The 85333-nt window shown below is 71.7% G+C and carries 77 protein-coding genes and 1 pseudogene (1 of these 78 only partly in view); 39 read left to right on the top strand and 39 right to left on the bottom strand.

Annotated features, from left to right (window positions below; genetic code table 11):
* Positions 1–126: 126 nt before the first annotated feature.
* On the bottom strand, positions 127–1524 hold the full coding sequence (locus ACZ5Y0_RS08050) for a PepSY-associated TM helix domain-containing protein (RefSeq protein ID WP_469127773.1): 1398 nt from the start codon (positions 1522–1524) through the stop codon (positions 127–129).
* 132 nt (positions 1525–1656) lie between these two features.
* On the opposite strand from ACZ5Y0_RS08050, the gene ACZ5Y0_RS08045 reads away from it, so the two are divergent.
* A complete protein-coding gene (locus tag ACZ5Y0_RS08045) occupies positions 1657–2301 on the top strand; it encodes a peptide deformylase (RefSeq protein WP_469127772.1) in 645 nt (214 codons plus the stop codon).
* Positions 2302–2308: 7 nt separating this feature from the next.
* Here the strand turns inward: ACZ5Y0_RS08045 and ACZ5Y0_RS08040 are convergent, their stop codons facing one another.
* On the bottom strand, positions 2309–3727 hold the full coding sequence (locus tag ACZ5Y0_RS08040; RefSeq protein ID WP_469127771.1) for a dihydrolipoyl dehydrogenase family protein: 1419 nt from the start codon (positions 3725–3727) through the stop codon (positions 2309–2311).
* Positions 3728–3869: 142 nt separating this feature from the next.
* On the opposite strand from ACZ5Y0_RS08040, the gene trxA reads away from it, so the two are divergent.
* Positions 3870–4247 carry a thioredoxin gene (gene trxA / locus ACZ5Y0_RS08035; RefSeq protein WP_469127770.1) on the top strand — a complete coding sequence of 126 codons (378 nt, stop codon included), beginning with the start codon at positions 3870–3872 and terminating at the stop codon, positions 4245–4247.
* A 187-nt stretch (positions 4248–4434) separates the two neighbouring features.
* On the opposite strand, the gene ACZ5Y0_RS08030 is transcribed toward trxA, so the two are convergent.
* The 3 genes from ACZ5Y0_RS08030 to ACZ5Y0_RS08020 all read right to left on the bottom strand — a co-directional run bounded on the left by ACZ5Y0_RS08030 (position 4435) and on the right by ACZ5Y0_RS08020 (position 8172).
* Entirely contained in the window at positions 4435–5871 is a 1437-nt protein-coding gene (locus ACZ5Y0_RS08030; protein ID WP_469127769.1) for an aldehyde dehydrogenase family protein, read from the bottom strand.
* A 238-nt stretch (positions 5872–6109) separates the two neighbouring features.
* Positions 6110–7147 carry a LacI family DNA-binding transcriptional regulator gene (locus tag ACZ5Y0_RS08025; protein WP_469127768.1) on the bottom strand — a complete coding sequence of 346 codons (1038 nt, stop codon included), beginning with the start codon at positions 7145–7147 and terminating at the stop codon, positions 6110–6112.
* Between the two features lie 359 nt (positions 7148–7506).
* Positions 7507–8172, bottom strand: a complete 666-nt coding sequence (locus ACZ5Y0_RS08020; RefSeq protein WP_469127767.1) for a TetR/AcrR family transcriptional regulator — start codon at positions 8170–8172, stop codon at positions 7507–7509.
* Positions 8173–8293: 121 nt separating this feature from the next.
* On the opposite strand from ACZ5Y0_RS08020, the gene ACZ5Y0_RS08015 reads away from it, so the two are divergent.
* Positions 8294–8857: an NAD(P)H-dependent oxidoreductase gene (locus ACZ5Y0_RS08015; RefSeq protein WP_469127766.1), complete on the top strand. Its 564-nt coding sequence runs from the start codon at positions 8294–8296 to the stop codon at positions 8855–8857.
* A gap of 169 nt (positions 8858–9026) precedes the next feature.
* Entirely contained in the window at positions 9027–9971 is a 945-nt protein-coding gene (locus ACZ5Y0_RS08010) for an FkbM family methyltransferase (RefSeq protein WP_469127765.1), read from the top strand.
* A 57-nt stretch (positions 9972–10028) separates the two neighbouring features.
* Here the strand turns inward: ACZ5Y0_RS08010 and ACZ5Y0_RS08005 are convergent, their stop codons facing one another.
* Both ACZ5Y0_RS08005 and ACZ5Y0_RS08000 read right to left on the bottom strand, forming a co-directional pair.
* Entirely contained in the window at positions 10029–10697 is a 669-nt protein-coding gene (locus tag ACZ5Y0_RS08005; protein WP_469127764.1) for a formylglycine-generating enzyme family protein, read from the bottom strand.
* A 41-nt stretch (positions 10698–10738) separates the two neighbouring features.
* Positions 10739–11122 (bottom strand): nuclear transport factor 2 family protein, encoded by a 384-nt coding sequence (locus ACZ5Y0_RS08000; RefSeq protein ID WP_469127763.1) that lies wholly within the window; start codon positions 11120–11122, stop codon positions 10739–10741.
* Between the two features lie 335 nt (positions 11123–11457).
* Between ACZ5Y0_RS08000 and ACZ5Y0_RS07995 the strand changes: the two genes are divergently transcribed.
* Positions 11458–11985 carry a TerD family protein gene (locus ACZ5Y0_RS07995; RefSeq protein WP_469127762.1) on the top strand — a complete coding sequence of 176 codons (528 nt, stop codon included), beginning with the start codon at positions 11458–11460 and terminating at the stop codon, positions 11983–11985.
* Between the two features lie 48 nt (positions 11986–12033).
* On the opposite strand, the gene ACZ5Y0_RS07990 is transcribed toward ACZ5Y0_RS07995, so the two are convergent.
* Positions 12034–13422: a glycoside hydrolase family 43 protein gene (locus ACZ5Y0_RS07990; protein WP_469127761.1), complete on the bottom strand. Its 1389-nt coding sequence runs from the start codon at positions 13420–13422 to the stop codon at positions 12034–12036.
* A gap of 248 nt (positions 13423–13670) precedes the next feature.
* Here ACZ5Y0_RS07990 and ACZ5Y0_RS07985 point away from each other — a divergent pair, with 248 nt between their 5' ends.
* Complete coding sequence (locus ACZ5Y0_RS07985; protein ID WP_469127760.1) at positions 13671–14117, top strand: type II toxin-antitoxin system PemK/MazF family toxin; 447 nt, start codon at positions 13671–13673, stop codon at positions 14115–14117.
* Between the two features lie 20 nt (positions 14118–14137).
* Here ACZ5Y0_RS07985 and ACZ5Y0_RS07980 read toward each other — a convergent pair whose 3' ends face one another.
* Positions 14138–14983, bottom strand: a complete 846-nt coding sequence (locus ACZ5Y0_RS07980; RefSeq protein ID WP_469127759.1) for a TIGR02452 family protein — start codon at positions 14981–14983, stop codon at positions 14138–14140.
* A 338-nt stretch (positions 14984–15321) separates the two neighbouring features.
* On the opposite strand from ACZ5Y0_RS07980, the gene egtA reads away from it, so the two are divergent.
* From egtA to egtD, 4 genes are read left to right on the top strand one after another with little or no spacing between them, the layout of a single operon-like run.
* Positions 15322–16629 carry an ergothioneine biosynthesis glutamate--cysteine ligase EgtA gene (egtA, locus tag ACZ5Y0_RS07975; RefSeq protein ID WP_469127758.1) on the top strand — a complete coding sequence of 436 codons (1308 nt, stop codon included), beginning with the start codon at positions 15322–15324 and terminating at the stop codon, positions 16627–16629.
* Positions 16626–17951, top strand: a complete 1326-nt coding sequence (egtB, locus tag ACZ5Y0_RS07970) for an ergothioneine biosynthesis protein EgtB (RefSeq protein ID WP_469127757.1) — start codon at positions 16626–16628, stop codon at positions 17949–17951. Before egtA ends, egtB begins: the two co-directional genes overlap by 4 nt.
* A complete protein-coding gene (egtC, locus tag ACZ5Y0_RS07965; protein ID WP_469127756.1) occupies positions 17951–18775 on the top strand; it encodes an ergothioneine biosynthesis protein EgtC in 825 nt (274 codons plus the stop codon). Before egtB ends, egtC begins: the two co-directional genes overlap by 1 nt.
* Positions 18772–19734 (top strand): L-histidine N(alpha)-methyltransferase, encoded by a 963-nt coding sequence (gene egtD, locus ACZ5Y0_RS07960; RefSeq protein ID WP_469127755.1) that lies wholly within the window; start codon positions 18772–18774, stop codon positions 19732–19734. Before egtC ends, egtD begins: the two co-directional genes overlap by 4 nt.
* A 21-nt stretch (positions 19735–19755) precedes the next feature.
* Here egtD and ACZ5Y0_RS07955 read toward each other — a convergent pair whose 3' ends face one another.
* A complete protein-coding gene (locus ACZ5Y0_RS07955; protein WP_469127754.1) occupies positions 19756–21018 on the bottom strand; it encodes an extracellular solute-binding protein in 1263 nt (420 codons plus the stop codon).
* 221 nt (positions 21019–21239) lie between these two features.
* Between ACZ5Y0_RS07955 and ACZ5Y0_RS07950 the strand changes: the two genes are divergently transcribed.
* Complete coding sequence (locus ACZ5Y0_RS07950) at positions 21240–21455, top strand: dodecin (RefSeq protein WP_467516053.1); 216 nt, start codon at positions 21240–21242, stop codon at positions 21453–21455.
* Positions 21456–21758: 303 nt separating this feature from the next.
* On the opposite strand, the gene ACZ5Y0_RS07945 is transcribed toward ACZ5Y0_RS07950, so the two are convergent.
* Positions 21759–22250, bottom strand: coding sequence for a phosphatase domain-containing protein (locus ACZ5Y0_RS07945; RefSeq protein ID WP_469127753.1), 492 nt, complete (start codon positions 22248–22250; stop codon positions 21759–21761).
* Positions 22251–22380: 130 nt separating this feature from the next.
* Between ACZ5Y0_RS07945 and rpmF the strand changes: the two genes are divergently transcribed.
* Positions 22381–22551, top strand: coding sequence for a 50S ribosomal protein L32 (gene rpmF / locus ACZ5Y0_RS07940; RefSeq protein WP_279549144.1), 171 nt, complete (start codon positions 22381–22383; stop codon positions 22549–22551).
* Positions 22552–22600: 49 nt separating this feature from the next.
* Positions 22601–23617, top strand: a complete 1017-nt coding sequence (locus tag ACZ5Y0_RS07935; protein WP_469127752.1) for an LLM class flavin-dependent oxidoreductase — start codon at positions 22601–22603, stop codon at positions 23615–23617.
* Between the two features lie 118 nt (positions 23618–23735).
* On the opposite strand, the gene ACZ5Y0_RS07930 is transcribed toward ACZ5Y0_RS07935, so the two are convergent.
* The 6 genes from ACZ5Y0_RS07930 to ACZ5Y0_RS07905 all read right to left on the bottom strand — a co-directional run bounded on the left by ACZ5Y0_RS07930 (position 23736) and on the right by ACZ5Y0_RS07905 (position 30153).
* On the bottom strand, positions 23736–24650 hold the full coding sequence (locus ACZ5Y0_RS07930; protein ID WP_469127751.1) for a PRC and DUF2382 domain-containing protein: 915 nt from the start codon (positions 24648–24650) through the stop codon (positions 23736–23738).
* Positions 24647–25582 carry a lysophospholipid acyltransferase family protein gene (locus ACZ5Y0_RS07925; protein ID WP_469127750.1) on the bottom strand — a complete coding sequence of 312 codons (936 nt, stop codon included), beginning with the start codon at positions 25580–25582 and terminating at the stop codon, positions 24647–24649. The genes ACZ5Y0_RS07930 and ACZ5Y0_RS07925 overlap by 4 nt, the downstream gene beginning before the upstream one ends.
* Positions 25582–26355, bottom strand: a complete 774-nt coding sequence (locus ACZ5Y0_RS07920) for a GNAT family N-acetyltransferase (protein ID WP_469127749.1) — start codon at positions 26353–26355, stop codon at positions 25582–25584. The genes ACZ5Y0_RS07925 and ACZ5Y0_RS07920 overlap by 1 nt, the downstream gene beginning before the upstream one ends.
* A 432-nt stretch (positions 26356–26787) precedes the next feature.
* Positions 26788–27534, bottom strand: coding sequence for a succinate dehydrogenase/fumarate reductase iron-sulfur subunit (locus ACZ5Y0_RS07915; protein ID WP_469127748.1), 747 nt, complete (start codon positions 27532–27534; stop codon positions 26788–26790).
* Positions 27531–29480, bottom strand: coding sequence for a fumarate reductase/succinate dehydrogenase flavoprotein subunit (locus ACZ5Y0_RS07910; protein ID WP_469127747.1), 1950 nt, complete (start codon positions 29478–29480; stop codon positions 27531–27533). Before ACZ5Y0_RS07910 ends, ACZ5Y0_RS07915 begins: the two co-directional genes overlap by 4 nt.
* A 1-nt stretch (position 29481) precedes the next feature.
* Positions 29482–30153 (bottom strand): succinate dehydrogenase, encoded by a 672-nt coding sequence (locus tag ACZ5Y0_RS07905; protein WP_469128030.1) that lies wholly within the window; start codon positions 30151–30153, stop codon positions 29482–29484.
* Between the two features lie 131 nt (positions 30154–30284).
* Here ACZ5Y0_RS07905 and ACZ5Y0_RS07900 point away from each other — a divergent pair, with 131 nt between their 5' ends.
* Positions 30285–31169: a LysR family transcriptional regulator gene (locus ACZ5Y0_RS07900; RefSeq protein WP_469127746.1), complete on the top strand. Its 885-nt coding sequence runs from the start codon at positions 30285–30287 to the stop codon at positions 31167–31169.
* Positions 31170–31516: 347 nt separating this feature from the next.
* Here the strand turns inward: ACZ5Y0_RS07900 and ACZ5Y0_RS07895 are convergent, their stop codons facing one another.
* The 4 genes from ACZ5Y0_RS07895 to ACZ5Y0_RS07880 all read right to left on the bottom strand — a co-directional run bounded on the left by ACZ5Y0_RS07895 (position 31517) and on the right by ACZ5Y0_RS07880 (position 36204).
* A complete protein-coding gene (locus ACZ5Y0_RS07895; protein WP_469127745.1) occupies positions 31517–31903 on the bottom strand; it encodes a nuclear transport factor 2 family protein in 387 nt (128 codons plus the stop codon).
* Positions 31904–31952: 49 nt separating this feature from the next.
* The gene (locus ACZ5Y0_RS07890) at positions 31953–34088 is read right to left on the bottom strand and encodes a putative bifunctional diguanylate cyclase/phosphodiesterase (RefSeq protein WP_469127744.1); all 2136 of its coding nucleotides are present in this window, start codon (positions 34086–34088) and stop codon (positions 31953–31955) included.
* Complete coding sequence (locus tag ACZ5Y0_RS07885; protein WP_469127743.1) at positions 34085–34897, bottom strand: SAM-dependent methyltransferase; 813 nt, start codon at positions 34895–34897, stop codon at positions 34085–34087. Before ACZ5Y0_RS07885 ends, ACZ5Y0_RS07890 begins: the two co-directional genes overlap by 4 nt.
* A 338-nt stretch (positions 34898–35235) precedes the next feature.
* Entirely contained in the window at positions 35236–36204 is a 969-nt protein-coding gene (locus ACZ5Y0_RS07880) for an SCO0930 family lipoprotein (RefSeq protein ID WP_469128029.1), read from the bottom strand.
* Between the two features lie 920 nt (positions 36205–37124).
* Between ACZ5Y0_RS07880 and ACZ5Y0_RS07875 the strand changes: the two genes are divergently transcribed.
* Positions 37125–37253 (top strand): hypothetical protein, encoded by a 129-nt coding sequence (locus ACZ5Y0_RS07875; RefSeq protein WP_469127742.1) that lies wholly within the window; start codon positions 37125–37127, stop codon positions 37251–37253.
* A gap of 19 nt (positions 37254–37272) precedes the next feature.
* A complete protein-coding gene (locus ACZ5Y0_RS07870; protein ID WP_469127741.1) occupies positions 37273–38037 on the top strand; it encodes a bestrophin-like domain in 765 nt (254 codons plus the stop codon).
* Between the two features lie 144 nt (positions 38038–38181).
* Here the strand turns inward: ACZ5Y0_RS07870 and ACZ5Y0_RS07865 are convergent, their stop codons facing one another.
* Positions 38182–39150: a hypothetical protein gene (locus tag ACZ5Y0_RS07865; RefSeq protein ID WP_469127740.1), complete on the bottom strand. Its 969-nt coding sequence runs from the start codon at positions 39148–39150 to the stop codon at positions 38182–38184.
* A 334-nt stretch (positions 39151–39484) separates the two neighbouring features.
* Here ACZ5Y0_RS07865 and ACZ5Y0_RS07860 point away from each other — a divergent pair, with 334 nt between their 5' ends.
* Positions 39485–40156, top strand: coding sequence for a class F sortase (locus tag ACZ5Y0_RS07860; RefSeq protein ID WP_469127739.1), 672 nt, complete (start codon positions 39485–39487; stop codon positions 40154–40156).
* A gap of 85 nt (positions 40157–40241) precedes the next feature.
* On the opposite strand, the gene ACZ5Y0_RS07855 is transcribed toward ACZ5Y0_RS07860, so the two are convergent.
* Positions 40242–41084: a polysaccharide deacetylase family protein gene (locus tag ACZ5Y0_RS07855; RefSeq protein WP_469127738.1), complete on the bottom strand. Its 843-nt coding sequence runs from the start codon at positions 41082–41084 to the stop codon at positions 40242–40244.
* A gap of 576 nt (positions 41085–41660) precedes the next feature.
* On the opposite strand from ACZ5Y0_RS07855, the gene ACZ5Y0_RS07850 reads away from it, so the two are divergent.
* Positions 41661–42122: a universal stress protein gene (locus tag ACZ5Y0_RS07850; RefSeq protein WP_469127737.1), complete on the top strand. Its 462-nt coding sequence runs from the start codon at positions 41661–41663 to the stop codon at positions 42120–42122.
* 12 nt (positions 42123–42134) lie between these two features.
* Here ACZ5Y0_RS07850 and ACZ5Y0_RS07845 read toward each other — a convergent pair whose 3' ends face one another.
* Positions 42135–43265 (bottom strand): CapA family protein, encoded by a 1131-nt coding sequence (locus tag ACZ5Y0_RS07845; RefSeq protein WP_469128028.1) that lies wholly within the window; start codon positions 43263–43265, stop codon positions 42135–42137.
* 221 nt (positions 43266–43486) lie between these two features.
* Between ACZ5Y0_RS07845 and ACZ5Y0_RS07840 the strand changes: the two genes are divergently transcribed.
* The 3 genes from ACZ5Y0_RS07840 to ACZ5Y0_RS07830 all read left to right on the top strand — a co-directional run bounded on the left by ACZ5Y0_RS07840 (position 43487) and on the right by ACZ5Y0_RS07830 (position 45495).
* Complete coding sequence (locus tag ACZ5Y0_RS07840) at positions 43487–44035, top strand: sigma-70 family RNA polymerase sigma factor (protein ID WP_469127736.1); 549 nt, start codon at positions 43487–43489, stop codon at positions 44033–44035.
* A 149-nt stretch (positions 44036–44184) separates the two neighbouring features.
* Positions 44185–44688 (top strand): hypothetical protein, encoded by a 504-nt coding sequence (locus tag ACZ5Y0_RS07835; protein ID WP_469127735.1) that lies wholly within the window; start codon positions 44185–44187, stop codon positions 44686–44688.
* Between the two features lie 150 nt (positions 44689–44838).
* Positions 44839–45495, top strand: coding sequence for a zf-HC2 domain-containing protein (locus ACZ5Y0_RS07830; RefSeq protein ID WP_469127734.1), 657 nt, complete (start codon positions 44839–44841; stop codon positions 45493–45495).
* 148 nt (positions 45496–45643) lie between these two features.
* Here the strand turns inward: ACZ5Y0_RS07830 and ACZ5Y0_RS07825 are convergent, their stop codons facing one another.
* Complete coding sequence (locus ACZ5Y0_RS07825) at positions 45644–46507, bottom strand: Fpg/Nei family DNA glycosylase (RefSeq protein WP_469127733.1); 864 nt, start codon at positions 46505–46507, stop codon at positions 45644–45646.
* Between the two features lie 31 nt (positions 46508–46538).
* Positions 46539–48626 (bottom strand): SpoIIE family protein phosphatase, encoded by a 2088-nt coding sequence (locus tag ACZ5Y0_RS07820; protein ID WP_469127732.1) that lies wholly within the window; start codon positions 48624–48626, stop codon positions 46539–46541.
* A gap of 120 nt (positions 48627–48746) precedes the next feature.
* Between ACZ5Y0_RS07820 and ACZ5Y0_RS07815 the strand changes: the two genes are divergently transcribed.
* Both ACZ5Y0_RS07815 and ACZ5Y0_RS07810 read left to right on the top strand, forming a co-directional pair.
* Positions 48747–50168, top strand: coding sequence for a lipase maturation factor family protein (locus tag ACZ5Y0_RS07815; protein ID WP_469127731.1), 1422 nt, complete (start codon positions 48747–48749; stop codon positions 50166–50168).
* Positions 50169–50408: 240 nt separating this feature from the next.
* On the top strand, positions 50409–51794 hold the full coding sequence (locus tag ACZ5Y0_RS07810; protein ID WP_469127730.1) for an amidase: 1386 nt from the start codon (positions 50409–50411) through the stop codon (positions 51792–51794).
* 62 nt (positions 51795–51856) lie between these two features.
* On the opposite strand, the gene ACZ5Y0_RS07805 is transcribed toward ACZ5Y0_RS07810, so the two are convergent.
* The 6 genes from ACZ5Y0_RS07805 to ACZ5Y0_RS07780 form a co-directional block, all read right to left on the bottom strand.
* On the bottom strand, positions 51857–52030 hold the full coding sequence (locus ACZ5Y0_RS07805; RefSeq protein WP_467516077.1) for a hypothetical protein: 174 nt from the start codon (positions 52028–52030) through the stop codon (positions 51857–51859).
* Positions 52031–52992: 962 nt separating this feature from the next.
* The gene (locus tag ACZ5Y0_RS07800; protein ID WP_469127729.1) at positions 52993–54471 is read right to left on the bottom strand and encodes an SDR family NAD(P)-dependent oxidoreductase; all 1479 of its coding nucleotides are present in this window, start codon (positions 54469–54471) and stop codon (positions 52993–52995) included.
* Between the two features lie 103 nt (positions 54472–54574).
* On the bottom strand, positions 54575–55921 hold the full coding sequence (locus ACZ5Y0_RS07795) for a wax ester/triacylglycerol synthase family O-acyltransferase (RefSeq protein WP_469127728.1): 1347 nt from the start codon (positions 55919–55921) through the stop codon (positions 54575–54577).
* 155 nt (positions 55922–56076) lie between these two features.
* A complete protein-coding gene (gene glgC, locus ACZ5Y0_RS07790) occupies positions 56077–57297 on the bottom strand; it encodes a glucose-1-phosphate adenylyltransferase (RefSeq protein ID WP_469127727.1) in 1221 nt (406 codons plus the stop codon).
* Between the two features lie 51 nt (positions 57298–57348).
* Complete coding sequence (gene glgA / locus ACZ5Y0_RS07785; RefSeq protein ID WP_469127726.1) at positions 57349–58518, bottom strand: glycogen synthase; 1170 nt, start codon at positions 58516–58518, stop codon at positions 57349–57351.
* Positions 58519–58564: 46 nt separating this feature from the next.
* Positions 58565–59320, bottom strand: coding sequence for a (2Fe-2S)-binding protein (locus ACZ5Y0_RS07780; protein WP_469127725.1), 756 nt, complete (start codon positions 59318–59320; stop codon positions 58565–58567).
* Between the two features lie 254 nt (positions 59321–59574).
* Between ACZ5Y0_RS07780 and ACZ5Y0_RS07775 the strand changes: the two genes are divergently transcribed.
* Positions 59575–60774 (top strand): DMT family transporter, encoded by a 1200-nt coding sequence (locus tag ACZ5Y0_RS07775; protein WP_469127724.1) that lies wholly within the window; start codon positions 59575–59577, stop codon positions 60772–60774.
* Here the strand turns inward: ACZ5Y0_RS07775 and ACZ5Y0_RS07770 are convergent.
* Complete coding sequence (locus ACZ5Y0_RS07770) at positions 60764–61957, bottom strand: transglycosylase family protein (RefSeq protein ID WP_469127723.1); 1194 nt, start codon at positions 61955–61957, stop codon at positions 60764–60766. The two genes, ACZ5Y0_RS07775 and ACZ5Y0_RS07770, sit on opposite strands and share 11 nt — an antisense overlap.
* Before the next feature lie 294 nt (positions 61958–62251).
* Here ACZ5Y0_RS07770 and gndA point away from each other — a divergent pair, with 294 nt between their 5' ends.
* A complete protein-coding gene (gene gndA / locus ACZ5Y0_RS07765; RefSeq protein WP_469127722.1) occupies positions 62252–63691 on the top strand; it encodes an NADP-dependent phosphogluconate dehydrogenase in 1440 nt (479 codons plus the stop codon).
* A gap of 1005 nt (positions 63692–64696) precedes the next feature.
* Here gndA and ACZ5Y0_RS07760 read toward each other — a convergent pair.
* Genes ACZ5Y0_RS07760 through panD form a run of 3 tightly spaced genes read right to left on the bottom strand, consistent with a single transcriptional unit; the run spans position 64697 to position 66162 of the window.
* On the bottom strand, positions 64697–65341 hold the full coding sequence (locus ACZ5Y0_RS07760) for an aspartate/glutamate racemase family protein (RefSeq protein ID WP_469127721.1): 645 nt from the start codon (positions 65339–65341) through the stop codon (positions 64697–64699).
* A 9-nt stretch (positions 65342–65350) separates the two neighbouring features.
* On the bottom strand, positions 65351–65698 hold the full coding sequence (locus ACZ5Y0_RS07755; RefSeq protein ID WP_469127720.1) for a GNAT family N-acetyltransferase: 348 nt from the start codon (positions 65696–65698) through the stop codon (positions 65351–65353).
* Positions 65699–65742: 44 nt separating this feature from the next.
* Positions 65743–66162 carry an aspartate 1-decarboxylase gene (gene panD, locus ACZ5Y0_RS07750; protein WP_469127719.1) on the bottom strand — a complete coding sequence of 140 codons (420 nt, stop codon included), beginning with the start codon at positions 66160–66162 and terminating at the stop codon, positions 65743–65745.
* 389 nt (positions 66163–66551) lie between these two features.
* Here panD and ACZ5Y0_RS07745 point away from each other — a divergent pair, with 389 nt between their 5' ends.
* Together ACZ5Y0_RS07745 and ACZ5Y0_RS07740 are read left to right on the top strand one after the other, a co-directional pair.
* On the top strand, positions 66552–66689 hold the full coding sequence (locus tag ACZ5Y0_RS07745; RefSeq protein WP_469127718.1) for a hypothetical protein: 138 nt from the start codon (positions 66552–66554) through the stop codon (positions 66687–66689).
* A 73-nt stretch (positions 66690–66762) separates the two neighbouring features.
* On the top strand, positions 66763–66906 hold the full coding sequence (locus ACZ5Y0_RS07740) for a hypothetical protein (RefSeq protein WP_469127717.1): 144 nt from the start codon (positions 66763–66765) through the stop codon (positions 66904–66906).
* A gap of 1308 nt (positions 66907–68214) precedes the next feature.
* Here the strand turns inward: ACZ5Y0_RS07740 and ACZ5Y0_RS07735 are convergent.
* A complete protein-coding gene (locus tag ACZ5Y0_RS07735) occupies positions 68215–68874 on the bottom strand; it encodes a nucleotidyl transferase AbiEii/AbiGii toxin family protein (protein WP_469127716.1) in 660 nt (219 codons plus the stop codon).
* The gene (locus ACZ5Y0_RS07730; RefSeq protein ID WP_469127715.1) at positions 68871–69233 is read right to left on the bottom strand and encodes a hypothetical protein; all 363 of its coding nucleotides are present in this window, start codon (positions 69231–69233) and stop codon (positions 68871–68873) included. The genes ACZ5Y0_RS07735 and ACZ5Y0_RS07730 overlap by 4 nt, the downstream gene beginning before the upstream one ends.
* A gap of 743 nt (positions 69234–69976) precedes the next feature.
* Between ACZ5Y0_RS07730 and ACZ5Y0_RS07725 the strand changes: the two genes are divergently transcribed.
* From ACZ5Y0_RS07725 to ACZ5Y0_RS07670, 12 genes and pseudogenes are all read left to right on the top strand, one after another.
* On the top strand, positions 69977–70123 hold the full coding sequence (locus tag ACZ5Y0_RS07725; protein ID WP_469127714.1) for a hypothetical protein: 147 nt from the start codon (positions 69977–69979) through the stop codon (positions 70121–70123).
* Between the two features lie 427 nt (positions 70124–70550).
* Positions 70551–71552, top strand: coding sequence for a PaaX family transcriptional regulator (locus tag ACZ5Y0_RS07720; RefSeq protein WP_469127713.1), 1002 nt, complete (start codon positions 70551–70553; stop codon positions 71550–71552).
* A gap of 795 nt (positions 71553–72347) precedes the next feature.
* Positions 72348–72494 carry a hypothetical protein gene (locus tag ACZ5Y0_RS07715; protein ID WP_469127712.1) on the top strand — a complete coding sequence of 49 codons (147 nt, stop codon included), beginning with the start codon at positions 72348–72350 and terminating at the stop codon, positions 72492–72494.
* A 629-nt stretch (positions 72495–73123) separates the two neighbouring features.
* A complete protein-coding gene (locus ACZ5Y0_RS07710; RefSeq protein ID WP_469127711.1) occupies positions 73124–74362 on the top strand; it encodes a glycoside hydrolase family 5 protein in 1239 nt (412 codons plus the stop codon).
* Positions 74363–74517: 155 nt separating this feature from the next.
* Positions 74518–74715 (top strand): annotated as a pseudogene (locus ACZ5Y0_RS07705) (transcriptional regulator); the annotation flags it as partial.
* Positions 74716–75422: 707 nt separating this feature from the next.
* Positions 75423–76478 (top strand): glycosyl hydrolase 53 family protein, encoded by a 1056-nt coding sequence (locus tag ACZ5Y0_RS07700; protein WP_469127710.1) that lies wholly within the window; start codon positions 75423–75425, stop codon positions 76476–76478.
* A gap of 69 nt (positions 76479–76547) precedes the next feature.
* On the top strand, positions 76548–77618 hold the full coding sequence (locus ACZ5Y0_RS07695; protein ID WP_469127709.1) for a rhamnogalacturonan acetylesterase: 1071 nt from the start codon (positions 76548–76550) through the stop codon (positions 77616–77618).
* A gap of 35 nt (positions 77619–77653) precedes the next feature.
* Positions 77654–78523, top strand: coding sequence for an SGNH/GDSL hydrolase family protein (locus ACZ5Y0_RS07690; protein WP_469127708.1), 870 nt, complete (start codon positions 77654–77656; stop codon positions 78521–78523).
* Between the two features lie 91 nt (positions 78524–78614).
* Entirely contained in the window at positions 78615–78857 is a 243-nt protein-coding gene (locus ACZ5Y0_RS07685; protein WP_469127707.1) for a hypothetical protein, read from the top strand.
* Between the two features lie 4 nt (positions 78858–78861).
* Positions 78862–81045, top strand: a complete 2184-nt coding sequence (locus ACZ5Y0_RS07680) for a family 43 glycosylhydrolase (RefSeq protein ID WP_469127706.1) — start codon at positions 78862–78864, stop codon at positions 81043–81045.
* A 90-nt stretch (positions 81046–81135) separates the two neighbouring features.
* A complete protein-coding gene (locus ACZ5Y0_RS07675) occupies positions 81136–83067 on the top strand; it encodes a glycosyl hydrolase 53 family protein (RefSeq protein WP_469127705.1) in 1932 nt (643 codons plus the stop codon).
* Positions 83068–83409: 342 nt separating this feature from the next.
* On the top strand, positions 83410–84723 hold the full coding sequence (locus ACZ5Y0_RS07670) for an RICIN domain-containing protein (RefSeq protein ID WP_469127704.1): 1314 nt from the start codon (positions 83410–83412) through the stop codon (positions 84721–84723).
* Between the two features lie 557 nt (positions 84724–85280).
* Here ACZ5Y0_RS07670 and ACZ5Y0_RS07665 read toward each other — a convergent pair.
* Positions 85281–85333, bottom strand: the 3' portion of a protein-coding gene (locus ACZ5Y0_RS07665; protein WP_469127703.1) for an FtsX-like permease family protein. 2518 nt of this gene lie beyond the right edge of the window; only the last 53 of its 2571 coding nucleotides appear in the window; the start codon falls outside the window, past its right edge; its stop codon occupies positions 85281–85283.

The following is an 85333-nucleotide window of genomic DNA, read 5'->3' as shown; positions in this document are numbered from 1 at the left end:
TCCCTCTCCCCTTCGCTCCCCCCCCCCTCCCTCCCCCCCCCCCCCCCCCCCCCCCCCCCCCCCCCCCCCCCCCCCCCCCCCCCCCCCCCCCCCCCCCCCCCCCCCCCCCCTCCCCCGTACGCGTGCTCAGACGGAGGCCCGCCGCCCACGCCGGTGCGCGATCTCGCCGAGGACGACGTCCACGACGAGGAACCCGGCGAGGGGGATGCCGAGCAGGGGCACGCAGTAGCCGAGGACGGCGACCCCCGCCATGAGCGGCACCAGCACGTACGGCGGGACCTGGGCCCACGTGCCGCGCGGGATCGGCCTGCCGAAGGCGGAGCCTCGGCCGCGCTGCCACCACATGCGGTAGCCCCACACGATCAGCAGGATCAGCGCGAGCGCGAGCAGCATCAGGGCGATCTGGTTGACCAGGCCGAACAGGACGCCGGAGTGCAGGTCGATGCCCCAGCGGGTCAGCTTGGCGAGCACCGGGAAATCGTCGAAGCGCACGACGTCGGTGACCTCGCCGGTGGCCGGGTCGACGGCCACGGCGTCCTGCTTGGTGGGCCAACCGCGCTGCACCTGCCGGACCACGTACGCGGACTCGGCGTCGGCGGGCGGCACGATCTCCACCGGGTCGCCGAGGCCCTCGGTGCGGGCGGCGGACAGGATCCTGTCGAGGCCGACGCCGTGTTCGCCGTTCCCGCCGTCGCCGCCCGCCGCGTCATGGCCGGTGTGCTCGCCACCGCCCGCCGCCGCGGAGACGGCCGGGGTGGACTGGCCGAGCGAGGTGCGCAGCTCGTCGATGTGGGCTCCGGCGTACTGGGACCAGGTGAGTCCGGTGGCGGAGAGGAAGAAGAAGCCGGCCGCCGCCCAGGCGCCGACCGTGCCGTGCAGACCCAGCGTGCGACGCCGGCCGCCGGTGCCGCGGACCCTGCGCAGCGCGCGGCGGCGGGAGAACCACAGTGCGACGCCGCCGGCCGCGATCACCCACAGCCAGCTCGCCGCCAACTCGCTGTAGAGGCGGCCGTTCTCGCCGAGCCGCAGATCGCGGTGGAACTCGTCGATCCAGGTCCGCAGCGGCAGCGCGCCCGTCGAGCCGTACTGCTCCAGCGCCCCGCGCACCTCGCCGGTGTAGGGATCGACGAACACGGCCAGGGTGTGGGTCGCGTCGACGCCCTCGACGCCGGAGAGCAGCACCCGGGTGCTGGCGTCGTCCCGCGGGGAGGGCCGCACGGCCGCGACCGTGCCGTCGGGATGGGCCTTGCGGGCGGCGGCGACCTGCGCGGATATCGGCAGCTCGGAGTCGCCCACCGGAACGGTCGTCTCGTGGGCGTAGAGGAGCTTCTCGGCCTGGAAGGCGCCCGCGTAGAGGAAGCCGGTGAGGGCGGCGACGAGAAGGAAGGGGGCGACGAGCACGCCGGCGTAGAAATGCAGGCGCAGCACCAGCGGACGCAGCGGGGCCCAGGGACCGCGGGACCCGGGCCCGGTCTGCGCGGGCGGTGGGGCCGCGTCCGTGGTGGTCGAGGGAGCGGTGGACATGGCGGGCCTCTTCGGTGGTCGGTGATGACGTGTCAGCCGTGACGGACCAGTAGTCGGACCACGGCCCAGCCGAGTTCCCGGCCCGTTCGGTGAGCTGCGTCACAGAAGCCGTGGTCGTGGCATGCTGACCTGATGGCATCTCCCAGACATCGCGCACCTCTTGCCGAGCGGGTCGAGGAACTCCTCGACGAGGGCGGCCCGTTGCCGATCGTGGCGGCCGGTGACCCGGTCCTGCGCGCCGGCACCGAGCGCTACGACGGTCAGCTCGACCCCGCGCTGCTGGCCCGCTTCGTCGAGGCGCTGCGCCTCACCATGCGCGCGGCGCCGGGGGTGGGCCTGGCCGCACCGCAGGTCGGCGTGGAGCTGCGGATCGCCGTGATCGAGGACCCGGCGCCGGTGCCGGAGGAGGTGCGGATGGCCCGCGGCCGGGTGCCGCAGCCGTTCCGGGTCCTGGTCAACCCCGCCTGCACACCGGTGGGTTCCGGCCGAGCCGCCTTCTTCGAGGGATGTCTGAGCGTGCCGGGCTGGCAGGCGGTGGTGGCCCGGCACGCCGAGGTGCGGCTGACCGGCGAGGACGAGACGGGCCGGGTGCTGGACGAGGTCTTCGACGGGTGGCCCGCCCGGATCGTGCAGCACGAGACGGACCACCTCGACGGCCTGCTCTACCTGGACCGGGCCGAGCTGCGCTCGCTGTCCGCCAACGAGACGGTGGCGCAGCGGTGGGCGCATCCGACGCCGGAGGAGGCAGCCCGCGCGCTGGGCTTCGGGCTGCCCTGACCGGACCTCAGTCGTCCCGGAACGCCTCCAGCAGTCGCAGCCACACCTCGCTGATCGTCGGGTAGGACGGGACGGCGTGCCACAGGCGGGCGACGGGGACCTGACCGACGACGGCGACCGTCGCCGAGTGGATCAGTTCGCCGACGCCGGGGCCGACGAAGGTGACACCGCGCAGGATCTCGTCCTCCAGGTCGACGACCATGCGGGCGCGGCCCTTGTAGCCCTCGCCGTACAGGCCCGCTCCGGCGACCGAGGAGAGGTCGACGTCGACGGCGCGGACACGGTGGCCGGCCTCTTCCGCCTCCGCGAGGGAGAGCCCGATCGCGGCGGCCTCCGGGTCGGCGAAGACGACCTGCGGGACGGCGGCGTGGTCGGCGGTGGCGGCGTGGGCACCCCACGGACCGGAATCCAGGTCCGTCTCCCCCGAGGCGCGTGCGGCGATCGCCGCACCGGCGACGCGGGCCTGGTACTTGCCCTGATGGGTGAGCAGGGCACGGTGGTTGACGTCGCCGACCGCGTAGAGCCACTCGCTGCCCGTGACGCGCAGGCTGTCGTCGACCGGCAGCCAGGAACCCGGCTCCAGGCCCACGGTGTCGAGGCCGATGTCGTCGGTGCGCGGGGCGCGGCCGGTGGCGAAGAGGATCTCGTCGGCCTCGATCCGGTCGCCGGTGTCGGTGACGACCACGACCGTGCCGTCCGTGCGGGTCACCGACTGTACCGAGGTCCCGGTCCGCACGTCGGCACCGGCCGCGGTGAGCGCCTCGGCGACCATTTCGCCGGCGAACGGCTCCATGCGGTTGAGCAGCCCCTTGCCGCGCACCAGGAGGGTGACGTGGGAGCCGAGGGCCTGCCAGGCGGTGGCCATCTCGGTGGCGACCACTCCCCCGCCGACCACGACCAGGCGGCCGGGCACGGTCTGGGCACTCGTCGCCTCGCGGCTGGTCCACGGCCGGACCTCGGCCAGGCCCGGCAGGTCGGGCAGGACGGCCCGGGTGCCGGTGCACACGGCGACGGCGTGCCGGGCGGTCAGGACCGTGTCGCCGACGGTCACCGTACGGGGGCCGGTCAGGCGGCCGTGGCCGCGGTAGAGGTCGGCGCCGATGCCGTCCAGCCAGCCGACCTGGCCGTCGTCGTTCCAGTCGGCGGTGAAGTAGTTGCGGTGGGCGAGGACCGCGGCCGCGTCGAGGGGACCCTGCACCGCCTGGCGCAGGCCGGGCAGGCGTCGGGCGTCGGCCTGGGCGATGACCGGGCGCAGCAGGGCCTTGCTGGGCATGCAGGCCCAGTAGGAGCACTCGCCACCGACCAGTTCGCTCTCCACGACCGCGGTGGTGAGGCCGGCCGCGCGGGTGCGGTCGGCCACGTTCTCCCCCACGGGCCCGGCCCCGAGCACCACGACGTCGTACGCGATGGTTTCCGTTTCCGTCATGGGGTCAGTCTGGTGGGTGGTGTGCGGGGTGGCCACACGGGTAGGGGCGCGGAATACGCGACCGGCCGGCCGTGTTCTGGCGGACGGCTTCACCCCATGCCGGGAGGCCCGGCAGGAAGCACCGGGAAGAGGGAATGACGTCATGAGCAGCACCGTCGAGCTGACCAAGGAAAACTTCGACCAGACGGTCACGGACAACGACTTCGTCCTGATCGACTTCTGGGCGTCCTGGTGCGGGCCGTGCCGTCAGTTCGCCCCGGTCTACGAGAAGGCCGCCGAGGAGAACCCGGACCTCGTCTTCGGCAAGGTGGACACCGAGGCCCAGCCGGAACTGGCCGCGGCCTTCGGCATCCAGTCGATCCCCACGCTCATGATCGTCCGCGACCGGGTCGCCGTGTTCGCGCAGCCGGGCGCCCTGCCGGAGGCCGCCCTCACGGACGTCATCGGACAGGCCCGCGAGCTGGACATGGACGAGGTCCGCAAGTCCGTCGAGGAGCAGCAGTCCGCCCAGGGCGAGTGATCCCCGCGGTGTCACACGACCGCCCCCAGGGAGTGCCTGACGATTCCCTCCCGGTGCGCGACGCCCGGCACGGCACCTCGCCGCGTTGTCGGATCACCCGAGTACATCCGGTACGCGGACGATCCTCCGCCTTGCGACGCACCGCACCGGACGCCGCGCACCGATCAACGCGCACGGCGGACACGCCCTAGAAGGGGTACGGCGCCACGTCCCCGCGCACCGTCGTCCAGCGCACGTCCGTGAACGCCTCCAGGTTGGCCTCGCCGCCGAAGCGGGCGCCGGTGCCGGAGGCGGCGACCCCGCCGAACGGCGCCACGGCCTCGTCGTTGACCGTCTGGTCGTTGATGTGCACGATGCCGGTCGGGACGCGCTCGGCCAGTTCGAGGCCGCGGGCCGCGTCGCGGGTGACGATGCCCAGGGACAGGCCGTAGGGACCGGCCGCGGCCAGCGCGGCGGCCTCGTCGGGGGTGCCGAAGGCGCGGACCGGGGCGACCGGTCCGAAGACCTCCTCCGTATAGGCGGGGGTGTGCTCGTCGACGTCCGCGAGGACGGTCGGGCGGTAGAACAGGTCCTCGTGCGTGCCGCCCGCCGCGAGCTTCGCCCCGGCCGCCGTGCTGGCCTCGACGAGGCCGTGCACCTTGCCGAGCTGGCCGGCGTCGATGAGCGGACCGAGGTGGACCCGCGCGCGGTGCGGGTCCCCGACGGCGAGGGCGTCGGCCTTCGCCGCGAGCCGCTCCACGTACTCCTCGTAGAGCGAGGCGTGCACGAGGTGGCGGCCGGTGGTCATGCAGATCTGGCCCTGGTGGAAGAAGGAACCCCAGGCGGCGGTGGAGATCACCGCGTCGAGGTCGGCGTCCTCCAGGACGATCAGGGCGGAGTTCCCGCCGAGTTCCAGATGGGCGCGCTTGAGGTGGCGGCCGGCGGCCTCACCGACGGTCCGGCCGGCCGCGGTGGAGCCGGTGAAGGAGATCACCGGGACGCGCGGGTCGGCGACCAGGGCCGCGCCGGTCTCGGCGCCGCCCGGAAGGATGTGCAGCAGGCCTTCGGGAAGACCGGCCTCGGCGAAGACCGCGGCCAGGGCGAGCCCGCCGCAGACCGCCGTGCGCGGGTCGGGCTTCAGCACGACGGCGTTGCCGAGGGCCAGGGCCGGCGCGACCGAGCGGATCGACAGGATCAGCGGGGCGTTGAAGGGGGAGATGACGCCGACGACCCCCACGGGGACGCGCCGCGTGTACGACAGCCGGGGCTCCTCGCTGGGCAGGACCTGGCCGGCCGGGCGGGAGGCGAGGGCGGCGGCCTCGTAGCACTCCTGGGCGGCGACGTGCAGTTCGAAGCCGGCCTTGCCGGGGATGGAACCGGACTCGCGCACGAGCCATTCGCGCAGTTCGTCGGCGTGCGCGGCGAACAGGTCGCCGGCCCTGCGCAGCACCCCGGCGCGGACGGAGTGGGGGACGCGGGCCCACTGCGCCTGGGCGGTCCGGGCCACCTCCGCCGCCGGGGCGACGTCCTGCGCGCCGGCCAGGACCACCGTGCCGAGGGTGTCGCCGGTCGCCGGCTCGGTGACGGGACACGCGGGACCCGACAGCCCGCGGGACTGCCAGGTCGTGGGGTCGAGCAACGGCATGACGGCTCTCCGATCAGTGACCCGCGCGACGCGCTCCGGGAGCGGAGGTCCCCTGTGGTTCGCCGCCGTCGGGGCGGTCGCGTGGCGGGACGCGGTGATCCGGCACAGCCGGGCGAGCCGCGTCCGGTGTCGAACGCGTCCCCATCCGGTTGAGCACGCAACATCCTAGTCGTCCGGCGGCGGAAAGAGGCGGCGGCGAGACGGACGGGCCGTGGCCGGCGGGTGTCCGCCGTGGTGTTCAGGTCGAGTCGCGCCGCACCACCGTCGCCTCGAACAGTTCGTGCGACTCGGGTGGGCCGCCCGGGTTGCGGACCGCCCGGTCGACCAGTTCGGCGAGCCCCCGACCGGAGGGCAGCGCGATCCTGACGGTGCTGAGCCGGGGACGCAGCAGCCTGCCCAGCATCAGGTCGTCGGCGCCGATGACGGCCGCCTCCTCGGGGACGCGCACGCCCTCGTCCTGGAGCGCGCGCAGCAGCAGCATGGCGTACTCGTCGTTGTACGCGAAGACCGCGTCCAGGCCGAGGTCGGGCCAGCGCGCGGCGAGGGCGGCCGCCGACTCCTCGGTGTACGCCAGGGACAGCGCGGTGACCGTGGCGCCGGTGCCCTGCACGGCCTCGCGGGCGCCCTCGAGGCGGGGCACGGAGAACGTCTCCAGTCCTGGCTCCTCGGGCACGACCACGCCGATACGGCGACGGCCTCGCGCGAGCAGATGGCGTACGGCGCCGCCGCCGACGCCGGCATGGTCGGTGAGCAGGGCGTGGGCGCCGGCGACGGGTTCGGTGCCGAGAGTGACCACGGCACGGGCGCCCGAGCGTTTCAGCACGGCGACACCCTGCGGGCCCAGGCCGGGACCCGGCGCGAGGACGGCCACCGGCCGCAGTTCGGCCCAGGCGCGGGCGGCTTCGTCCCCGAGCAGTCCGCAGGCGCCGTACTGGACGACGGTGTAGTCGAGGCGGCTGAGGGCGCCCTGGAAGTCGTGCACGAACTGGCTGTAGAGGGGGCCCGCCGGGACGGGCGGGGAGGGCATCAGGACCATGCGGCTGTGCCCGGCGCGCAGACTGCGGGCCGCCGCGTGCGGGACGTACCCCAGTTCCTCGGCGGCCCGGTGGACGCGGCGGCGGGTGGGCTCGCTGATCCGGACGGCGCCGGTGTTGTTCAGGACGTAGGAGACGGTCGCGCGGGAGACGCCGGCCAGGCGGGCCACGTCGGCGCTCGTGGGCACGGAGCGCGGCGCCGACGGCGGTGTCGGCGCGGGCGTTTTCGGTATCTGCACCATGACGTACGGCATCTTGGCAGAAGCGGGGGCCGGGGTTTCGGGCGGGTTCGACCGCCCCGGGCCGGCCCGGTACCCGCGAACGGCCCGGCCCAGCGGCCGCACCACCTCCGTCCGACGGAGACGGGGCCGGCCGAGGGGAGCCCCCGACGACGGGGGGCGGCCGGCCATCGGGGGTGACCGGCCATCGGGGGGCGGCCGACCGCCGGGCCCCCGAAAACCGACCCCCGATGACCCGTCCCGCACTCCGGACACCGCACCGGACCGGGCCACCCCACCCGTCGGCGGTGCAGACCCTGCCGGGCTGGTGCGCCGGCGGACCCCGGCCGTCGGGTCGACCGGCCGCGCTGGCGGCCTCGTCGTCAGCCCTCCCCGCCGCGGCTTCCCGCGACCCGGTCCACCAGGTCGTTCCAGCCGGCCTCCAGGCGGGCCGGTGCGGTTTCGCACTGGCGGACGAGGTGGTGGATCAGAGGCGGGCTGAGGTAGCCCAGCAGCGTGTGGGCCAGCAGGTCCGGGTCGGCGCCCGGCGCCGCCTGGCGCAGGAGCAGGGAGAGGTGGCCGTGGTGGAGGCGGCGGACCGGGTTGGTGAAGCGGCGGTCCGGGCCGGCCTCGGCGGCGATCAGCAGGTCCAGCTGGTCGATGGCGCGCCGCAGGTAGGCGACGCCGAACGCGCGCAGCCGTTCGACCGGCGCGGCGCCGGGTCCCAGGGGCGGGGGTCCGCCGAGGAAGGCCGCCTGGAACTTCCGCTCGGAGTGGTCGAGCAGCGCGGTCAGCAGTCCGGTGCGGTCGCCGAAGCGGCGGAAGACCGTCCCTTTGCCGACGTTCGCCGCGGCGGCCACCGCCTCCATCGTGACCCCGGCCGCGCCGTGCTCGGCGACCAGGCGGGCCGCGGCGTCCAGCAGCCGGGCGCGGTTGCGGGCCGCGTCGGCGCGCAGGCAGGGTTCGTCCTCGGCGGACCCGAGCTCAAGCAGTTCGGGTCCGCCGAGGGGCGTCTCGGGTTCGGGGAAGGGTGGCAGTACGGCGGACATGAACTCAGCGTAAAGCACCGGGAATGAAACTGGACCACGGTCCGGTTAGGGTGCTAGAACTACTAAACGGACCTCGGTCCGGATCGTGACGCCCATGTTCCAGCCCCTTTGGGAGTAACCCATGTCTGTCCGCATCCTTGCGCTCGTCGGCAGCCTCCGCGCCGGTTCCACCAACCGCCAGCTCGCCGAGGCGGCCGTCAAGGTCGCTCCGGAGGGCGCGGAGGTCGACCTCTTCGAAGGCCTGGCCGACATCCCGTTCTACAACGAGGACCTCGACGTGGAGGGCAGCGTCCCGGCCGCCGCCGCCAAGCTGCGGGAGGCCGCCCAGGCCGCCGACGCCTTCCTGCTCTTCTCGCCCGAGTACAACGGCACCATCCCCGCCGTCCTGAAGAACGCCATCGACTGGCTGTCCCGGCCCTACGGTGCGGGTGCCTTCGGTGGCAAGCCGGTCGCCGTGGTCGGCACCGCGTTCGGCCAGTTCGGTGGCGTGTGGGCGCAGGACGAGGCCCGCAAGGCCGTGGGCATCGCCGGCGGCAAGGTCATCGAGGACCTCAAGCTCTCCATCCCCGGCTCGCTGACCCGCTTCGCCGAGACCCACCCGGCCGACGACGCCGAGGTCGCCGCGCAGCTGACCGAGGTCGTGTCCCGTCTGTACGGCCACGCGGGCGAGACCGTGGCCGCCTGATCTCCGTAGCGACTGCGACAGCGACAGCGAGGAGTCCGGAGTCGTCCGGGTCCTCGCTGTCCCCTTACGCACCGTGCCGCGGCAAAGCGGGTAAGAAGTGGTCGACCGCAGCGGCTGATGTCGTTCAACAGGGCGACCGCCGCCCGTCATGTCTGGTAGGGCTGACGGGATGCAGACTCTCTATCGACGACTCCTGCGACTGATGCCCCGGATCGGCGTCCAGGTGACCGACATCGCCCCGGGGACGGCTCTGGTCTCCCGGTCCGCCACCCCCCTGTCGGTCACCGGTGCCGACAAGGGCACCTGGGTCGTCCGGCGGACGAAGGCCGGCGCGGCCGCCGACCCGGACACCACCGCCGTCCGGCTCGGCGACACCGGCGCACTGCTGCTCATGGACGCGGCGACACGGCACGACGAACGCCGAATCCAGCTCGCGGCGGCCGAGTACCTGTGCACCCAGCACGTGGCCGCCATGCTCGCCCTGTACGAGGCGAACTGCGTCTTCGACGTCGGCGCCAACACCGGCCAGTACGCCCGGCGACTGCGCCGGCTCGGCTACACCGGGCGGATCGTGTCGTTCGAGCCCACCTCGGAGACGTTCGCCAAGCTGGAGAAGGCCGCCGCGCAGGATCCCGACTGGCACGTGTACCGGTGCGGTCTGGGCCGCGAGGAGACGACCGCCGAGATCCACACCGGCTGGAAGACCATGAACTCCCTGCTGGGGCCCAGCGACTACGGCAGGGACCGGTACAGCCGGTTCGACACGTCGGACACCGAGGAGATCCGCGTCCGGCGGCTCGACGAGGTCATGGACGAGGCGTTGGAAGGTCTCGCCGATCCGCGTCCCTACCTGAAGATGGACACCCAGGGCTACGACCTGGAGGTGTTCGCCGGGGCCGGTAAGCGGGTCGACGAGTTCGTCGGCATGCAGTCCGAGGTCGCCGTGCTGCGGCTGTACGAGGGCAGCCCCGGAATGGGCGAGGCCGTCGCGACGTACGAGGCGGCCGGGTTCGGCATCACCGGCATGTACCCGGTGACCCGCGAGGCGGCCACCGGCCGGGTGATCGAGTTCGACTGCGTGCTGATGCGCGCGGACGCCGCCCCCAAGCCGTAGCGCTCGGGCATCGAGCCGTAGGCGAGCCGCTGACCGGGCGCCGCGGTCGGCGCGGCCTCATCCCCGCTCGCCCGCCGACCGTGCGAGGCGGAACCCGACGTCGTCGACCCGGAACGTGGGATGGCTGCGGCGCCGCACGGAGGCCCGGCAGCTCCAGTGTTCGTCGAACCAGCCGCCGCCGCGCAGCACACGGTAGCTTCCGTAGGTGTCGTAGTGGTCCCAGCACCACTCCCACACATTGCCGAGGGTGTCGTGCAGCCCCCACCGGTTGGGGAGCTTGCCGCCCACTTCGTGGATCCGTTCCTCCGAGTTGCCGCGGTACCAGGCGATGTCGTCGAGGGCGCCGTAGCGCGGTCCGGTGGTGCCGGCCCGGCAGGCGTGCTCCCACTCGGCCTCGGTCGGCAGCCGGTACCCGTCGGCGAGGACGTCCCAGCCGACGCTCTCGTCGTCGGCCGCCAGAGCGTAGGCGGGGGTCAGTCCCTCGTGCCGGGACAGGGCGTTGCAGAAGCGGACCGCGTCCCACCAGGAGACGCTCTCCACGGGCAGCCCCCGCGGACCGTCGGGCCGCCCGTCGGTGACCCGCCCGTACAGCTCCCGGGTGACCGGGTACGCCCCGATCCGGTACGGCGCGACGTCCACCGCCCAGGTCCGGCTGGTCCGCCGGTCCGCCAACGTGACTCGGCCCGCCGCCACGTCGACCATTCGGTCCTGCGCCTTCGCGCTCATGGGCCGATGATCGCACCGACGGGACCCGGTCGTGTCCGGCTTCACCAGCTTCGGGCCACGGAACGCAGAGCGATCCAGCGGTCGCGCACGCGGGTGTAGTCCATGGTCAGCTGGAGTCGCCGGTCCTCCGGCGTGCCGCCCCCGGTCGTGCGGGCGATGACACGGCCCACCAGGCGTGCCGTGCCGCCGTCGACCGACACGGTCACGGTCTTCTCCTCGATCGCCTGGGGCACGAACGTGGCGGCGCGCAGGTCCGCCAGCCAGGCGGCCTTCGGCTGCTCCTCCCCCGTGGTCTGCGTCAGGGTGAAACCCTCGTCGAGCAGGGCGTCGAGTGCGGCGGTGTCGCCGTCGGCCATCGCGTGCAGATGTGCCCGGTAGGCGTCGATGACCTCCATGCGTGTGTTCACGTCGGCTGAGGGGTTCATACGGGCTCCTGTCGTCGTGCCCCGCCTCCGCCGTCGGCGCGACCGGCAGGGGTCGCGGTCACCGCGCGGCAGGACGAGGGCGTACCTCGGCGCATGCCTGTCAGTGATCATCATGGCTGCCGGGGTCGCCCCGTGCTCGCCGCGCCGCCGCCGACGGCGGGGAGGTGTCGGCGTGACCACGCCCCCGGCCGGCCCGGACACGCCCCCGGTCTCCCCGCCCCGCCATCGCCGGGACGCCTGCGGTCGTCCGTCCGGGGCTCCAACGGTACGGCCGGGAGACATACTTGACCCTGCGGGGCGCGTCCCGTGCCTGACACGAGAGAGGCGGCGATCCGGTGATCAGCGACAGCCAGGGACTGGGCAAGGCAGAGGTCCGGCTCAAGTGGGACCCCAGCCCCTGGGACGAGCCACCCCATCACCTCGACATCATCGCCACCACCTACTCGGCGGACGCCCCTCACGGACCGCCGGTGTACGTCGTCCACTTCGACAGCCGCTCACCGGACGGCACCATCAACATGAGCCGGCACAGCCAGACCGGTCAGGGCCTCGGCTATGTCGAGGCGATGACTCTGGAGCTGGACCGCCTCGCGTCCTCCTTCGCACGGGTGGTCGTGGGCGTGGTGATCCACCAGAACAGCGGACCGAAGACCTTCGGCGATCTGACGAACGCGGGGGTGCTGGTCCTGGAGGGGTACCGGGAGCTGCTCAAGGACGACTTCACCCGGCTCGCCGGTTCCACCGCTGCCACCGTCGCCGAGTTCACCCGGGCCACCCCGACGACGTGGACGTTTCGCGAACTGGTCCGGGGGTTCGACAGCGACCCCGTGGTCTTCACGGCGGAGATGGGCGGTGTCGCCTAGGGCCACTCGTCCTGGAACAGGCCGGGGCGGGCCCGGGTGCCCGGCGGCTCAGGCCCAGGCGGTCACCGGCAGGAAGGAGCTGTCCCGGCGGAACAGCTCCGTGCCGTCCGGCTGTTCCACCCGGAGCTGGTAGTCGTAGTGGCGCAGGTAGTACCCGGGGCAGTTGTACGACTCGAAGCGTGCCGAGCCGCTCGTGGTGCCGGTGCGGGCGATGAAGGTGGCGTCCTTCGCGAAGGTCGACGTGCCGTCGTTCGGGTCGAAGCGGGCGCGGAAGGAGTAGTGGCGCAGGTAGTTGCCGGACGCGTCGCGGAAGGAGTAGCCGTTGGCGTCCGCGAGGCCGGGTACGACCGTGAAGGTGGCCGCCCGCTTCTCGGCGGTCGTGCTGGAGGCGGTCACCACCGGGAGGTTGAGCAACGAGGACTGCGCCTGCCAGTGGCGGGTCGTGTAGTTGACGGAGCGGAAGGAGCGGGTCACGTTCTTGGGCAGGCTCACGCCGCCGGTCACCGTCTCCTTGACGACGGTGAAGTGGCGGGCCGTGCCGGAGACACCCGGGAGTGCCTTCGGCGCGCTCCAGGTGGTGAAGGTGTCGTAGCTGTCGCTGTAGTAGTAGGTGCCGTCGCCGTAGCCGTCGAAGAAGACGCGCCAGCCGCCGTTGTCGAGCTGGACGAGGGCCGGGCCCTCCCGGTAGCTGCCCCAGCCGGCCCAGTCGCCCGTACGGGAGATGGTGTACGGGCCCGCGAGCCTGGTGGCCGTGGCGTACTCGATGTACTTGGTCGTCTCGTTCTTGGTGAAGGCGTGGTAGGTCGACCCCAGCTTCACGATGAAGGTGTCGATGTGGTTCTCGCCGATGCCGGACAGGGCGACCGGTGGACTCCAGGACGTGAGACCCGAGTTGGTGGCCCTCAGCAAATAAGGGGTGAATATCCACTCGTCGTCCCTGGTGGAGCAGGAGACGATGATGTTGACGCTGCCGTCGCCGTCCACGAACCACTCCGGCGCCCAGGCCCGCGAGAGGTTCGCGACGGGGACCGTGTAGTCGTACAGGAACGACCAGGTGAGCCGGTCGGAGCTGCGGGCGAACCCGATGGTGGTGCTGGGGTCCTGCCAGGTGTGGGTGGTGTAGGTCAGGTAGTAGTAGCCGTCGGTGTGCTTGAGGATGCTCGCGTCACGGATGCGGTTCGCGGGCGGGGTGTAGGCGGCGGACCTGGCGAGGCGGAAGTCGGTGGCGTCGTCCGACTGGTAGACGTTCACCGTGCCGTCGTCGCTGTCGAGGAACGGCACGATGGTGTAGCGGGAGGCCGATCCGCCGGGCGGGGCGGCGGCGAGCGCGGTGCCGAGCAGGCCGGGCGTCTCGCCGAGCACCAGCGCGGTGGCGGGCAGGGCGGCCATCGCGCGCAGCAGGCTGCGGCGGGACGGTGTGGGGCGGCGTGTGGTCATGTGCGGCTCTCTCCCTACGACTCATCGTTCGACATGCCGAACTAGGTTCGGAAAGTCGATCAGAAGGTAGGGGTGACTCCGGAGCCCGTCAATGGTTTGCGCGGGAACGGCGGCGCCCCGTGCGGCCCGTGGCGGACACGGCACCCACCGCCGGCCGGGGTGCGGTCCCCCACGGCCGGCGGACGTCACCGGGTCCGGCTCGTGGGGCGGGTCACGGGACGCACCGGGGCAGCCCCTAGGGTGCCCTCGTGACCGCGTCCACCGAAGAGAACGTTCCGGGCCGCTTCGGCCCCTCCGCCACCACCGAGGCCGAGCCGCGCGAGGTCGGCCGGGTGCGCACCGAGTACTCCCCGGCGCACGACGGTGACCCGGACCCCGGCGAGATCGTGTGGACCTGGGTGCCCTTCGAGGAGCACGACGGGCGGGGCAAGGACCGCCCGGTGCTGGTCGTCGCCCGGGAGGCGGCCGGCACCTTCCTCGCCGTGCAGCTCTCCAGCAAGCGGCACGACGGCGACCGCGAGTGGGTGCCGATCGGCAGCGGGCCCTGGGACCGCTCGGGCCGGGACTCCTGGGTGGACGTCGACCGCGTGCTGCGGCTGCACGAGCAGGGCATGCGCCGGGAGGCCAGCGCTCTGGACCGGACGCGGTTCGACCTGGTGGTGCATCGGCTGCGGGAGCGGTACGGCTGGAGCTGAGCCCGCCGGACCGGCCGGGCTCAGGCCTGAGGCTGTAGCCGCGGCTGCGGGAAGGCCCGTACGAAGGCCTCCCGGACGGCGCTCCCCGGCGTCCGGTCCAGCACCCCGAACACCACATGCGCGAACGTCCCCTCGAACCGGCCGCCGGGGCCCAGCAGTGTGCGGAACGCGCCCGCCACCTGCGTGGGGTCGTTGCGGAACACGCCGCAGCCCCAGGCGCCGAGGACCAGCCGCCGGTAGCCGTGCGCCGCGGCCGTCTCCAGGACGCGTTCGGCGCGGACGGCCAGGGCGTGCGGCAGTTCCGACGCGCGCTCCGGCGCCGTACGCCGCACCACTCCGGCGTTCGGCGCGGCGGCCGTCAGGAAGCCGGCGGAGTACGGCTCGGGCAGGAACCGGCCCCGGTCGTCGCGGAAGACCGGCACGGCCGGCGAGTGGATGACGCGGTCCGTGTAGAACGGGTCGCGGTGGGCGCGGTGGTGGTCGTAGAACTCGGGGGCCCGCAACAGGCACGCGTACAGCGCGGAGCCACGGCACAGGGCCTCCTCCTGGGCCTGGGCACCGTTGAGGTAGCCGCCGCCCGGATTGCGGGCGGAGGCGAAGTTGAGGACCGCCACCGGGGCGTCCACGAGTCTGCGGGCGGCCGCCAGGCTGCTCTCGCCGGTGACCTCGATCCGCGGGGCGGACGGGGCTGTCCCGAGGACGGCCTCCGGGACCGGCACCGGTTCGGGCCCCACCATGCGGGTCCCCTCCCGGGCGGCCTCGACCGCGGCGGCGAGCGCGATCTCGCGCCCGTCGGGAGTGCGGTACCCGCCCGCGGCCACGGCCTCCTCCGTCTCCCGCGCCAACGCCCGCAGCCGCGCGCTCATGGCGCCACCCCCGTGGGCGCCACGGCCACGTGCCGGACCGTGCGCGGCGCGGCGCACCGCGCCCCGACCGCCCCGTCCGTCTCCCCCGTCGTGCTCATGAACGCATCGTCAGCGATGCTGGACGGGTGGTGCAAGCGGGTTTTCGCCGACCGGGAACATCGGCGGGACTCCTCGCGAACGCCCTGGAAACGCTGCGGAAGGGAGGGTTCTCCGGTCCCTCGGGCACCGTTGTGGCCCCTTGTGCGATTCGGCGAGAGGGTCTTGGGTGGATGAGCGAACCGGTCCGGCGCCACCGAAGCCGGACTGGTGGCATGGTGGAATCTCAGGAGGATCCCGACATGTCCGACAAATTGAGCAGTGCTTCGGGGAGTGACTGTACGGAGACCCGTACCGCCCTCACCGAGGCCGAGGTGGAGGCCCTGGTCAAGGGCATCTGCTTCAAGACCGGACCGCCCCGCACCGTCGGGGTCGAAGTGGAATGGTTCGTCCACGAGCTGCGCTCGCCGCGGCTCCCCGTGACACCCGAACGACTCGCTGAGGCCTACGAGGCCCTGCGGACGGTGCCGCTGTCATCGGCGCTCACCGTCGAACCCGGCGGCCAACTGGAGCTCAGCTCGCCGCCCGCCGCCTCCCTGATGGAGTGCGTGACCACCGTCTCCGCCGACCTGGACGCCGTCCGCGCGGTCCTGCGCGAGGCGGGACTGGTCCTCGCCGGACTCGGCACCGACCCCTGGCACCCGCCCCGACGGTTCCTGCGCGAGCCGCGCTACGACGCCATGGAGGCGTATCTCGACCGCACCGGCCCGGCCGGGCGGGCCATGATGTGCACCTCGGCCTCCGTGCAGGTCTGCCTGGACGCGGGCCACGAGGAGCCCGGCCCGCTGGGGCACGGGCGGCGCTGGTGGCTGGCGCACACGCTGGGCCCGGTCCTGGTCGCCGCCTTCGCCAACTCGCCGCTGCTCGGCGGCGCCCCGACGGGCTGGCGCTCCACCCGGCAGCTGCTGTGGACGGAGATCGGCACGGGCCGCGCCGGCGCGCCGGCCCTGGACGGGGAACCGCGCGCCGCGTGGGCCCGGCACGTGCTGGACGCCCCGGTGATGTGCGTGCGCCGGGACGGCGGGCCGTGGGACGTGCCCGAGGATCTGACCTTCCGGGAGTGGACCCGGTCGGGGGCGCCCACCCGGGCGGATCTCGACTACCACGTCTCCACCCTGTTCCCGCCGGTCAGACCGCGTGGCCATCTGGAGCTGCGCATGATCGACGCGCAACCGGGCGAGGACGGCTGGATCGTGCCGCTCGCCGTGACGACGGCGCTGTTCGACGACCCGGAGGCCGCCGAGAGCGCCTACCGGTCGGTGAAACCGCTCGCGGAACGGGCCCGGTCACTGCCGGCCCCGCACAATCCGCTGTGGAGCGAGGCGGCCCGCACCGGCCTGGCCGATCCGGAGCTGCACGAGACCGCCGTGGCCTGCTTCACCACGGCCCTGGAGGCTCTGCCCCGGCTCGGCGCCACCCCCGAGGTGACGGACGCCGTCGCCCAGTACCTGGAGCGCTACGTCCGCAAGGGCCGCAGCCCCGCCGACGACCAGCTCGACCGCCTGTGCGGCGCCGACGTCCGCACACCCGGGAAGGACATCCGCACATGACCGACCTCGCCCCCGAGGCCCTGGACGCCGAGGTGTTGCGCGAGCGGGCGCTCAGCACCCTCGTGACCGCCCGTGAGCGCACCACACTGCTGACGAGCTGCGTCGAGGAGCCCGACCTCACCGCACAGCACTCGCCGCTGATGTCTCCGCTGGTGTGGGACCTCGCGCACATCGGGAACCAGGAGGAGCTGTGGCTGCTGCGCGCCGTGGCCGGCCGTGAGGCGATGCGCCCCGAGATCGACGGGCTCTACGACGCCTTCGAGCACCCGCGCTCCGAGCGGCCCTCCCTGCCGCTGCTGCCTCCCGCCGAGGCCCGCGCCTACGCGGCGGAGGTGCGCGGACGGGTCCTCGACGTGCTGGAGTCGGCCGACTTCGACGGAACGCGCCTCACGGAGGCCGGTTTCGCCTTCGGGATGGTCGCCCAGCACGAACAGCAGCACGACGAGACCATGCTGATCACCCACCAGCTCCGCACCGGTCCGCAGGCCCTGACCGCCCCGGACCCGGCACCGGCCCCGCTGTTCACCGGCCCGTCCGAAGTGCTCGTACCCGGCGGCCCGTTCATGATGGGCACCTCCGGCGAGCCGTGGGCGCTGGACAACGAGAGGCCCGCGCACCGGCGTGAGGTCGCGGCGTTCCACATCGACACCACGCCGGTGACCAACGGCGCCTATCAGGCGTTCATCGACGACGGCGGTTACGACGACGCCCGCTGGTGGACGCCGGAGGGCTGGTCCCACATCCGCCGGCACGCCATCACCGCCCCGCTGTTCTGGCACCGCGACGGCAGGCAGTGGCTTCGGCGCCGCTTCGGCGTCACCGAGGTCGTGCCGCCCGAGGAGCCCGTGCTGCACGTGTGCTGGTACGAGGCCGACGCCTACGCCCGCTGGGCCGGGCGCCGGCTGCCCACCGAGTCCGAGTGGGAGAAGGCGGCCCGCTTCGACCCGGCGACCGGCGGCTCGATGCGCTACCCGTGGGGCGACGCGGACCCCACGGCCGAGCACGCCAACCTGGGCCAGCGCCATCTGCGCCCCGCGCCCGCCGGCAGCTACCCGGCGGGAGAGTCGCCGCTCGGGGTACGGCAGCTGATCGGCGACGTGTGGGAGTGGACGTCGAGCGACTTCCAGCCCTACCCCGGCTTCCGGGCGTTCCCGTACAAGGAGTACTCGGAGGTGTTCTTCGGTCCCGAGCACAAGGTGCTGCGCGGTGGTTCGTTCGCGGTGGACCCGGTGGCCTGCCGGGGCACCTTCCGCAACTGGGACTACCCGATCCGACGGCAGATCTTCTCCGGCTTCCGCACGGCCCGCTCGGGGGCGGTCTGATGTGCCGCCACATCGCCTTCCTGGGCCCGCGGGAGCCGCTCGGCCGACTCCTGGTGGAGCCCCCGCACGGCCTGTACCGCCAGTCGTGGGCGCCGCGCAGACAGCGGTACGGCACGGTCAACGCCGACGGCTTCGGGGTCGGTTGGTACGCCGAGGATGATCCGGAACCGGCCCGCTACCGCCGGGCCGGGCCGATCTGGGCAGACCTGTCCTTCGCCGACCTGGCTCGCGTCGTGCGCAGCCGCGCGGTGCTGGCCGCCGTACGGGACGCGACGCTGGCCGGGGCGGACGCCGAGGCCGCGGCGGCGCCGTTCGCGGCGGGGAGCTGGCTGTTCAGCCACAACGGGGCCGTGCCGGGCTGGCCGGGGTCCCTGGAGCCGCTCGCGCGGTCGCTGCCGGCGGCCGCGGTGCTGTCGATGGAGGCGCGCAACGACTCGGCGTTCGTGTGGGCGCTGGTCCTGGCCCGGCTGCGCACCGGGGACACGGAGGGCCAGGCGCTCGCCGACACCGTGCAGGAGGTCGCCGCGACGGCCCCCGGCTCGCGCCTCAACCTGCTGCTCGGCAACGGCGACACCATCACCGCGACGGCCTGGGGCGACACCCTCTGGTACCTGACGGAACCCGGCCGCACGGTCGTGGCCTCCGAACCCTACGACGACGACCCGCGCTGGCAGGAGGTCCCCGACCGCACCCTGCTCACGGCGACCCGCGACGAGGTGCTGCTCACCCCGCTCAAGGACCCGAGCACGGCCGCCGCGCCCTCCCCCGCTCTCGGCTCCGCCCGGCCGGGGGCACACCCATCATCCGAGGAGACCGGCTCGTGAGCCCCTTCCAGATCACCCGCACCCTCCCCGAGGACGCCACGGACGCCGCCCTGCGCGCCGATGTCCTCCAGGGACTCACCGCCACCCCCAAGACGCTCCCGCCGAAATGGTTCTACGACGCCCACGGCAGCGAGCTGTTCGAGCGGATCACCGAGTTGCCCGAGTACTACCCGACGCGCGCCGAACGCGAGATCCTCGTGGACCGGGCCGGTGAGATCGCCGCCGCGGCCGGTGCCCGCACGCTCGTCGAGCTGGGCTCGGGGTCCTCGGAGAAGACCCGCCATGTGATCGACGCGCTGACGGACCTGGACACCTACGTGCCCGTCGACGTCAGCGAGAGCGCCCTCACCGGGGCGGGACAAGCCCTGGTCCGCGAGCGGCCGGGCCTGTCCGTCCACGCCCTGATCGCCGACTTCACCGCACCGCTGACCCTCCCGGACACCCCGGGACCGCGACTGCTGGCGTTCCTCGGCGGCACGATCGGCAACCTGCTGCCCGACGAACGCGCTGCCTTCCTCGCGTCGGTCCGGGCGCTGCTCTCGCCGGGCGACGCGCTGCTGCTCGGCACCGACCTCGTCAAGGACGAGGAGGTGCTGGTGCGCGCGTACGACGACGCGGCCGGGGTGACGGCCGCGTTCGACAAGAACGTCCTGGCCGTGGTCAACCGTGAACTGGGCGCCGACTTCGATCCCGGCGCCTTCGACCACGTCGCGCTCTGGGACGCGGAGAACGAGTGGATCGAGATGCGGCTGCGCTCCCGCACGGCGCAGACGGTGAAGCTCCCGGCGCTCGGTCTCGCCGTGGACTTCGCGGCGGGCGAGGAACTGCGCACGGAGGTCTCGGCGAAGTTCCGCGAGGAGGGGGTGCGCACCGAACTGTCCGCGGCAGGCCTTGAGTTGTCCCACTGGTGGACGGATCGGGAGGGCCGCTTCGCGCTCTCACTGAGCACCGTGCGGTAGGGCCGCGGCGGGGCTGGGCGGTCAGCCCGCGGACACCGTCAGCGCCTCCGTGATCCGTCGGGAGGCGCGGCGGGCCTCCGTCGCCGGATCGGCTCCGCCGAGCACCTCGGTCATATAGGTCTTGATCGGGTTGTCCGCCTCCACGGCGGCCCACTCGGGTGTGCTGGGGGTCGCCCGGCCCTGCGCGGCTCCCGCCGCCATGGCCGCGACCCCCTCCTCGCCCGCCACGGCCGACGCCAGCTTCGCCTTGTTCGGCACGTAGTTCATGGTGCGGGCCAGGTCGGTGTTCCACTCGGCGCCGGCCAACGCGGCAACCACGGCGACGGCCCCCGCGCGCCGGTCGGTGTTGCGGGGGATCACGAGGTCGGAGCCGCCGATGAAGACGGCACCGGGCTTCACCGCGGTCTTCCCCGGCACGGGGAAGTACCCAAACTTGCCCTCCAGGGCGGGGTTCTGCTGGACCACGGCCCGCGCGAGGCCGGGGACGGCGACGATCTGGGCCACCTTGCCCGCAGCGAACACACCTGCCTGGGGCGGGTGTTCCTCGTCCGCGCCGACCGGGCCCGCGCCGAGGGACTGGAGGCTCTGGTAGAACCTCATGCCGCGCAGGGCGGCCGGGGTGTCCAGGGCGCCCTCCCAGCGGCCGGCGTCCTCGGTGGCGAGGTCTCCACCCTCGTCCCAGATGAAGCCGGAGAGGGTGTACCAGTCCTGGCCGGCCAGGTAGATGCCCTGATTCCCGCCCGAGTTCAGCTTCTCGGTGGCGGTCAGCCACTCCTCGCGGGTGCGCGGCGGGGTGGTGACGCCGGCCTGGGCGAAGAGGTCCTTGCGGTAGATCACGACACGGTTGGCGGCGTACCAGGGAATGCCGTACTGGTGGAAGCGGCGCTGTCCCGGTTCCGCGAGGCCGGGCAGCCACTCGTCCTTGTCCCACTTGGCCACGGACTCCAGGGTCAGGTCGAGCAACCGGTTGCCGTCCACATACAGGGGGACCTGGGTGTTGCCGACCTCGATGACGTCGGGCCCGTCCTCGCCGTCGCCCTCCAGGGCCCTCTGCACCTTTCCGCCGATGCCGGTCCACTCCTGGATGCGGATGTCCAGGTCGAGATCGGGGTGGTCGCGTTCGAAGTCCTCGGTGAACCGGTCCAGGAAGTCCTGGGAGGCGCTGTCCTTCATCAGCCAGACGGTGACGGTGTGCCGGTCGGGTCCGCCGACGCCGGGAACGGCACCGCAGCCGGTCAGGAGGGAGGCGGACACGCAGAGGAGGGCGAGGAGGCGGCGTCTCACGGGGGTCCTGTTCTGCCTGGTGGACAGGGGCGAGGGGCCCGGCGTGGGGGAACGGGCATGGTGGCCCGGACGGGTGTGCAGGATTTTGGTATGGACCAATGCGGAGGTCAAGGGGCGCCGGCCCGCGCTCCCGACACCTCGCGCTCCGCCGCAGCTTGGGGCACGGTGGAGTGACGAGTGACACACGTGACGCCGCCGCCACAGCTGAGAGGAGCACCCGCATGTCGAACCACACCTACCGGGTCACGGAGATCGTCGGCACCTCGCCCGACGGCGTGGACCAGGCGATCCGCAACGGCATCTCCCGCGCATCGCAGACCCTGCGGCATCTGGACTGGTTCGAGGTGACCCAGGTGCGCGGCCAGATCGAGAACGGCGATGTCGCCCACTGGCAGGTGGGCCTCAAGGTCGGCTTCCGCCTGGACGAGTCGGAGTGACGCGGACCGCCGGCCGACCGGGGTGACAACGGTGCGCCATGGCCGACCGAGGTGACCCCGAGGGCACTACAGCCGACCGAGGTGGCCCCGGGCGGTCCGGCCGACCGAGGTGACCTGGGCGGCCCGGCGGTGGCCGCCCGGCTGGCGGGCGACACCCCGGCCCGCCGGCCGCCCCGTCGCCTTCTTGGCAGCCCTGCAAGAGGGCCGCCGGCCTCCGGGCCCGACATGGTTGTTGCCCCCCTGTCGATCGGATGACCCGGGGTGGTGTCACCGGGCCCGGGGGATGCCGTCGGAGACGCCCCCTCAGGTACGCCCCTCCCGCTCCTGCGCGATACGCAGCGGGGCCGAGGGCCTCGCCCAGCGCGCCCGGATCACCGAGAAGCCGGCCGCCTCCGCCTCGTCGCAGACCAGTTCGTCGTCGTCCACCAGGACCCGCACCTCGCGGTCCCTGCCGAGCCGGCGCAGGATCTCCAGCTTGGTGGTGCGGGCGGGCCGTCGGTCGCCGTCGCGCCGCATGTACACCCGCCCCTCGGGCAGCCCGTGCCGCTCGAGCCACTCACGGGTGTCCTGCCGGCAGCGCTCCGGCCGCCCGGTCAGGTAGACGACCTCGCACTCGCGCGCGCTCCCCACGGCCAGCGCGACACCCTGAGCGAGCGGCGGATCCTGCGGCGCCGCCGCGAAGAAGGCGTCCCAGTCCCGCGGCCTGCGCTCCAGGAACCGCTGCCGGTGGGCGGTGTCGGCGAGGGTGTTGTCCAGGTCGAACACGGCGAGGGGCCGCCTGCTGCTGTCGGTCACGGCACCACCCTAGAGACCTCCCCCACCCGGGCAACCTCACGGTCCGGCAGGATCGCACACCGCACACCATTGTTAACGGTATCCATTTTCATGTAGCGTCCTCGGTGCTCAGCCCGACGAGGAGGTTCCCATGGCCGTACCCAAGCGGAAGATGTCCCGCAGCAACACCCGTCACCGCCGCGCCCAGTGGAAGGCGGCCACCCCGGCACTTGTGCCGGTCACCGTGGACGGCGTCCGCCACCTCGTGCCGCAGCACCTGGTGAAGGCGTACGAGCGCGGCCTGCTGCGGCCCGAGGGCTGACCACGACGCCGTACGGGAATCCCGGCGCCCGTCACGCGTTGAACACCGTGTGAGTTCTGCGATCGAAGCCGCCAGGTTCTCCGTCCTCGACCGTTCCCGCACGCGCGAGGGCCATACGGCCGAGGCGGCGCTGCGGGACACCGTGGCCCTGGCGCGGGACGTGGAGGCGCTCGGCTACCACCGTTTCTGGGTGTCCGAGCACCACGGAGTGCCGGGTGTCGCCGGCTCCGCGCCGACCGTCCTCGCCGCCGCCGTCGCCGCCGCGACCGCCACCATCCGGGTCGGCACGGGCGGGGTGATGCTGCCCAACCACCAGCCGCTGGTCGTCGCCGAGCAGTTCGGCGTGCTGGAGTCATTGTTCCCCGGCCGGATCGACATGGGGCTGGGCCGCTCGGTGGGCTTCACCGGCGCGGTCCGCCGGGCACTGGGACGCGACAAGGACGACGCCGAGGACTTCGGCGCCCAACTGCGGGAACTGCTCGGCTGGTTCGGTGGCACCTCCCCGACCGGCGTGCACGCGCGCCCCGCCGAGGGGCTGAAGGTGCCGCCGTTCGTGCTGGCCGTGGGTGAGGGCGCGCGGATCGCGGCGGAGGTGGGTCTGCCGATGGTCATCGGCGATCTGCGGGACCGGGACCGGCTGCGTCGCGGCGTCGACGACTACCGCGCCCGGTTCCGGCCCTCCCCCTGGGCCGCGGAACCGTACGTCGTCGTCTCCGGGACGATCGCCGTCGCGGCCACGCCCGAGGAGGCCCGCCGGCTGCTGATCCCCGAGGCCTGGTCGATGGCGTACTCCCGCACACACGGCACGTTCCCGCCGCTGCCCCCGGCCGAGCGGGTCGAGGCTCTTTCGATGACGACGCGGGAACGCGGTTTCTACGAGTCGGGCCTGGCCGGCCAGATCGCCGGCACCGAGGAGCAGGTCTCCCGTGAACTGGAGGCGTTGCTGAAGGACACCGGGGCCGAGGAGGTCCTCGTCACGACCAGCACCTACGACCGGCGGGCGCTGCTGGACTCCTACCGGCGACTGGCTGCCGTCGTGCACGGGGGCCGCCCGCCGCGCGCCTGAGTGCGGGGGGACGGCGAGGACGCGACACGGGCGGCGGGCCGATGCCGCCGCCCGCCGCGTCCCGGCACCACCGAGGTGACCGTACGGCCCGGCTCACCGTGCGGACGGTTGGTGAAGCTCACCGGCGGTCCGGCGGGTTGTCGTCGTCGTACCCTTCGGTCTCGACACCCTCGGTCTCGAGGCGTTCCTTGCGGACCTGACCGCGCACGGTCTCCTCCTCGGCGCGCTCGTCGGCGGCCAGCCGGACCCGCTCGACCGGCACGGCCTCGGTCTCCACCACAGGACGCTCCTCGTGCAGGACGACCTCGTGCTCGGCCTCACTGATCTCCGGACCGGAGAGGGCGGCATCGCGGTTGGCGTCGGTGATGGGCTCGCGCTCGACGCGTACCTCCTCCCTGCGCACCGGCACGGTCTGCTCGACCTCCTCGGTGACCACGTACTTGCGCAGTCGGGCCCGCCCGGCCTCGCGCCGCTCGACGCCTACGTTCATCCGCTCCTCGGAGCGGGTCATGGCGTCGTCGCCGGACCGGCCCTCCCGGTAACCGGCGTCCGCCTCACCCGGCCGCATGCCGGGAGCGCCGCCCGCCGCCGTACCGGCCGCCGCGGAGGTGCCCGTGGCGGTGTCGGTCCTCGCGGAGGTGCCCGTCCTGGCGGAGGTGTCCGTCCCCGCCACCCCACCGCTCTCGCCGGTGGCGTCGTCGTCGAGAACGCTGTCCCAGTCGATGCCGTAGTACTCGTACAGGCGGTGCTCCTCGTCCTCCGAGAGGTGTCCGCCGGAGTCGACGTCGACGTTGGGCGCGCCCTTGATGCGGTCCTTGTCGTAGGGGACCTCGATGTGGTCCTCCACCATCGAGGCGTCGCGGATCGGCACGAAGGACTCACTCGTACCGAAGAGGCCCGTTTTGACCGACACCCATTCGGGCTGTCCGGTCACATCGTCCAAGAAGACGTGCTTGGCTTCGCCGATCTTGTGTCCCTCCCCGTCGTAGACGGGATGGTCCAGCACATTCCTGATCTCTTCGCGGGCGATCATGGAATCGCCCTCCCTTCCAGTGACAGCTTCTGGGGTTCCGAGTGACCGCCACACGACACTGGAAACAGACAAATACGCATATTCCTCTCACCGGTTCGGCGGAGGGGACGCGGCGGCATCCCGCGGACCGCGGCCGGATGCCCCGGTCCCGCCCGACCGGGGCCGGGGCACGGCTGGGCGGCCCGGGCCAGCGACCGGCGGTCGGCGTGGGTGCCCGGGCTGATCACGGGGCGCACCTCGACCTCGGCCACCAGCCCCCGCGCCGTGACCACCCGCCACAACGAGGCGAGGAGGGAGTCCTCGCCGACGAACGCGGGGACGGTGGTGGCGGCGCCCCCGGTGAGCCGGTAGCGGATGCGGACGGGCTGGACGGGCACCCCCGCGTCCAGGGCGGCCTGGAAGACGGCCCTGCGGAAGGTGCCCTGCGCCCGGCCGCACCACGTACTGCCCTCCGGGAAGACCCCGACGGCGGCCCCCGAGCGCAGCAGCGCGGCGATGCGGGAGACCGTGCCCGGGAGCCCCCGCAGCCGGTCGCGGTCGATGAACAGGACGCCGCCGCGGGCGGCCAGCGGGCCCACGACGGGCCACCGCCGTATCTCGGCCTTGGCGATCATCCGGGCCGGGCGGACCACGGTCAGCAGCGGGATGTCCAGCCAGGAGATGTGGTTGGCGACCAGCAGCAGACCACCTTCGGGCACGGCGGCGCCGGTGACCCGCGGCCGGACCCCGGCGGCCCGCACGACGGCCCGTGCCCACCGGCGCACCAGCCCGGCCGGGACGCCACCGCCGACCGGCAGCAGCGCGATCCCGGCCAGCACAAGCGCCAGGACCATCACGAGCCGCAGTACCGCACGCGGTACGGCGGTGGCGGAAACCGTCGCCTCCACGCACGCCCGCGGAGTACAGGGCGCGCTGGGCAGCCAGACGCTCATCAGGCCGGGACGAGCGAGAGGAAGTGCCGCAGGTAGCGGGGGTTCACCCGACGCATCGGCAGCAGCACGTACAGGTCGGCGACGCCGAAGTCCGGGTCGTGGGCGGGGGCGCCGCACACCCAGGCACCGAGTCGGAGATAGCCGCGCAGCAGGGCGGGCAGTTCGGTGTGGCCGGGCAGCGCCAGGTCCTGCCGCGGCACCCACGGCAGCAGTGGACGTACCCGGAACTCCTCGGGCGCCAGGTGCTTCTCCCGCACGCGGTCCCAGGCGCCGGCCGCGACGGCGCCGCCGTCCGCGAGGGAGACGGAGCAGCAGCCCGCCAGCCATTCGTGGCCGTTGTCCACCATGTAGCGGGCGATGCCGGCCCAGATGAGGCCGATGACGGCACCGTCACGGTGGTCGGGGTGCACGCAGGAACGGCCGACCTCGACGAGGCCGGGCCGGATGTGGTCCAGCGGCGTCAGGTCGAACTCGGCCTCGGAGTACAGCCGCCCGGCGATCGCGGCGCGCTCCGGCGGCAGCAGCCGGTAGGTGCCGACGACCTGACCGGTGTCGGCCTCGCGGACCAGCAGGTGGTCGCAGTGGGCGTCGAAGGGGTCGGCGTCGAGGCCGGGCCGCGAGGACGTGAGCAGGGCCCCCATCTCCCCGGCGAAGACGTCGTGCCGCAGCCGCTGCGCGGCCCGGACATCGGCCTCGTCGCGGGCCAGGGCGACGGTGTAGCGGACGGGGGCCGTGGACTGCGCGGGACGATCGAGGGTGGAAACGCCGGTCATGGCTCTCTCCTGGACACGCACGAGGTGGGACGGAGCGGTACCCCCTGTTTCTTCCGATGCCGGTTGGCGTGTACGTGACGTGTGCCAGGAGGGCGGGTGTGGGAAAGCTGAATGCCTGGCGCTCGGCGAGCGCCGGAAGAGCCAGACGGGGCCGGGGATGAGCACCACTCCCGGCCCCGCCCGTCCGCGCTTTCGGCGAACGTCTGATTCCCACGCTGCGGACAGCACCGCGGGGGCTTTTCCGCGCCACGCTGCGGGCAGCACCGCGGGGGCTTTTCCGCGCCACGCTGCGGGCAGCACCCGAAGAGCGCGGGGAACGCGCGGCCGGCCAGGAAGACGCGGGGTGCACGCGACCGGCCACCGGGCGCGGGGAACCGCGCGATCGGTATGCGGCCCTCCCCCGCCCCGCGAACGACGCCTCCCCCTACGGCGCTACCGCTTCACCTTCCTCGTGGCCCGCAGCCACTCCTTGTTCATTCCGGTGATGGAGACCAGCGGAATGCCCTTCGGGCAGGCGGTGGCGCACTCGCCGGCCAGCGTGCAGCCGCCGAAGCCCTCCTCGTCCATCTGCGCCACCATGTCCAGCACCCGCGTCTCCCGCTCGGGCGCGCCCTGCGGCAGGACGTTCAGGTGGTTGATCTTGGCGGAGGTGAACAGCATCGCCGCGCCGTTGGGACAGGCGGCGACGCAGGCCCCGCAGCCGATGCACTCGGCGTGCTCGAACGCGAAGTCGGCGTCCGGCTTCGGCACCGGTGTGGCGTGCGCCTCGGGGGCGGCTCCGGTGGGAGCGGTGATGTAGCCGCCTGCCTGGATGATCCGGTCGAGGGCCGAGCGGTCCACGACCAGGTCCTTGATCACCGGGAACGCGGACGCCCGCCACGGCTCGATGTCGATCGTGTCGCCGTCCCGGAAGGACCGCATGTGCAGCTGGCAGGTGGTGGTGCGTTCCGGTCCGTGCGCGTCGCCGTTGATGACGAGGGAGCACGCGCCGCAGATCCCCTCGCGGCAGTCGTGGTCGAAGGCGACCGGGTCCTCGCCCCTGAGGATGAGTTCTTCGTTGAGGGTGTCGAGCATCTCCAGGAAGGACATGTCGGAGGAGATCCCGTCCACCTCGTACGTGGACATGGCGCCTTCGGCGTCGGCGTTGCGCTGCCGCCAGACGCGCAGGGTGAGCTTCATGCGTAGCTCCGCTGGGTGGGGTGGACGTACTCGAAGACCAGGTCTTCCTTGTGCAGGACGGGCGCTTCGCCGGTGCCGGTGAACTCCCAGGCGGCCGCGTACGCGAACTCCTCGTCCCGGCGGGCGGCCTCGCCGTCCGGGGTCTGGGACTCCTCGCGGAAGTGACCGCCGCAGGACTCGGCGCGGTGCAGCGCGTCGAGGCACATCAGCTCGGCCAGCTCCAGGTAGTCGATGACGCGGTTCGCCTTCTCCAGGGACTGGTTGAACTCCTCGCCGGTGCCGGGGACCTTGATACGCCGCCAGAACTCCTCGCGGATCTGCGGGATCCGTTCGAGGGCCTTGCGCAGGCCGGAGTCGGTGCGGGCCATGCCGCAGAACTCCCACATCAGTTCGCCGACCTCGCGGTGGAAGGAGTCCGGCGTGCGGTCGCCGTCGACGGACAGCAGAAGGTTCAGGCGGTCCTGGGTCTCCGCCAGAACCTCCTGCACGACGGGGTGTTCGTCGCCGACCTCGCTCTGGCGCGGGTTGCGCGCGAGGTAGTCGTTGATGGTGGCGGGCAGTACGAAGTAGCCGTCGGCCAGGCCCTGCATCAGCGCGGACGCCCCGAGCCGGTTGGCGCCGTGGTCGGAGAAGTTGGCCTCGCCGATCGCGAACAGGCCGGGAACCGTGGTCTGGAGGTCGTAGTCGACCCACAGGCCGCCCATCGTGTAGTGCACGGCGGGGTAGATCCGCATCGGCACCTGGTACGGATCCTCGTCGGTGATCCGCTGGTACATGTCGAAGAGGTTGCCGTACTTGGCCTCGACGGCCTTGCGCCCCATCCGCTCGATCGCGTCGGCGAAGTCCAGGTAGACGCCCTGACCGCCGGGGCCGACGCCGCGCCCCTCGTCGCAGACGTTCTTGGCGGCGCGGGAGGCGATGTCACGCGGGACCAGGTTGCCGAAGGACGGGTAGATGCGCTCCAGGTAGTAGTCGCGCTCGTCCTCGGGGATCCGGTTCGCCGGCCGGGTGTCGCCCTTCGCCTTCGGGACCCAGATCCGGCCGTCGTTGCGCAGGGACTCGCTCATCAGCGTCAGCTTGGACTGGTGGTCGCCGGTGCGCGGGATGCAGGTCGGGTGGATCTGCGTGAAACAGGGGTTGGCGAAGTGGGCGCCCCGCCGGTGCGCCCGCCAGATCGCGGTGGCGTTGGAGTTCATGGCGTTCGTCGACAGGTAGAAGACGTTCCCGTAACCGCCGCTGGCGAGTACGACGGCGTCCGCGACGTACGTGTCGATCCTCCCCGTGATCAGGTCCCGCGCCACGATCCCGCGCGCCCGTCCGTCGACGACGATCAGGTCGAGCATCTCGGTGCGCGGGTGCATCTCGATGTTGCCCGCGGCGATCTGCCTGCTGAGTGCCTGGTAGGCGCCGAGCAGCAGTTGCTGACCTGTCTGGCCGCGGGCATAGAAGGTGCGGGACACCTGGACCCCGCCGAAGGAGCGGGTGTCGAGCAGACCGCCGTACTCCCGCGCGAAGGGCACGCCCTGCGCCACGCACTGGTCGATGATCTCCACCGAGATCTGCGCCAAGCGGTGCACGTTGGACTCGCGGGCCCTGAAGTCGCCGCCCTTGACGGTGTCGTAGAACAGCCGGTGGATGGAGTCGCCGTCGTTGCGGTAGTTCTTCGCCGCGTTGATGCCGCCCTGCGCGGCGATCGAATGGGCGCGGCGGGGAGAGTCCTGGTAGCAGAACTGGACGACGTGGTAGCCCTGTTCGGCGAGGGTGGCGCCGGCGGAGCCGCCCGCGAGGCCGGTGCCGACGACGATGACGGTGTGCTTGCGCCGGTTGGCCGGGTTGACCAGCCTGGCCTCGAAACGGCGCCTGTCCCAGCGCTCGGCGATCGGCCCGGCGGGAGCCTTGGCGTCGACGACGGGCTGGCCGGTCGTGTAGTCCGCGTAGGAAGTCATTTCAGCTCACCACTCCGGTCATGACGCCCACGGGTACGGCGACGAAGCCGGCCGTGAGCAGCAGCGCGAGGATGTCGGCGACGGTCCTGAGGGCGCGGTCGCGGGTGCGGCTGCCGGCGCCCAGGGTCTGGGCCGCGCTCCAGAAGCCGTGCCGGACGTGCAGCCCGAGGGCGAGCATCGCGACGATGTAGACGAGGTTGCCGTACCAGGTGGAGAAGGTGTCCACGACGTTCTGGTAGGGCCGGCCCTCCTGGAAGCCGCCGGAGTGCACGGTGCCGGTCGTCAGGTCGAGGAGGTGCCAGAGGATGAACAGGCCGAGGATGGTCCCGCCCCAGCGCATGGTGCGCGTCGCGTAACTCGCCCGCGGCTTCTTGTGGACGTACTTGCTCGGGCGTGCCTCGAGGTCGCGGCGGCTGAGCTGGTAGGCGGACACGGCGTGCGCGACCACCGCGACGACCAGCACGATCCGGATCAGCCACAGCGTCCACTCGTAGTGCATGACCGGCTCGCCGACCGTGCGCAGCCAGTGCGCGTAGTGGTTGAACTCGCCCGGCCCGAAGAAGATCTTCAAGTTGCCGATCATGTGGGCGACCAGGTACAGCAGCATGATCAGACCGCTCACGGCCATCACTGTCTTCTTGCCGAGGGAGGAGTCCCACACGGTGCGCGCCATGGACGTCCGTCGGTCCGTCCGCGTTGCCAGAGCCATGGAACAGGACGCTAAGGCCCGACGGACCCATCAGTCCAAGACATGGTACGGCTCGTTTCCATAGGCAACCCCTATCGACTGGCTATCATGGATGGATGCAGTTCCAGCAGCTCCAGTACTTCGTGGCGGTCGCCGAGACCCGGCACTTCACTCGGGCCGCCGAGCTGGTCCATGTCGCGCAACCCTCCCTGTCGCAGCAGATCAAGGCGTTGGAGCGGGAGTTGGGGGCCGATCTGTTCCAGCGGGCGCGCGGCAACATCACACTCACGGACGCCGGTGAGGCGCTGCTGCCGCTGGCCCGCCGCATCCTGGCGGACACGGAGACGGCCCGGCACGAGGTGCAGGAGCTGGTGCAGCTGCGCAGCGGCCGGGTGCGGCTGGGGGCGACGCCCAGCCTGTGCACCGGCCTGCTGCCGGACGTGCTGCGCGCCTTCCACGACCGCTACCCCGGCATCCGGCTGCTGATCGAGGAGGGCGGTTCGCACGACCTGGTGCGGGAGCTGGCCCGCGGCGCGCTCGACCTCGCCCTGGTGGTGCTGCCGCTGCCGACGCCCTCTCCCGCTCTGACGACGGTGGAGCTGCTGCGGGAGGACCTCGTGGTGGTGTCCTCGCCCGAGGCGCCCCGGCCGGGGCACGGCCGCCGGACCGTGCGGATCGCGGACCTGGAGGGCGAACGCATGGTGATGTTCCGGCACGGCTACGACCTGCGGGAACTGACGGTGGCCGCGTGCCGGGCGGAGGGGTTCGAGCCGGACCTCGCGGTGGAGGGCGGGGAGATGGACGCGGTGCTCGGGTTCGTGCGGGCCGGACTGGGAGTGGCCGTCGTGCCCCGGATGGTGGCCGCCCGGTCGGGCGGGGGGCTGCGGGTCACTCCGTTGGCCCGGCCGGGGCTGCATCGGGCGATCGCGCTGGCGCACCGCAGTGACGTGGCTCCGCCTCGTGCTGCTCGGGAGTTGCAGCGGATGCTGCTGGAGCGGTGAGGGCTGCGCCGCATGGGCGGGTGGGAGGGCGGCGGGTGCCCGGTGCGTCGGGGGCGGCGCCGCGGTGACGGGGCGCGTGGTTCCCCTGCCCTCTGATGACCTGGGATCACGTGGTTTCCAGGCCTTTGCCCCGGACGCGCCACGAGGACGGCGGGGTCTCGGGCTGCGGCACCTGCCGTGACCCGGCGCGCCGTTCCCGGCTCCTCTGGGGTGTGCTGCGGGCAGCGGAGACCCGCCGGCCGGTCCCGGATGCGCCCGTACCGGCTCCGCCGCCTTCGCCGCCGGTCGCGCGGTTCCTCGCACGCCCCTTCGGGATGCTCGCGCGCCCCTTTCGGCATGCCCTCAGGTCAGGAGAGGTCCGGCGGTACGGGTGTGCCCTGGTGGTAGTACATGCGCCAGCCCGTCTGCTCGGCCTGTCTGCGCCACAGCGAGGTGCGGCGGGCTCGCCGGCCGTCGAAGTCCGTCTCGTAGGTGAGGTGGATCAGACCGGGGGCCAGGAGGACGCCCTTGATCGGCGACGGCTCGTAACGGGGGCCGCCCCGCGAGCTGCCCGGGTGGTCGGGCAGCCGGGCCAGCATGTCCTCGTACGTGTAGCGGCGGCCCGAGGAGCCGACCTCGACGAACTCGGGGTCGAGCAGCCGCGCGAAGAGGGCGCGGGAGGCACGCACGGCGGGGTCCATGAGGGCCAGCTCGCCGGCGATCGCCTCGTTCACGTCGTCGTTCTCGTGGGTCACCCAGCCATCTTCGTCGGCGACCCCCGCACCCCGCGACCGAGTTGTCCGATCACCCCGTCGCGTCCACCAGGGCCAGTTCGTGCAGGCGGTCCGGCGGGCCGGGGCGGGCGTAGTACCAGCCCTGGGCCGTGTCGCAGCCCAGTATGCGCAGCTGCTCGGCCTGGGCGCCGGTCTCCACGCCCTCGACGGTGACCGCGAGGTCCAGGCTGTGGGCGAGCGAGACGATCCCCTCGACGATCTTGAGGTCCACGGGGTCGGCCGGGAACTGCTGCATGCTCTGGGTGAAGGAGCGGTCCAGCTTGAGGACGCTCACCGGCAGCCGGCGCAGGTTGGCGAGGTTGGAGTACCCGGTGCCGAAATCGTCCAGGGCGATGTCGACGCCCATCTCGGCGAGCCTGCGCAGCGGCTTGAGGAGGTCGTCGTCGGCGCCGATCAGCGCCGACTCGGTGACCTCCAGGCACAGCGCCTCGGGCGCCACGCCCGCGCGTTCCAGGATGTCGACGGTGTCCTGCACCAGCCCGGGGTGGGTGAGCTGGCACGGCGAGAGGTTGACGTTGATCCGTAGGGGACCTGTCCCGCCGCTGCGCCGGCACCAGTCGCGGGCCTGGCGCACCGACTGCTCGAGGACCCACCGGCCCAGCGGCACGATCAGCCCGGTGTGCTCGGCGAGCGGGATGAACCGGTCGGGGCCGAGCACGCCGTGCTGGGGGTGCAGCCAGCGCACCAGGGCCTCCGCGCCGCGCACACTGCCGTCGCCGAGGTGGACGAGCGGCTGGTACTCGATGAAGAACTCGCCCCGCTCCAGCGCGGCCGGCAGAGCCGTCGTCAGACCGTGGCGGGTGATCGCGCGGGCGTCGGCCTCGGGGTCGGCCAGCTCGAAGCGGTTGCCGCCCGCCGACTTGGCCCGGTACATGGTGATGTCGGCGCTGCGCAGCACCTCCGCGGGGCTGCGCTCCCCCGCCGGACCCTCCACGATGCCGATGCTGCCGCGCACGGTCAGCTCCCGGCCCTCGATGCGCACGGGCGCGACCAGGGCGTTCATGATGCGTGCGGCGAGGTCGTCGACCTCACGGTGGGTGTCGGGGCCGGTGGTGAGTGCCACGAACTCGTCGCCGCCGAGCCGGGCGACCATCTCGCCGGGCGCGGTCGCGCAGGACTGTAGCCGGTCGGCGACCTCGACGAGCAGTCGGTCGCCGGCCGCGTGTCCGAGGCTGTCGTTGATCGTCTTGAAACCGTCCAGGTCCAGGTAGCACAGGCCGAAGCGCTGGCCGTCGCCGGCGGCCAGGACCTTCTCCAGACGTTCGAAGAACAGGGTGCGGTTGGGCAGGCCGGTGAGCGCGTCGTGGGTGGCCTCGTACCGCAACCGGAGGTTGAGCAGCCGACGTTCGGTGGTGTCCTCCATGAGCGCCAGCTGGTACTGCGGCCGTCCGTCGGCGTCGCGCAGCAGCGAGACCGTGAGATTGGTCCACAGGACGGTGCCGTCGGGCCGGTAGAACGCCTTCTCGACGTGGTAGTGCTCGCGTTCGCCGCGCACCAGTTCCTCGTAGAGCCGCCAGACCTGGGGGGCGTCGTCGGCGTGCGTCCACTCGCTGACGTTGCGCCCGCGGACCGTCTGCTCGCCTCCGCCGAACATGCGTACCAGCGCCCCGTTGACCTGGAGGATGTTGCCCTCCAGGTCGGCGATGCCGATTCCTATCGCGGCGCCCTCGAAGACCGCGCGGAAGCGGGCCTCGCTGGCGTGCAACGCCTGCGCCACCACCCCCTGGGCCCGCAACGCGGCCTGCGCGATGGACTCCTGCTCGGCCAGCGTCCGCTCGCGCAGGGCCTGCGCGAAACCGGCGGCCATGGCGTGCTGGAGCCGGGAGCAGCGGGTGCGCAGGTCCTCCTGGGGGCCGTCCTCGCCGCAGTAGAGCACCAGGTAGGCGTCGACGCAGTCCAGGCTGTGGGCGAGGGCGTCCGGGTCGGTGCAGTGGGCGCCGACGAGGGCGGCTCCGACCGCCTTCGGGGCCTGCGCGTCGAAGTTCCTGGCGCGCAGCGCCTCGCTCAAGCGCCGGGCCAGCGGCAGAAGCCGCTCCTCCAGCTCCGGCCGGGTCAGCGACGTGGAGGTGACCGGGAAGACCGCCCGGCTCCAGATCGTCGCGAACCGCCGCAGTCTGTCCTCCGGCCCGTCCGGTTCGGCGGTCACGAAGTGCGCCCTACGCCCGCGAAACCGGAGAAGGCGTACGGGTCCTCGTCCTCCGGTGCCGTCTCCGGCCGCCAGTGCGGCATCGGCACCAGTCCCGGTTCCACCATGTCGTACCCCTCGAAGAACCGCGCGATCTCGTCACGCGAGCGCATGACCAGCGGGTTGCGAATGTCCTTGTATACGTCCACCGCGCCCTCGGCCCGCCCTCGCGGCAGCGGGATTCCCTCGTACGAGGCATGCGTGAGGACGAGCATGCTGCCGGGCGCGAGCGCGGCACTCAGCTCGGCGACCGCGGCGTACGGATCGTCCGTGTCTTCCACGAAGTGCAGTATGGCAACCAGCAGCAGCGCCACGGGCCGCTCCAGGTCGATCAGTTGCTCCACCTGCGGGCTGGCGAGGATGTCCCGCGGCTTGAGCAGGTCGGCGGCGACCACGGCGGCGTCCGCGTTGCCCTCCAGCACCACCTGGCTGTGCGCGACGGCGACGGGGTCGTGGTCGACGTAGACGACCCGGGCACCGGGCCGGGCCTCCTGGGCCACCTCGTGGACGTTGCCGAAGGTCGGGATGCCTGAACCTACGTCGAGGAACTGGGCGATGCCCGCGCCGGCCGCGTAGCGCACCGCGCGGCGCATGAACGCCCGGTTCGCCTGCATGATCTTGGGGAGTCCCGGCATGAACTCCATGGCCTTGCGGGCCGCTTCCCGGTCGACCTCGAAGTTGTACGAACCGCCCAGGTAGTAGTCGTAGATCCGCGAGACACTGGGCACGGAGATGTCGATGCTCCGTGGGGCCCAGGCGGGACGATCCATCTATCTCTCCAAGGCGTAGGCGATCCGGTGTTCGAGCAGAGGCTACTGATCGCCCGCCAACAGGGCGAGCAGAAACGGAAATTGACCGTCCGTTCCCGGTCACTACCTGCGGCACATGCCGAAATGACATACCCCGAAAGTGCTCACGAAAAGTACCCGATGTGCTCCGGAGGGTCTCCCAGCCGGGTGGAGCGCGGCCGAACACCACGCAGACGGCGGGCCAAGGGCGGGTGCCCCGGCAGCACAAGGGTCCGCCCCCTCCGTGCGGCGCGGAGGGGGCGGACCGGGGATCGTACGTGCCGTGGCAGGAGCGGGGATCAGTCCTGGGGAGGTGATCCCTACTGCTTCGGCGCGCCGACCAGCTTGCCGTCTGGGGCCACGGCGTACCAGGTGCCGCCGACACCCTGACCGTTGATGTCCCCGGGGGACTTGTCACCGGAGAAGGTGTAGATCGGCGAGCAGTTGACCGTCATCTGCTTGACGCCGTCGGGCCGGGTGAAGCTCATCAGGCCCTTCTTCTGGACGCCCTCGGTGTCGTTGGTGGCGACCGGGGCGACGGCCGGCCACTTCTCCAGGCAGGCGCCCAGGCACGCGGTCACCGGCTTCGGCCACGCCTCGTCCTTGACGAAGCGGTAGACCGTCATGCCGTTCTTGTCGACGACGATGTCGCCGAGGTTGGGGTCCTTGCGCACGGACAGGCCGGCGGCGGCGGAGGCCGACTTGGCCTTCTTGCCGTCGGGGGCCAGCGCGAACCACTTCCCGCCCACCCCTTGGCCGTTGGTGTCACCGGCGTTGGTGTCCTTGGCATAGCGGTACACCGGCCAGCCGTCGACGGTCAGCTGCTTGCTGCCGTCGGTGCGGGTGACCTCGCCGAGCAGCGACTTGTCGATGCCGTCGCCGGCGGTGGCGTCGTCGGCCGGCACGGGCGGCCAGGTCGTCGCGCAGTCGCCGTCACAGTTGGACTTGGGCGGTTCCGCGGTGTCCGCGTCGAAGCGGTACAGCGTCATACCGGCCGCGTCGATCAGGACCTTTCCCAGCTCCGCGTTGGCGGAGACGGCCAGCTGGCCCGCCGTACCGGCCTGGGCGGCGCCACCCGCGCCGACAGCCGCCGGAGCACCGGCGCTGGGGCTGCTGCCCTCGCCGACGCCTCCGTAGCCGCTGCCCACGCCGGCGACGGTACCGGCGGGGGCCGTGACACCCACGTTCTGGCTGGACGCCGTGCCGCCTTCCTGACCGCACGCCGTCGTCAGCGCCAGAACAGACACAGCGCTCGCCACGAGTGAGGCGCTCCGCCAGGAGGTCTTCATCTTCAACTCCCCGATCATCCCAAGGGTGTTGCAGCGCCCTGCTGCGCCGCCGCACGGTCATGGGTACGCACGGCGGGGGTCGTTGCGTTCAAAGGCGGCACAGATTTCTTTTCGCCACCCGTGCCGCCGCCCGCGGTCGGGCCACCGCCGGCCCGTGATCACGCGCTGCCCGCAGGCACACCGGGACGTGCGATCGACTCGCGGGCGCGTACGCGTGCTCCGCCCGCACGAGTACGCGGCACCGACCGGTATCGCACACAGGTACGTCTATCCGGACGTGCGAACGCCCGGCGGACAAACCCGGTGGGCCGGACATCCCCCGTTCGGGGCAATCACCCCCGCCCCCGGGGGTGCGCCCGCGCGCAAGGCCCCATGATCTCGTCGTGCATGGTTCCGAAACGACCCGATCCGCCCTGGTGAGCCGGGCATTGGCCCTGGTGACCGTGGCCTGGATCCTCATGGCCGCCCCGGCCGGGACGGCCGTGGCCGACGCCTGCGCGTACGCCTCGACGGGCCCGGACGGCACCGAGGCGGTGGCGGTCGCGGGGAACCTCGGGTGGCCGCCCCCGCCGGGGTGCCCGGCACCGGCCCCGCCGAAGCCCCAACCCCCGCCTGGGTGCCCGACACCCACGCCGCCGAAGCCCGAGCCCCCGCCGAAACCCACGCCACCCCCGAAACCCACGTCACCTCCTCAACCGACGCCGCCGCCGAAGCCACCGCCACCGCCACCGGAGCCCCCGTCGCGACCGGCCCCCGAACCGGTGCCGAAGCCGACCTCGCCACCCCGGACACAGCCCGAGCCCCCGCCCCCCGCAGCGCCGAAGCCCGCGGTGCCCGTCCCGCCACCGCTCCCCGCGCCGGCGCCCACTCCCCCGCCCGCACCACCGCCCAAGCCCACGCCGCGGCCGTCCGCGTCGCCCGTGACCTACCCGGCCTACCACGCGCAGCCGCGCCGGGCGCCCGTCCGGCACCACCAGTCGCCGGTCACCTACGTCCTGCTCATCACCGTGCCCGCGGTCATCGCCGTCGCCGCGCTGCGGCCCCGCTGACGCCCCTCAGGAGCTTCTCTTGCCGGAATGGCTTGTTCTCATCCTCGCGATGCTCGCCGCGTGCGCGGTCGTGGTCGCCGTCACCTTCGTCCGGCACCGCACGGCGTCCGACGACGAGGACCCGTCCGAGACTCCGGACGTCATCGAGTACATGACGATGTGGATCGGCGTGGTGTACGCCATCGTCCTGGGCCTGGCGATCGCCGGTGTCTGGGAGGCCCGCAGCGTCGCCCAGGACCACGTCCAGGCGGAGGCCCAGTCGCTGCACGAGATCTCGGAGCGGGTGCGGGTGTATCCGTCCGACGTGCGGGACCGCGTCCGGGGGGACGTCGACGCCTATGTCACACACGTCGTCACCACCGAGTGGAAGGCGATGGCCGACAAGGGCGAGGTGACCGAGCGCGGCGACGAACTCCTCGAACGGCTCCGCGTCGACCTCACCGACTACCGGCCCGCGTCCGACTTCGAGGCACAGGCCTACCAACCACTCCTCGACCAGATGGCCACCGCCGACCAGGCCCGCAACAACCGGGCCGGCTCCACCGGGGCGACCATGCCCGGCGTGGTGTGGTTCGGGCTCCTCACCGGCGCCGTCATCACCGTCGGCATGGTCTTCGCCCTCCAGATCCGCCGCACCACCCGGGAACTGATCCTGGCGGGGTTGTTCTCCGCGCTGATCGCCTTCTTGTTGTTCCTGATCTGGGACTTCGACGCGCCCTACAGCCGGGGCATCACCGCCTCGGCCGAGCCCTTCCTGCATCTCTTCCCGGACGCCAAGGACTGAAGCGCACCGGCCGGGACGACGGCGCCTGGCACACCGCAGGCCTTCGCCCCGGCCCCTTCCAGGGGCCGGGGCGAAGGCCTGCGGTGTGCCGTGCCCGTGCGCCCGAAGAGCCGATGCCACGCTCCTAAGAGTCCGAGAAGGGCGTCAGGCGCGGCGCTCCGCGCGTCGGCGCAGCCAGAACACGCCGCCGCCGATGACGGCCGCGGCCACCAGTCCGCCTCCGATGGCCACGTCGGTCGGGGTGGCACCGCTGGAGCTGCTGCCGCCGAGACCGCCGCGGACACCGCCGATGACGGTGAAGGCGGTGGGATGGGTGAGGGTACGGCCGTTGCAGTTGACGGTGATGCTGTGCGAGCCGGGACGCGCGTTGCTGTTGACCGTCGCGGTGCCCCGCGCCGTGTGGCCTGCGCCGTTGGCGGGCCTGAGGTTGGCCGTCGGGAAGGCGTCCGAACTCATGGTGCCGCCACCCCTGCATCCGTCGACGGTCACGGTCAGCCGACCGCCGCGGGCGACGACGCTGGGCAGCGCGGAGATGTTGCTCGGGGAGATCCCCCCGTTGCCACCGCCATTGCCACCGTTCCCGCCGTGGTTGCCGCCGTTCCCGCCGTGGTTGCCGCCGTTCCCGCCGCCGTTCCCGCCGTTGTTCCCGCCGCCGTTCCCCCCGTTCCCGCCGTTGTTCCCGCCGCCGTTCCCCCCGTTCCCGCCGCCGTTCCCCCCGTTCCCGCCGTTGTTCCCCCCGTTCCCGCCGTTATTTCCGTTGTTTCCGCCGTTCCCGCCGTTCCCGCCGTTGTTGCCGCCGTTGCCCCCGTTCCCCCCGTTTCCGTTGTTGCCACCGTTGTTTCCGCCGTTCCCCCCGTTGTTGCCGCCGTTCCCCCCGTTGTTTCCGTTGTTTCCGTTGTTACCGTTGTTACCGCCGTTGTCGCCGTCGTTGTTTCCGCCCCAGTTGCCGTTGCCCGGGCGCCCCCCGCCGTTGTTGTCACCGGGGTCCGCCCAGTTGTTGTCGTTCTGGCTGCCCGGGTGGGGTGGCATTCCGTCCGCGACGGCCACGGGGGCGGCGAACCCGAGGACGGCGACCGCTGTGGCCGCGGCCGCCAGGGCGCGTGAGTTTCGCATGTGTGATCCTCCGCGGAAGGCGCCCCGGGGCCCGTCCCCGGTCTGTCGGCGAGAGAACGCCTCCCGAGTCGACCCTCGGACGCCTCGCACGCACCCGCACTTCGGGAATGGTCCGTCCTGGTGAGCGGACACGCCGAGGTGAATACGCGCAATCGGCTATCACCGCAGGTCACGAACCGTCAGAAATTTCCTGTGGGTGGCGACTCGGATGGCGGACCGGAGACACGCGGGCCACCCGTTCGCCCTCGCCCCGTCGCCGGTTTCCGTTGCGGGACTTAGCGTTCCGGTATGCGCGAAAGGACGTGGCGACGGCCGCGTCGAAAGGGGATGGCGAATGTCTGGGTACGAGCTGTCCGGAATGGCGGAAGAGGAGGAGCGGCCGAAGAAGCGCGCCCCTTGGGGGGTGATAGCGCTTGTTCTGCTGACCGGTCTCGCGCTCATCCGGAATGGTTCGGGGGAGTTCGATGCCGGCCCGCCGCAGCCCGCGTCCGCGGCGGCCGCCGACGCCCAGGCAACCCAGGGCACCTTCGGCAACGCGGCTCAGGCCCTGCCGTTCTCGGAACCCGACCGGGTCCGGATCCCCGCCATCCAGGTCGACGCCCCGGTCACGCAGGTCGGCCTGGATTCCGACGGCTGGGTCGGCGCGCCGCCCCCGGAGGACCCGAATCTTGCCGGCTGGTTCACCGGTGCCGTCTCCCCCGGTGAGAAGGGGACCGCGGTCGTCGTCGGCCATGTCGACAACACGCAGGGGCCGGCCGTGTTCTACGGTCTCGGCGCCCTGAAGAAGGGAAACCACGTCGAGGTGGCCCGACGGGACGGAAGAACCGCGGTGTTCGAGATCTACGGCATCGAGGTCTTCGAGAAGAACAACTTCCCCGGCGACCGCGTCTACGCCTCCAAGGGCTCGCCCGAACTCCGGGTGATCACCTGTGGCGGCGGATTCTCGAAGGCCAATGGATACGACGGCAATGTGGTCGCCTTCGCCCGCCTGGTCCAGGTCCGCTGAACGGACCCCGATCGGGCGGGCGAACGCCGGCGGGGCGAAGGGCGGTGCCATGGCCCGCGGGCCCGGCACGTACGAACGGGAGGCCTCAGGTGCGCTGCCGCTGCGGCACCGTGATGTGGTACCCGGAGTCCAGGAGCCGGGGCAGGTAGCGGCGCAGGGCACGCACGCTCTGGGTGCGGTCGCCGCCCGCGTCGTGCGAGAGGACGACGACACCGGGGGCGGCGCCTGTCTCGACCCGGTCGACGATGGTGCCGGTGCCGGGGGTGGTCCAGTCGAGGGTGTCGACGGTCCAGGCCAGGGAGTCCATGCCGAGTTCGGAGCCGAGTTGGAAGGCGGCGCGGTTCCAGGCGCCGTAGGGGGCGCGGAACCAGCGGGGCCGCTCGCCGTAGGCGTTCTCGATGACGTCGCTGGTGCGGGTCATCTCGGAGCGGATCTGGCGGCGGGTCAACTTCGTGAGCAGTGGGTGGGACCAGGTGTGGTTGCCGACGGTGTGCCCCTCGTCGGCCATCCGGGTCAGCAGGTCGGGGTGGTCGGCGGCCATCTCCCCGCACACGAAGAACATGGCGCGGACGTCGTACCAGGCGAGGGTGTCGAGGATGCCCGGAGTGTAACGGGGGTCGGGGCCGTCGTCGAAGGTCAGCACCATGGTGCGGCCGCGACCGGTGATCCGCAGCAGCGGTTCGCGCCGTACGGGGGTGCGGGCGGCCGCGGTGCGCGGCGGGCCGTAGCCGGTCAACGGCTGGAGGCGGTAGGCGGAGGGTTTCATCGCGAGGCGGTGCGCGGGAGCACCGGCCGCCGGGGCGCCGGGGCGGACCGGTGCCCCGCCACCCGTTCCCCCGACGAACAGAGAGGCCGTGCCGGCCGCGCCGACGGCGGCGGCGCCGGCGAGCAACGCCGCGCGCCGGGTGAACAACTGATCCTTCTGCATGTGTCATCAGTCGCCCGGCCGGCCCCCGACGCACCACCACGACACCGTCCCGGCGGCACGAATCCACCCGCTCGGCGCAGCGGCCGGCTCCCCGGCCGGGTCAGCGGCGGCGTACCCGGGAACGGGCGACGACTCACGGAACGTCGGGCGGGCCGAGGACGTGACCAGGCGGTCGCGCGCGGGGCGGGGCGCGGCGCGCCCATCGAAGGGGGGTCGACACGTCGGTGTTCCGCGCCCCGCCGTCGTCGTCCCGTCGCCACGCACCGGGCCGCGGCCGTTCGTGCCCGCCCCGGACGGACCTGCGCCTCCTGGGACGCCGTCGGAGTCTCCCTGTCCGCGCCCTCCCTGCGCACGCCCCGGGGCGAGCGGTGGGCCGAGGGCCTGTGCCCCTTGGCCGCGCTCGGCCTTGACGGAGGGGGAGAGGCCGGGGGGACGAGTGCCGACGCGGACCCGGCCGAGCGGGTCCACAGATCCGCTGCCGCCACCGGCGAACCCGACGGACGCGCCGACGGCACCCCGCGGCCGTCGAACGGCCCGCGCGGCGGCGGGACCTGCGGGTTCCGATAGCCTCTCGCCGTGACGGAACAGCACCCCTCGCCGTTCGAACGCGGCACGGACGGCCCGAAGGTCATCCTGGTCGGCGTGGACGGCTCCGAGTCCTCGCTGCGGGCCGCGGCCTACGCCGGCGGTCTGGCCCGGCGCCAGCGCGCCCTGCTGGCCGTGGTGTACGTGCAGCCGGTGATGGCGGTGGGCGCGGCGCTCGGGGCGCCGGTCACGGAGGCGACCGACGAGATCGCCCAGGACATCGTGGCGCAGATCCGGGAGGCCACCGAGCGCTCCCGGGGCATATTCGACGTGCGCTGGGAGTTCCACACCTTCCAGGGCGACCCGTACAACGGGCTGGTGAAGGCCGCGGACCGGCTGACGGCCGACGCGGTGGTGGTCGGTGCCTCCGAGCAGGCCGGTCACCGGATCGTGGGATCGGTGGCGGTGCGGCTGGTGAAGGCGGGGCGGTGGCCGGTGACGGTGGTGCCGTAGCAGGGCTCCCCTCTACTCCCCCGTCACCAGCCCGTCCTGCGCCGCGCCCCGGCTGAGCACGAGAGCGCGGACGCGGTCGCGGACGCCCTGGACGTCGGCGCCCTGGGCGAGGGCCCGGTCGAGGTCGACGACGCGGCCCGCGTCGAGGTCGAACAGTTCGGGGACGAAGGCGGCCTTCGTCACCTCCCAGCGGGCGCCGGGCCGCGTGGGCGGGGCGAAGGTGAAGCGGGCCACGCTGGACTGGTTGGCGCGCGGGTCGACCACGCCGGCGCGGTTCGGCGTCTCGCCGGCCACCTGGTTCCCCAGGCCGTAGACGACCCACGTGCCGTTGACCTTCTCGTACGCCTGGGGGACGTGGGCGTGGCTGCCCAGAAGGAGATCGATGTCGGGGTGCTCACCGGTGCGGGAGGCGGTGAGGGTTCTGGCGAGGGTGAGCTGGCGGCCGTCCGGGGCGTCCTGCCATTCCGTGCCCCAGTGCAGGGAGACGACGACCACGTCGGCGCCGGCCCGGCGGGCGTTCCTGGCATCGGCGACGATCTTGTTCTCGTCGATCAGGGAGACCGCCCAGGGCTGCCCCTCGGGGAGCGGCAGGCCGTCGGTGTCGTAGCTGTAGGCGAGGTGGGCGACCTTGGCGGGGCCCGCGCGCAGGAGGGTGACGGAGGCGGCCTCGGCGGCGGAGCGGGCGGTGCCCGTGTGCCGCAGGCCCGTGCCGTCGAGGGCCTCCAGGGTGCGGCGCACGCCGTCGGGGCCGTCGTCGAGGGCGTGTTCGGAGGCGGTGGAACAGCCGTCGTAGCCGGTCGCGGCGAGGGCTGCGGCGAGCTGGGGCAGGTAGGTGGCGGCCGGGTCGGCGGCGACGTGGGGGGCTCCCAGGTGACACAGCGCCAGGTCGGCACTCGCGACGACGGGTTGGATGCCGGCGAACATCGGGCCGAAGTCGTGACCCGTGGCGCCGGCGTCGAAGCGAGCCCGGTCGATGACCGAGGCGTGCGGGAGGATGTCGCCGGTGGCCACCAGGGTGAAGCCGCGGCTCGCCGAGGGGGCCGGGTGTCCCGAGGCGGGTTCGCGGTCCTGGGCCCGGCAGGCGGCGGCCGCCGCGAGGAGGGCCGTCAGGGCCAGGGCCACCTGGTGTCTGCGCGCGATCACCGGATCACCCCATTCCATATGGATAGTCATATTTGCGCACGTATCACTACTAATCCATGGGCGGAGACGCGAGGCCCCGGCGCTCCCGCCACCGGGCCGGATGCGCGCGATCGGCGTAGCCCCGACCGTTCGTCGAACCGTTCGCCGACGCGATCGACCGTCCGCCGCAGACCCTGGTGCGCACTCTGTCCCGAACCGGCGCCCTGCGGTGCCATACGCGCATGACCGCCGGGACCACCCTCACCGCCAGGACGACGACCGCCGAACACGAACTCGCCGCGCTCCAGCGCGAGCACGGCCGGCCGCTCTTCGCGCTGCTGCTGAGGCTGTGCGACGGCGACCGCCAACGCGCCGAGGACCTCGTCCAGGAGACCCTGGTGCGCGCCTGGCAGCATCCCGAGGCCCTGCGCGCCGACGCGTTCGACTCCGTACGGCCCTGGCTGCTCACCGTCGGCCGGCGACTCGCCATCGACGCGCGGCGGGCCCGGCAGGCCCGGCCGGCCGAGGTCGGGGACGCGGTGCTGGAGAACGCGCCGGTCTGCGGCGACCACGCCGAACGGGCCGCCGCCACCCTCGACGTCCGCGAGGCTGTGAAGACACTCACTCCGGAACACCGTGACGTCCTGGTGCTGGTGTACTTCCAGGGGGCGAGTGTGGCGGAGGCCGCCGAAACCCTCGGCATCCCGCCCGGTACCGTGAAGTCCCGCGCGTACTACGCGCTGCGCGCCCTGCGTCGGGTGCTTCCCGGATACGCGCCCGACCTGGGCTGAAACCCACGATCGAGTCAAACCTCCGTAAAGCGCCTTGCCGTGGACCCCGGTTGAGTAATCGGGTGTCCTTATCCGTGTTGCGGACGGAGCCCGGTCACCGGATTTCCGGCGCCGCACGAAGCGCACGCACCGGAGGAAGGCGGGAAGGGATGCCGCACAGAGGTCATCAGAGCACGGACGGCGCCGGCGGCGGTGAACTCACCGTCCCCATGGCGTGGTTGTACGCCGAGTACATCGCCGACGAACTGCTGCGGACCGGCGATCTCATGCCGCCGACGTCCTTCGAGTTCCGCGCCGGGCGCGACGCCCTGGCGCTGACCATCTTCCTGTCCGACACCGACGGCGAACTCCCCGGGATCCGGGTGGTCACCCAGCTGGAGACCTGGCTTTCGCTCACGGCGTACGACCAGCCCTGGCAGGAGTGGGTCGCCGAACGTATGTCACAACGGAGGGCCGAGTCGGAGGGATCCGATCCGGATCTGGAACTGGCGTCGGCGGCCTGGCGCTGGCTGGAGGAGACCGAACTGCTCGCCCCCGACCTCAACGCGGTCCCGGGCGGCGCACCGGCCGGCGAGGACGAGGGACCCAAGGTCTGGACGCCCGCCTGGCAGCTCGGCCTGCCCCTCGGGCATCTCGCCATCCATCTTTTCTAGCCCTTGTGGATTCGGACCAATCCACGGGCCGGACCGCTCCGAACATCTGGGTCACGATTCGGTACGAGACTTGAGTGATTCCGCTGCCTGGTCCGTACCGGTGGGAGCAAGGAGTAACCCCACTGGCACTCAACGGCGCGAGGTTTCGGCATGAGGTCCCTGGAGAGGCATCGCGACGTCGGCGCGTACGCGCTGGGCGTGCTGGACGAGGCGGAGGCCTTCCGTTTCGAGGACCACCTCATGGAGTGTCCTCGATGCGCGGCACAGGTCACCGAGTTCGGCGCCACCACCCGGCAGCTGAGGCTGTACCGGAGGGCGACACCCCGCGCCGTGCACCCCTTCGCCGGCCCCGGCCCGCAGCTGCTCGACCGGCTCCTCGGCGAGGTCGCCGCCCGGCGCCGGGCCGTCAGGCGCCGGCTGCTGTACGCCGTGGCCGCGGCCGCGGTGGTCGCCGTCGCCGGTCCGGCGCTCGCCATGATGGCCGGTGGCGGCGGTGAGAAGCCGGTGCGGGTCGTCACCGCGACCGACCAGAAGTCGGGTGTGTGGGCGCAGGTGACCACCGAGGACGAGCTCTGGGGCAGCCAGGTCGAACTGGAGGTCAAGGACGCCGCGGGTCCCCGCGCCTGCCATCTGATCGTCGTCGGCCACGACGGCTCGCAGGAGATCGTCACCACCTGGATGGTCCCCGACCACGACGCCCGCCCCAACACCATGAAGGGCGGCGCGACCATGCAGACCGACAAGATCGCGCGCTACGAGGTACGGACCATGGACGGCGAGACCCTCGTCGTCCTCAAGCCCCGCTAGCGGTACCGCGGGCCCCGGCTGATGCGCCGTTCAGCCGCCCCTCAGGAGCGGCCCCACGTCGATGGCGAAGGGCCTCGCCGTCCCCGCTCTGCTCGCGGCCCCTCCCGCCGCACCGGTCCGCCCGGTCGATGCCGTCCACCGGTGAGCGCTACTTCAGCAGCCGCGACATCCGCCGGTCCGCCAGCGGTCTGCCGCCGGTCTGGCAGGTCGGGCAGTACTGGAGCGAGGAGTCGCTGAAGGACACCTCGCGGACCCTGTCGCCGCAGACCGGGCAGGGCTCGCCGGTGCGGCCGTGCACGCGCAGGCCGCTCCGCTTCTCCGCCTTGAGCCGGCCGGCCGCCACGCCCCGCGAGCGTTCCACCGCCTCCGTGAGGGTGGCTCGCAGGGCCTCGTGGAGGACGTGGGTCTCCTCGGGGGTGAGGGAGGCCGCGAGCTTGAAGGGGGACATCCGCGCCGCGTGCAGGATCTCGTCGCTGTAGGCGTTGCCGACGCCGGCGATCAGGGACTGGTCGCGCAGGGCGCCCTTGAGCTGCCGCCGCTCGCCGGACAGCAGGGCGCCGAGGCGCTCCTCGTCGAAGTCGGCGCCGAGCGGGTCGGGACCCAGCCGGGCGACACCCGCGATCTCCTGCGGGTCGCGTACGAGATACACGGCGAGGCGTTTCTGGGTGCCGGCCTCGGTGAGGTCGAAGCCCTCGCCGGTCTCCAGGGCGACACGCAGGGCGAGGGGGCCCTTTCCGGGGCGGGGCGGGCCGTCGGGCAGGCGGTCCTTCCAGTGCAGCCAGCCCGCACGGGCCAGGTGGGTGACGAGGTGAAGGCCGTCGGCGGTCTCCAGGTCGAGGAACTTGCCGTGCCGGCGCACCGCGGTGACCTCCCGGCCCTCGACGGCGGTCAGGGGCGGGTCGTACGTCTTCAGCACGCTGATCGCGACGGGCAGGACCCGCACGATCTCGTGGCCGACCAGGTGCTCGGTGAGGAAGTCCTTGAGCGCTTCGACCTCGGGGAGTTCCGGCATACGTCCAGGGTGCCATCCGCGGGCCGCATCCTCAGGTCCGCTCCGGCACACCGAACTCGCACCACACGCACTTGCCGCCGCCGCGCGCCTCCACTCCCCACACGTCGGAGAGCAGCTCGACCAGGAGCAGGCCGCGTCCGGAGACGCCCGAGTCCCCGGCATCGCGGCGGCGCGGCAGGGCGCTGGAGGAGTCCTCGACCTCGACGCGCAGCCGACGGCCACCGTCGGCGAGGAGGCGCAGGGTGACGATGGCGGCACCCTCGGTGTGCATGAGGGCGTTGGTGACCAGTTCGTCGGCGACCAGCTCGACGTCGTCGGACCGCTCCTGGGCGCCCCAGGCCCGGACGGCCGCGCGGATCATGTGCCGGGCCTGGGTCAGGGCCTCCGGGTCGCCTGGCGCCACGTGCTGCTGGAGCCGGCCGCCGGCCTGCGGGGCGTCCAGGCCGCGCCGGCGAAGCAGCAGCAGGGCCACGTCGTCGTCCCCGCCGCGTTCCTCGGCGACCTCGATGAGCCGGTCGGCGAGTCCGCGTACGTCGTCGGGGCCGGTGGCGATCAGTTCGGCGAGGGCCCGCATGCCGTCGTCGAGGTCGGCGCCGGGCTGCTCGACGAGCCCGTCGGTGCACAGCAGCAGGGTGTGGCCGGGGTCGAGTTCCAGGGTGGCCACCGGGTAGTCCAGGCGGCCGAACTCGGCGGACAGGCCGAGCGGCAGCCCGCCGGGGACGGAGACGCGCCGGCAGGTGCCGTCGGTGCCGCGGACCATCGGGTCGATATGGCCGGCCCGGACCATCTGGACGACGCCGGTGGACAGGTCGGCCTCGGTGTAGAGGCAGGTGGCGAAGCGGTCGGTGTCGAGTTCGTGGAGGAAGACGGAGGCGCGGGCCATCACGGTGGCCGGGGTGTGTCCCTCGGAGGCGTACGCCCGCAGGACGATGCGCAGCTGGCCCATGACGGCGGCGGCATGCGTGTCGTGGCCCTGGACGTCGCCGATGACGGCGCCGACCCGCCCGCCCGGCAGCGGGATCAGGTCGTACCAGTCGCCGCCGATGTCGCGGCCGTGGGAGCCGCCGATGGTGGCGGCGCGGTACCGGACGGCGACGTCGGCGCCGGGCACGCTGGGAATGGTGCGCGGCAGCATGGCCTGCTGGAGGCCCTGGGCGATGTCCTTCTCCTGCTCGTAGAACATGGCCCGTTGCAGGGACTGGGCGATGCTGCTGCCGAGGGCGACGAGGATGTTGCGTTCCTCAGGGGTGAAACCGCGCCGGTCGCTGTAGAGCAGGCCCATCGCGCCGATCGGGCGGGCCTGGACGATGAGCGGCAGATAGGCGGCCGAGGTGATCTTCAGGTCCGTGATGTGCGGCCACAGCACGGGGTAGCCGACCGCGAAATCGTCGGGCGACTCGATGAACCGGGGGGTGAGCGTGCGCACCACCTCGCTCATCGGGTACGGCTCGTCGATCCGGGTGACGAGGGTGCCGGGCACGAAGCTGCCCTCGGGACCCTCGGCGATCAGCCGGATCCGGCCGGCCTCGACCAGGCCCATCACGAGACTGGTCGCGCCCAGATGGATGAGGCCGTGGGTGTCCTTGAGGACGTCGATGACGTCCTTCACGGTCCGGGCGTGCGCCAGGGCGGCGGTGGTGAGCTGCACGACGTTGGTCTGCTCGCGGCGCGCGTCGTCGAGGGCGGCCTGCTCGCGGTGGGCGGCGAGGTCGCGCAGCTCGTCGGTCGCGTCCCGGACGATGCCGATGATCCGGCGGGGCCTGCCCGTGTCGTCGCGCCGGATGTAGCCCTGGGTGTGGGTCCAGCGCAGCCGGCCGTCTCGGCGGCGGATGCGGAAGTAGGCACCGTAGTTCTCGCTGCCGTCCTTGATGGCCTGGGTCACCAGGGTGTCCAGACGCAGGGATTCGGCAGGGGGGACACGCGGGGCGAGGCTCTCGGGGTGGCCGTCGTACTCCTCGGGGGTCAGGTCGAAGATCTCGTGGGCGCGGGCGTCCATGGCGAACAGCCCGGTGTCCAGGTCCCAGTCGAAGCCGCCCATGCCGTTGAGTGCCAGGATCGGCTCCGGGCGGGCGGACCGGTCCTGCGGGAGGGACAGTGCACTCGCTCCCCGTTCGACCATGGGCCCACCTTGCCAGCATTTGCCCGATTCCTCGACCGGGAGGGATCACGTGCGTGAGGCGGTCCGGCGTGGAACACGGTGGGGGTCGGCACCGGCAGGACGGGAGAGGAGCGGCACTTCGTGGAGTGGTTCACCGCACCCGACCACTGGCTGAGCCGGATGGTCTTCCAGCGCGCTCTGGCCTGCGTGTATCTGGTCGCGTTCCTCACCGCGGCGCTCCAGTTCCGCGCGCTGCTCGGCGAGCGCGGGATGCTGCCGGTCGCCCGGTTCGTCGAGCGTGTGCCCTTCCGGCGGGCGCCCAGCGTGTTCCACCTGCGCTGTTCGGACCGCTTCTTCGCGGCATGCGCCTGGGCGGGATGCGCGGTGTCGGCTGCACTGATCGCGGGCCTGGACGCGCTGCTGCCGCTGTGGGCGGCGATGCTGCTGTGGCTGGTGCCGTGGGCGCTGTACGTGTCGATCGTCAACGTCGGCCAGACCTGGTACGGCTTCGGCTGGGAGTCGTTGCTGCTGGAGACCGGGTTCCTCGCCGTGTTCCTCGGCAACGACGAGGTGGCGCCGCCGATCGTCGTACTGTTCCTGCTGCGCTGGCTGCTGTTCCGGGTCGAGTTCGGAGCCGGCCTGATCAAGATGCGGGGCGACCCCTGCTGGCGGAGGCTCACCTGTCTGGACCACCATCACGAGACCCAGCCCATGCCCGGCCCGCTGAGCTGGTTCTTCCACCATCTGCCGAAGCCGCTGCACCGGGTGGAGGTGGCCGCCAACCACGTCACCCAGCTGCTCGTGCCGTTCCTGCTGTTCACCCCGCAGCCGATCGCGACCGCCGCCGCGTCCCTGATGATCCTCACCCAGCTGTGGCTGGTGCTCTCTGGCAACTTCTCCTGGCTGAACTGGATCACGATCGTGCTGGCCGTGCCCGCCCTCGAACTCCCCGCCGACCCCCCGTCCACGCCCGAGGCCCCGCTCTGGTACGTGGTGGTGGTCCTGGCGGTGGCCGCGTTCCTGCTGTTCCTCAGCCACCGCCCGGTGCTCAACATGCTCTCGCGCGGGCAGGTCATGAACCGCTCCTTCGACCCGCTGCACCTGGTCAACACCTACGGCGCGTTCGGCAGCGTGAGCCGGGTCCGCCACGAGGTGGTGATCGAGGGCACCCTCGACGAGGTACCGCGCGAGGACTCCGACTGGCGGGAGTACGAGTTCAGGGGCAAGCCCGGCGACCCACGGCGCTGGCCACGTCAGTTCGCCCCCTTCCATCTGCGGCTGGACTGGATGATGTGGTTCGCCGCCCTCTCCCCGTCCTACGCCGCTCCCTGGTTCGGCGCTCTCGTCGAGCGGTTGCTGGAGAACGACCGCGCCACGCTCCGCCTGCTGCGCCGCTCCCCGTTCCCGCCCGGCCGGCCCCCGCGCCACATCCGCGCCCGCCTCTTCCGCTACCGGTACACGAGCTGGCGGGAGCTGCGGGAGACGGGGGCGTGCTGGAAGCGGACGTACGTACGGGAGTACCTGCCGCCGACGCGGCTGGCGGGGTCGGCTCACGAGTCGTAGGCGCGGGTGGCGGTGACCTGCTGCCGGACGGGCGCAGACGAGGACGCTCGCGACGACAGGGTGCGCGGCGCGGAAGACGAGGGCGGCGGCGCGCGGGGTGCTGCGTGGCGCCCGGCGACCACCCCGAGGCGCGCGGCGCGGTGGGGCTCGAAGGGTCCTCGACGTGACGTCCTCCGCGGGGCACAGTTCTCCCTGTACTCACCAGTAGCCCCTGCACGCCCGCACACCGAGGAGCGCCTAGTGACCGAGTGGGTCGGCCGTACCGCCGTGGAGATCGCCGCCGCCGTACGCGAGGAGCGGGCCGAACCCCGTGGGGTGGTGGCGGAGCACCTGGAGCGGATCGCCCGGCTGGACGGCCGCATCGGGGCGTTCCGGCTGGTGCGGGCGGAGGCGGCGCTCGTGGAGGCCGACGAGGTGGCGGCCCGCGCCGACCGGGACCGACTGCCCCTGGCCGGCGTCCCCGTGGCCGTCAAGGACAACCTCGCCGTGCGGGGCGAGTCGACCCGCGTCGGCTCGGCCGCGACCCCGGACACGCCCGCCGGCGCCGACCATGTCACCGTGGCCCGGCTGCGCGCGGCCGGCGCGGTGGTGGTGGGTCTGACGAACGTGCCGGAGCTGTGCGTCTTCGGCACCACCGAGGGCGTGCACGGCACCGCCCGCAATCCGTGGGACACCTCGCGCACGGCGGGCGGTTCGTCCGGCGGCAGCGCGGCGGCGGTGGCGGCCGGGATGGTGCCGATCGCCCTCGGTAACGACGGCATGGGCTCACTGCGCATTCCGGCGGCCAACTGCGGGCTGGTCACGGTCAAGCCGGGCCACGGCGTGGTCCCGGCGGGGATCGGCGAAGGCGACTGGTTCGGGATGTCGGAGAACGGTCCGCTGGCGACGACCGTGGAGGACGCCCGGCTGATGCTGTCGGTGCTCGCCGGCACCGAGGCCCTACGGTCGCGGGAGTCCGGCGCGCTCAGGATCGCGGTGTCGGTGCGCAGCCCGCTCGTCGGGGTGAGGGTGACCGGCCCGTACCTGGCGGCGGCGCGTGAGGCCGCCGGGGCGCTGACGCGGGCGGGGTACCGGGTGCGGCGGGCCGAGCCGCCGTATCCACTGTCGCTGGGCGTCACCTCGCTCGCGCACTGGACGGCCGGTACGGCGGTCGACGCGCGGGCGTTGGACGCGCGTCTGCTGACCCGTCGCACCCGGGTGCACGCGGCCCTGGGACGGCGGTTCCTGACAGGGGTGCGTGACGGCACGGCGCGTGAGGAGCTGCGCCGGCGTCTGGAGCCGTTCTTCGCGGAGTACGACGTGCTGCTGACACCGGCGCTCGCGCGGCGGTCGCCGAAGTCGGCGCCGTGGCACGAGCGGGGGTGGCTGCGCAATGTTCTGGCGAACACCAACTACTCGCCCCTGACACCGCCGTGGAACCTGACCGGCTGGCCGGCGATGGTGGTCCCGGTCGGCACGCTCCCGTCGGGAGCTCCCACCGCCGTCCAACTGGTGGGGCTGCCCGGTACGGAGGCGCGACTGCTGCGGGTGGCCGAGCGCCTGGAGGAGCTGCGCCCGTGGCGGCGGACGGCGCCGCTCGATCCAGGAGCGGCCGGAGGCCGTGGGGACATGGTGTCGCAGGTCTGAGGCCACATGGGCGTGCTGTCCGCACGCCCATGTGTCCGGCGATCGCGAACGACCCGCCGACGTCAGTCGACGCTGGGCAGGATGTGGGGTTCGTTGAGGTCTTCCTCGTACCCCGCCAGCCGGATGGGAGCGGAACGGGCCCACACGTCGAGGCTGCCGATCTCCCCGGGCCGGCGGCCCGCACGCTCGGTGCGTTCCTTGGGGCGTTGCTCGCGATTCGTCTTCTCCGGTGTCACCGCGCACTCCTTATGTGTCGGTCACCCTCGGGGCGTGCCGGTCGGTCTGCGGATCCGGCGTCTGGCGCTCCCTCGGGTCTGTCTCGTCTCAAGGGCAGTTCTGACGCGGTGGCGCCGGCAAACTCCAGAAGGAGCAGGCCGCTGTGAACCGGCTCGTCCCATGACGGACGGTGGGTGTGGGGTGGCACTCCGTCCTGATGTCCGTCGGCTACAGAGTAACCAGATGAGCGGAATACCGCTCGATCGGGCCTGGAATTTGGGATAACCATGGCTCGTCACCCGCACGCCCTCCCGTGGGATCCAGCCCTCCGGGCCCCGGAAGCGCCTTTCGGCCTTCACTCCTACGGCGTACCCGGCGCACGGGCACCGCGTCACCGTTGCGCGGTCCCGGTCCCGTTGACCCGGTCGCGACCTCGGCGTGCCTGCTGACGTGCCGCCACGACTGTCTCGCGGGTCTCGCGGGCGGCCTTCACGCAGGGAGCCGGGCGGCGTCGAGGAGGTCTGCGCGCCGGACCGGTGCGCACAGAGTCAAGAGGCACGACCACGCGCTGCGGACCGCCGCGCCGCGGCCGTTCCGCGGACGAGGAACCCCCGGTGACTGCCTGATGCCCCCCTGCCTGCCGCTGACGCGGACCGGCGGGGCGAGCCGGGCCGAGCGCGCCGCCGACGCCGTACGGGCGTCGCCCGGTGGGCGGGTGGCGCGGCTGTCGCGGCGGCAGCCCTGGCACGGGCCGGGCCGCCGAGGACCTGTCCAGAACTGGCGCACGCGGACGCGGACGGGGCCGCCGGTTCGACGCGGGGTGCCGGAGGACGGGCGGACCGTGCGGGAGCGGTGGCGACCCGCAACCCGCTTCCGAAAGGCGTCGGCCCGCCAGATGTGGGGTCCGCCCTCCTCCTGGCCGTCTCCAGCGGCCTCCTGACGACCCGTCACCCGTGACGCGTGCGGTACGGGCGCGCCGCCTTCACCACTTGCCGGGCGCGTAGTCCTTCAGGAAGACGCCGTACACATCCTCGCCCGCCTCACCGCGCACGATGGGGTCGTACACGCGGGCCGCGCCGTCGACCAGGTCGAGCGGGGCGTGGAAGCCGGCCTCGGCCAGCCGGACCTTGTCCGGGTGCGGGCGCTCGTCGGTGATCCAGCCGGTGTCGACGGCCGTCATGAGGATGCCGTCCTTCTCGAACATCTCCTGGGCGCTGGTGCGCGTGAGCATGTTCAGGGCGGCCTTCGCCATGTTGGTGTGCGGGTGTCCGGCGCCCTTGTAGCCGCGGTTGAACACGCCCTCCATGGCTGACACGTTGACGATGTACGTCCGCCGGGCCTCGGCCGCCGCCATCGACGCGCGCAGCCGGCTGATGAGGATGAACGGCGCCGTGGAGTTGCAGAGCTGCACCTCCAGCAGCTCGACCGGCGTGACCTCCTCCACCGCCTGGATCCAGCTGTTGGTGTCGTGCAGGTCGGGCACGAGACCGCCCGCGTCGATCGCCGTGCCGGCCGCGATGCGCTCCAGCGACGCCGAGCCCGACACCAGCGCCAGGTCCGTCACGTCCTGCGCGCTCAGGGCGCCACCGCCGGGCACCGGCAGGGCGGCGACGGCGCCGGAGCCGAAGGTGCCGATCACTTCGGCGGCGGGGAGTTCACCGGCGGGCAGGGGGGCGGACTCGGCGGCCAGCAGCTCGCTGTAGGCCTGCGGGGAGCGCCGTACGGTCTGGGCCGCGTTGTTGATCAGGATGTCGAGCGGGCCCTCGGCGGCCACCGAGTCGGCGAGCGCGACGACCTGGGCCGGGTCGCGCAGGTCGATGCCGACGATCTTCAGACGGTGGATCCAGTCGGCGCTGTCCGCCTGGGCCTTGAAGCGGCGGATCGCGTCGTTCGGGAAGCGGGTGGTGATCGTCGTGTGGGCGCCGTCGCGCAGCAGCCGGAGCGCGATGTACATGCCGATCTTGGCGCGGCCGCCGGTGAGCAGCGCGCGCCTGCCGGTCAGGTCGGTGCGGGCGTCGCGGCGGGCGCGGTTCTCCGCGGCGCAGTTCTGGCAGAGCTGGTGGTAGAAGTAGTCGACCTCGACGTAGCGGGTCTTGCAGGTGTAGCAGGAGCGGGGGCGCTGGAGTATCCCCGCGATGCGGGCCTCCTCGGTGACCGAGGACGAGGGCAGGACGCCCTCCGTCTCGTCGTCGATGCGCTGCGCGGAGCCCGTCGCGGTGGCCTCGGTGACCGCCCTGTCGTGGGCGGTCTTGGCGGCCCGGCGCTCCTGGCGGCGGCGCTGTTTGACCGAGCGGTAGATGCCGGCGGTGGCCCGGCGCACGGCGATCGCGTCGGGGTGGTCGACGTCGAGCTTGTCGAGTTCCTCCAGCACAGCGAGGCAGACAGCCAGCCGCTCCGGGTCGATGCCGGGCCCGTACACGACCTCGTCCATGGTCGCCGAGCCGTCCTCTGTCACCGTCATCGCGCTGCCGTTTCCCTGCTGCCCCGTGCGGCGCTCCGACCGCGCCCGCTTTCGAACCGGGAATTCTACGGAGCGCCGGGGCACACCTCCAAACCCGCGCAGGTCAAGAGCCGCAGGCAGTGATGAGCGTCTCCACCTCCGCGGTCAGCGCCCGTGCGAACCGGTCGAGGTCGGGGACGGCCTCGGCGTCCGCGACCAGGCCGAAGTGGACCCGGCCCCGGTACGTCGAGATCGCCACCGCCAGGGACTGGCCGCGGGCGAGCGGGGCGTAGGGGTAGACGTCGGTCACCGGGTTCCCGGCGAGCTTCAGGCCGAAGCTCGGCAGGGGCACGCTGGTGACGAGGATGTCGAACCAGAGCCGGGCGGCGTGGCTGACCAGGGGGCCGCCGAGGCGGTGGCCCAGGGCGGGGACGTGGTCGGCGAGCAGGGCGACGGCACCGGCGCCGCGGCCGGGTCCGGCGTCCTTGTTGCGATTCATGGCGGCCCGGACCGTGCCGAGCCGGCCGAGCGGGTCGGGGTCGTCGACGGGAAGCCTCATCAAGTACCCGGAGAGCCGGTTGCCCTGGGGGTGGGCGGTGCGCGGGCGGCGCTGGGAGACGGGGATGAGGGCGCGTGGGGTCACTCCCTCGCTGCCGTCGCCGCGCTCGTCCAGCCAGGTGCGCAGGGCTCCGGCGACCACCGCGATCAGTACGTCGTTGACGGTGCCGCCGACGACCTTGCGCACCCGGTGCACGTCGTCGAGGTCGACGGCCACGCCGCCGGTGCGGCGGGTGCCGGTGGGTTCGGCGGTGAGGGCGGCCGTGGAACGCATGCCGAGGGTGTGGACGGCGACCGAGGCCCCGATGTCGAGGGCGCGACCCAGATCGGACAGGGCGCCGGACAGGGCGCCGCGCAGCAGTCCGGGCAGTTCGCGCACCTCGGGCGGGACGCCGCGGGCCGGCGCCACGGGGCGGGGCCGGGGCGCGGGCAGGTCCATGGGGTCCAGGACCGCCGCGGCGAGGGTCAGCGCGCGCAGCCCGTCGGCGAGGGCGTGGTGGAACTTGAACAGGACGGCGAAGCCGTCGCCCTCCTCGCCCGGCAGGACGTGGGCCTCCCACGGGGGCCGGTCGCGCTCCAGCGGACGCTCCATGAGCCGCCCGGCCGCCGCCTGGAAGTCGGCGGTGGGCGCGTGCAGGTGGACGTGGTGCAGCGGGTCGAACTCCGGATCGGGCTCGCGCACCGCGCCGCCGAAGGAGAGCGGCGCGGCGGCGAGCGGCGCCCACACGTCGCGGATCCGCATGCGCAGTCCGGGTACGGCGGCCGCCCGGCCGGCGAGCAGGTCGGCGGCGTGGGCGGCGGCGGTGGCCGAGGGCGCGGCGAAGACACCCAGCGCGCCGAGGTGCATCGGGTTCCCGGGGGACTCGATGTTCCAGAACGCCAGGTCGAGAGGTGCCAGCGGATCAGCGGTCAAGGGCTTGCCTCGCGTCGACGGGGAGTGAACCAGTAGTCAAGCGCCTCCGCACGATTACGGTCAAGCACGATCAGGCTACGCACAGTTAATAACGAATTGAATATGCACCGAAAAGGTCAACCGGATCGAAAGCTCCACGGATGACGACATTGCGCTCACGAGACTCTCTGCCCCTTGCCCAGGGCGATCACACCCGCCTTCGACACCGAGTACAGCTCCGCGTCCCGCTCCGGGTTCACGCCGATCGTCGCGCCGGGCGGCACCTCGACGTTCTTGTCCAGGATCGCCCCGCGCACCACCGCGCCCCGCCCGATGTGGACGTTGTCGTGCAGGATCGACCCCTGCACGACCGCCCCCGGATCGACGACGACACCCGGCGACAGCACCGATCGCGTTACCTGGCCCCGGATGAGGCAGCCCGCGCTGATGATCGACTCGCCGGCGATGCCGCCCGCGTTGAAACGGGCCGGGGAGAGCTGACCCGAGTGGGTGTAGATGGGCCAGCTGCGGTTGTACAGGTTGAACGCGGGCCGCTCGGCGATCAGGTCCATATGGGCGTCGTAGTACGCGTCGAGCGTGCCCACGTCCCGCCAGTAGCCCTGGTCGCGGGTGGTTTCGCCCGGCACGTGGTTCTCACTGAAGTCGTACAGCTGCGCCTCACCGCGCTCGGTGAGCTGGGGCAGGATCGAGCCGCCCATGTCGTGCACGGAGCGCTCGTCCTCGGCGTCCCGTTGGAGCGCCTCGATGAGGGCCTTGGTGGTGAAGATGTAGTTGCCCATGGAGGCGAACACGCACTCCGGGTTGTCGGCGAGGCCCGGCGGATCGGCGGGCTTCTCCAGGAACCGTTCCACTGTCTGCCCGTCCGAACCCGGCGTGATCACGCCGAAGGACGGGGACTCGGCGCGCGGCACCCGGATGCCGGCCACCGTCACGCCCGCGCCGCTGTCGATGTGCTGGGCCAGCATCTGGCGCGGGTCCATCCGGTACACGTGGTCGGCGCCGAACACGGCCACGTACTCGGGCCGCTCGTCGTAGATCAGGTTCAGCGACTGGAGGATGGCGTCGGCACTGCCCAGGTACCAGCGCGGGCCGAGCCGCTGCTGGGCCGGGACCGGGGTGACGTAGTTGCCGAGCAGGCTCGACATCCGCCAGGTCGTGGTGATGTGCCGGTCCAGCGAGTGCGACTTGTACTGCGTCAGGACGCAGATGCGCAGGATGTCGGCGTTGACGAGGTTGGACAGCACGAAGTCGACGAGACGGTACGTCCCGCCGAAGGTGACCGCGGGCTTGGCGCGGTCCGCGGTGAGAGGCATCAGGCGTTTGCCCTCGCCACCCGCCAGCACGATTCCGAGGACCGAAGGTCCACCACGACGCATGGCCGCTCCCCTCACCCAGTTTGATCCATTGCTGCCCCCGAGCGGGGCACGCTACGCCTGTTTGAGGGTGCCCTCGTACAGCCGGACGGTCCGCCGGGCGACCGCGTCCCAGCCGAACTCCTCCACCGCGCGCACCCGCCCGGCCTCGCCCATCCGGCGGGCGGTCGCGGGATCGCCGAGCACCGTGTCCAGGGCCCGCGCGAGACCCGCCTCGAAGGCGTCGGCCCCCTCGCGACCCTCCTCCGGCGAGACCAGCAGACCGGTCGCGCCGTCCTCGACCACCTCCGGGATACCGCCGACCCGGGAGGCCACGACGGGCGTCCCGCAGGCCATCGCCTCCAGGTTGACGATGCCGAGAGGCTCGTACACCGAGGGGCAGACGAAGACGGCCGCGTGGGTGAGGAGCTGGATGACCTCCGGGCGCGGCAGCATCCGCGGGATCCAGTGCACGCCGTCGCGGGCCCGGCTCAGCTCCGCGAACAGCTCGCGGAACTCGCGGTCGATCTCCGGGGTGTCGGGCGCGCCCGCGCAGAGCACGACCTGCGCCGCCGGGTCGATGTCCCGGACGGCGCGCAGCAGGTGCGGGACACCCTTCTGACGAGTGATGCGGCCGACGAACAGCACGTACGGGCGCGCCGGGTCGACGCCGATCCGGTTGAGGGCGTCGGTGCGGTGGTCGGGCCGGTACAGGGCGGTGTCGATGCCGTTGTGCACGACGTGGACCCGGTCCGCCTCCAGCGCCGGGTAGCAGGCCAGGATGTCCTCGCGCATCGCGCCGGATACCGCGATCACCGCGTCGGCGGCCTCCACGGCGGTCCGCTCGGCCCAGCTGGAGAGGCGGTACCCGCCGCCGAGCTGCTCGGCCTTCCACGGGCGCAGGGGCTCCAGCGAGTGCGCGGTCAGCACGTGCGGGACGCCGTACAGCTCCTTGGCGAGATGACCGGCGAGGTTGGCGTACCAGGTGTGGGAGTGGACCAGCTCGCGGCCCTCCAGCGCGGCGGCCATGGCGAGGTCGACGGAGAACGTGCGCAGGGCGTCGTTGGCGTCGTCGAGGGCGGACCAGGAGCGGTGGCGGCGGACGCCTTCCGCCCGGCCCTCGCCCCAGCAGTGCACGTCCAGGTCGACCAGCTCGCGCAACTCGCGGGCGAGGAACTCGACATGGACGCCCGCCCCGCCGTACACGTCCGGGGGGTACTCCCGGGTCAGCAGTCCCACTCGCACCCGGCAACCCCCTGGATTCGCACGTGAAGATCGGTCCCCTTCATGGTCACCCAGACGGGCCGCGTGGGGAAGAGCGCGGGGGTCGTGGGAAGCAACAGTCCCCGCAGACGCCGCCGCCCGGCACCCGGTAGTAGAGGCAGCAGCTGCGGCGGCGGAAGGCCGTGCCGGTGAGGGTCCCGGTGCCGGCGAGCAGGGGGTGGGCGAGGAGTTCGGCGGTGAGGGCGCGGGCGCGGGCCGCTGCGTCGGGGCGGCCGTGCGCCCTCGCCCACCGGTCGAGCTGCCGGGCCGCGCCGGCCAGCGCCGAGGCCGCGTTGCCGCGCAGCAGTCCGGGGGCGACGCGGTGGCGGGCGCCCAGGATCGCCGTCAGGGGTTCCAGGTGGCCGTTCAGCACGGTGGCCGCCAGGGTCCGCGCGTCGCCGGGCCGGACGTGGACCTCCGTCAGCCAGAGGTCGTCCGGGGCGCTGCCGTCGGGGTCCCAGCACAGCAGCCCCGGAGTCAGGTCGGGTTGGCGGCCGTAGAGGGCGGCGCAGCCCAGCGCGACCGACCACAGCCGGGCCGCGAGCCCTTGGTGGGCCACGGAGGCGGCGACGCGCGGTTCGGGGGCGCGCAAGGAGCGGGCCACCTTGCCGATCCGGAAGGCGAGGGGGTCGCCGTGCCCGCCGGTGGGCGCCGCGGCGTAGGCCTGCGCGAGCGTCGGCAGGGGCCGGGCCGGTCCCCCCTCTCCGTCGGTGGGCGGTGCCGTACGAAGGGCGAAGAAGCCGCCGAGGGGGCGCAGCGCGGCCAGTTGGGGGTCGAGGTCCACGAAGTGCAGTAGTACCAAGGAGGGCGGGGACCGTGGTCAGGGGGATCCCCGAGGGGACCGTGGTCAGGGGGATCCCCGACGTATCACCCACCCTGGGGAGGACTGGGGGCGCTTCGTACTCCATCGGTAGTAGGACCCATTGTGTGCTCAGGGACGACGACGGGAACAGATCGACACGGCATCGTGTTGGCTATGAGATCCGACCGTTCACCGCGCCGGGCCCCGGGCCCCCGCCTCACGCAGAGGAGCAGCTCATGAGCGCCCTCGCGTTGTCCGTGGTCCTGTCGCTCGTGTCGGCCGTGGCGTACGCGGCCGGGGCGATCGTGCAGGAGCAGGTCGCGGTCTCCTCCCCCGCCGAGCACTACGCCCCGCTGCGGCGGCCCGCCTGGTGGGCGGCGGTCGGTCTGAACGGTCTCGGCGGCCTGTTGCACGTCGTGGCGCTCGCGTACGGTCCGCTCAGTCTGGTCCAGCCGCTGGGCGCCCTCACCATCGTCTTCGCGCTGCCGATGGCGGCCGTGTTCGTGGGCCGCAGGGCCGGGGCGACGGCCTGGCGCGGCGCCATCATGGCGACCGTCGGCCTGGCCGGTCTGCTCTCCCTGGTCGGCGCGGCCGACGCCCAGTCGCTCAGCACTCCGCAGCGGGTCGGCGCGGCTCTCGTCACGGGCGGCGCGGTCGTGGCGCTGATGGTCGCCGGTCGGGCCGCCCACCGCCATCCGGCGGTGCGCAGCATGCTGCTGGCCACCGCGTCCGGCATAGCGTTCGGCATGTCGTCGGTGTTCACCAAGACCGTCGCCGTCGACTGGACCGGCGGCGTCTCGACGGCCGACCTGCCCTCCCTCGCCGTGATCGGCGTCCTGGCCACGGCCGGCATGCTGCTGTCGCAGGCCTCCTACCGCGGCGCGGGCCTCGCGGCCCCGCTGGCCACGCTGACCGTGGTGAACCCGGTGGTGGCGGCCGCCGTCGGCATCACGATGTTCGGCGAGACCTTCCGCTACGGCACCACGGGCACCGCGCTCGCCCTGAGCTGTGGTGTGGTGGCGGCCGGTGGCCTGATCCTGCTGACGACCGAGCGGCTGGCGGCCACCCAGCCGGCCGCCCCAGGACCGCGGCACGAGGAGACGCGGCCGGTCCCCACGGGAGTCGCGGCACCCGTGGCCGACCTCCTCGCCGTGTTTCCGGAGCCTGCTGACGGCCCTGTCGCGGCGCGGCCGTTCGCCGCGGTCGCGAGGTCGGCCGCCGGGGCGGGCGGTGCCGGAAGGCCGGATCTGGCGTTCCCGGAACGGCCCGCAGGCTCGACACCGGCGGAGACCTCCCCGGAGGTGACCGCCGCGGCGTCGCCGGCGGCGGAGGGGCCGGCGGTACCGGTGCTCCTGCCGCTGTACGGGCCGTTCCACGGCGGCCCGTACGTCCCGGTGCCGGTCGACGACCGGCACCGGATCCGCGTCAGATCCTGACGCCGCCGGCCCGCAGATAGGCCAGGGGATCGATGTCCGAGCCGAACCCGGGCCCCGTCCGCACCTCGAAGTGCAGATGCGGGCCCGTGCTGTTGCCGGTGGAACCGGAGCGACCGACGCGCTGACCGGCGCCCACGGACTGACCGTCCCGCACGGAGATGGCGGACAGGTGCGCGTACTGCGAGTAGCGGCCGTCGGAGTGCCGGACGACCACCTGGTAGCCGAAGGAACCGCCCCATCCCGCGCTGACCACCGTGCCCGGCGCGACGGACTTCACGGACGTGCCGGTGGGCACGGGGAAGTCGATGCCGGTGTGGTAGCCCTTCGACCAGGAGGAACCTGTCGCGTGGTACGGCGTGCCGAGGCCGGCGTCGACGGGGGCGACGAGGGAGCGGCCGGTCGAATTCCTGTCCGACGACCTCTCCGACCTCTTCTCCGGCGTCTTCCTCTTCTCGGGCGCCTTCTTCTCGGCCGGCCTCTTCCGGGCGGGTTCCTCCCGGTCCGGGCCGGGGACCCTGCCGGCGGCCTGGCCGCGCAGGTTCAGCCGCTGGCCGGGCACGATGAGGTCGGGGTCCGTCCCGATCGTCGTCCGGTTCGCGGCGTACAGCCGCTGCCAGCCGCCCCGTACCTCCTTCGCGCCGGCGATCCCCGAGAGGGTGTCGCCGCGCACCACCGTGTACATCTCGGCGGTGCCGGCCCGCGACTGGGGCGTGGCCTGCGGCTGGACGTCCTTGAGCGTGTTGGCCGGCCTGGTGCCGGCGGTCTTCACGGACGTGCCGGCCGGCTCGGTGCCGGGGGCGTCGCCACCGGCGGTCAGCCCCGCCCGCACCGAGCAGGCGGGCCAGGCGCCCGGCCCCTGGCCGTCCAGCACCTTCTCCGCGACGGAGATCTGCTGGTCCTTGGTGGCCAGGTCCGCGCGCGGCGCGTAGCGGGTGCCGCCGTACGCCTCCCAGGTGGACTGGGTGAACTGGAGGCCGCCGTAGTAGCCGTTGCCCGTGTTGATGTGCCAGTCGTTGGTCGACTCGCACGCGGCGACCTTGTCCCAGGTGTCCACGTCGGCCGCCTGGGCGGCTCCGGCGCCGATGAGCGGGATCGCCATGCCGGCGCCGCCCGCCGTGACAGTGAGCGAGGCCCGGTTGATCCTGTTCGGCTGATACCGGCGGTGCCGACCGCGTGCGGCCATGGAGATCCCCCTCGACATGCGTCAGGAGGGGCAAAAGTATGGTCGGCTCACTGGCCGTGACAAGACGACTATCGGCCGCCCTGTCTCAACTCGGCCGGTTCCCGGACCCGTTGTACGGCGTCTGAGACGGATGGGGCCTCGTGTCCGTATCCGGGTGGGCGACTTCGTGTGTCCAGCGCGTGCGGTGGGCGTAGCGACGCGACAGGATGTGCACGGGACGGGACCTGCGCCGGCGAGTACGGGGCGCGCGGAGTACCGGGCCGGCGAACCACAGACCCTTGAGGAGCCAACCGAATGACTGACTCAGCCCAGATCGGCATCACCGGACTCGCGGTCATGGGCCGCAACCTCGCCCGCAACTTCGCCCGCAACGGTTACACGGTCGCGCTGCACAACCGGACGGCGGCGCGCACGCACGCCCTCGTGGAGGAGTTCGGCGGCGAGGGCCGGTTCATCGCGGCCGAGACCGCCAAGGAGTTCGTGGCGGCGCTCGAGCGGCCCCGCCGCCTGGTGATCATGGTGAAGGCCGGGGAGCCGACCGACGCGGTGATCCAGGAGTTCGCGCCGCTGCTGGAGAGCGGCGACATGATCATCGACGGTGGCAACGCGCACTTCGCGGACACCCGGCGCCGCGAGCGCGAGCTGCGGGAGCGGGGCATCCACTTCGTCGGCACGGGCATCTCCGGCGGTGAGGAGGGCGCGCTGAACGGCCCGAGCATCATGCCGGGCGGCTCCCCCGAGTCGTACGGGTCGCTGGGTCCCATGCTGGAGAAGATCTCCGCGAAGGCGGACGACGGGGCGCCCTGTGTGACGCACGTCGGTCCGGACGGCGCCGGGCACTTCGTGAAGATGGTCCACAACGGCATCGAGTACGCCGACATGCAGCTGATCGGCGAGGCGTACCAGCTGCTGCGGGACGTCGCCGGGTACTCCCCCGCCGAGATCGCGGACATCTTCCGCACCTGGAACACGGGCCGGCTGGACTCGTACCTGATCGAGATCACGGCCGAGGTGCTGTCGCACGTGGACGCGGCCACGGGCGAGCCGTTCGTGGACGTGGTGGTGGACCAGGCCGAGCAGAAGGGCACCGGCCGCTGGACCGTGCAGATCGCGCTCGACCTCGGGGTGCCGGTGTCGGGCATCGCGGAGGCCGTCTTCGCCCGGTCGCTGTCGGGGCACGCGGCGCTGCGGGAGGCCTCGCGCGAGCTGTCCGGGCCGAAGGCGGCCCCGCTGGACCGGGCGGAGGCGCAGGCTTTCGCGGACCGGGTCGAGCAGGCGCTGTACGCATCGAAGATCGTGTCCTACACGCAGGGCTTCCACGAGATCGCCGCGGGCGGCGCGGAGTACGGCTGGGACATCGACCTCGGTGCGGTCTCGGCGATCTGGCGGGGCGGCTGCATCATCCGGGCGGCCTTCCTCGACCGCATCCGCGCCGCCTACGACGCCCGGCCGGACCTGCCGAGCCTGCTGTCCGACGAGACGTTCGCCTCGGAGATCGGGGCCGCGCAGGACGCCTGGCGGGAGGTGCTGGTCGCCGCGACGCTCCAGGGCGTGCCGACGCCGGGGTTCGCGGCGGCGCTCGCGTACTACGACGCGCTGCGTGCCGAGCGGCTGCCCGCGGCGCTGACGCAGGGGCAGCGGGACTTCTTCGGCGCGCACACCTACCGGCGAGTGGACCGGGACGGGTCGTTCCACACGTTGTGGGGCGGTGACCGGTCGGAGGTGTCGGCGTAGGGGTCCGGTGAGCGATACGTCGCGGTGGACGGAGTCCTGGGGCGTCCTGGGGCGTCCTGCGGGACGCCGCGCGGCGCGCCACGGGGCGCCGTCCACCGCTCGTCCGCCGGTCTCGGTCAGCTCAGCGGCGGGCCCGGCTCCGGGGTCGGGGAAGGATCCGGGCCCGGAGGGATCGGGGACGGATCCGGGTGCGGATCCGGTGGGCCCGGATGCGGCGGAGCCGGCGGCGGAGTCGGGTCAGGTCCGGGAGCGGGCGGAGTCGGGTCCGGCCCCGGAGGTGGCTGCGGGTTCGGGACCGGGCTGGGGTACGGGTCGGGGACCGGCGTCGGCGGTGGCTGGACGGGGTCGGGGTACGGGTTCGTCATCGTGTCCTCCGGCCGGGGATGGGCTTGGCTCTGGATTCCTCCCCCGCATACCCGACGACGGCGCGCGCAGTCACCCGGTGGTGGCAAGGGGTGCGCCCGGCCGGGCCCCCCGCCGCGCGGGCTCGGTGGTGCCGCGTGGGCTCGTGGGGCTCGGTGGTGCCGCGGGGCCGGTGGCGGTGCAGCGCCCGTGGCGGTGCGGGGCCGGTGGCGGTGCGGGGCCGGTGGCGGTGCGGCTCAGCCGCGCCGCACCGCCTCGGCGGCGTTCGGACTCAGCCACGCCGCACCACTCGGTGGCCGCCGCAGACCAGGCCCGGAGCTGCTGAACCCGCACGGCCTCACTGCCCTCTGGCTCAACCGGCGTGGGCTCGATGGTCTTCAGGCTCAGCCACGGCGCACCGCCTGGGCTGCCGCGACCAGGACCGGCGCGGAGCTGCTGAACCCGCACGGCCTCGACGCCGCGCCGGTTCGACCCGCCCGGACTTGGCGGCGTCCGGACTCAGCCCGCCCTGAATCGACGGCGTTCGCACTCAGCCAGGCCGCTCCGCTCGGCGGCCGCGACCATGCGCGGCCCGGAGCTGCTGAACCCACACGGCCTCAGTACTCTCCGTCTCAACCGGCGTGGGCTCGATGGTCTTCAGGCTCAAGCACGCCGCGCCGCCTCGGCGGCCGCGGCCAAGCCCGGCGCGGGGCTGCTGAACACCGGTACCGGTGTCGTCGTGAGGTCCTGCGCGGGGGCCATGGAGGCCTGGGCCAGCAGGATCGCATCGGCGCCGGTGACCGTGTCGGCGGTGGCGGCGACGCGACGGACGTAGCCCTCGGTGTCACCGGCCTCGAAGCGGTCCCAGGCACCGTCGACGAGCAGGGTGCGCACGGCGACGGGGCGGCCCGCGCGGGCCGCCTCCTGCGCGACCAGCTCCGCGGTGGGCCCGAGGGTGCTCTCCAGGGCCGCCAGGACGACGACGCGCGGTCCCGCGGCGACGGCGGCGGCGGCCATCGGCCGGTCGACGCGCAGCACCGGAACCCCCGACGCGGCCGACTGCGCGACTGTCTCCGCGACCGCGCCGAGGGTCGAACAGGTGCACAGCACCGCCCTCGCCCCCTCGGCGACGGCACGCGAGAGCACCGCCCGTACGTCGTCGGCGACCGCTTCGGGGCCCTGGTCCCGCGCCCGGGCCAGCAGGTCCTCGTCGACGAAGTGGCGCAGGAGCAGACCGGGGTGGGCCCGGTCGCGCAGGGCGTCGAAGACGGGGACGTGGACGGGTGAGGTGTGCAGAAGGGCGAGCACCGGACGAACTCAGAACCGGTCGGGGTGGGCGCGCAGCCACTTCTTGGCGGCGGTCAGCAGCGCGGGGTCGGCCACCGGGGCTTCCTCGGGGTGACGCGCGGCCCACTTGACGACGTACGGACAGAGCGGGGCGACGGGGACGCCCTCGCGACCGGAGATCGCGTACAGCTCGCGGGCCAGGGAGCCGGCGATGCCCTGGCCCTCGTGCGCCGGCTCGACGATCGTGTGCACCGGCACCAGGGCGGGCGCGGGCGACTCCAGGACGAAGTACTCGATGCGGCCGACGACCTCGCCGCCCTCCCCGAGGGCCTCGAGGCGGCCGGCCGGCCGGTCGTCGCGAATGCTGATGTCGCTCATGGGCGCTCCTGGGACTGGTGCGATCGGGACCGGAGGTGCGATGGTCAGGCGGACACGGCCTGTGGGCTGCGCTCCTGGTCCGACCCCGGCACCGGTTCCGCCGGATCCGCGCCCAGGGCCACGATCCGGTTGTCGCGGTCCACATGCACGACACGGGGCCGCAGGGCTCGCGCCTCGGCGTCGGTGACCTGAGCGTAACTGATGATGATCACCAGGTCTCCGGGGCGCACGAGATGGGCGGCGGCCCCGTTGATCCCGACGACGCCCGAGCCGCGCTCCCCTTCGATCACGTACGTCTCCAGCCGCGCACCGTTGGTGATGTCGACGATGTGGACCAGCTCGCCCGGCAGCAGATCGGCGGCGTCCAGAAGATCGGCGTCGATGGTCACCGATCCCACGTAGTGCAGGTCGGCCTGGGTGACGGTGGCACGGTGGATCTTGGACTTGAACAGAGTACGCAGCACTTTGGACTCCCAAAAGACGGCTCCCTGCCTGCTTTCTGCAGGTCAAGGGCGGTATCACTCTACAACTGGCACGCGCCTGACTCGAAGATTGTGAGGAACATCGCTTCACTCCGGTAAGCAGGCTCCTGCCTGGACTTCAGCGCGAACACGGCTGTTGTGGCTCGTCGAAGGTGCACCTACTCGAACGCTCTTCGCGGAACTTGCCAGGATCGATGCTGACGAAACGCTGACTTACCGGACGGCATATCAGGAGATCTAGGGGTGCCATCGGGTCACTGCTTAAGGGGCCGCGCCCTTCGTTCCTCGACGAGCCGCGCCGCCCGGACGAGACGGACTTCTGCACCGCCGGTACAGAGGACCGCTACCCGGATGCGTTCGGGCTGCTACCCATGACCGGCGGCTCCGCCCGCCTCACGGAGCGGCTCGCCGCCCTCCCGTACCAGACCCTCGCCCTCGGCCTCGGCCTCGGCCACGATACGAACACCAACGCCCTCCTGGAGAAGACTGCCTTCAACCTCCTCACCTGAGACGGGTCGTGGCACCGAACCGCGCGACGTCGTGCCCGCCTGTACTGTCGGTGGCGCGTCCTATGATGCGGAGATGGTGGGGCGCGACGCAGCAGAGCAGGTGGCCAGCCCCTACGCGACCGGCGGCGGTGGCACGGTCTTGGAGCACGACTTCGGTGCCGTCCTGCTGGGGCTTTCCTCCTCGGCGATCCCGTACCGGCACTGGGTGATGACGTGACACCGGTGTCCGTACGCTTCCAGGACAGCAGTTTCAGCCCCGTGGACGACCTGATCGTCATTGGGGACACGGCCGACGGAGCACAGCGGCGGTTGTCGATCGGTGTGCGCCGGGCCCCGGCATCCACGACCAGCGACGACTCCACGGCGGACCTCCTCGTGTCCTACCTGCGGATTGTCACGGATCACTGGGCCGAGGCCGGCGCGGGGCATTGGCGGCTGGCGCTCGCTGTGGCCAGCACCAGTCCTGCCGTACGGCAGGTGCATGAGCTGGCCGTGATCGCACGGGGGCAGCCCGACGAGGAGTCGTTCCGCGCGGTAGTGGAGCAGCCGGGACGCACGACTGAAGCGATTCGCAGGCGGCTGGGCCATCTGGACGCGTTGATCGCTCAGGCAGCCAGCAGTCCGAAGGTGAGTACTGAAAGGCCTGCCGCCGAGCTGACCTGGCGATTCCTTCACGTGCTCTGGTTGTGGCAGCTGAGGCTGGAGGGGGCCGACGAGTCCGGCCGTGCGGCGGCTGTGGCCCGCCTGCGGAGTGTCGTCCCCGATGCCTCTGTGGAGGGTTCCGCCACCCTGTTCGAAGCTCTGGGGAGACTGTCCCGGAGTTACGCCCCGACAGCGGCCACCGTCACCGAGAGCATGCTCCGGAGGCAGCTCTCTGGGACTGCGGTCGTTGACCGCTCCCCGTCTACGCCCCGGCGTGGCGTGCCCTCGACGCCCTGTCGGAGACGGCCGAGAACCTCGTCCGGTTCCGGTTGACCGGTGCCGGCGGACTGGGGCGGTCCGGTCTCCGTCCACGCCGACGGCTCTGTCTTCGCCCTGCGGCTGTTGCCGGGACAGAACGAGGAACCCTGCGCGTGCTCGTCTCGCTGACGCACCGCTGAGACGACAGTTCCGTCCGGACGGCCTCTGGGCGGACGACCTAACCACATGACGGCCAGCAGCGTGGGCCTCGACTCGCGGTGACGGTGTAGGCGCGGGCGATGCAGAGCATGGTCTTGCTCACCCGCCCCGAAGGACGGCAGCGGATCCAGCCGGAAGCCTTCCGACCAATTCTTCAAGGTGGCCGTTACCGAGTTCCACCGTCGAGGCCCGGACTGGACCTGGGAGTGGGAGCGGGATGCAGTGTTTGACCGTTATTGCAGCCCGGTTTCGCCGTGAGTCCACTGCGGGGTATCGCGCGGCCGCCATGCACATCCGTCGTGCAGGGCAGCCACCCACCGTGGACGAATCCGGGTTGGAACCTGCTGGCCACACCGCATCCTCTCGTCGCAACGGCGGTGGCGGGGATGGACGCGACGACCGCCTCTCAGGCGTTCTCGTCGTGGATCCGGGCGCCCAGATCCTCCGCCCACTCCAGCGCCCACGCCTTGAGTTCTTCGATCTGTTGGGAGGTGAGCCCGTACGCGGTGTAGTCCTCATCCTCGTACCAGTCCGCGCCGATCAGCCGGTCCCGGAGGTCTTCGAGGCTGAACTCGTCGTGGGCGCGACGGCGGCCCAGGGATTCGAGGTCGGCGGTGGAGCGGTGGCGGGAGGCAGCCTGGACGTCGATGAGGTCGCGGACGGTGCCTCGGTCGGCGAGGGCACGAACCTTGGTGCCGATCACATCGTCCAGCGAAAGAACGGGACCGTAGGGGGTCTGGGCAGGGGGAGCCCAGAACGCCTCCTTGAGGACGTCGACCTCACACTCCTCGCCGGTGTCCGGATCGGTGACGAGGAACCGGCCGCTGAGCGGATCCGTCTGGACGTGCGTGGTCCGCCATCCGCGCGCGCTGAGGCCGGCTGTGAGTGAGACGACGATCTCCTGCATCGGAGCGGGGTTCTCGGTGGCGACGTCGAGGTCACGGCTGAAGCGTTCGACCAGGCCGTGGGCCTGCACGGCGTATCCGCCGGTGAGGACCAGAGGGTAGGGGGAACCGAGGTCGAGGATGTCGGCGAGGAGACGCTTGTGGAGCGGAGTGAGCTTCACGCGGCGGTCGTGTCGGCCGGAGCGGTGTGGAGCAACTCGGGGAAGGCGTCCTCCCAGACCTCGCGGATGTAGGGACTGATCAAGCGTCGCAGCACGGGCCACTGCTCGACGAGCAGCCGGTAGTGCAGGAGGGTCACCAGGTCCTCGCGCAGTCCTTCGGCGAGGACGGTCCGGTAGAGCGTCATGCGGGACTTCGGACGGTCCAGGCTGTAGCTCGTCCGCCCGGACCAGACGATGTGGAGGGGCAGGTCCACGTTGCCCTCGATGGGGCCGGCCAGCTCCTGCAAGCGCTCGGGCAGCCGGCTGCGGTAGCGGTCCCGCAGCACCTCGGCGCGGGGCGCGGTGATCGTCGTGTCCATGCATCCAGTATCGCTGCTGGGAGGCGGCGGCATGGCGGATACGGGTCCCCTGCCGTACATACGGGTCGGGCGGCCACCCGCCCTTCTCGGACATCTCACCCAGTGGGCGCTTAGCGCATCCTCGCCTACCCGTGCGGCCAGGCCTCCGTGTGGCGCGGCAACCGGCTGCCCTGACGGCCGGACCAGCCCGCCCGCAGGCGCGGGTGATCATGACGCAGCAGGTCACGCGGACGGCCGCCGCGGTCGGACCGGCTGCGGCTTCGGTGGGAGCCAGAGACCTGTCGAGGTCACCCGTCATGGCGGCCACCTGGTCAGCAAGCTGGGACGCTCCCGCGCCCGATGTTGACCGTTTGCTGACCTGAGCGGGGCAACCAAGCCTCTGACCTGCAAAAACACCCAAATGCTAGATCTTGGACTTGAACATAGTGCGCAACATCGGGGCACTCCCACAAGTAGGCTCCCTGCCTGCGTTTTTGCAGGTCAAGGGCTATTTCCCTACCTTGCAACGAGTCGCATGCCCGGTCAGCTGCCCCCAGGTTCTTCAGGACTCATGCCGACCACTCACCGACTTCCCTGACGCTTCGTCAGGTAGCCGGAGGAGGGCTTCGCCCACTCGGAGCGGCGGCAAGATCCACGGTGCGGCCGGCGCGCCCGGCTTCTCCGCCGGCGATGCACACTCCGGTACCGGCCCGACGCGTACTTCGAGCTGGCGTGGCCCTCGGTCGTTCACCGGCGGACAGTTCGTGACCGAGGAAGGACCGGGCGGCGGCGAGATCCGCGGGCGGCGCATGGAAGGGATGGGCTTCGCGGGCCGCCACGACGAGACGGACGCGCACTCACCCGTGCTCATGGTCGACGACGCGGCAAATCCGAGTCATCCACCGCAGTGATTCGCCCGGACCGAGGAGTTCGCCTGCCTCAGCCCGGCACCGTTCTTCAGCGAGGAGCTGACCGTCGAAGACGGCGCCACCGTGCGGTTCGCTACGGCGTCGGGATGGCCGATGCCGACGTGAACGCGGCTCACGCACTCGGCGACGCGGTACGCCGGGTGCTCACACCGTCGGGTACGCCGTCCGCACATGCCACACAATCCACTGGCAGGGCGCACATTGACGATGACGAACGCCCACATCGCCCAACGCGCCGCGGCCCCGCAAGCACGGTGCCAAGGACGACTGTTCGCTGCCGTCACGCTCCAAGTGCACGGGGGTCACACACCTGGGCGCTGCCGGGGCGCCTTCGCCTGCGCGCGGAGATCCCGCCTGGTGGAGCAGTCGCGGCGGAGCTGCACCCGGCGATTCCACAACCGTTACAGTGATGCCGACCCTGTCCACCGCGCCGGAGCCGACCTTGCCGAACCTGTCCCACCTCGAGGAGATCTTCTCCGACGAGGGTGACGGTGCCGCCGGCCCCGTGCGGTCGCCCGGCTGGCAAAGCGACGTATCGCCGCAGGGACTCACGGTGACATTGATCGCCGACTACACGTTCCCCGTCCGGGCGTGGTTGCCGTCGGCCGCGATCGTCGCAGTGCTCGGAGAGTTCCAGGTGTCCGCGGGCGCCGCCCGTACGACGATCAGCAGGCTGATGCGCCGAGGGGTGCTGGAGAGCAGCCGGCACGGGCGGTACAGCTCCTACCGGCTGACGCAGGAGGCTGCCGTCGATCTGTGGAGCGGCGCCAGTTCGATCGCCACCTTCACCACTCAACCCGACTCATGGGACGGTCGGTGGACACTGATCGCCTTCTCCGTCCCGGAACAGGAGAGCACGCGGCGGCGCGCGTTGCGCACCGCGCTGCGTTGGCGCGGATTCGCGCCGCTGTACGACGCGCTCTGGGTGTCGCCGCACCCCCTGAGCCCCAAGGGGCGGATCGAGGTGGCCGACCTGGCGCGGGGAGCGGTGACCGTGTTCCGCGCACGGCAGGAGGAACTGGACACGGAGGCCGACCGCAACCCGGTCGAGGCGTGGGACCTGCCCGGCATCGCCGAGCACTACCGGGCTTTCATCGACCGTTGGAGCGGCCTGCTTCCGCACATCAGCACCGACCGTGTCACCGGCGCCGACGCGGTGCGCGCCCGGACCGAGGTCATGCACGCCTACCGGCACTTCCCCATCCTGGACCCGCTGCTCCCCATCGGGCAGCTGCCGCCCGACTGGCCCCGGTCACGGGCACGGGAAGTCTGCGTCGCGGTGTACGACGGACTGCTCCAGCCGGCCCAGGACCATGTCCGCTCCGTGGTGACCAGATTCGCGCAGGGGCCGCACCCCGACATCAGGGCCCATACGATCGCCGGCATGAGTGCGGGTGTCGGCCACGGCTGACGGCAGGCCGCCGCGAGTGTGATCGGGCGGGCTGCGAAGGCGTCACACGGTGCCTCCCACGCCTGCGATCTGTCGAATCCGCGTCGAAGACAACAGAGTTGGGCGCCAATGATTGACAGATCGGCGCCCGATCGGGAATGTACCTGTTGCAGGACGTGTGGGAACGCTCCCAGAGTTGCGGCACACGACGAGTGGAAGGAGAGGCACCCCTGCGCCGCTTCCGCAGAGTCAACCCCTCCCCATCAGACAGGCGGGCAGGTGGGCGCGGAGAGCCGCTCCCACCATGAGTCACGGTTCGGCCGGTGTTCAGCGGCTCGCCGTGTCTCTGCCGGCAAGGCCACACCACGCCGACGACCACCACGGGCAGGACCGGAACGTCCTCCACCGTGCGCGATCGACCGACCTGCCCACCCCCACGATCACTCCCCCCACCACCTGGGTCAGCCTCACCGCCGCGGCATCACCGACGTCTCTTCCCGGCACCTGACCGGGCAGCGCTCCGCCACCCCCCACCAGGAGTCTTCATGACCATGCAACGGCGTAGCTTCCTGACCCCGAGCGCGGTCGGAGCCGCGGGCGTAGGCATGTTCCTGCTCGGCACGGGCCAGGCGGGTGCCACCGCTCGGGCGGGAGCTCCGACCCAGCGGTTCGCGGTCGGCGTGCGCCAATACGCCTGGAGCCGCGGCAGCCGCCGGTGGACCACAGACGTGGACTACCCCGCCACCGGCGCCCCCCGCGGCTCCCCGGCCACCAACGCCCCCGTCGCCCGAGGCGTCTTCCCCGGTCTGCGAGTTCATGCACGGCTTCAGCAGCAGCCCGCAGAAGTCCCTGGCGATCATCCGCCCCTTGGCCGAGGCCGGCTTCATCGTCCACGCCCCCCACTTCGCCACCCTCAGCGGCGGGTACGTCCACAACGGCAACCAGTCCAAGGACGTCTCCTAGGTCATCACCCGGACTCTCGCCCTCGACACGGCCGGCGACCCGCCGGCCGGCCACATCAACACAGCGGTCGGCGTCGGCGTCTCCGGCCACTCCATGGGCGGCATGACCACCCACGGCCTGCTCACGGCCTGGCCGGACGTACGCATCACCGCAGCGCCGGGGAGCGGGCCCCCTCGGTCCGCGCCAAGGTCCTGTTCACGCAGGGCGACCGGGACGGAACGTGCCCGATCCTCTCCGTCCGCCAGGCGTACCGGGAGCTGCCCGCCGGCAAGGCGTTCCTGACCTTCCGCGGCGCCGGGCACAGCAACTACTTCGGCGACCCCCGCACCGTCAACACCTCCGTGGACGGGATGCGGTGGAGCCTCTACGGCGAGACCGGGGCCCGCGACCGCCTGGGGATCCGCCCTGAGCTGAGGAGCAACCAGGCACCGGCGGGGTGCGCGGGTCTGCCGTGATCGCAGCGCATCCGGACCGTGCAGGGTGCGTGGCCGCCCACGGACGCCGCGCATTCGACTGTGTTCGTTTCCAGGCCAGTGTGGACATCACCGCCCGAACAGCGGGCGGCCGCGCTCCCACTCGTAGGTCCACTTGGGGGTCCGACACCTTCAAGGCGCAGGAGAGGAAAGCTCATGGTTTCACTAGCAGGGAAGTTCGGAGTCATTTTCCTTGCCGTCCTGTTGGCAGTTGCCGCATCTGTGTACGGCGCGGCGCATCAGGCATCGGCCGATACCGTGGCACAGTCAAGCGCTTCGCAGATCGTGGCCGACATGGGCGCGGGTTGGAATCTGGGGAACCAACTCGAAGCCACCGCCAACGGATACCCCAGCGAGACAGCGTGGGGCCAGCCGACGGTATCGCAGGCCCTCATCGACAAAGTAAGGGCGGCGGGGTTCAAGACGATCCGGATCCCGATCTCCTACCTGGGATACATAGGGTCCGGCCCGAATTACACGATCAACGCCGCCTGGCTGAACAGAGTCCAAGAAGTCGTCAACTACGCCTATAACAGGGGCCTGCATGTGCTGATCAACATGCACGGCGACGGGTACAAGAGCGTCAACGGCTCCTGGCTGATCTGCGATTCACCCTCCCAGGCGACGATCAAGGCCAAGTACGAGAAAGCTTGGCAGCAGATCGCGAACAGGTTCAAGAACTACGACCAGCGCCTGATCCTCGAGTCCATGAACGAAGAGTTCGACGGGCAGTACGGCCGCCCGACCCAACCGTGCTACTCAAACATCAACAGCTACAACCAGATCTTCGTGGACACCGTGCGGAAAACAGGCGGCAACAACAGTTCGAGGTGGCTGCTCGTGGCCGGCTGGAACACGAACATTGATTACACTGCCGGGAACTACGGCTTCACGCTTCCGTCCGACCAGTACCGCTCCCCCGCCATTCCCGCAAATGAGCGGCGGATCATGATCTCCGTTCATCACTACAGCCCGTGGGACTTCGCCGGAGAGGAAAGCGGCACGATCACGCAATGGGGCCGAGCAGCGACCAACCCGTCGAGGACGTCGACCTGGGGACAGGAGGACTATCTGGACGCGCAGCTCAAGATGATGCGCGACGTGTTCGTCACAAAGGGGTATCCGGTAGTGGTGGGCGAATACGGTGCCATCGACAAGTCGTCGTTCGATTCATCGAACAACAGGTATCGCGCGGACTTCGCACGGGCCGTCGGGGCCACCGCCAAGAAATACGGCGCGGCAACCGTCTACTGGGACAACGGTGCAACCGATCGGTACGGGTTCGGGCTGTTCAACCGGCGTTCCCTCACGATCACCCAGCAGGGCATCATCAACGCCATCATGACCGGCGTCAGCGGCAGTGTTGCCGGCTCCGGCCTCCCGTCCGGCACGTAGCGGGACCCGAGTCCCGGTGACGGGTGCATACCTCTGCTTACCTCGTGGGCGCGCAGTTGGGCAGGGTGGCGAAGCCACGGTGTGCCATTCCGTCAACTGCGCGCCGACCAGCCGGAAAGGCTACGCTGCGCCGCATCTGGGAGCGCGTTCGGCAAATGGACGACAGCGATGTCTTCACATGTAGCGACCGACGACGAGGTGTCGGCCGGACTGACCGAGGTGCCGAGCTCAGGGAGCTTCTGCGGACTCTCGGAGCCCCGCCCAAGCCCGAGGACATCGGCCTGCCCTCATACGAGCGGCGACGGGTACCCGGCCTGCGGCGCGAGGAGCCGGCGCAGCTGGCGGGAGTGTCTGGACATCCGGCGCCTGCTCGATGCCGTTCACCACCGCGCGCACCGTGCAACCGGCCGAGGCCGGGGCGCCGGCGTCCAAGTAGTTCGTGGAGGTGGCCAGGGGTGAGGAGCGTAGAAATCCGTTGATGGCCCGTCACGCATTCTGTTGGCTCTTTCTGTTCGAGGATGTGCGGGTGTGAGCCACGAGAGATTCTCGTGCGCAGTCCCGTCCTCATCGCCGCACTCCTTCCGAAAGGGCACTTGAACTGGGCTGACTCCCGCCGTTTCAGACAGCTCACGGCCGAGGCACAGCGAGCCCCCCGACCCACAGGATCGCACTGTTTCTTCCATGGATTGGTGAGCAATGGTTGACAGCTTCGTGCCCGATCGGGAAGCTGCGTGATGCACCTCGAGTTCGTTGCGATGTGATTGCGTATTCCCGTCGCACTACCCCTGTGATCGCTCACAGTCCCGACCTGGAGGAGCGCCCTGGCACGCCAAGGCCGCCCCGCTCGACACGTGCCACTCGTCAGCACGACGGATCCAGCCTCAGTTGTTGCCGCACCGAGTGAGGCGCATCGGCTGGGATCGCACGCGGCTACACGAACTCCATGGGCCTGAGCGTCAGTTGCCCCATGCACCCGCCTCGCGCCTGGAGGTCTCTCCCTGACCCGCTCTCCGCCGCCCCCGACGTCTCACCCGCGGCCGACGCAAGGAAAGGACCGACCATGTCCCTGCACCCCCCTCCAACAGTTGCCGGGCGCCTCACCCGGCGAACCCTGCTCAAGGCCACCACCGCCACCGCCGGGGCGCTCGCCACCGCCGTCGCGTTCGCCGAAGACACTCCCGCCGAGGCCGCGGCGAGCTTCGTCAAGGGCGTCGACATCAGCTGGGCACCTCAGATGGAGGCGCGCGGCTACTCCTGGAAGAACGCCGGCGGGCAGACCCAGGATTTGGTGACGATTCTCAGGGGTTACGGCATCACCGCCGTACGCCTGCGCACCTTCGTCCACCCGTCCAACGACCCGGCCAACGGGCACTGCGGCATCAACGAGGTGGCCGCCTTCGCCAAGCGGGTCAAGGCCGCCGGAATGTCGATCATGCTCGACTACATGTTCGGCGACACCTGGAACTCCGTCGGCGTGCAGAACCCGCCCGCGGCCTGGCGGAACATGAGCTACAGCCAGATGCGCACCGCGATGAGCACGTACGTGAACCAGACCATGACGGTCATGAAGAACGACGACGTGCTGCCCACCTGGGTGCAGATCGGCAACGAGATCAACAGCGGCATCTGCCGCCCGGTCGGCAGCGTCTCCAACGCCGCACAGATGACGGGGCTGCTCAACGCCGCGTACGACCAGGTCAAGGCGGTGTCACCGAACTCCACCGTGTGCATCCACCTGGCCCAGCCGCAGAAGTACGACGTGATGACGACGTTCTTCAGCCGCTATGCCGCACACGGCGGCAAGTGGGACATGTCGGTGTTCTCCTCCTACGGCAGCGCCGCCCTCGCCCCCGGGATCGTGGCCAACATGAAGAAGATCTCCGACGCCTACGGCAAACCGTTCCTCCAGAGCGAGTTCGGTGGTCGGGTGGATCGTGCCTCCTCCACCCAGGCCGCGCTGGTCGCCTACACCAAGGCGCTGAAGGCCAACGGCGGTCAGGGCATCTTCTACTGGGAGCCGGAGTGCATGTCCCCGTTCACCGGCTACACCATGGGCGCCTGGGACTCCTCCACCAAGCGGCCCACCGCGATCATGAACGGCTTCACCCAGGCCTGAGCGACGGGCCATGGACCTCAACCCGGACAACTCTCCGGTCAAGGACTGGGATTGGTGATTGTAATGAGCATGACATTAAGTCTCGAAGGGCACGGGGTCAGGCTGGGAGCAGTGGGTCTGCTGACCCTCGCGACGCTGGTCGGCACCGGTGCGGCGCATGCCGATGCCGCCACGCGGGCGCTGCCGGCCGGTTGTTCCGGCACCGCGCCGATCAAGTGTCACTACGCGGTCCCACCCGGCAACTACGACGTGACGGTCTCCATCGGCGGTGCCGGTGCCGCCGAGACCGACATGTGGGTGGAGGCCCGGCGCCTGACGCTTCCGGCGACGAAGACGGCGGCCGGTGCCGCCGCCACGTACTCGTTCACGGTCAACGTGCGGCAGCCGGAGGGGCAGCCGACCGGCCAGGGCGGCACCGGAAACCCCGGTCTGGACATCCGGTTCGCGGGGACCAACCCGCAGGTGTCGGCCGTCTCCGTGAAACCGGCGGCCCAGCCGCTGGTCGCCTACCTGGCCGGTGACTCGACCGTGTGCGACCAGCCCATGGCCCCGTACACGGGATGGGGCCAGATGATCACGTCGGCGGTGGCCACCGGAGCGTCCGTCGCCAACTACGCGGACTCGGGGGAGAGTTCGGGCAGCTTCCTGAGGAACCCGGCGCTCTTCCCAGCGCTGCTGCCGAAGGTCAAGGCAAACGACGCGGTCTTCATCCAGTTCGGCCACAACGACAAGCAGACCAGCGCGTCAGCCTTCCGGGGCAACCTTGCCTCCATGATCACGCAGGTCCGCGCGAAGGGCGGCGTCCCGGTTCTGGTGACCCCGCCGGTCCGCCGGCAGTTCAACGGCAGCCGGCTGACGCCCACAGCCCTGCACGTCAACGGCCTCGGAGTGAACCTGCCCGCCGAGATGCGCTCGGTCGGCACGGCACAGAACGTGCCAGTGATCGATCTGACCACCAAGAGCAAGACGCTGGTCGAGTCCCTCGGCCCGTCCGCCTCCGCACAGCTCTTCCTGCGCTCATCCGTCGACGGTGTCACGGACAACACCCACTTCTCGCAGTACGGCGCGAGCCAGATGGGCGCACTGGTGCTCCAGAGCACCCGCGAGCAGCGCCTGCCCCTGGCCGCGTACCTGCGCTGACCGAACGCCCGGCGCCAGTCCCAAGGAGGGACCCGTTGAGGAACTCACGGATTCTCATCACGACCGTGCTCATGATCGCCTTGTCGAGCCTCGGTGTCAGCGCCTCATCCGCGGCGGACCGCGTCGCCACGGACTGCACCAGTGCCTCCCGCGCCCAGGCCCCGGCCGCACAGGCGGCCGCCGCGCCGGTCACCGTGTGGCTGGCCGGCGACTCCACCATGGCCGACCCGAGCTCCGGCCGGTGCCCGGTCGGCTGGGGCAGCCAGTTCGACGCCCTGTTCAACAGCGACGTGACCGTCAAGAACCAGGCTGTCGGAGGCCGCAGCATCCAGACCTGGCTGTACGAGGGGAACGTCAGCGGCACCAAGGGCTCGGACGGCGAGTGCCGCCTCACGTCCACCACGTACTCGTCCCGCTGGCAGGCGATGCTGAACTCGACCACCGGAATGAAGGCCGGTGACTACCTGTTCATCCAGTTCGGCATCAACGACTCCTCCTCGACCTGCCCCCGGCACGTTGGCCCGGCCCGGTACCGACAGCTGATGACCATGATGGCGCAGGCCGCCCTTGCCCGGGGCGCACACCCGGTGCTGCTCACCCCGGTGGCCGCCATCACCTGCTCCGGTGGCACAGCGACCAAGAACCGCGGCTTCGTCAACGAGACCTTCGCCGCCGGATCCGCCACCAGGGCGCCCGTCATCGACCTGCAGACGCTCAGTGTCTCGCTCTACAACAGTCTGCACTTCTGCCCGAACAACGGCGACTACGGGGGCAGCAGTCCCCTGGGCACCTTCTTCTGCAACGACCACACCCACTTCGACACCTACGGCGCCCAGCGGGTCGCAGGGCTCGTCGCCGGTGACGTGCGCCGCCAGAACCTCCCGCTCGCCGCGTATCTCGGGTAGCACCTGGCGGTGGGCCCGTACCGAGGCCGGTCGGTTCGCGGGTGGTCTCAACCGCAACAACATCGCCTACACCGGGACGGCGACGTCGAACATGGGCGGCACGAGCGCCGCGGACAACTCCTGGAACCTCGGCGTCCCGCCGTCGGACTCCCAGTTCCGGAGTGTGTGGACGTCCGGATGGGACGCGCCCCGCCAGGCCGACGGGAGTCTGCCCGTGCTGCCCCACCTCCGTCTCGCGGCGAACAGTGCCCTGATCGACAAGGGCACCGCCGTGGGACTGCCCTTCAGCGGAAGTGCGCCGGATCTCGGCGCCTTTGAGAATGACGGAAGGTGACCTCTTGAGGCAAAGATCGCGTGTCGTCTCGACGTACTGGAAGTTGTCCGCCGGCACCCTGTTGTCCGTGGCGTCGGCGGCGCCGCTCCCGGCGAGCACCGCCGCGGCGGAGACACCTGCAACGCAGACACAGGCAACGAAGCTCCAGGACCAGGGGGCCGCCGCTGGACCGGTGGTGGATCGCGGCCTCGAACACCTGGTGTCCGACTACCAGACGCGCACTCCGACCAAGTACACGGCTGACTCCTGGAAGCCCTTCGCCAAGGCGTTGACCGCCGCGGCCGATGTCGCCGACGACTCCTCGGCCGCCACGTCAGACGTCGCCGGCGCGAAGACGGCACTGATGACCGCCGCCGCCGATCTGAAGGCCGCCGACGAGGGCACGTTCCAGACCATCGCAAACAACACCTTCTGGAACGACACCAGCGGCAACCCCATCTATTCGCAGGGCGGTGGTGTCTTCAAGTTCGGCGACACCTACTACTGGTACGGCGTGCACTACACCGGCGCCGAGCTCTACCGGGCCAATCCGACGAAGAAGTACGACGGGAACGTCAGCTTCGTCTCGATCCCCGTGTACTCGTCCAAGGACCTGGTGAACTGGAAGTTCGAGAACCGGGTCGCGACGCGCTCGACCGAGATCGACAACGGCGCCACCCTCGGCCAGGCGGGGTGGGTCGGGCGGCTCGGCGTCTCGTACAACGAGAACACCGGCAAGTACGTACTCGCCACCCAGGCCTACGTCGGGGGCGGGCACGGGGTCCTGTTCCTGGAGGGCGACTCACCCACCGACTCCTTCGACTACGGCTACTTCCAGACCCAGATCACCAACTCGCCCACGACCGGCACCGGGGACCAGACCGTCTTCACCGACGACAACGGCAAGGACTACCTGATCTTCTCCAACCGCGAAGGACGCTCCCGCGCCTTCGTCGGCAAGCTCAGGGAGTCCGACTCGCTGCGGGTGGAGCCCGCGGTGCAGATCGGCAGCAACTCCTCCGGCCGCGAGGGCAACGCCATGTTCAAGCTCGACGGCAAGTACTATCACGCGGCGTCGGACCTGCACGGCTGGAACTCTTCGGTCACGCATGTCCTTGAGTCGACCACCAGCAACATCCAGGGTGCCTACACCAGCGAGTACACGCTTGCCGGCACCGAGACGGACTACAGCCACGTGACCCAGACCGGGTTCTTCGTGACGGTCAAGGGCACCAGGCAGAACACGGTGATCTTCGCCGGCGACCGCTGGGCCGACTTCGCCTGGAACGGCCTCGGGTACAACCAGTGGATGCCGGTGACCGAGACCGGCGCGAGGCCACAGTTCCACTCGGTGAGCCAGTGGCAGTTCAACGCCACGACCGGGGAGTGGCGCGTCGGGCCGGCGAACAACTACATCCTCAACCCCGACATCCAGGCCGACCGCGTGATCGTCTCCAGCGTGACGGGATGGCGGAACATCGGCGGTTCGGTGACCAACGTCAACGGTGGTGTGAACGGGTCTCGCTTCGCCCTCCAGGTGAGCAGCACCGGCGGCGTCGAGCAGCGGGTCGAGTCGGTGCCCGAAGGCACCTACACCCTGTCCCTGCACGCTCGGGGTAGCGCCGGACAGGTCCTGATCAGCGGCGCCGACGGCAGCCAACGCACCCTCGGCGTCCCGTCGTCGAGCGGCTGGGCCAAGCGCGAGCTCACCGGCATAGCGCTGCCCGGCGGGGCCGCCACCGTCACCGTGCGGGCGTCGGGTTCGGGCGGCGTCACCGTCGACCAGCTCTCGCTCGTCAAGACCTCTGCCGGCACACCAGCGCCTCCGGGGCGTTACGAGGCAGAGACCGCTCCGGCGCGGTGCCGGGGCACGATCGACTCGAATCAAGCCGGCTACTCCGGCACCGGATTCTGCAACGGCGACAGCGCTGTGGGAGCCTTCGCGGAGTTCACCGTGAACTCCGCGACCGCCCGTGCGGCGACGTTGGGGATCCGGTTCGCCAATGGCGCCACCACCGGGGCGAGGCCCGCGAACCTCGTCGTCAACGGAGCCCCGGCAGAGGCGCTTTCGTTCGAGTCCACCAGTGCGTGGACGACGTGGACGACCAAGAGCGTGACAGTCCCGCTGAACGCCGGCAGCAACACCGTCCGGCTGGATCCGACCACGGCAACCGGACTGCCCAACGTCGACTACCTCGATGTCGGCTGACTGACATCCCGTGCTCCGCCGGTCTTTGCGACCGGCAGAGCGCACGGAACAGCCCGTGCCGCCCGTACGTGACATCGTCAGGAGAAAGACATGAGCAGAACGCGTCTGCCCCGCGTCGTCGCGGTCACGACGACGTTGGTCACCATGGTGTCCGCGAACCTACTCATGGTGCCCGCGCCGGCCCACGCGACCGTCGGAACCGCGGACATCAAGCCGATCGAGAGCAATATCGCTGCCAAGCCCTGGGCCTCGGTGACGGCCGCCTCCGGCTCGTCCAGCGCCCGTCTGGCCATCGACGGCGACCCGACAACGTCCTGGCAACCCGATAGTGTCGGCGCCCGGCAGTGGCTCACCGTCGACCTCGGTGGAACCTACGACAACCTGCGCAAGCTCAAGGTGCTTCTCCCGGACCGTGGCGTGGCCCACCGGTACGTCGTCGAGGCCTCATCCGACGGTCGCCGGTGGAAGGCGATCGCCGACAGGTTCCACAACCGAGCCGTGTCGCGAGGGGAAGTGCACCTGTTCACCCGGCCGGGAACGCGCTTCGTCCGGCTGACCTTCACCGGTGGGCCGGACCGTGCCCAGGCCGGTGTCAGCGAGCTTCAGGTCTTCAACTACCTACGCGACGACCTCACCCTCGGCGCCGATCTGTCCTGGATGGACGACGTCCAGGACCAGCAATACTGGGTCGACCCCCTCGCCGACGACCGCGGCGCCGGGCCACGCCTGCTCGACGTGGCCAAGGATCGTGGCATGCAGTACACCCGGCTGCGGATATTCAACGAGCCGCGCAGCGAGAGCACCGGTCAACCGACGCCGGTACCGCGCCAGGGCCCGGAGCGCTCACTGGCCTCAGCCAAGTGGATCAAGCAGCGGGCCATGGGCCTGGGTATCGACTTCCACTACGCGGACTCATGGGCGGACCCGAGCAAGCAACCGAAACCACGCGCCTGGGCCGAACTGGAGTTCGCGGACCTGTCCCAGGCCGTGTACGACTTCACCGCCGACTACCTGAAGCGGCTGATCCAGCAGGGCACCACGCCGCAGAAGGTGGCCGTCGGCAACGAGATCATCAATGGCTTCCTGTACGGCAGCGAGGCGGCCCACATCGGCACGACGAATCCGCCGTATTTCGTCGACCAGGCCGACATCTACCAGTCCAAGCCCGGCGGTGGCCTGCTGTGGAAGTACTGGCGATCGACCGACCCCGTGGAGCGGCAGCTCTACGACCAGTCGTGGGACCGGTTCACCACCCTGGCCGCAGCCGGGATCAAGGCCGTCCGCGACGCGTCACCGACATCCAAGGTCGAGATACACGTGGTCGTCGACAAGGACAAGCTCGCCAAAACCATGGAGTTCTGGCACCAGTTCCTCGACCGGGTGAAGGCGAAGGGCCAGAACCCCGATGTGCTGGCCATTTCTTACTACCCTGAGTGGCACGGTGCCCCCGAGGCGCTGGACCGCAACCTGAACACCATGGCCACCACGTTTCCCGACTACGAAATCGACATCGCCGAAACCGCCTACCCCGCCTCGGGCGGCGACGGCTCGCCGTTGCCCAACTCGCCGTACCCGCGAACCATTCAGGGGCAGGCGGACGCGATCCGGAGGGTGTTCCAGGCCGCCAACGACGTCGTCGACAACCGAGGTTCAGGGGTGCTGGTGTGGGAGCCGGCCGGCTACCAGCCCATGTTCCGGGCCGTGCCCGGACTGGCCAACACATGGGAGCCGAACGCGTCCGTCAACGTCTTCAACGCCAGCCGCGCCAAGCACATCCTCCAGGACACCATCTACACCGCCACCATGGTGGGGACCGCCCCGAAGCTGCCCTCCTCCATCCGCATGCTCACCACCGCCAACGACAAGATCACCACTGTCCCCGTCCGCTGGCAGCCGTTGCCACCTGGCGCGACCGACAGGCCGGGTGAGGTGACAGTCACCGGGACGACCGGCTCAGGACCGGTCACGGCGGTCATCGACGTCATGCCCGGCCACGGCGAACACGACGTGACCACCTCGTAGCCTGCTTCATCGACGTCTCACCGCCGCGGCCACGACGGCACCGGCGACATCATCACCGCTTCACAGCAGTGCTCCGCTCACTCGGTGGCCGACAGCAACAACTGCGGCAGGCCTGGGTGACTGGGCCGTATTCGACCGGAACGACCACACACACCCACATCCGGTGCGCCCGACCAACCGCACGCCGCTCCTGCCACCCAGCGCGGCCGGCAGGCACCCGCACCCGCTGTTGTGCCGTGCTCCCCGTCGCCCTGTTGGCCTCTGTCGCCGACGGGACGCACCCGGCAACGGGCCCAGCCGAACGCCAACTCCTCCACCCATCCCCGCACCCAAGGAGTCACCATGACCCTGCGACGACGGACCTTCCTCAGCATGAGCGCGGCCGGAGCGACGGGCGTGGGCCTGTCCCTGCTAGGGGCAGGGCAGGCACCGGCCGCCGCCGGGCCACTGGACACCGCGCCGACCACGCCGTTCGCGGTCGGCGTGCGCCGGTACAACTGGACCCGCGGCAGCCGCCCGTGCACCACGTACGTCTACTACCCGGCCACCGGCACCGCCGGCGGCGGCCCGGTGACGGACGCGCCGGTCGCCGGCGGTGTCTTCCCCGTCCACAACTTCACCCACGGCTACGGAAGCAGCCCGCAGAACTCCCTGTTCATCATCCGGGCCCTGGCCTCGGCGGGCTTCATCGTCCCCGCCCCGCACTTCAACCACAACTTCACCGACGTCAACAACGGCAACACCTCCAAGGACGTCTCGCAGATCCTCACCAACACCCTCGCGCTCAACGCGAGCGGACCGCTGGCCGGGCACATCAACACCGGGATCGGCGTCGGCGTCTCGGGCCACTCCCTGGGCGGCATGGTCACCCACGGTCTGCTGACCTCCTGGCCCGACAGCCGGATCATCTCCGCCAACCCCCAGTCCTGCGTGGACATGGGCAACCCGTCCGGCTCGGTCTCGGCCAAGGTCCTGTTCGTCCACGGCGACCGGGACTCGACCACGCAGTACTCCTCGGCCCGGCAGGCGTACTCGGAGATCACCTGGCCCAAGGCGTTCCTCACCTTCGTCGGCGGCAGCCACACCAGCTTCTGGAGCGACCAGCGCTTTCCCAGGACCGTCGTCGACTGGGCCCGCTGGAGCATGTACGGCGACACCGCCGCACGGGACCGGCTCCCGGCCGACGCGTCCGGGTCCAACACCAGGTGGGAAGCCCAGCTGGGCGACTCCCCCGGCGGCCCGGGCCTCTACACCCTGCTGGCCCAGCACAGCGGCAAGGCCGCCGAGATCAACGGTGCCTCCACCGCCGCCGGCGCACAACTCGTCCAGCGAACCGCCAGCAGTCGCCCCAACCAGCGATTCGAGTTCGTCGACGCCGGCGACGGCCACGTCCGCGTCAAGGCGCTGCACAGTGGCCTGTTCCTCCAGCCCACGGGCACCGCGACCGGCGCGGATATCGTCCAGCAGGCCGAAGCCAGCGCCATCAGCCAGCAGTGGCACGTGGTCGACCACGGTGGAGGCGTGATCAGCCTCGTCAACCGGGAGTCCGGCCTGGCCTTGGATGTCTGGGAGTACTCCACCGCCGACGGCGCCCGCATCTCCCAGTACACCTACAGCGGCAACCCCAACCAGCGCTTCACCCGCCGCCGCGTCTGACCGGGACCTGTCGGGGCACCGCTCGGGCGGCGCCCCGACAGCGCGCCGACAATCCTTCGCGCGCTCCTGGGAAAGACCCATCCGCGCTCGTCAGTCACGGATGCATCTGCATCACCCCGCAGGTCGGCGCCACCTCGTGGACAACTGCACGGCGAAGATCCCCAGGGTTCTCGTCATGCCCCAGCGTGCCCTCCGCATCACCGGCGCACCCCCGACACTCACGCCGCCACACGCCCCTCTACAGGTCGACAAGGTGCGACTGGTCGACGTCAGCGAGAGAGGACGACAGCCACGCCTCACGTGTCCACACAGCGAACCCTCCGCGCGTCGGTGCGGGTCAGCAACGCTACGAACAGGTGATGATCAGCGAGTTGTCAGCTTCGGTCGTGACCGCCGATCCCGTCGTGGGTGACGCCACCGGAACTCGGTGAGCGGGCGCCGCCGATCCTCGTACGCCGGAGCACCGAGCAGCCGTCCGCCGCCGAGGACCGAGGTCTCCCCGCGCACCGAGGTCTCCCCGACGGCCGGGCGGGGAGGGGTGGTCGCAGGATCCGCCGTCACTCCTTCATCCCGACGGCCTCCACCGGACGGGCCCTCAGCAGCAGGCGTG

Source organism: Streptomyces sp. NPDC033216 (assembly GCF_055577115.1).
This window is presented reverse-complemented; position numbering and strand designations above follow the sequence as displayed.

What these genes read in the sequence shown, in the direction of transcription:
- ACZ5Y0_RS07910 (WP_469127747.1), bottom strand. Translation starts at nt 29,480, where the DNA reads ATGACTTCCTACGCGGACTACACGACCGGCCAGCCCGTCGTCGACGCC.
- ACZ5Y0_RS07695 (WP_469127709.1), top strand. Translation starts at nt 76,548, where the DNA reads ATGACATTAAGTCTCGAAGGGCACGGGGTCAGGCTGGGAGCAGTGGGT.
- ACZ5Y0_RS08005 (WP_469127764.1), bottom strand. Translation starts at nt 10,697, where the DNA reads ATGAGCGCGAAGGCGCAGGACCGAATGGTCGACGTGGCGGCGGGCCGA.
- ACZ5Y0_RS07800 (WP_469127729.1), bottom strand. Translation starts at nt 54,471, where the DNA reads ATGACGGTGACAGAGGACGGCTCGGCGACCATGGACGAGGTCGTGTAC.
- ACZ5Y0_RS07685 (WP_469127707.1), top strand. Translation starts at nt 78,615, where the DNA reads ATGGGCGGCACGAGCGCCGCGGACAACTCCTGGAACCTCGGCGTCCCG.
- ACZ5Y0_RS08025 (WP_469127768.1), bottom strand. Translation starts at nt 7,147, where the DNA reads ATGGTGCAGATACCGAAAACGCCCGCGCCGACACCGCCGTCGGCGCCG.
- egtA (WP_469127758.1), top strand. Translation starts at nt 15,322, where the DNA reads ATGTCCGACAAATTGAGCAGTGCTTCGGGGAGTGACTGTACGGAGACC.
- ACZ5Y0_RS07715 (WP_469127712.1), top strand. Translation starts at nt 72,348, where the DNA reads ATGCACGGCTTCAGCAGCAGCCCGCAGAAGTCCCTGGCGATCATCCGC.
- ACZ5Y0_RS07920 (WP_469127749.1), bottom strand. Translation starts at nt 26,355, where the DNA reads ATGACCGGCGTTTCCACCCTCGATCGTCCCGCGCAGTCCACGGCCCCC.
- ACZ5Y0_RS07775 (WP_469127724.1), top strand. Translation starts at nt 59,575, where the DNA reads ATGAGCGCCCTCGCGTTGTCCGTGGTCCTGTCGCTCGTGTCGGCCGTG.
- ACZ5Y0_RS07745 (WP_469127718.1), top strand. Translation starts at nt 66,552, where the DNA reads ATGACCGGCGGCTCCGCCCGCCTCACGGAGCGGCTCGCCGCCCTCCCG.
- ACZ5Y0_RS07860 (WP_469127739.1), top strand. Translation starts at nt 39,485, where the DNA reads ATGTCTGGGTACGAGCTGTCCGGAATGGCGGAAGAGGAGGAGCGGCCG.
- ACZ5Y0_RS07830 (WP_469127734.1), top strand. Translation starts at nt 44,839, where the DNA reads ATGAGGTCCCTGGAGAGGCATCGCGACGTCGGCGCGTACGCGCTGGGC.
- glgC (WP_469127727.1), bottom strand. Translation starts at nt 57,297, where the DNA reads ATGCGTCGTGGTGGACCTTCGGTCCTCGGAATCGTGCTGGCGGGTGGC.
- ACZ5Y0_RS07885 (WP_469127743.1), bottom strand. Translation starts at nt 34,897, where the DNA reads ATGGATCGTCCCGCCTGGGCCCCACGGAGCATCGACATCTCCGTGCCC.
- ACZ5Y0_RS07675 (WP_469127705.1), top strand. Translation starts at nt 81,136, where the DNA reads ATGAGCAGAACGCGTCTGCCCCGCGTCGTCGCGGTCACGACGACGTTG.
- ACZ5Y0_RS07840 (WP_469127736.1), top strand. Translation starts at nt 43,487, where the DNA reads ATGACCGCCGGGACCACCCTCACCGCCAGGACGACGACCGCCGAACAC.
- ACZ5Y0_RS07925 (WP_469127750.1), bottom strand. Translation starts at nt 25,582, where the DNA reads ATGAGCGTCTGGCTGCCCAGCGCGCCCTGTACTCCGCGGGCGTGCGTG.
- ACZ5Y0_RS07880 (WP_469128029.1), bottom strand. Translation starts at nt 36,204, where the DNA reads ATGAAGACCTCCTGGCGGAGCGCCTCACTCGTGGCGAGCGCTGTGTCT.
- trxA (WP_469127770.1), top strand. Translation starts at nt 3,870, where the DNA reads ATGAGCAGCACCGTCGAGCTGACCAAGGAAAACTTCGACCAGACGGTC.
- ACZ5Y0_RS07930 (WP_469127751.1), bottom strand. Translation starts at nt 24,650, where the DNA reads ATGATCGCCCGCGAAGAGATCAGGAATGTGCTGGACCATCCCGTCTAC.
- rpmF (WP_279549144.1), top strand. Translation starts at nt 22,381, where the DNA reads ATGGCCGTACCCAAGCGGAAGATGTCCCGCAGCAACACCCGTCACCGC.
- gndA (WP_469127722.1), top strand. Translation starts at nt 62,252, where the DNA reads ATGACTGACTCAGCCCAGATCGGCATCACCGGACTCGCGGTCATGGGC.
- ACZ5Y0_RS07865 (WP_469127740.1), bottom strand. Translation starts at nt 39,150, where the DNA reads ATGCGAAACTCACGCGCCCTGGCGGCCGCGGCCACAGCGGTCGCCGTC.
- ACZ5Y0_RS07720 (WP_469127713.1), top strand. Translation starts at nt 70,551, where the DNA reads ATGCCGACCCTGTCCACCGCGCCGGAGCCGACCTTGCCGAACCTGTCC.
- ACZ5Y0_RS07700 (WP_469127710.1), top strand. Translation starts at nt 75,423, where the DNA reads ATGTCCCTGCACCCCCCTCCAACAGTTGCCGGGCGCCTCACCCGGCGA.
- ACZ5Y0_RS08020 (WP_469127767.1), bottom strand. Translation starts at nt 8,172, where the DNA reads ATGTCCGCCGTACTGCCACCCTTCCCCGAACCCGAGACGCCCCTCGGC.
- egtC (WP_469127756.1), top strand. Translation starts at nt 17,951, where the DNA reads ATGTGCCGCCACATCGCCTTCCTGGGCCCGCGGGAGCCGCTCGGCCGA.
- ACZ5Y0_RS07710 (WP_469127711.1), top strand. Translation starts at nt 73,124, where the DNA reads ATGGTTTCACTAGCAGGGAAGTTCGGAGTCATTTTCCTTGCCGTCCTG.
- ACZ5Y0_RS07900 (WP_469127746.1), top strand. Translation starts at nt 30,285, where the DNA reads ATGCAGTTCCAGCAGCTCCAGTACTTCGTGGCGGTCGCCGAGACCCGG.
- ACZ5Y0_RS08040 (WP_469127771.1), bottom strand. Translation starts at nt 3,727, where the DNA reads ATGACGGAAACGGAAACCATCGCGTACGACGTCGTGGTGCTCGGGGCC.
- ACZ5Y0_RS07905 (WP_469128030.1), bottom strand. Translation starts at nt 30,153, where the DNA reads ATGGCGCGCACCGTGTGGGACTCCTCCCTCGGCAAGAAGACAGTGATG.
- ACZ5Y0_RS07950 (WP_467516053.1), top strand. Translation starts at nt 21,240, where the DNA reads ATGTCGAACCACACCTACCGGGTCACGGAGATCGTCGGCACCTCGCCC.
- ACZ5Y0_RS08045 (WP_469127772.1), top strand. Translation starts at nt 1,657, where the DNA reads ATGGCATCTCCCAGACATCGCGCACCTCTTGCCGAGCGGGTCGAGGAA.
- ACZ5Y0_RS08010 (WP_469127765.1), top strand. Translation starts at nt 9,027, where the DNA reads ATGCAGACTCTCTATCGACGACTCCTGCGACTGATGCCCCGGATCGGC.
- ACZ5Y0_RS07980 (WP_469127759.1), bottom strand. Translation starts at nt 14,983, where the DNA reads ATGAGCGCGCGGCTGCGGGCGTTGGCGCGGGAGACGGAGGAGGCCGTG.
- ACZ5Y0_RS07915 (WP_469127748.1), bottom strand. Translation starts at nt 27,534, where the DNA reads ATGAAGCTCACCCTGCGCGTCTGGCGGCAGCGCAACGCCGACGCCGAA.
- ACZ5Y0_RS07855 (WP_469127738.1), bottom strand. Translation starts at nt 41,084, where the DNA reads ATGCAGAAGGATCAGTTGTTCACCCGGCGCGCGGCGTTGCTCGCCGGC.
- ACZ5Y0_RS07755 (WP_469127720.1), bottom strand. Translation starts at nt 65,698, where the DNA reads ATGAGCGACATCAGCATTCGCGACGACCGGCCGGCCGGCCGCCTCGAG.
- ACZ5Y0_RS07670 (WP_469127704.1), top strand. Translation starts at nt 83,410, where the DNA reads ATGACCCTGCGACGACGGACCTTCCTCAGCATGAGCGCGGCCGGAGCG.
- ACZ5Y0_RS08015 (WP_469127766.1), top strand. Translation starts at nt 8,294, where the DNA reads ATGTCTGTCCGCATCCTTGCGCTCGTCGGCAGCCTCCGCGCCGGTTCC.
- ACZ5Y0_RS07740 (WP_469127717.1), top strand. Translation starts at nt 66,763, where the DNA reads ATGGTGGGGCGCGACGCAGCAGAGCAGGTGGCCAGCCCCTACGCGACC.
- egtB (WP_469127757.1), top strand. Translation starts at nt 16,626, where the DNA reads ATGACCGACCTCGCCCCCGAGGCCCTGGACGCCGAGGTGTTGCGCGAG.
- ACZ5Y0_RS08030 (WP_469127769.1), bottom strand. Translation starts at nt 5,871, where the DNA reads ATGCCGTTGCTCGACCCCACGACCTGGCAGTCCCGCGGGCTGTCGGGT.
- ACZ5Y0_RS07990 (WP_469127761.1), bottom strand. Translation starts at nt 13,422, where the DNA reads ATGACCACACGCCGCCCCACACCGTCCCGCCGCAGCCTGCTGCGCGCG.
- ACZ5Y0_RS08050 (WP_469127773.1), bottom strand. Translation starts at nt 1,524, where the DNA reads ATGTCCACCGCTCCCTCGACCACCACGGACGCGGCCCCACCGCCCGCG.
- ACZ5Y0_RS07730 (WP_469127715.1), bottom strand. Translation starts at nt 69,233, where the DNA reads ATGGACACGACGATCACCGCGCCCCGCGCCGAGGTGCTGCGGGACCGC.
- ACZ5Y0_RS07835 (WP_469127735.1), top strand. Translation starts at nt 44,185, where the DNA reads ATGCCGCACAGAGGTCATCAGAGCACGGACGGCGCCGGCGGCGGTGAA.
- ACZ5Y0_RS07770 (WP_469127723.1), bottom strand. Translation starts at nt 61,957, where the DNA reads ATGGCCGCACGCGGTCGGCACCGCCGGTATCAGCCGAACAGGATCAAC.
- ACZ5Y0_RS07825 (WP_469127733.1), bottom strand. Translation starts at nt 46,507, where the DNA reads ATGCCGGAACTCCCCGAGGTCGAAGCGCTCAAGGACTTCCTCACCGAG.
- ACZ5Y0_RS07820 (WP_469127732.1), bottom strand. Translation starts at nt 48,626, where the DNA reads ATGGTCGAACGGGGAGCGAGTGCACTGTCCCTCCCGCAGGACCGGTCC.
- ACZ5Y0_RS08000 (WP_469127763.1), bottom strand. Translation starts at nt 11,122, where the DNA reads ATGAACCCCTCAGCCGACGTGAACACACGCATGGAGGTCATCGACGCC.